Annotated in this window: 113 protein-coding genes and 1 tRNA gene (2 of these 114 only partly in view); 64 read left to right on the forward strand and 50 right to left on the reverse strand. The window is 35.3% G+C overall.

The window, feature by feature from the left end; all coding sequences use genetic code 11:
- Positions 1-900: the 3' portion of a DNA helicase RecQ gene (gene recQ / locus DPQ89_RS16245; RefSeq protein WP_127718085.1), read on the forward strand. It extends 894 nt beyond the left edge of the window; 900 of the gene's 1,794 nt are visible here — the last part of the coding sequence; the start codon falls outside the window, past its left edge; its stop codon occupies positions 898-900.
- A gap of 19 nt (positions 901-919) precedes the next feature.
- Here recQ and mltG read toward each other — a convergent pair whose 3' ends face one another.
- Both mltG and ruvX read right to left on the reverse strand, forming a co-directional pair.
- The gene (gene mltG / locus DPQ89_RS16250) at positions 920-1,954 is read right to left on the reverse strand and encodes an endolytic transglycosylase MltG (protein ID WP_127718086.1); all 1,035 of its coding nucleotides are present in this window, start codon (positions 1,952-1,954) and stop codon (positions 920-922) included.
- A 41-nt stretch (positions 1,955-1,995) separates the two neighbouring features.
- A complete protein-coding gene (gene ruvX / locus DPQ89_RS16255; RefSeq protein ID WP_127718087.1) occupies positions 1,996-2,463 on the reverse strand; it encodes a Holliday junction resolvase RuvX in 468 nt (155 codons plus the stop codon).
- Between the two features lie 191 nt (positions 2,464-2,654).
- On the opposite strand from ruvX, the gene rho reads away from it, so the two are divergent.
- The 6 genes from rho to DPQ89_RS16285 all read left to right on the forward strand — a co-directional run bounded on the left by rho (position 2,655) and on the right by DPQ89_RS16285 (position 9,236).
- The gene (rho, locus tag DPQ89_RS16260) at positions 2,655-3,902 is read left to right on the forward strand and encodes a transcription termination factor Rho (RefSeq protein WP_127718088.1); all 1,248 of its coding nucleotides are present in this window, start codon (positions 2,655-2,657) and stop codon (positions 3,900-3,902) included.
- Positions 3,903-3,975: 73 nt separating this feature from the next.
- Complete coding sequence (gene prfA / locus DPQ89_RS16265; protein WP_127718304.1) at positions 3,976-5,043, forward strand: peptide chain release factor 1; 1,068 nt, start codon at positions 3,976-3,978, stop codon at positions 5,041-5,043.
- The gene (locus tag DPQ89_RS16270; protein WP_127718089.1) at positions 5,043-5,942 is read left to right on the forward strand and encodes a HemK/PrmC family methyltransferase; all 900 of its coding nucleotides are present in this window, start codon (positions 5,043-5,045) and stop codon (positions 5,940-5,942) included. Before prfA ends, DPQ89_RS16270 begins: the two co-directional genes overlap by 1 nt.
- Positions 5,943-5,951: 9 nt before the next feature.
- The gene (gene murA, locus DPQ89_RS16275; protein WP_127718090.1) at positions 5,952-7,205 is read left to right on the forward strand and encodes a UDP-N-acetylglucosamine 1-carboxyvinyltransferase; all 1,254 of its coding nucleotides are present in this window, start codon (positions 5,952-5,954) and stop codon (positions 7,203-7,205) included.
- Between the two features lies 1 nt (position 7,206).
- The gene (locus tag DPQ89_RS16280; protein WP_127718091.1) at positions 7,207-7,551 is read left to right on the forward strand and encodes a histidine triad nucleotide-binding protein; all 345 of its coding nucleotides are present in this window, start codon (positions 7,207-7,209) and stop codon (positions 7,549-7,551) included.
- Between the two features lie 80 nt (positions 7,552-7,631).
- Positions 7,632-9,236: a hypothetical protein gene (locus DPQ89_RS16285; protein ID WP_127718092.1), complete on the forward strand. Its 1,605-nt coding sequence runs from the start codon at positions 7,632-7,634 to the stop codon at positions 9,234-9,236.
- Between the two features lie 14 nt (positions 9,237-9,250).
- Here the strand turns inward: DPQ89_RS16285 and DPQ89_RS16290 are convergent, their stop codons facing one another.
- Positions 9,251-10,012, reverse strand: a complete 762-nt coding sequence (locus DPQ89_RS16290) for a hypothetical protein (protein ID WP_127718093.1) — start codon at positions 10,010-10,012, stop codon at positions 9,251-9,253.
- Between the two features lie 139 nt (positions 10,013-10,151).
- Here DPQ89_RS16290 and DPQ89_RS16295 point away from each other — a divergent pair, with 139 nt between their 5' ends.
- Both DPQ89_RS16295 and DPQ89_RS16300 read left to right on the forward strand, forming a co-directional pair.
- The gene (locus tag DPQ89_RS16295; protein WP_127718094.1) at positions 10,152-10,784 is read left to right on the forward strand and encodes a hypothetical protein; all 633 of its coding nucleotides are present in this window, start codon (positions 10,152-10,154) and stop codon (positions 10,782-10,784) included.
- Positions 10,785-10,869: 85 nt separating this feature from the next.
- Entirely contained in the window at positions 10,870-12,765 is a 1,896-nt protein-coding gene (locus DPQ89_RS16300) for a hypothetical protein (protein ID WP_127718095.1), read from the forward strand.
- Position 12,766: 1 nt separating this feature from the next.
- Here the strand turns inward: DPQ89_RS16300 and DPQ89_RS16305 are convergent, their stop codons facing one another.
- Positions 12,767-13,153, reverse strand: a complete 387-nt coding sequence (locus DPQ89_RS16305) for a hypothetical protein (RefSeq protein ID WP_127718096.1) — start codon at positions 13,151-13,153, stop codon at positions 12,767-12,769.
- Between the two features lie 179 nt (positions 13,154-13,332).
- On the opposite strand from DPQ89_RS16305, the gene DPQ89_RS16310 reads away from it, so the two are divergent.
- The 5 genes from DPQ89_RS16310 (at position 13,333) to DPQ89_RS16330 (ending at position 20,708) form a co-directional block, all read left to right on the forward strand.
- Entirely contained in the window at positions 13,333-14,496 is a 1,164-nt protein-coding gene (locus tag DPQ89_RS16310; protein ID WP_127718097.1) for a GNAT family N-acetyltransferase, read from the forward strand.
- Positions 14,493-15,647: an acyl-protein synthase gene (locus DPQ89_RS16315; protein WP_127718098.1), complete on the forward strand. Its 1,155-nt coding sequence runs from the start codon at positions 14,493-14,495 to the stop codon at positions 15,645-15,647. Before DPQ89_RS16310 ends, DPQ89_RS16315 begins: the two co-directional genes overlap by 4 nt.
- A 1-nt stretch (position 15,648) precedes the next feature.
- A complete protein-coding gene (locus tag DPQ89_RS16320; RefSeq protein WP_127718099.1) occupies positions 15,649-18,039 on the forward strand; it encodes an acyl-CoA reductase in 2,391 nt (796 codons plus the stop codon).
- On the forward strand, positions 18,036-19,280 hold the full coding sequence (locus tag DPQ89_RS16325; protein ID WP_127718100.1) for a phenylacetate--CoA ligase family protein: 1,245 nt from the start codon (positions 18,036-18,038) through the stop codon (positions 19,278-19,280). The genes DPQ89_RS16320 and DPQ89_RS16325 overlap by 4 nt, the downstream gene beginning before the upstream one ends.
- Before the next feature lie 66 nt (positions 19,281-19,346).
- Positions 19,347-20,708, forward strand: coding sequence for an HD-GYP domain-containing protein (locus DPQ89_RS16330; RefSeq protein ID WP_127718101.1), 1,362 nt, complete (start codon positions 19,347-19,349; stop codon positions 20,706-20,708).
- On the opposite strand, the gene DPQ89_RS16335 is transcribed toward DPQ89_RS16330, so the two are convergent.
- The 6 genes from DPQ89_RS16335 to DPQ89_RS16360 form a co-directional block, all read right to left on the reverse strand.
- Positions 20,705-21,553, reverse strand: coding sequence for a class II glutamine amidotransferase (locus tag DPQ89_RS16335; RefSeq protein ID WP_127718102.1), 849 nt, complete (start codon positions 21,551-21,553; stop codon positions 20,705-20,707). The genes DPQ89_RS16330 and DPQ89_RS16335 overlap by 4 nt on opposite strands.
- A 75-nt stretch (positions 21,554-21,628) precedes the next feature.
- A complete protein-coding gene (locus DPQ89_RS16340) occupies positions 21,629-22,285 on the reverse strand; it encodes a TetR/AcrR family transcriptional regulator (RefSeq protein WP_127718103.1) in 657 nt (218 codons plus the stop codon).
- 10 nt (positions 22,286-22,295) lie between these two features.
- Positions 22,296-25,463: an efflux RND transporter permease subunit gene (locus tag DPQ89_RS16345; protein ID WP_127718104.1), complete on the reverse strand. Its 3,168-nt coding sequence runs from the start codon at positions 25,461-25,463 to the stop codon at positions 22,296-22,298.
- An 11-nt stretch (positions 25,464-25,474) separates the two neighbouring features.
- On the reverse strand, positions 25,475-26,917 hold the full coding sequence (locus DPQ89_RS16350) for a TolC family protein (RefSeq protein WP_127718105.1): 1,443 nt from the start codon (positions 26,915-26,917) through the stop codon (positions 25,475-25,477).
- Between the two features lie 121 nt (positions 26,918-27,038).
- Entirely contained in the window at positions 27,039-29,009 is a 1,971-nt protein-coding gene (locus DPQ89_RS16355; protein ID WP_127718106.1) for an ABC-F family ATP-binding cassette domain-containing protein, read from the reverse strand.
- A 30-nt stretch (positions 29,010-29,039) separates the two neighbouring features.
- Positions 29,040-30,392, reverse strand: coding sequence for a sensor histidine kinase (locus DPQ89_RS16360; protein ID WP_127718107.1), 1,353 nt, complete (start codon positions 30,390-30,392; stop codon positions 29,040-29,042).
- A 249-nt stretch (positions 30,393-30,641) separates the two neighbouring features.
- On the opposite strand from DPQ89_RS16360, the gene DPQ89_RS16365 reads away from it, so the two are divergent.
- The 5 genes from DPQ89_RS16365 (at position 30,642) to DPQ89_RS16385 (ending at position 35,525) form a co-directional block, all read left to right on the forward strand.
- The gene (locus DPQ89_RS16365) at positions 30,642-31,265 is read left to right on the forward strand and encodes a YkgJ family cysteine cluster protein (RefSeq protein ID WP_164848489.1); all 624 of its coding nucleotides are present in this window, start codon (positions 30,642-30,644) and stop codon (positions 31,263-31,265) included.
- A gap of 18 nt (positions 31,266-31,283) precedes the next feature.
- Positions 31,284-31,916, forward strand: a complete 633-nt coding sequence (locus DPQ89_RS16370; RefSeq protein WP_127718109.1) for a methyltransferase domain-containing protein — start codon at positions 31,284-31,286, stop codon at positions 31,914-31,916.
- On the forward strand, positions 31,916-32,251 hold the full coding sequence (locus tag DPQ89_RS16375; protein WP_127718110.1) for a Spx/MgsR family RNA polymerase-binding regulatory protein: 336 nt from the start codon (positions 31,916-31,918) through the stop codon (positions 32,249-32,251). The genes DPQ89_RS16370 and DPQ89_RS16375 overlap by 1 nt, the downstream gene beginning before the upstream one ends.
- 5 nt (positions 32,252-32,256) lie before the next feature.
- A complete protein-coding gene (locus DPQ89_RS16380; protein WP_127718111.1) occupies positions 32,257-33,018 on the forward strand; it encodes a tRNA-uridine aminocarboxypropyltransferase in 762 nt (253 codons plus the stop codon).
- Positions 33,019-33,188: 170 nt separating this feature from the next.
- Positions 33,189-35,525, forward strand: a complete 2,337-nt coding sequence (locus DPQ89_RS16385; RefSeq protein ID WP_127718112.1) for a hypothetical protein — start codon at positions 33,189-33,191, stop codon at positions 35,523-35,525.
- A 116-nt stretch (positions 35,526-35,641) separates the two neighbouring features.
- On the opposite strand, the gene DPQ89_RS16390 is transcribed toward DPQ89_RS16385, so the two are convergent.
- Positions 35,642-35,718 (reverse strand) — tRNA-Arg (locus DPQ89_RS16390).
- Positions 35,719-35,870: 152 nt separating this feature from the next.
- Between DPQ89_RS16390 and DPQ89_RS16395 the strand changes: the two genes are divergently transcribed.
- The 6 genes from DPQ89_RS16395 to DPQ89_RS16420 all read left to right on the forward strand — a co-directional run bounded on the left by DPQ89_RS16395 (position 35,871) and on the right by DPQ89_RS16420 (position 41,454).
- On the forward strand, positions 35,871-37,211 hold the full coding sequence (locus tag DPQ89_RS16395; RefSeq protein WP_127718113.1) for an FAD-binding oxidoreductase: 1,341 nt from the start codon (positions 35,871-35,873) through the stop codon (positions 37,209-37,211).
- The gene (gene rsgA, locus DPQ89_RS16400; RefSeq protein ID WP_127718114.1) at positions 37,208-38,164 is read left to right on the forward strand and encodes a ribosome small subunit-dependent GTPase A; all 957 of its coding nucleotides are present in this window, start codon (positions 37,208-37,210) and stop codon (positions 38,162-38,164) included. The genes DPQ89_RS16395 and rsgA overlap by 4 nt, the downstream gene beginning before the upstream one ends.
- 108 nt (positions 38,165-38,272) lie before the next feature.
- On the forward strand, positions 38,273-38,731 hold the full coding sequence (locus DPQ89_RS16405) for a PilZ domain-containing protein (RefSeq protein WP_127718115.1): 459 nt from the start codon (positions 38,273-38,275) through the stop codon (positions 38,729-38,731).
- A 72-nt stretch (positions 38,732-38,803) separates the two neighbouring features.
- Positions 38,804-40,150, forward strand: coding sequence for a hypothetical protein (locus tag DPQ89_RS16410; RefSeq protein WP_127718116.1), 1,347 nt, complete (start codon positions 38,804-38,806; stop codon positions 40,148-40,150).
- Positions 40,151-40,903 (forward strand): hypothetical protein, encoded by a 753-nt coding sequence (locus DPQ89_RS16415; protein ID WP_127718117.1) that lies wholly within the window; start codon positions 40,151-40,153, stop codon positions 40,901-40,903.
- 14 nt (positions 40,904-40,917) lie between these two features.
- Positions 40,918-41,454: a peptidylprolyl isomerase gene (locus DPQ89_RS16420; protein WP_127718118.1), complete on the forward strand. Its 537-nt coding sequence runs from the start codon at positions 40,918-40,920 to the stop codon at positions 41,452-41,454.
- A 21-nt stretch (positions 41,455-41,475) separates the two neighbouring features.
- Here the strand turns inward: DPQ89_RS16420 and recJ are convergent, their stop codons facing one another.
- The 12 genes from recJ to DPQ89_RS16480 form a co-directional block, all read right to left on the reverse strand.
- The gene (recJ, locus tag DPQ89_RS16425) at positions 41,476-43,200 is read right to left on the reverse strand and encodes a single-stranded-DNA-specific exonuclease RecJ (RefSeq protein ID WP_127718119.1); all 1,725 of its coding nucleotides are present in this window, start codon (positions 43,198-43,200) and stop codon (positions 41,476-41,478) included.
- 125 nt (positions 43,201-43,325) lie between these two features.
- On the reverse strand, positions 43,326-43,574 hold the full coding sequence (locus DPQ89_RS16430) for a hypothetical protein (protein ID WP_127718120.1): 249 nt from the start codon (positions 43,572-43,574) through the stop codon (positions 43,326-43,328).
- 201 nt (positions 43,575-43,775) lie between these two features.
- Positions 43,776-45,218: a hypothetical protein gene (locus DPQ89_RS16435; protein WP_127718121.1), complete on the reverse strand. Its 1,443-nt coding sequence runs from the start codon at positions 45,216-45,218 to the stop codon at positions 43,776-43,778.
- 197 nt (positions 45,219-45,415) lie between these two features.
- A complete protein-coding gene (locus DPQ89_RS16440) occupies positions 45,416-46,405 on the reverse strand; it encodes a hypothetical protein (RefSeq protein ID WP_127718122.1) in 990 nt (329 codons plus the stop codon).
- A gap of 174 nt (positions 46,406-46,579) precedes the next feature.
- Entirely contained in the window at positions 46,580-46,882 is a 303-nt protein-coding gene (locus tag DPQ89_RS16445; protein WP_127718123.1) for a hypothetical protein, read from the reverse strand.
- A gap of 85 nt (positions 46,883-46,967) precedes the next feature.
- Entirely contained in the window at positions 46,968-47,348 is a 381-nt protein-coding gene (locus DPQ89_RS16450) for a hypothetical protein (protein WP_127718124.1), read from the reverse strand.
- On the reverse strand, positions 47,348-47,719 hold the full coding sequence (locus tag DPQ89_RS16455; protein ID WP_127718125.1) for a PleD family two-component system response regulator: 372 nt from the start codon (positions 47,717-47,719) through the stop codon (positions 47,348-47,350). Before DPQ89_RS16455 ends, DPQ89_RS16450 begins: the two co-directional genes overlap by 1 nt.
- A gap of 124 nt (positions 47,720-47,843) precedes the next feature.
- The gene (locus tag DPQ89_RS16460) at positions 47,844-49,166 is read right to left on the reverse strand and encodes a hypothetical protein (RefSeq protein WP_127718126.1); all 1,323 of its coding nucleotides are present in this window, start codon (positions 49,164-49,166) and stop codon (positions 47,844-47,846) included.
- A complete protein-coding gene (locus DPQ89_RS16465) occupies positions 49,163-49,606 on the reverse strand; it encodes a hypothetical protein (RefSeq protein WP_127718127.1) in 444 nt (147 codons plus the stop codon). Before DPQ89_RS16465 ends, DPQ89_RS16460 begins: the two co-directional genes overlap by 4 nt.
- Positions 49,607-49,668: 62 nt before the next feature.
- A complete protein-coding gene (locus tag DPQ89_RS16470; RefSeq protein WP_127718128.1) occupies positions 49,669-50,727 on the reverse strand; it encodes a KamA family radical SAM protein in 1,059 nt (352 codons plus the stop codon).
- Entirely contained in the window at positions 50,727-50,957 is a 231-nt protein-coding gene (locus DPQ89_RS16475; protein ID WP_127718129.1) for a hypothetical protein, read from the reverse strand. Before DPQ89_RS16475 ends, DPQ89_RS16470 begins: the two co-directional genes overlap by 1 nt.
- Positions 50,958-51,851 (reverse strand): PolC-type DNA polymerase III, encoded by an 894-nt coding sequence (locus DPQ89_RS16480; RefSeq protein ID WP_127718130.1) that lies wholly within the window; start codon positions 51,849-51,851, stop codon positions 50,958-50,960. It abuts the gene before it with no gap.
- A 171-nt stretch (positions 51,852-52,022) separates the two neighbouring features.
- On the opposite strand from DPQ89_RS16480, the gene lpdA reads away from it, so the two are divergent.
- The 7 genes from lpdA (at position 52,023) to hemN (ending at position 60,643) form a co-directional block, all read left to right on the forward strand.
- Positions 52,023-53,411, forward strand: a complete 1,389-nt coding sequence (gene lpdA / locus DPQ89_RS16485) for a dihydrolipoyl dehydrogenase (protein WP_127718131.1) — start codon at positions 52,023-52,025, stop codon at positions 53,409-53,411.
- Positions 53,412-53,435: 24 nt separating this feature from the next.
- Positions 53,436-55,055 (forward strand): 2-oxo acid dehydrogenase subunit E2, encoded by a 1,620-nt coding sequence (locus DPQ89_RS16490; protein WP_127718132.1) that lies wholly within the window; start codon positions 53,436-53,438, stop codon positions 55,053-55,055.
- Between the two features lie 190 nt (positions 55,056-55,245).
- Positions 55,246-56,265 carry an LbtU family siderophore porin gene (locus DPQ89_RS16495; protein ID WP_127718133.1) on the forward strand — a complete coding sequence of 340 codons (1,020 nt, stop codon included), beginning with the start codon at positions 55,246-55,248 and terminating at the stop codon, positions 56,263-56,265.
- A gap of 64 nt (positions 56,266-56,329) precedes the next feature.
- Positions 56,330-57,151, forward strand: coding sequence for a restriction endonuclease (locus DPQ89_RS16500; RefSeq protein ID WP_127718134.1), 822 nt, complete (start codon positions 56,330-56,332; stop codon positions 57,149-57,151).
- Entirely contained in the window at positions 57,148-58,488 is a 1,341-nt protein-coding gene (locus DPQ89_RS16505; protein WP_127718135.1) for an MBL fold metallo-hydrolase, read from the forward strand. The genes DPQ89_RS16500 and DPQ89_RS16505 overlap by 4 nt, the downstream gene beginning before the upstream one ends.
- A gap of 64 nt (positions 58,489-58,552) precedes the next feature.
- A complete protein-coding gene (locus DPQ89_RS16510; RefSeq protein WP_127718136.1) occupies positions 58,553-59,293 on the forward strand; it encodes a 3D domain-containing protein in 741 nt (246 codons plus the stop codon).
- 48 nt (positions 59,294-59,341) lie between these two features.
- Positions 59,342-60,643: an oxygen-independent coproporphyrinogen III oxidase gene (gene hemN, locus DPQ89_RS16515; protein ID WP_127718137.1), complete on the forward strand. Its 1,302-nt coding sequence runs from the start codon at positions 59,342-59,344 to the stop codon at positions 60,641-60,643.
- 30 nt (positions 60,644-60,673) lie between these two features.
- Here hemN and DPQ89_RS16520 read toward each other — a convergent pair whose 3' ends face one another.
- From DPQ89_RS16520 to DPQ89_RS16530, 3 genes are all read right to left on the reverse strand, one after another.
- A complete protein-coding gene (locus DPQ89_RS16520; RefSeq protein WP_127718138.1) occupies positions 60,674-61,432 on the reverse strand; it encodes a hypothetical protein in 759 nt (252 codons plus the stop codon).
- Positions 61,433-61,512: 80 nt separating this feature from the next.
- Positions 61,513-62,337, reverse strand: a complete 825-nt coding sequence (locus DPQ89_RS16525) for an endonuclease I family protein (RefSeq protein WP_127718139.1) — start codon at positions 62,335-62,337, stop codon at positions 61,513-61,515.
- A gap of 149 nt (positions 62,338-62,486) precedes the next feature.
- Entirely contained in the window at positions 62,487-63,305 is an 819-nt protein-coding gene (locus tag DPQ89_RS16530) for an endonuclease I family protein (protein WP_127718140.1), read from the reverse strand.
- A 248-nt stretch (positions 63,306-63,553) separates the two neighbouring features.
- Between DPQ89_RS16530 and DPQ89_RS16535 the strand changes: the two genes are divergently transcribed.
- The 5 genes from DPQ89_RS16535 to DPQ89_RS16555 all read left to right on the forward strand — a co-directional run bounded on the left by DPQ89_RS16535 (position 63,554) and on the right by DPQ89_RS16555 (position 67,807).
- Positions 63,554-63,961 carry a hypothetical protein gene (locus DPQ89_RS16535; protein ID WP_127718141.1) on the forward strand — a complete coding sequence of 136 codons (408 nt, stop codon included), beginning with the start codon at positions 63,554-63,556 and terminating at the stop codon, positions 63,959-63,961.
- 129 nt (positions 63,962-64,090) lie between these two features.
- Entirely contained in the window at positions 64,091-64,936 is an 846-nt protein-coding gene (locus tag DPQ89_RS16540) for an endonuclease/exonuclease/phosphatase family protein (protein WP_127718142.1), read from the forward strand.
- Positions 64,937-65,021: 85 nt separating this feature from the next.
- Entirely contained in the window at positions 65,022-65,792 is a 771-nt protein-coding gene (locus DPQ89_RS16545; RefSeq protein ID WP_127718143.1) for an ABC transporter substrate-binding protein, read from the forward strand.
- Entirely contained in the window at positions 65,789-67,597 is a 1,809-nt protein-coding gene (locus tag DPQ89_RS16550; RefSeq protein WP_127718144.1) for a M3 family oligoendopeptidase, read from the forward strand. The genes DPQ89_RS16545 and DPQ89_RS16550 overlap by 4 nt, the downstream gene beginning before the upstream one ends.
- A 6-nt stretch (positions 67,598-67,603) precedes the next feature.
- On the forward strand, positions 67,604-67,807 hold the full coding sequence (locus tag DPQ89_RS16555) for a SlyX family protein (protein ID WP_127718145.1): 204 nt from the start codon (positions 67,604-67,606) through the stop codon (positions 67,805-67,807).
- 55 nt (positions 67,808-67,862) lie between these two features.
- Here DPQ89_RS16555 and DPQ89_RS16560 read toward each other — a convergent pair whose 3' ends face one another.
- Both DPQ89_RS16560 and DPQ89_RS16565 read right to left on the reverse strand, forming a co-directional pair.
- Positions 67,863-68,786: a hypothetical protein gene (locus DPQ89_RS16560; protein WP_127718146.1), complete on the reverse strand. Its 924-nt coding sequence runs from the start codon at positions 68,784-68,786 to the stop codon at positions 67,863-67,865.
- 104 nt (positions 68,787-68,890) lie between these two features.
- Positions 68,891-70,189 carry a replication-associated recombination protein A gene (locus DPQ89_RS16565; protein ID WP_127718147.1) on the reverse strand — a complete coding sequence of 433 codons (1,299 nt, stop codon included), beginning with the start codon at positions 70,187-70,189 and terminating at the stop codon, positions 68,891-68,893.
- Positions 70,190-70,328: 139 nt separating this feature from the next.
- Between DPQ89_RS16565 and rpsU the strand changes: the two genes are divergently transcribed.
- Positions 70,329-70,559, forward strand: a complete 231-nt coding sequence (gene rpsU / locus DPQ89_RS16570; protein WP_127718148.1) for a 30S ribosomal protein S21 — start codon at positions 70,329-70,331, stop codon at positions 70,557-70,559.
- A gap of 47 nt (positions 70,560-70,606) precedes the next feature.
- On the opposite strand, the gene DPQ89_RS16575 is transcribed toward rpsU, so the two are convergent.
- From DPQ89_RS16575 to ileS, 3 genes are all read right to left on the reverse strand, one after another.
- On the reverse strand, positions 70,607-71,422 hold the full coding sequence (locus DPQ89_RS16575) for a hypothetical protein (protein WP_127718149.1): 816 nt from the start codon (positions 71,420-71,422) through the stop codon (positions 70,607-70,609).
- A gap of 44 nt (positions 71,423-71,466) precedes the next feature.
- Complete coding sequence (locus tag DPQ89_RS16580) at positions 71,467-71,970, reverse strand: hypothetical protein (protein WP_127718150.1); 504 nt, start codon at positions 71,968-71,970, stop codon at positions 71,467-71,469.
- A gap of 142 nt (positions 71,971-72,112) precedes the next feature.
- Entirely contained in the window at positions 72,113-75,244 is a 3,132-nt protein-coding gene (gene ileS, locus DPQ89_RS16585; protein ID WP_127718151.1) for an isoleucine--tRNA ligase, read from the reverse strand.
- A gap of 176 nt (positions 75,245-75,420) precedes the next feature.
- On the opposite strand from ileS, the gene DPQ89_RS16590 reads away from it, so the two are divergent.
- The 4 genes from DPQ89_RS16590 to DPQ89_RS16605 are packed head-to-tail and all read left to right on the forward strand — an operon-like array spanning position 75,421 to position 78,289.
- Positions 75,421-76,839: a hypothetical protein gene (locus tag DPQ89_RS16590; RefSeq protein WP_127718152.1), complete on the forward strand. Its 1,419-nt coding sequence runs from the start codon at positions 75,421-75,423 to the stop codon at positions 76,837-76,839.
- Complete coding sequence (locus DPQ89_RS16595) at positions 76,826-77,476, forward strand: nucleoside triphosphate pyrophosphatase (RefSeq protein ID WP_127718153.1); 651 nt, start codon at positions 76,826-76,828, stop codon at positions 77,474-77,476. The genes DPQ89_RS16590 and DPQ89_RS16595 overlap by 14 nt, the downstream gene beginning before the upstream one ends.
- A complete protein-coding gene (locus DPQ89_RS16600) occupies positions 77,469-77,831 on the forward strand; it encodes a DUF167 domain-containing protein (protein ID WP_127718154.1) in 363 nt (120 codons plus the stop codon). Before DPQ89_RS16595 ends, DPQ89_RS16600 begins: the two co-directional genes overlap by 8 nt.
- A complete protein-coding gene (locus DPQ89_RS16605; protein WP_127718155.1) occupies positions 77,828-78,289 on the forward strand; it encodes a hypothetical protein in 462 nt (153 codons plus the stop codon). Before DPQ89_RS16600 ends, DPQ89_RS16605 begins: the two co-directional genes overlap by 4 nt.
- A 10-nt stretch (positions 78,290-78,299) precedes the next feature.
- Here DPQ89_RS16605 and DPQ89_RS16610 read toward each other — a convergent pair whose 3' ends face one another.
- A complete protein-coding gene (locus DPQ89_RS16610; protein ID WP_127718156.1) occupies positions 78,300-78,500 on the reverse strand; it encodes a hypothetical protein in 201 nt (66 codons plus the stop codon).
- A gap of 356 nt (positions 78,501-78,856) precedes the next feature.
- Here DPQ89_RS16610 and DPQ89_RS16615 point away from each other — a divergent pair, with 356 nt between their 5' ends.
- From DPQ89_RS16615 to DPQ89_RS16635, 5 genes are read left to right on the forward strand one after another with little or no spacing between them, the layout of a single operon-like run.
- Positions 78,857-79,840: a TRAP transporter TatT component family protein gene (locus tag DPQ89_RS16615; protein WP_127718157.1), complete on the forward strand. Its 984-nt coding sequence runs from the start codon at positions 78,857-78,859 to the stop codon at positions 79,838-79,840.
- A 12-nt stretch (positions 79,841-79,852) separates the two neighbouring features.
- On the forward strand, positions 79,853-80,824 hold the full coding sequence (gene dctP, locus DPQ89_RS16620) for a TRAP transporter substrate-binding protein DctP (protein ID WP_127718158.1): 972 nt from the start codon (positions 79,853-79,855) through the stop codon (positions 80,822-80,824).
- Positions 80,824-81,312, forward strand: coding sequence for a TRAP transporter small permease (locus DPQ89_RS16625; RefSeq protein WP_127718159.1), 489 nt, complete (start codon positions 80,824-80,826; stop codon positions 81,310-81,312). The genes dctP and DPQ89_RS16625 overlap by 1 nt, the downstream gene beginning before the upstream one ends.
- On the forward strand, positions 81,312-82,577 hold the full coding sequence (locus tag DPQ89_RS16630; protein ID WP_127718160.1) for a TRAP transporter large permease: 1,266 nt from the start codon (positions 81,312-81,314) through the stop codon (positions 82,575-82,577). The genes DPQ89_RS16625 and DPQ89_RS16630 overlap by 1 nt, the downstream gene beginning before the upstream one ends.
- Positions 82,578-82,619: 42 nt before the next feature.
- Positions 82,620-84,164 (forward strand): hypothetical protein, encoded by a 1,545-nt coding sequence (locus DPQ89_RS16635; protein ID WP_127718161.1) that lies wholly within the window; start codon positions 82,620-82,622, stop codon positions 84,162-84,164.
- Between the two features lie 53 nt (positions 84,165-84,217).
- On the opposite strand, the gene DPQ89_RS16640 is transcribed toward DPQ89_RS16635, so the two are convergent.
- Positions 84,218-84,871: a hypothetical protein gene (locus DPQ89_RS16640; RefSeq protein ID WP_127718162.1), complete on the reverse strand. Its 654-nt coding sequence runs from the start codon at positions 84,869-84,871 to the stop codon at positions 84,218-84,220.
- A 362-nt stretch (positions 84,872-85,233) separates the two neighbouring features.
- Here DPQ89_RS16640 and DPQ89_RS16645 point away from each other — a divergent pair, with 362 nt between their 5' ends.
- Positions 85,234-85,707 (forward strand): hypothetical protein, encoded by a 474-nt coding sequence (locus DPQ89_RS16645; RefSeq protein WP_127718163.1) that lies wholly within the window; start codon positions 85,234-85,236, stop codon positions 85,705-85,707.
- Here DPQ89_RS16645 and DPQ89_RS16650 read toward each other — a convergent pair.
- Entirely contained in the window at positions 85,704-86,687 is a 984-nt protein-coding gene (locus DPQ89_RS16650) for a bifunctional oligoribonuclease/PAP phosphatase NrnA (RefSeq protein ID WP_127718164.1), read from the reverse strand. The two genes, DPQ89_RS16645 and DPQ89_RS16650, sit on opposite strands and share 4 nt — an antisense overlap.
- A gap of 134 nt (positions 86,688-86,821) precedes the next feature.
- Between DPQ89_RS16650 and DPQ89_RS16655 the strand changes: the two genes are divergently transcribed.
- The 9 genes from DPQ89_RS16655 (at position 86,822) to DPQ89_RS16695 (ending at position 95,297) form a co-directional block, all read left to right on the forward strand.
- On the forward strand, positions 86,822-87,715 hold the full coding sequence (locus DPQ89_RS16655; protein ID WP_127718165.1) for an ABC transporter ATP-binding protein: 894 nt from the start codon (positions 86,822-86,824) through the stop codon (positions 87,713-87,715).
- Positions 87,684-88,433 carry an ABC transporter permease gene (locus DPQ89_RS16660; RefSeq protein ID WP_127718166.1) on the forward strand — a complete coding sequence of 250 codons (750 nt, stop codon included), beginning with the start codon at positions 87,684-87,686 and terminating at the stop codon, positions 88,431-88,433. Before DPQ89_RS16655 ends, DPQ89_RS16660 begins: the two co-directional genes overlap by 32 nt.
- Positions 88,433-89,941 carry a Gldg family protein gene (locus tag DPQ89_RS16665; protein ID WP_164848490.1) on the forward strand — a complete coding sequence of 503 codons (1,509 nt, stop codon included), beginning with the start codon at positions 88,433-88,435 and terminating at the stop codon, positions 89,939-89,941. Before DPQ89_RS16660 ends, DPQ89_RS16665 begins: the two co-directional genes overlap by 1 nt.
- Positions 89,941-91,224, forward strand: coding sequence for a hypothetical protein (locus tag DPQ89_RS16670; RefSeq protein WP_127718168.1), 1,284 nt, complete (start codon positions 89,941-89,943; stop codon positions 91,222-91,224). The genes DPQ89_RS16665 and DPQ89_RS16670 overlap by 1 nt, the downstream gene beginning before the upstream one ends.
- Positions 91,221-91,919, forward strand: coding sequence for a hypothetical protein (locus DPQ89_RS16675; RefSeq protein WP_127718169.1), 699 nt, complete (start codon positions 91,221-91,223; stop codon positions 91,917-91,919). The genes DPQ89_RS16670 and DPQ89_RS16675 overlap by 4 nt, the downstream gene beginning before the upstream one ends.
- Positions 91,920-92,126: 207 nt before the next feature.
- Positions 92,127-92,744: a thymidine kinase gene (locus tag DPQ89_RS16680; protein ID WP_127718305.1), complete on the forward strand. Its 618-nt coding sequence runs from the start codon at positions 92,127-92,129 to the stop codon at positions 92,742-92,744.
- Positions 92,745-92,819: 75 nt separating this feature from the next.
- Positions 92,820-93,338 (forward strand): hypoxanthine phosphoribosyltransferase, encoded by a 519-nt coding sequence (hpt, locus tag DPQ89_RS16685; RefSeq protein ID WP_127718170.1) that lies wholly within the window; start codon positions 92,820-92,822, stop codon positions 93,336-93,338.
- A complete protein-coding gene (locus tag DPQ89_RS16690) occupies positions 93,325-94,332 on the forward strand; it encodes a hypothetical protein (protein WP_127718171.1) in 1,008 nt (335 codons plus the stop codon). The genes hpt and DPQ89_RS16690 overlap by 14 nt, the downstream gene beginning before the upstream one ends.
- A gap of 11 nt (positions 94,333-94,343) precedes the next feature.
- Positions 94,344-95,297, forward strand: a complete 954-nt coding sequence (locus tag DPQ89_RS16695) for a hypothetical protein (protein WP_127718172.1) — start codon at positions 94,344-94,346, stop codon at positions 95,295-95,297.
- On the opposite strand, the gene DPQ89_RS16700 is transcribed toward DPQ89_RS16695, so the two are convergent.
- A complete protein-coding gene (locus tag DPQ89_RS16700) occupies positions 95,266-95,757 on the reverse strand; it encodes a hypothetical protein (RefSeq protein WP_127718173.1) in 492 nt (163 codons plus the stop codon). The two genes, DPQ89_RS16695 and DPQ89_RS16700, sit on opposite strands and share 32 nt — an antisense overlap.
- 22 nt (positions 95,758-95,779) lie before the next feature.
- Between DPQ89_RS16700 and DPQ89_RS16705 the strand changes: the two genes are divergently transcribed.
- Entirely contained in the window at positions 95,780-96,715 is a 936-nt protein-coding gene (locus tag DPQ89_RS16705) for a calcium/sodium antiporter (protein ID WP_127718174.1), read from the forward strand.
- A 9-nt stretch (positions 96,716-96,724) separates the two neighbouring features.
- On the opposite strand, the gene DPQ89_RS16710 is transcribed toward DPQ89_RS16705, so the two are convergent.
- From DPQ89_RS16710 to tsaD, 5 genes are read right to left on the reverse strand one after another with little or no spacing between them, the layout of a single operon-like run.
- Positions 96,725-97,204, reverse strand: a complete 480-nt coding sequence (locus tag DPQ89_RS16710) for a glutathione peroxidase (protein ID WP_127718175.1) — start codon at positions 97,202-97,204, stop codon at positions 96,725-96,727.
- A gap of 8 nt (positions 97,205-97,212) precedes the next feature.
- Complete coding sequence (smpB, locus tag DPQ89_RS16715; RefSeq protein ID WP_127718176.1) at positions 97,213-97,662, reverse strand: SsrA-binding protein SmpB; 450 nt, start codon at positions 97,660-97,662, stop codon at positions 97,213-97,215.
- A gap of 7 nt (positions 97,663-97,669) precedes the next feature.
- Positions 97,670-98,992 carry an OmpP1/FadL family transporter gene (locus tag DPQ89_RS16720; RefSeq protein ID WP_127718177.1) on the reverse strand — a complete coding sequence of 441 codons (1,323 nt, stop codon included), beginning with the start codon at positions 98,990-98,992 and terminating at the stop codon, positions 97,670-97,672.
- A 7-nt stretch (positions 98,993-98,999) separates the two neighbouring features.
- Positions 99,000-99,803: a 16S rRNA (adenine(1518)-N(6)/adenine(1519)-N(6))-dimethyltransferase RsmA gene (gene rsmA / locus DPQ89_RS16725; RefSeq protein ID WP_127718178.1), complete on the reverse strand. Its 804-nt coding sequence runs from the start codon at positions 99,801-99,803 to the stop codon at positions 99,000-99,002.
- Positions 99,803-100,888, reverse strand: coding sequence for a tRNA (adenosine(37)-N6)-threonylcarbamoyltransferase complex transferase subunit TsaD (gene tsaD / locus DPQ89_RS16730; protein ID WP_127718179.1), 1,086 nt, complete (start codon positions 100,886-100,888; stop codon positions 99,803-99,805). The genes rsmA and tsaD overlap by 1 nt, the downstream gene beginning before the upstream one ends.
- 59 nt (positions 100,889-100,947) lie before the next feature.
- Here tsaD and DPQ89_RS16735 point away from each other — a divergent pair, with 59 nt between their 5' ends.
- Positions 100,948-101,778 (forward strand): alpha/beta hydrolase, encoded by an 831-nt coding sequence (locus DPQ89_RS16735; RefSeq protein ID WP_127718180.1) that lies wholly within the window; start codon positions 100,948-100,950, stop codon positions 101,776-101,778.
- On the opposite strand, the gene DPQ89_RS16740 is transcribed toward DPQ89_RS16735, so the two are convergent.
- From DPQ89_RS16740 to pal, 4 genes are read right to left on the reverse strand one after another with little or no spacing between them, the layout of a single operon-like run.
- Complete coding sequence (locus DPQ89_RS16740; protein ID WP_127718181.1) at positions 101,775-103,367, reverse strand: multiheme c-type cytochrome; 1,593 nt, start codon at positions 103,365-103,367, stop codon at positions 101,775-101,777. The genes DPQ89_RS16735 and DPQ89_RS16740 overlap by 4 nt on opposite strands.
- Positions 103,368-103,386: 19 nt before the next feature.
- Positions 103,387-104,178 (reverse strand): tol-pal system YbgF family protein, encoded by a 792-nt coding sequence (locus DPQ89_RS16745; protein WP_127718182.1) that lies wholly within the window; start codon positions 104,176-104,178, stop codon positions 103,387-103,389.
- Positions 104,179-104,204: 26 nt separating this feature from the next.
- On the reverse strand, positions 104,205-104,507 hold the full coding sequence (locus DPQ89_RS16750; RefSeq protein ID WP_127718183.1) for a DUF4398 domain-containing protein: 303 nt from the start codon (positions 104,505-104,507) through the stop codon (positions 104,205-104,207).
- Positions 104,507-105,007: a peptidoglycan-associated lipoprotein Pal gene (gene pal / locus DPQ89_RS16755; protein ID WP_127718184.1), complete on the reverse strand. Its 501-nt coding sequence runs from the start codon at positions 105,005-105,007 to the stop codon at positions 104,507-104,509. The genes DPQ89_RS16750 and pal overlap by 1 nt, the downstream gene beginning before the upstream one ends.
- Positions 105,008-105,097: 90 nt before the next feature.
- Here pal and DPQ89_RS16760 point away from each other — a divergent pair, with 90 nt between their 5' ends.
- Positions 105,098-107,812, forward strand: a complete 2,715-nt coding sequence (locus DPQ89_RS16760; protein WP_127718185.1) for a hypothetical protein — start codon at positions 105,098-105,100, stop codon at positions 107,810-107,812.
- Positions 107,813-107,923: 111 nt separating this feature from the next.
- Entirely contained in the window at positions 107,924-108,322 is a 399-nt protein-coding gene (locus DPQ89_RS16765) for a response regulator (protein ID WP_127718186.1), read from the forward strand.
- Here DPQ89_RS16765 and DPQ89_RS16770 read toward each other — a convergent pair.
- The gene (locus DPQ89_RS16770) at positions 108,319-109,338 is read right to left on the reverse strand and encodes a low specificity L-threonine aldolase (RefSeq protein ID WP_127718187.1); all 1,020 of its coding nucleotides are present in this window, start codon (positions 109,336-109,338) and stop codon (positions 108,319-108,321) included. The two genes, DPQ89_RS16765 and DPQ89_RS16770, sit on opposite strands and share 4 nt — an antisense overlap.
- On the reverse strand, positions 109,335-110,282 hold the full coding sequence (locus tag DPQ89_RS16775; protein WP_164848492.1) for a LysR family transcriptional regulator: 948 nt from the start codon (positions 110,280-110,282) through the stop codon (positions 109,335-109,337). Before DPQ89_RS16775 ends, DPQ89_RS16770 begins: the two co-directional genes overlap by 4 nt.
- A gap of 98 nt (positions 110,283-110,380) precedes the next feature.
- Between DPQ89_RS16775 and DPQ89_RS16780 the strand changes: the two genes are divergently transcribed.
- Positions 110,381-111,214, forward strand: coding sequence for an alpha/beta fold hydrolase (locus DPQ89_RS16780; protein ID WP_127718189.1), 834 nt, complete (start codon positions 110,381-110,383; stop codon positions 111,212-111,214).
- On the opposite strand, the gene DPQ89_RS16785 is transcribed toward DPQ89_RS16780, so the two are convergent.
- The 3 genes from DPQ89_RS16785 to DPQ89_RS16795 all read right to left on the reverse strand — a co-directional run bounded on the left by DPQ89_RS16785 (position 111,215) and on the right by DPQ89_RS16795 (position 113,636).
- Positions 111,215-112,183, reverse strand: a complete 969-nt coding sequence (locus tag DPQ89_RS16785; protein ID WP_127718190.1) for a hypothetical protein — start codon at positions 112,181-112,183, stop codon at positions 111,215-111,217. It lies immediately after the preceding gene.
- A gap of 11 nt (positions 112,184-112,194) precedes the next feature.
- Positions 112,195-113,052 (reverse strand): DUF4423 domain-containing protein, encoded by an 858-nt coding sequence (locus DPQ89_RS16790; RefSeq protein ID WP_164848493.1) that lies wholly within the window; start codon positions 113,050-113,052, stop codon positions 112,195-112,197.
- A 62-nt stretch (positions 113,053-113,114) separates the two neighbouring features.
- Positions 113,115-113,636 (reverse strand): hypothetical protein, encoded by a 522-nt coding sequence (locus tag DPQ89_RS16795; RefSeq protein WP_127718192.1) that lies wholly within the window; start codon positions 113,634-113,636, stop codon positions 113,115-113,117.
- A 276-nt stretch (positions 113,637-113,912) separates the two neighbouring features.
- Here DPQ89_RS16795 and DPQ89_RS16800 point away from each other — a divergent pair, with 276 nt between their 5' ends.
- Together DPQ89_RS16800 and DPQ89_RS16805 are read left to right on the forward strand one after the other, a co-directional pair.
- Complete coding sequence (locus tag DPQ89_RS16800; protein WP_127718193.1) at positions 113,913-114,386, forward strand: hypothetical protein; 474 nt, start codon at positions 113,913-113,915, stop codon at positions 114,384-114,386.
- 74 nt (positions 114,387-114,460) lie between these two features.
- Entirely contained in the window at positions 114,461-115,054 is a 594-nt protein-coding gene (locus DPQ89_RS16805) for an Hsp20 family protein (protein ID WP_127718194.1), read from the forward strand.
- A 39-nt stretch (positions 115,055-115,093) separates the two neighbouring features.
- Here DPQ89_RS16805 and DPQ89_RS16810 read toward each other — a convergent pair whose 3' ends face one another.
- Positions 115,094-115,343 carry the final stretch of a glutathione S-transferase family protein gene (locus tag DPQ89_RS16810; protein WP_127718195.1) on the reverse strand. It continues 401 nt past the right edge of the window, so 250 of the gene's 651 nt are visible here — the last part of the coding sequence; the start codon falls outside the window, past its right edge; its stop codon occupies positions 115,094-115,096.

Below are 115,343 nucleotides of genomic sequence, written 5' to 3' on the forward strand. Positions count from 1 at the left end.
TTTGTTTGTCATATGGGGCTTCCTAAAAATATTGAAAGTTATTATCAAGAAACAGGACGGGCTGGGCGAGATGGCTCAAGTGCAAATGCTTGGATGATTTACGGGCTTGATGACTTGATTAGAAATAAACAGTTTTTAGAGAACTCTGATGCTTCTGGTGTATATAAGGAGCTAGCGAATAGTAAAATTGAGTCGATGCTGTCATTTTGTGAATTAACAACATGTAGAAGACGATTTCTTTTAAATTACTTTGATGAGAATGTTTCAGCAGATTGTGGCAACTGTGACTGTTGTCATGATGAAGTACATAAAGAGGATGCAACTCTAGAGGCGAGAAAGGCACTGTCTACAGTATTTAGAACGGGGCAGAGGTTTGGTGTAAATCACCTAATAGAAGTTCTTCAAGGTAAAGTGACTTCAAAAATTTTGAATAACTCTCATGAAGAACTAGGAGTGTTTGGACTTGGAAAAGATAGAAGCGAAAAATATTGGAGAAGGTTATATCGAAATCTTATTTTTAGAAAATATCTTACCTATGCAAGTTTAGAATATAAAACACTGAAGTTAGATCAAAAATCTTCAGAGGTCTTAAAAGGCAATGAAGAGTTCTATGTATTAAAAGTAGAGGACTCTCGTCCATTGCGAAAAAAACCTGCCGAGTCTTTAAATTTGAATGATCAAGATCAAATTCTTTTTGAGGAGCTAAGAAACTTACGAAAGGATTTGGCCCTTAAGTTGGATATTCCTGCATATCTAATCTTCCCCGATAAGACTTTGATTGAGTTAAGTAGTGTTAAGCCGATGAATGAAGTTGAAATGCTCGAGATCAATGGTGTTGGAGTTAAGAAGTTCGAACGATTTGGAGCAGATTTCTTAGAGAAAATTTCTTACTTTAAATAAGAAATAGCTCCAAGTGAGCTTACTTCTTATTTAGGTCTCTCCAAGACTTTCCTTTTCTATTTTTTGAATTCTTTTGATACTCGTTAACAGCTTTTAGGTGTTCTTTATAAGTTTTAGAGAAGATGTGAGTTCCGTCATTCTTACTTACAAAGTAAAGATATGAGTGCTTATTAGGATTAAGAACAGCATTAATAGATTCAAGACCTGGATTAGATATAGGGCCCTTAGGTAGTCCCGAAATCTTATAAGTATTGTAAGGAGTCTTTTCTAACAAGTGTTTCTTTCTAAGGTTACCGTTATAGTTTTCCCAGATACCATATATAGTTGTAGGGTCAGATTGAAGTCTCATTCTTTTTGCTAATCTATTTACAAAGACTCCTGCAATTTCTGGTCTCTCAAAGCTTGCCCCTGTTTCTTTTTCGACTACTGAAGCAAGAATGATAACAGAGTGTTTAGATAGATCAGATAGTGAGAAGTCCACTTCAGCTGTTTTCTTATTGAATGTGGAAACCATAGACTTTATAACTAAGTCTGCAGGACTATTTTGAGTGAAGTGGTATGTATCTGGATATAAATAGCCCTCTATTCTACTGGCCGGAATATCTAGCGAAGAAGCGAAATCAGGGTCTTTAGCAAGCGATATAAATTCTTTAGCAGAAGTTATTTTATTAGTTTCTAGAATTTTCGCAATCTCAAATAAGTTCTTGCCTTCAGGAATAGTCACGCTTGTTGTTACGCTCTTACCTGTAGTAAGGAGTTTGATTATATCAAGCATATTAGAACCAGGCTCAATTATATAAACGCCGGCCTTAAAGTTCTCCATATTATTATTTATCTTATTATATCTATAGAAAAGCTTTGAACTATTAATAAAGCCCTCTTTATCGAGTTTAAAATTAATCTTTCCAAAACCTTCTCCAGGCTGAATCGTGAAGCTTTTGGCCTCTCCTTCATACTTCCATAGAGCGATAGAGTGATAAACTTTAGCTCCACCTGCAATGATTCCAAGCAGCGGTGCTAATACTAAAATAATAAATAAGTTCTTTTTTGACATAGTCTACCTAGGATATAAGGCAATTGAGAAAGGGACAAGCCCTAAGAGCTAGTTTTTGTTATAAAATCTTCTAAAATGATGGTCGCTGCAACTTCGTCAATTTTCTTAAGGTCAACTTTAAAGTTATATCTTGCTGAACTAAGCATTCGTTCTTTAGCTGCAGTAGAGCTTAAAGTTTCATCCTGAAGATAGACTTCAATATCTGGAAAATGGTTCGTAAGCTTTTTATGAAACTTAAGGACAGTTTTAGTCATCTCAGACTCGTTTCCATCTAAATAGAGAGGAAGTCCTAGTACAATCACCTCAATAAAGTCCTCTTCAATGAATACTTCTAACTCTTGGAGGAGCTGCTCATCGCTTTGAAAGATAATCTTTCCTCTAGGTTGAGGCATTGGTTCTCTTGAAGGAGTGAATTGAGCTAGACCTGTTACTTTAGTACCATAGTCTATTGAAAGGATATTTATACCCTTGAATTTATTGAAGTTTGGGTAGTTCGTAAAGTCAATCATCGTTCTGTTTCTACAATGAATATTGCTATGTGACAACTATTATCATCTTGACATATTTGTCTCAAATCTAGGATAATGATCTCAACTAATCAAAACACCACAATCCATCGAAATTTATCTAGAATATTCCTCGAGGATTTTAAAACCAAAATAAAACTAATCCAAAAATTTATTATCAGGAGACAGGATTAATGCACCTTAATGACCTAAGAGAAATGGAAATTAAAGAACTCATCGAAAAAGGTGAAACTTTAAAAGTAGAAAACGCATCGGGAATGAAAACTCACGAGCTTATTTTTGCTATCTTAAAAACAACATCAAAGAATAAAGAAGATATTTTTGGCTCAGGTGTTTTAGAGATTTTACCAGATGGTTTTGGATTTCTTAGATCTCCTGGCTATAATTACCTTCCTGGTGCAGATGATATTTACGTTTCTCCAAGTCAGATTAGAAGATTTGGTTTAAGAAAAGGTGACTCAGTTGAAGGTCAAATTCGTTCTCCTAAAGATAATGAAAGATACTTCGCTCTTCTAAAGGTAGGTACAATTAATGGCCATACTCCAGAAGCACATAAGAAAACAGTTCTTTTTGATAACTTAACACCACTATACCCTCAAAAGAAAATTAACCTAGAGTCTAAGCCAACAAATTATTCAACTCGTATGATTGATTTATTTGTACCTCAAGGATTTGGTCAGAGATGTTTGATTGTTGCACCTCCTAAAGCAGGTAAGACAATGCTACTCCAGGAGATAGCAAACTCTATTACTGATAATCATCCAAACTCAAAGCTGATTGTTCTTCTAATTGATGAAAGACCAGAAGAAGTTACTGACATGAAGAGAAATGTTCAGGCTGAGGTTGTATCGTCAACTTTTGATGAGCCTGCCAATAGACACGTTCAAGTTGCAGAAATGGTTTTAGAAAAAGCGAAGAGACTTACTGAAGCAGGCGAAGATGTAATTATCTTACTTGACTCAATTACGCGTTTAGCTCGTGCATATAATACTGTTGTTCCACCTTCTGGGAAAATCCTTTCAGGTGGTGTTGATTCTAATGCTCTTCATAGACCAAAGAGATTCTTTGGTGCTGCTAGAAATATTGAAAATGGTGGGTCTCTTACAATTATCGCAACTGCGCTTGTTGATACGGGCTCTAGAATGGATGAAGTTATTTTCGAAGAGTTTAAAGGAACTGGTAACTCTGAAATTCAGCTTGATAGAAAGCTACTTGAAAAGAGAATTTTTCCTGCTCTTGATATTAATAAATCTTCGACACGTAAAGAAGACTTACTTATGGATCCATTGGATCTTCCAAGAACTTATGTTCTTAGGAAAGTTCTTCACCCAATGTCGACGATTGATGCAATGGAGTTTATGCTCCAAAGAGTTACTAAGTCTAAGACGAACTCTGAGTTCTTAGACTCAATGAACTCTTAAGTAAATTATATATACTTTATTAACGCCCTTCCATAGTGAAGGGCGTATTTGATTTAGGAATAATGCTATGTCTATGTTTGATAAACTTGATTCTGTTATAGATCGGTTTGAAATGCTAAATGAAAAACTCGCAGACCCTTCTATTTATGATAGACAGGATGAGTTTAAGAAAATTTCTAGTGAGAGATCAAATCTTGAAGAAGTTGTAAATGTCTATAAAGAGTATAAGCAAATCAAAGAAGATATTGAAGAAGCAAAAGAAATCTTAAAGAATGAAAAAGATGAAGATATGCGTGAAATGGCCAAAGAAGTTCTTAATGAATCTGAGCCACAAATTCTACCAATGGAAGAGCGCTTAACAATCTTACTTCTTCCGAAAGATCCTCTCGATGACAAGAACGTAATGGTCGAAATTCGTGCTGGAGCTGGTGGAGATGAAGCATCTATTTTTGTTGGTGATGTGTACAGAATGTATGCGAACTACTTTAGAGACCTTGGCTTTAAAACTGAACAAGTATCAATAAGTGAAGGTGACGAAGGTATTAAAGAAATTATTTTCTCCGTTTCTGGGGATAAGGTTTACTCAAAGCTTAAGTATGAGTCAGGTGTTCACAGAGTACAAAGAGTTCCAAAGACTGAGTCTCAAGGACGTGTACATACATCGACAATTACTGTTGCTGTGATGCCCGAGACAGATGATCTTGAGTTCGAACTTGATTTAAATGATGTTAGAATAGATGTTTATAGATCTGGTGGAGCTGGTGGACAGTCAGTTAACACTACAGACTCCGCTGTACGTGTTACACACATTCCAACAGGTACCGTTGTTGCTAACCAAGATCAAAAGTCACAGCTTAAAAATAAAGAGAAGGCCCTAAGAATTCTAAAAAATAGAATTTACGATAAAATGCTTCAAGACAAGAATGCTATTGAAGCGGCCGAAAGAAAAGGTCTTGTCGGAACTGGGGACAGATCAGAAAGAATTAGAACTTATAACTTTCCACAGGGGCGTTTAACTGATCATAGGATTGGTCTAACTCTCTACTCTTTAGATAAGATTATTGAAGGGGACATGGCACCTGTGACGGATGCTCTAATCGCTCATAATCAAGCAGAACTTTTAAAGGGCCAAGAAGAATAATGGCCCTTATGAGTCTAGGTAGTTTTACTGAAAGTTTTTTTAGTGAAAAGCAAGAGCAACTTTTAAAAACTTACCCAGGTTTGTCTATTCGAAGACTTAAAGACGAAATAGAATCCTTTGCATTACAAAAGCATGTAGATGCTGATGAGTTATTTGAACATCAGTATATTCCAAGTGGAGAAAATCCTCTTACTCATTTTTTTAATAGCTTAAATCGTGGATATCCACTTGAGTATATCCGGGGGAGAGCGTACTTCTATAAATCTGAATTTCACGTATCACCTAGTGTTCTTATTCCAAGAAGTGAAACAGAGATTCTTGTTGAAACAGCGACTATTCTTTTAAACGATTGGCTTAAAAAAACTGATGAGTCATTACGAGTTCTAGATATTGGTACTGGAAGTGGTGCGATTATCATTTCTTTATTACAAGAAATTGATCGCCCTCTATCGAGTTATGCTACAGATATTTCGAAAGAAGCCTTAAAAATAGCACGCAGAAATTTCTTCAATCTTAGATTCACCATACCTAGAGAGTCTAGCTTAGATTTAATTTGTACAGATAGGATGAAGGATTTAAGAGAAGAGAAGTTTCATCTCATAGTGAGTAACCCTCCATATATTAAAGAAGACGAAGATAGAAAATTTGTACACAATCAAGTGGATACTTTTGAGCCCCACTTGGCCCTGTATTTAAAAGACGGGGAGTACTATGATTGGTTTGAAGAACTTTTTCAAGATGTATCAAACTCTTTGTATGAAGAAGGAGTTTTTATCATGGAAGGCCATGAAGATCATCTTGAAGATTTAAGAATACAATGTGAAAAATTTAATTTTAAAACAGTGAGTTTAATTAAAGATTATACTCAAAGAGATCGCTTCTTAATTGCTAAGAAGTAAGGATATATTATGGATAAACTAATTATTACTGGTCCTTGTCGCTTAAGCGGTACGGTTACAATCTCTAAGGCAAAGAATGCATACCTTCCTATATTGGCCGGAGTTTTACTCAGCGATAAGAAGATTGTTTTAAACGAAGTACCAAATTTAAGAGATATTAATACAATGCTGACACTTCTAGGGAATCTAGGGGTAGGCATTACTAGAAATGGTAAAACAATTACTTTTGACCCTTCTACTCTTAGCTCACATGAAGCAACTTATGATCTAGTTAAGACGATGAGAGCTTCAATTTTTACTTTAGGGCCAATTCTAACAAGAATGAAAAAGGCTAAAGTTTCTCTACCTGGAGGTTGTGCAATTGGAACTAGACCAATTGACTTGCACCTTTCGAATTTAGAGAAAATGGGAGCTAAGATTACGCTTGAAGGTGGTTATGTTTATGCTGAAACAGATGGTCCTCTAAAAGGAGCAAATTTACTTTTGGCATTTCCTTCTGTTGGTGCAACAGAGAACTTAATGATGGCGGCTGTATTTGCTGAGGGAAAAACAGTTATTGAAAATGCAGCACTTGAGCCAGAAATAGACGATCTTGCAAATTTTTTAAATGCTATGGGAGCGAAAGTTTCAGGAATAGGTTCTACACGACTTGAAATAGAAGGAGTGAAAACTCTTAATGAAGTTGAATATACAGCAATAGGTGATCGTATAGAGGCCGCTACATATATAATGGCTGCTTTAGCAACAGGATCTAATGTTAAAGTTGAAGGATTCAATCCTGCTCATCTTGAATTTGTAATTGATCTTCTAAAAGAGATGGGGGCCAAGATTAATATTGGTGATAATTTTGTCGAAATTTCTGAGAGTTCTCTCAACTCCGCAAGAATCGATACAGCACCTTTTCCTGGTTTTCCAACTGACGTACAGGCCCAAATGATGGCCCTTGTTACTCAGGTTAAAGGAAATACGATTATCACAGAACATATTTTTGAAAATAGATTCATGCATGTTCCAGAATTAAATAGATTGGGAGCGAGTATAGAGCTTCGAGGAAATAGCGCGTTTATTGATGGAGGACATCCTTTAAAAGGTGCTCCTGTGATGTGTACTGACCTCAGAGCATCAGCGGCCTTAGTTATTGCTGCTCTTGCAAGTGAAGGAAAGACGGAGATTGATAGAGTTTATCACTTAGATAGAGGCTACGAAAACCTAGACCAAAAATTTAAAAAGTTAGGTGCTAATATTGAGAGAATAGGAAACTAATATGAGTAACTGCATTTTTTGTAAGATTGTGGCCGGTGAAATTCCCTCTACAAAGGTTTATGAAGATGAAAAGGTTTTAGGCTTTAAAGATCTTAACCCTATGGCAGAAGTGCACAACTTATTTATTCATAAAGATCATACTCAAGATTTAAATGATCTAAGTGATAATAAGCAAGATCAATTAGGTGATATATTTAGTGCGATCTCTAAGTACTCTAAAGAATCGAAACTCGCTGAGGATGGTTTTAGAGTTGTCACAAATATAGGAAATAATGGAGGACAAACTGTTTTTCATACACACTTCCATGTTCTGGGTGGACAGAGGCTTGGAGGGTTTGGTTCATAAGTGAATTATGAACAACTCAAGCTTCCATCCGTCTTCCTATAAGTCTATTAAGGCCTTATAACTCCCTTAAAGGAGTTCAAATGAAACGATTATTATTCTTATGCTTAATTACTTTAATATCATGTTCTAAAAAAAATGAGTTATCTCGCCAAGAATCTCGTGAGAATCAACCAGAATCGATTACGACAAAAAATGAAGGCCCCTCTTCTAATGTCTCCCGTTTTCCTGTGCTGTCTCTTGGCCTTGAACCTAGTATAAATCTAGAGTTGATTGGTAGTACAAATGGTAAGGTTTTAAATAAAGAGTTAAATCTAAAACCAAGAAACTTTATTAGATCTAAGATGGAGAGGATCTTATTTAATAAAAGTTCCGAAGTTATAAAGTTAGAAGACTTATTTAAGTTCGAGTACTTCTTAGAAACAAGAGATAGAGTTAAGTTATTTGAGGGATTATCATTTTCAGATGTTACTGAATATATTGTCTCAGCTTCAACTAGGTTTAAAGTTAGTAGTAATCAAAAACAAGGTGTGGTTAGAGATATTTCTTATAAGTTTTCTTATTTTGATGGTAATAGAGATGCTGAAATAAGCAGTGTCTATGAAGATTTAATCAGATATGAAAATGAAAATGAAATCATTGATTTAACGAGTGTTCAAAAAAGAGAGTATTCATTTCTATCGAGTCGATCATCATTTAGCGAACTCGTAAATATTTTCATAACAGGAAAATCTCTTCTTTACGAAATTGTAGATTATGAACATGATAAACGATCTCTTCGAGATTGGATTTTAAAAGAGTCTTCAACCTCTAGTCATCTTCTAATCTCAACTAAAAAAGAAACACTACATTTTAAAATTCTAAATGGAGAAACAATACGTGAAGCAATACAGAGACAAGCTAAGTCTTATGAAATTTCTCAAAATAATAATATAAAAGAAATTAATGGAAATAAGGGAGAGTTTTTAGTCTTAGATAAAGTTGATATCGATAGAGAGCTGGAAGCTGGTGATATCTTTTCAATCTATCTAAATGAGCAGTCTTCAGTACCATCATTTGGCTCTTTTGCAATTTATCAAGAAGGTGACTCACTAGAAGTCTCTGGATTTCAAAAGAAAACAGGTACGTTGGAATTCTATATAGAGTTATCTCGTAAGAGCTACTCTTTATCTCATGAGAATTACTCTCTACCCGTGAGAGCTAAATTTCTATCTGGTTGCAATCAGCACGGTGAAAATTGTATTAGCAGTGCTCCACTTCAATCTCAGCCAAGAACTTGTGAAATCGAAGCATCCTCTCTTATTGGCACTGAGTTTGTACAAATCTCTGAAAATCAAAAAGATTATATTAATATAAATTTGGACGGACATTCCCATTCTTTAAATGATCTCATCGAAAAAGACATGGTCACTGTTAATCAAAGTTATGGTGTATTACATATTATATTGAATAACTTCAATTCTCTAAATGATTACAGAGAAGTTACTATTTCTACTACTTCAGACCTTAAGGTGGCCCAGGAGTATAGAAGATCTAAGAATTGTTTTCTATTTGATTGGATTAGACAAATGGGTCCAGGCGAAAATAACTATGGTAGACAGTTAGACTATATCGAAGGTTTTAATGCAATGGAAAGAGATGTAATGATTGGAGAAGATTTTAGAATGAATGTATTAAGTATAAAATAGTAGGAATTAACCTACTACTTTATATTCTCAGAAAGGCCATTAAATAGAGAACCAATGATGGCCTTTTGCATTCTATTTAATTCATATACTTCGGCCATAATAACAACAGGGCTCTTTTTAATTGTCGCGGTAATTACAACCTGACCTTTTTCACTATTATATTCAATGATTTCGAAAGTACTATTAAAGTCCTTTTCATAATTCTTCATTATTTTTGCTTCAAGCTCTCCGCCCTCAGATGGATTAGGAATTCTGTCTCCTTCAACTTTTACTTGAATCAGCTTGTTTTTTTCATGCTCTTTTTTTCCCATAAGAATATCGTTGAAAATTATTCTTATAGATTTTGCTCCTAAATTAGACTTAAGTATGAACCAAAGCTCTTCAAAGAATGTCGTTCTATCATTTGGCCAAAGTCCGTTTAGATGATTAATTACTTTAAATAACTCTTCTACGAGAGTCACATTATTTTGAAGTAACCAGTTATCATGAACTCGTGAGAAAATACTCTTAGCGCTATTAAAGTCTAATTTTTCAAAATTATTAAAATCAATATTCGCTTCTTTGGAAGATCTGATTGGGAAGAATTTACTATCTTCTAGTAGAGCTGACTTTAAATCCTCACTTTCAATAAGGTCTTCTTCATAAAAAAGTGCTTGAATATCAGCGTTCTTTATTTCGGCCAAGTCTAATATTTTACCATTATCATTTTCAATATTATTAAATGACTTTAAGAGAAATTGATTCTCCGACTTTATAAAACCTACATTGAATTGCATTTGTGTGTGTCCTGTCTAAATTTTTTCAAATTCTATCTTATGCCTTTAGAAATGTGAATAAGAGAAGGAGACAAGAGCATAATTAGAGGAAAAAAGCGCCGAAAATGCTTACTTATGACACGTGTGGTAAAATTAATGCATGAAATACTGTCTTCTTTTTGCGCTTATTTTTGTTAGTTTCGCTTCGTTTGGGCAAGATGAACGGCAATTTAGGGCGCTATTTTCTGCTGAGTTAAATAAGGATATTTCGAAGGAATCCGTGCAGAGCTACAAGTATGAAGTCAATACGCCACTATATAAAATTGATTTAAACTCTGATCATAGAAAGGAGTCTGTATTCTTTGAATCTAAAGACGGTGAGTCTTGGATACATATTCTTGGTTATGACCTCAAGAGAATTAAGTCATTTAAATTTGAAACAAATGGATATGGGGCAAATCTTTATAAAATCCGAATAAAAAACCTATCTGATACAACGCTTGTACTTGTTCTTTATTTTTATGAAGGTCTTACTAAGTACACCGAGTTAAATTCTACTTCGAGGCTTTATTTTTTAACAGTTGACCAAAATAGTTTGGATACTGTCTCTTTTAAAAAAGGACCTGTTTTTTGGGAAGAGAAGAGGACTCTGCAAGGTCACTATCATCAACGACCAAATTTTCTGAGTTTTGTTGATTTAAATAAAAATGGAACTAGAGAAATAATTGTTAAACAAGGATCTAGCTCTAGTGTTTATATGTATAACGGCGAAGGTCGCTGGATAGACTTCTGACCAATCTACTCAAATAAAATTATTCAAGAAGAGCTTCAAAAAACCGATAATTATATTAGCGTATATAAGAAATATTGGACTTTTGATGAATAAGACTAGAATACTATTATCACTATCTTTCCTGCTGCTTTCAGCTTGTTCTACTACTAAGGTGAATACAAGGGAAGTCGCCTCTCTTGGAGATGTTGCTCCTGCCGAAAAGGGAGCCTGTATTCAAGTCATTAAAACTTTTATAGGGGCCAAGAAAGTAGTTAAAAAGAAAGGATTGTCAGATTTTTTTCCTTCTAAATCTCCTTATGCTCCAGAAAAGTTAAAAGCACTTTCTAAAGTAGAGTCTGTCCTTTCGGATAAAGAATTTATTGTTAATGACTTCAGTTCAATTAGAAAAAGATTTAGTACTTACTCTTATTCTAAGATTTCCTCAGATTCTTCAAAAGAAGTGGATGCTGTCGAGTTTAACACTTGGGTGCAGATGAATATGTCCAAGATTTCGTCAGAGCTATCAGATGAGTTAAGTTTTGCTCAAGCGTTTGATGAATTACTACCTTTGTTTAAGAAATGGAAAATAGAAAATGGTTTTTCCTTTAAAAATCTTGCTAAGCTCAAAAAGAAAAGTCCAGAGTTTGTTAGTGCCAAGAAAGATGTCATTTCTTTTGCTGCTGATGGATATAACTCGATAGTTAATAAGAAATTGTCGAATTACTCAAACTACAAAGAGTTTTTAGAAGATGCGGCAAATTCTATTTCCAATTTTCACATCATTGAAGAGAACTTTCAAGGTGATGATTTCTTTAGATGGTTATCGGAGAATGACTTACTTTCAGATGAATTATTTAAAAAGATGAAAAATAACGTGCAAGAAGATCAAACTATGGGAGACTTTTTGGCAGGAAATTACTCTACATTTCTTCCTTTCTCTAAGAAACCCCTAGGTCCAAAAAAGTCTGTAAGACAAAAAATGCAAGACTTTGTTGTTGGAATGTTTACTAAGCATGAATCTGCTTTAAAGAGTTGTGGTGATGACCCAGATTGTATTGCCAGAGAGTCTAGAACTTTCTTTGAAAAGTTAATGGGCGCAGATCGTTTTAAGAAAAACTTCAGTTGTTTAAGACAATTTCCACAGGCCAGAAACGCAATGTATGTAGATTTTGTAACCTCTTGGGCAATGTTAGGAATAATGTATAAGAGCAATGAGGATGAGTTCCAACGCTTTCCATGGGAGATTGCTACTAATGGTTTAATCTTTACACCTATAATGTCTGAAATCAATTGTCAGGCTTCTTTTCAGACGCGTAATGCTTTTGGTGGTGCAGTAAATCTAAGCAAGCAACCAAGTAAAACTGCCAGCTTCCTTAGAAATTGGAGAAGAATGGCCGGAGTAAGCCTTGTTTCAGGGGTCAGTCTTGTTGGACTTGGGGTTACATATAATGAGTTATATTCTTCATTGGGAGTTCCTGTTGAAAATACTGGAAACTTACAAGAGCAGATTAAGTTATTGCCTTTTATGTTTATGTGGTCTGGAGTGTTAGGAAGTCTTAAAAATATCGCGATTACTAACCCTCTTAAATATAAAGTGATTCCTAAGCTTGCAGGTATGATTCAGACAAAAACAGGAATCGCCGCCACAGGTGTTGCCGGACTAACGGCCTTAAATTTTGGCTTCGCCTCTGGAGCAGAATTTTATGAGAGTTGGAGCTTTAATGAAATATGGAGATATCATGTCCTTCCAAAGTATCTTGAGATTGCAGGTTACGATAGAGAAGGTGATGAAGAGTTAAATGGTCGAACGACAATTAATGCATTTGATGAATCAAGAGATATATATATCACTGAATATGATAATGGAGTTAAGACTAGTGTTACGGTTGAGAAGTCATATGATGATGAGGGAAAAGAGTATATCAAAGTTGAAGATATAGATTTAGAGATTCCAGACTATATTTTAGAAGAAAGTGTTGAAGGGATTCCTAAGGTCAACTAATTTAAGAGGCCTTAGGAAAGTTCATATCATCATCGTCATTACTAGGCTTTTTCGAGTTTAGATCAACTACATTATTAGGTGCTTCATGATCAAGATCTTTAACCCCTTTCATGAGTCCTAGCCAAACTGCAATAGGTAATACCATTACCATTAAAAGAACAAGAACTTGATTCGTTGTAGAAGTTGTCTTCTCTTGCATTTGATTTAGAGTCTTTTGTTTAACTTCTTTTTTAGTCTTTACAGGAGTTAGGGCCTTCGTTTTTTTCTGATTGAAGTTATAAGGCGTTGCCTTTTCAGGTGCTACATCATCGTACTGGTCAATTGATATCCCAGTAACTGGCTCGACGGCAGGCTTTCTCGCAAAAGACATATTTGTCATTAAAAACATAAAAAATACTAAAATTAGGCATTTACTGATTTGTCTCATAGTTAACCATTTGATAATACATTGTAATATTAGGTAAAATCCCTAAATATTTTTCAATAAAGTAGGGAGAGTCCTTACTTTATGATACATGGCAATAGTATTTTATATAAGTGAGAAAAATTCACCCAAAGTGAGTAGAGATGGAAACAAATATCGAAAAGGCAAATCTTAGTGATGTTAATGAATTACTTTCATTATATCTTAGTGTTTATGGCGAAGATTACCCATTAGAAGTTGGAACAAAACGCTCGGTTATGACTGATGCGCTTCAAAGACCTGAAGAGTTTTATTGGTACGTGATGAGATGCCCTGAGAAAAAAACGATAGCAGCTTCCGGAATTATTCAGGTCGATGTCCCAAATCAAATTGCAAAGCTTTCAGGTGTTGCTGTTCATAATGAATATAGAGAACATGGCCTGGCCACTAGATTAATTTCTTATGCTGTTAATGAAGTCCTAAGAGAAAAGAAAATAGTTAATTCAATTTATGCAACTGCTAGAACTATTTCTTACTCATCTCAAAATATGTTAATGAGAAATGGATTCATTCCATTAGGATTCTTTCCAAATTGTCGTAAAATAAAGTCATATGAAACACTTGCTCTCATGGCCATTTTCGGAGATGGGATTTTAGAAAAGCGAAATCCTATAAAAGCACTACCTGAGTCGATTTATTCATTTGCTTCTCTCGTCGAAAAAGAAATTTCAGGAAGAGAGAATTTTTATACTTGCCAAGAGCATACACCAAAAAAACCAAAGAGCTTTCACGATCTATCCTCAAAAGAAGGTGAATTTGAATTTATCTTTGCTCCAAAATTTGTTCAAAAAAGATTTGATGAAATATTTAAAGATGATACGGAGTCTTTGTTTTATCCATTTCATCGTCCAAATTTACTAATCTCCAATATGGAAAATGGAATTGAGTTCTTTGCAGCATTCAGTAAGAAAGATCACTACTGTGTGATTATCACTGCAAATAAAAATATATCAACTCTCGGAGAGAGTTTGAATAAAATGCTATTTGCGATGAAGGATATTGGTATTTACTATGTTGAAACTATGGTTAGAACAGACCGTTTTGATGCGATTAGATATCTTACTGGAAATGATTTTTTGGCCTCGGCATTGTATCCAGCTATGAAAATAGAAAATGGAGTTCCACAAGATTATGTCCTACTAACTAGAACGATGGTTCCTTTAGACTTTAGTGAAATTTCAATTTCAGATAACTTAAGGCCTTATTTTGATCACTATGCTAAGCAGTGGATCGGAAATCATCTGAATACACTAAAGGTCGATGTATGAATGAGTTAAAAGTTCCCAACGCTCAAAAACTTTTGAAAGTTCAACAGTTGTGTGACATCGAAACTCCATATAGTAATCATGCAAAGAGCGATGGGCTCTTTGTCGAAGCGATGAAAGAGAATATTCAATGGCATATCGAAAATAATGAATTTTACTCAAAGTTAATCAGCTCAAAGAATTTTAATATCAATGAATTTAACTCTATTGATGATCTTAAGAAAATTCCCTTCATTATCGCAAATTTTTTTAAATTTCATGAAGTTAAATCTATAGATGATTCGGATGTTTCTTTACATTTAACATCATCTGGAACTACTGGACAAAAATCGCAAATATTCTTTGATGATTGGACAATTGGTAGTGCCCAAAGAATGGTTGATTGGATCTATCAAAGCAATGGGTGGATTACTGAAGATAAAACTAATTACCTTCTATTCACTTATGAACCCGAAGAGGGGAGTAAGCTAGGTACTGCTTATACAGATAACTTTCTATGTAAGTATGCCCCTATCAATGCTGTCCATTACGGACTTCGTTATCTCGGAAAAAAAGAAGGACACAAGTTCGATGTCTTTGGTTGTATAGCGGCCCTTCAAAGGTATGAAAAGGAAGGTCTCCCTGTAAGAGTATTCGGATTTCCTTCATTCTTTTATTTTACTTTAACAAAGATGAAAGAATTTGGAATGGAGCCATTAAAACTAAATCCAGAGTCTTTAGTCTTCTTAGGAGGTGGTTGGAAAGGCCATCAGGATAAAGCAATCTCAAAGGATGAATTCTATTCTCTATGTGAAGAGATGTTAGGTATTCCAAATGCTCGACTTAGGGATGGATTTGGTTCTGTAGAGCATTGTATACCTTATATTGAATGCTCTAAGCATCGCTTTCATATCCCTACGTGGTCTAGAGTTCTTGTAAGAGACGTTTTAACTTTAGAAAGTTTAGAAGATGGTGAAATTGGATATCTTAATTTTATATCACCTTACATTACATCGGTACCTGCTAATAATGTCTTAATGGGAGATTTAGCGAGAAAGTATTCAAAGTGCGAATGTGATTTAGATACACCTTGGTTTGAAGTCCTAGGGCGCGCTGGTATCTCTAAAAATAAAAGCTGTGCAGTCGCTGCAAGTGAATTGTTGGATAAGGTATAATATGAAGATTTTAGCGAAAAACCTTGAGGTTATTAGTAAGGATCAACTTGAGGCCTTGGTGGAAGAGTCATTGGAGTTAGAGTTATCACTAAGTGATTTAATAAGTACTCTTGATGACTTTTCTAAAAAAGTACTAGAGCTGGACTATGACCGCGAACTTCTAAATGAAGTTTCTAAGTTTTGCTCGAAAGAAGAAATTGAAAATAAAGTAAATGTTGAGCTTGGCTCTCTTGATTCTTTTAGTCTTAAGAAAGAGGATTTTAGCTCTGTTGCGATGGAAAGCTTCTATCCATTAGGAGTTGTTCTCCATATCACGCCATCAAATTCTCCAGGTCTTTCCTTTCTTGCGATGGTCGAGTCCTTATTAGGTCTAAATACAAATATTGTAAAAGTCAGCCGTAGAGATTCTGATGAGATATTTGATTTTTGCAATTTATTATTCGAATGTGATCAAAGTGGGAAAATAAAAGATAAGACGATTATATTGAAATCAAGTGATCTTGAATTGTCTGAGTTAATAAATGTAAGTGATGCTGTTTCTTGTTGGGGTGGAGATTCTTCAATAGAGACTATTCGTCAAAGTGTGCCAGTAAGCAAAAGATTCATTCCGTGGGGACATAAAATTTCATTTTCCTTAATATCTAGGAGTGTTTCTTATATAGAGTCTGCTAAAAAGTTGGCAGAGGATATTGTAAAGTTCGATCAGCAAGCATGTTCTGCTCCACAGATATGCTATCTTTTAGATGCTAACTTTGAAACTCTTAAAGAATTTTCAGGTGTTTTATCTAAAGAGTTAGATAGATTAAGTGAGTCTAAGCAGCTAGCAACGCTAGATATTCAAGAGCAAGCAGAGCTTACAAATATTAAAGAGCTATTAAACTTAGAATCTCTTTTTAATGAAAAGATGGTCCTTGAGAGTAACACTAATAGTTGGCGGATTTATATTGAAATGGATTCGACCTTTAAAGCATCTCCACTTAAGAGATCTATTTGGGTTAAGCCTATTACTAAAAATTCTTTAATACCTATTCTAAGACAACACAGATCTCACTTACAAACTGCTGGGATTCTTCTAGGAGAAGAGTTTTCTGATATAACTAAACAGCTCTATAAGGCCGGAGTTGTAAGAGTTAGAGAATTAGGAACTATGCAAGACTCATACTCTGGTGAACCACATGATGGTGAGCAGGCCCTCAGAAGGTTTGTAAAGAGAATCTCTCTGGATGTTCCTCAATTGAAGACAAAGTATAGATTTAGTGAGCTTGCATTAGAACAGAGGGCTAAAAGAGTTTCAAAAGTTATGACTAAGGAAGACTTTCAGGCGTTGGTTCCAAAGCATGAACTGGCCCACCTATTCTTTAGAAGTGGAGGAAGTTCTGGAAAAACTGCAATTTCCCCGTTTTCCTATAATGCTTACCATACTCAAATGCAGGCCGCTGCAGAAGGTCTGTACGCCGCTGGACTTGATCCTATGAGTGATCGTGTTGCAAACCTCTTTTTTGGGGGAGGACTTTATGGAGGTTTTTTAAGCTTTTACACAATTTTAGAAAAGCTTAAAGTTGTTCAATATCCATTAGCGGCTTATGAAGACAAGTGTTTTGTAGCATCTATATTGGCAGAATGTGAGGTTAATACGATAGTCGGAATGCCTTCTTACATTATTGAACTATATGAATCTCAAAAAGAACTTTTAAAAAAATCAAAAATAAAGAAAATATTCTTTGGTGGTGAACACTTTGGTAAGAAGCAGCGTCAATGGCTGTGTGATGAATTTGGTGTAGAGCTTATTCGCTCTGCAAGCTATGGCTCTGTTGATGCTGGTCCGCTTGGATTTCAGTGTGAATATTCTGAAGGTGGTATTCATCACTTAAATGAATCAATACAGGACCTTGAGATTTTAAAGGTCGACTCGGACGAAGCTGTAGAAAGTGGAGAGATTGGAAGACTTGTCTTTACATCTAAGGCCAGAGATTGTGTTGATATTGAACGGTATGACTTAGGAGATCTGGGCCGATGGATTACTGATACTTGCCCTTGTGGACGTAAGAATAGGAAATTTGAATTATTAGGAAGGCATGGGGATATTTTTAGAGCAGGTGGAACATTCTTTAATTTTCTTAAATTTCAAAAATTGCTCTTAGATGAGTTTGAGTATGATGACTCGTTTCAAATAGTGATTACAAATAATAATTCTAAAGATCATCTTCTGCTGAGAGTTGTTGACAAGAAAATTACAAATTCCTTAGTTGTTGAAAAATATAGGGATCTTAAAGAAGCTATTGAAGTTGAAAAAATGCTTCTCTTCGATATTGATTATACCTCTCACGAAGGGATGGACCATTCTTCAAACAGTGGAAAGCTATTACGAGTTATAGATAAGAGGATTATATGAGTAGTTACTCTTTTTCAGAGTTATTAGAATTTGTACGAGAAAAATCGCCATACTATAAAAATCTCTATAGTGAGTTGCCAACTGATGTGAAAATTGAGCAATTACCAATAACTGATCAAGAAGTGTTTTGGAATAATAATTCGTTTCATGGTAACTCGGTCATGACTGATAGATTTTCAGATGGAGTTGTTTTTAAAAGTGGAGGAACTACCGGAAATCCAAAATTTAGTATCTTTACTAAAAGTGAGTGGGATCAATTTACGACTGACTTTGGTAAGGGGATGGATAAACTCAAAATGAAAGATGGTGATAGATGCGCTAATCTTTTTTACTCAGGTGATCTCTATGCTTCATTTTTATTTATTAATAAATGTGTCGAAAAAATGAAAACCTCTGTTACTCAATTTCCTGTAACCGGTCAAACTGATGTAGAAGAAACTCTACGCATAATAAAAGAATATGATGTAAATGTTTTATTAGGAGTTCCAACTTCCCTGATTAATTTAACTTCGCATTGTAATGTTGATATGTCTCATGTAGATCAAATATATTATGGTGGAGAGCCGTTATTTGAAGATCAAAAGGAAATTCTTCTAAGAACATTTCCTAACGCTTATATTTCGTCAATAGGATATGCAAGTGTTGATGGTGGTCAGCTTGGTTATGTGGATGATTCTTGCTCTTTAGGAGAGCATCGAGTTTTTGAAACAACTATTATGGAAATCGTTGACGAAGACACGGGCGAAATTATTAAAGAAGTAAATAGAGTTGGAAAGCTAGTCTTTACTAATCTAACGCGAAAGCTTATGCCTATCATAAAGTATCCTGTGGGCGATATGGCCAGCTGGACTGAGGTTGGAACTAAATTTAAGTTATTAGGTAGATCGGATGAAGGGGCTAGAGTGGGTCCTATTACAATAAATAGGGATGATATACTTTCTATTTTCAGATCTTTAGATATCGAAAAACAAATTCAAAACTTTCAAATGATTATCGATAGAAATAATTCAAAAGACTTCTTGAAGCTTGTTATTGGCTCTGCCGATGAGGAGTCTTTGAAAGAGTGCCTTGAAAAGTTGGACTTAATTCAGGCCTTCTATAAGCAAAGAAAAATGTATTTGACTGAGCTTGAGAAAGGGCTTGTAGAGAAGTTTTGCTATGAGGTTGTAAATATTGATAAATTAACGAAGAATCCTAGAACAGGTAAACTAAGATTAGTTATAGATAAGAGACATAATTAACTATCTTCTCTTAGATCATATGTACGTGCTATCATTTTAATATACTAATTTTAAACGGATAGACTCTTGAAAATTCTTGTTGCTCAATCAAATTTAAAACAAAAAGATAGATTCAACCTCTATCTTGATAATTTACCTACAAATGTTGAGGTATTTGAAGTAGCGAACTATGTTCAATTGCAAAGCTCTTTAGAGCAGATGGATGATATTGATCTGGTGATTGCTAGTCATGATAGCTCCACTTTAGAGGGAATGAAGATCTCTACTTTTATATCTCAATCACATGAGTGTGATCTGATTGTTAATTCAGATAGTTCCTTAGAAGAGAATTTTGAAAGAAAGTCTTTTGATGCTCTTGGAGATAGGGCACATCAAATCGAAAATAAAATAAATTGTGAATCATTTCATAATTTAATTTTAGATATTCTTAAAAGAAGAAAAGAATTAAATTTTGCTTATACGCAAGAGAAATATCGAAAAGTACGACTAATATACTTTCTACGATTTAATAGAGTTTTGTGTGATGTATTTATAAAGATTGGTGAAGATAAATTTGTTAAGGTCTTAAAGAAAGATGACATTTATACTCGTGAGGATTTACAAAAATATCGTGATAAAGAAGTAAAATACCTCTATATCGATAATGATGACTACGATGACTTTGGAGCAGGGCTTGCTCAAACACCGTTTCTAATTGAGGACAAATCTTTGTCTGCTGAATTTGTTGAAGATGCAGTTATAAACACATTGGATATAGTTCACGAAATGGTTGCAGAGTCGGGTGTTACTGAAGAAGTATTAAACCTTGTAGATTATACTGTTTTTCAAATTGAAAATAACCTAGATGATGATCGAGTCTTAGGAAAGTTATTAGATAATTTTAGAGGTCGAAAAGATTATATTCTTGATCATAGTTATATGATGGCATACTTTTCTAATTCTATTTGTTCTCATATGGATTGGGACTCTGAAGAAATTAGAAAGAAACTCTCTTATGCTGCTATTTTGCAAGACTTAACTGTTAGTGACGCTAAGATTGCATATGATGTAAATTTACAAACAGCTGAAATGATCAATTACTCAGTTGAAGAGATCGAGATCTATAAGAAGCACCCTGAAACGATAGCAAAACTTATTGCAAATAATGATAAGATTCCATTGAATGTAGATGAGATTGTATTATGTCATCATGAAAGGCCTGAAGGGACTGGCTTTCCAAGAGGGTTAAGTCATCATCGTGTATCTCAGTTAACAGCTGTTTTTATCGTAGCTCATGTATTTGTTGATGAGCTTTATAGGTGCGAGTTTGAATTAGATAAAATCACTGAGATTCTAGAAAGAATGAAAGTTTCATATGATTTCGGAAACTATAAAAAGCCATTCCAGGGGCTTGTAAATGTGTTCAAAAAAACGCTTCTAGTCGGTTAGTTAGAACTGCTAATAGATAATTTCATTTCAGAATCTACTCCAATCAGCTGACCTAGTTCTAAAGGAATCCATGTATTTTCACCATGAAGTGGCTCACTTGAAAATATTAAGTGATTAACTTTTCCTGTTACAGTTGGAGCTTCACATTCTACACTAAAGTGTGGACAAGTATCTCGTTCCACACACTTTACTTTGAAAGTAGAGTAATACAGCTTCTTTCCTCCTTGATGTGCCACCATGGTACTTCCATTTGTTAGCAGAAATGTTAAATAGGTCTCTGTGTTCTTCCCTTCATCGTGAGGACAATAGTCTCCAACAATGCTAGTGAGCTTTTTTATGGATTTCTTTATGGATGCTTGAAGAACTTCAATAGAACAATCTAACTTAGTTGTATCTGTTACATCATCAAGGTCTGATAGTAAAAAATAGAATAGCAATTCCGAATCTGTCGATCCTAAAATAAATCTCTTAAATCTAGGCTTTATCTCATCGAGTAGTTGATCTTTGAACTTGTCGAAGTTTTTAATATTTCCATTATGAGCGAAGACCCATGGCCCATACTGGAAAGGGTGAGTGTTCAGTAGACTTACTTTGCCTAGAGTAGCATTTCTTATATGTGCAATTACAGTTTCTGAGCTTACAACACCAGATACGGTTTTAAAAATTGAGTCATTTACAGCTGTTTTTTCTGACTTAATAAGGTGTGGTGAACCTGCAATATAGTAACAAACTCCCCATCCATCAGGGTGCCTATTGCTTTGCACTTCTAAGGCATTCTCAGCACTCACTAAACTATGGTGAACCTGACTTTGAATAATAGATCTAAAACCAAATAATCTACACATATTAATCCTACGCTATAATTGACTAATTATAGCATAGGCAAAAGCTAGAAAAAGAAGATTGAAAAAAATTCTAGTTTAGTAGTTTTGGAAAAGAGTTTCATCCCATTGATCCTTAGGGGAGTTTTTGATGAAAGAGAGAACTGAACGGCATAAGAAGCGCACATTTCTTTCGTTAAACTCTTCTGAGAAGTGTTTAAGATTACACACTTTTTCTCTGATTATAGAAGAGTTGAGAATAATTGCCGTGTGAGTAATATGTGAGAAAATAATTTTCATTGCCCAGTAGCGAGCATCCATTGAAACTTCCTCTCCAACCTCTTTAGTAATTATCTCAAGAAGTATTCCTCCTCCAGGAGGTCCAAAGTGTCCATTCTCATCACTGACATGTTCTTTAGGGATTTGTACATTATCATTTAAAATAACCTTAAAGGTTGTTAATAGTGAATGTCCATTCTCTAGAAAGTGCCTAAAGGCCGTTATTGTGAACTCTTCAGTAGTCATTTCTTGTCCTTCAAGAACGACTTTAAAGATCTTCTCAAATTCACAACAATTTTGATCGAATAATTCACAATATAAATTATTTTTATTCTTAAAGTGATAATTTACTGCCGCTAAGTTAACCCCTGCTTCTTTGGCAATATCTCTAATTGATGTGCCATCGAAACCATAGTTAGCAAATAGTTTGTTGGCACTTTCAAGAATTTTAGCTTTAGTCTCATTTACTTTTGTCATTAGACACCCATTATACAGGCTCGTTTGCCATATCACTAGTTTCTTCGTCTATCTTTTTTCTATTAAGAAGTTTTCCTGTGAAATTTGTGAAATCTTCAATAATTGCATACGCAGGAGGAATAAAAGATAGTGTCAAAATCGTTCCTGAAACAAGCCCCCAGGCCATGGCCATAGTCATTGGGACTAAAGTAGGGTCAGAACCACCAACACCATAGGCGGTAGGAAGAAGTCCACTTACAGTTGTTAAAGATGTTACTAGTACTGCTCTAAGTCTCATTCCTGAAGCTTTAACTAGAATTTCATCTAAAGAGAACTTACCTTCAGCTCTCATTTCATCAATAAATGAGATTAGAACGATTCCTGAGTTCACAATAATTCCTGCCAGACCAATAATACCAATTAGGGCCAAGAATGAAACAGGCCTTGGGCGATCCATATATCCACTTAGAATTGGGGTTGCAAATGCAATTGAAAACCCGAGTAATCCAAGAGGAATAGTCATCATAATGATAAGTGGTCTTAAGTATGATTTAAATAGAAATACAAGTATTGCAAAAATTCCGATTGAGGCCATGAGACCGGCTTGGGCCAAGCTTTCCATAGACTCTTTCGTCGATTCAGCAACTCCTCCAAATACTAAAGATACACTTGGGTATTGAGACTTTAGCTCGTCATATGTTTCTTTTAAGATATTATTAGCATCCATTTGAGTTATCTTTGTCTCATTTACAGAGCCTGATAAGTTCTTTGATCTTTTAAAGTCAAATCTCTTTATTTGGGGAGAACCTGGTCTAGTTTCAAAGGTTGCAAAAGTTCCAATTGGAACAAGATTTCCTCTTTGATCAAGGATATGTACATTCTTTAATTGCTCTATGTTCTGTCTATTTTTCTCTTGTAAGCTTACACGAAGATCAACATCTTTATTATTTAAAGTTACCTCTGAAATAACTCGTCCAGAGATTGCACTCCTAACAGTGTCTCCAGAAGTGAAGACTCCAAGCCCTAATTGATCGGCCTTAATATAATCAATATTAATAAAGACTTCATCATCACCAATAACATCATCTACTTTTAAGTCAATAATACCGTCAACAGATGAGAGCCTATCTTTTACTTTTCCAATAAATGCGTCTAGCTCTTCACCATTATTTGATCTAAAGGTTGCATCAATGTCGCTTCCTACTGGAGGACCATTAACTTGGGCCTCAAATGTTAGAGACGAGTATCCGTCAGAAGAGATATTCGATCTTAGTTTTTCTAAGGCATCAGTGTGAGTAAGATTAATTTTAGCTTCGTCAGTAACATAGATAAAAACGATCCCAACATTATTACCTTCAGAAGCTTTAGGATCAGTTAATTGTACTTTTGATTCTCCAGACTTCGTAACAATATGCTTTATATCGTCACCAAGAACATCTTTAATTTTTAAAGATAACTCTCTGGCCTTCAAATTGGTTTCTTCAAGTTTTGTACCATTTGGAAGTTCAAATCTAGAGATATAAATTTCGGTTTGATCAGCAGGGAAGAGAATAAACTTATTTCCAACTGTCATCATACCTATTGCAAATACTATTAAGAAGGTAAATCCAGTCGCCGCAATATATCTTCTTCTGATTAGTAGGGCCATGAACACTTCAAACTTCTGTTCAAATTTGTGAAACCAGTCTTTCTTTGCTTCGTTATTCTCGTCAAGCTTAATACTATTTCCAGCAGAGACAAGTCTCATTGGAAGAAAGAAAAAACTTTCAACAAGCGACAGAAGAAGAGAGATCGTCACAACGATTGGAATCCACTTTATGAATTGACCCATGATGCCTTTCGTAACAAGCATCGGCAAAAATGCTGCAATAGTTGTAAAGGCGGTGGCAGTTATCGGTAACCAGAGAGATCGAATCGACTCTAAAGCAGCTTCTTCGGGAGATCTCCCTTCTTGTCTTAATCGTGTAAAATTCTCACTTATAACAACAGAGTTATCTACTAGCATCCCAAGAGCGATAACTAGAGCAAGAATGGTAATAGTATTTAAATTCATTCCAAATGCTGGCATGATTCCTAAGGTACCCATAACAGCTAGTGGAAGTGATAAAGATGCCATAATTCCAATTCTTCCAGGAAGGAAGATAAATAGGAAAACGACAACAAGTAATAACCCAGAGAGTGCATTATTTGCTAAAACATCTAGTTTATCTTTTACCTTTATTGATTCGTTTAGATATACTTCAAACTTTACTTTCCCATCGTAAATTTTTTCAAACTCTTTCATTTTAAGTTCAACATTATTTACAAGTTTAATAGTATCAGCACCTGCTTTTTTAGTCACAGTAACTAGCGATGCTTCTTCGCCATTGTATCTTGTACGAACTTTAATTTCTTCTTCACCATCTACAACGGTTGCAACATCTTTTAGATATATGGATTGCCCTGTAAAGTTTGATCTAATTAGGACATTGCCTAACTCTTGGGCGTTTTTAATTTTACCTTCAAGCCTTAGTAACTGTTGAGTAGAAGCCTGCTTAAGATTTCCACCCGGAATATTAACGTTTCTGGCTTGAATTTTTGCGATGACTTCACTCATTCCAATATGATGCTTTATAAGGGCTTCATTATTAATTTCAATCTGAAATGTTCTCTTTGCAAATCCTGATAGTGTAACACCTTTAACGAGAGGGTTATCTTCTAATTCATCTTTTAATTGATCGGCAATAAGGTCTCTATTTCTGTTTGTATTATCTGCAATTACTGCAATTTGAAAAACAGGCATCTCTTCCGATTTAATCTCTGTAAACTTTGGTCTATCAATTAGATCGTTTGGAAGTTTTGTTGTTCGGTCTACTGCTTTTTGGATATCATTCATAACCGTTTCTACAACAAGTCCCGATCTATCCATATCAACTCTAATTACGATGGTACTAAGACCTGATTGGCTTATTGATTTTACATCTTTTAACCCACTCACTGAACGAATTTCATCTTCGATTGGCTTTGTTATTTTAGTTTCGATATCTTCGGCCGTCGCTCCATCATATCTAGTCGTAACTAATGCGGTTGCAAAACTCACATTAGGATATGATTCGGCATTCATTTTCTTGAGGCCCATCGCTCCATAAATAATTAGACCTATCATGAGAATGATGGAGAGCTTATTATTGTCTATAAAGAAGTGTGCAATTTTTTTCATTCTATTCTCTCTTATATATTTAATTCACATGGAATTTCTGTGTAAACTGAAAAGTAGTCTAAAAGTGTTGTCATAATTTGAAGCTGACTCTTAATTTCAAGTAGGTTACTTGAGAAGTATTGATTTTGATCTTGAATTAATTCTCTAACCGTAAGCCTGGCCTGATTATACTTCTTTTGTGATTCTCTAAAGCTAAGTTCTAACTTTGAGCTATTAATTTGTTGCTGCTTCATTACTTCTTGAAGTAATAAAATATTTTTTATAATTTGATTGTGATAAGCATTAACTCTTCCTACAAGTTCCTCTTTTTGAGAAAGATATCTCTTCTTTTCAAGTAACTTCTTTAACTCCATTGATTTCTTATTACTTTCTCCTAGTGGAATATTGAGCACGACACCGGCCGAGAAGGCGTTTTTTCCATCATCAGTAAATTCACTCCACGAATTACCATAACCTGATGTTTTACCAAGTCTCTGCAGTTGGGAGTTAAACTGAATATTCATGTCTGAATATGAATTAGTAAGCTTTCGTTGCCCATCATACTCATTTCTTAAGTTCGCTAATATCTCATCGTAGTTCGTGTATTGCATTGGTGGCTCTTGAAACTTACTAATAAGGGCAGTGCATGCAAATATTTGATTAGCAGCTTCCTTAATATTATAGGTACCAAGTTTTAATTGTTTATTGGAAAGTTCTGGAATTAACTCTTTAATTTGCTGAAGATAAACTTCTCTTTGATACTTTAAAGTAATAATATTTGCTTTACGATCCGCTAATTGAGACTCATATCTCGCAACTTCACCAGAGTCAGCGATATTATTTTTAAACCGTTTTTTAGAATCATCAAGTTGAGTTTGCGCAAACTTTTCAAGTTGGTTTGAAATATTAATTTGCTCTTGATTTGCAACTAGTGACCAGTATATTTTTCTAACATTTTGATGAAATGATTTCTTTTGAATATCTCTCTCACTCCCTGCGCGCTTTGCTGCCTCTTCAAATACGTCTCTTTGAGATTTCGTAAGTCTTCCTAAGAAGTTCTTATATAGATCAACACTAACCTCAAATCCTACTCCCGTTTTTGTTCCGTTGTAGACTTGTGAGTTCGTAATTTGTTCTGAGAAAGTATTTACGCCCAGACTTATTCCACTATCTAGAGGCTTGGTTAGACCAAGTTTATAATACTTTGTAGGAGAAGTTACTGGCATTTGAGCACTAAAAGAATTCTCATTTGTTTTTGCGTAACTAGCATTACCATCAAGCCTTAAGTCGAAGTTGTCTTCGAAGCTCTGTCTAGTAAGGTCGACAGCAAGAAATGATGCTTCGATGGCCAAAGTGTTTGGCGCGCTCGAGTCTACTTTCTCTTTTAATAACTTCTCAGTAAGAATGACTTCTGTCGAAGCGAGTAGAGGAGAAGTTGTACACATGAGCAGAATTGCTAAGTGAGCTTTTTTCATTAATTATTTCCTTGCTTAGAATATATAATTCAAATGTTTGTATGAATTTAAACGAACGTTTGATTTGTTGCAAGTTAATTTTCAATGCGTAAAGTTAGACATTATTAATTTGTTAGTAAAATTAGCTATTTAGGGTATCTAGTTCATCATAAAGAGCAAGAAGCTCTTCTTCTAAAGTATCTTTCTTGATGGCCAAGTCTGAGTAGAGTTTACTGGTATCTTCATCCATATTTTCGAAGTTGAACTTTAACATTAACTTTTCGATCCCCTGAATTGAACTTTCTGCTTTCTCAATGAGTTTAGGTAACTCCTGAAGCCTTAGTTTCTGAGTATTGTTTAATTTACTTTCAGCCGTTTCAGTAGGGACTTCCGGCTCACTAACTTCTTCTTTGGGGTGTTGTCTTTCTTGTTCTTCATCTTCGCCATCAATAATATGCTCAAGTGCTAGTGCTTCTAAATAAGGTTCGGCCTGAGCGTAACCTCCAACAAATTGCTCTATTGTTCCAGCATCAATCACCCATGTTTTATTAGTAACGTTGGAGAGAAAAGATCTGTCGTGAGAGATGAGTATTAACGAACCTTTGAAATTTATTAAAGTATCTTCAAGTATTTGAAGTGTTTCAAGGTCTAGATCGTTTGTCGGCTCATCAAAAATCCAGACATCAGCACTACGAGTAAGGTTCTTCGCAAGTTGCAGTCTGCTCTTTTCACCACCTGAAAGTGTTTTTATTGGACGGTGAAGGTCATCTTTTAAAAAAAGAAAGTCTTCAAAGTATCCTGCAATATGCTTCTTTCTTCCATCTGGTAGATCAACGTGATCTGAACCATCACCAAGAATATCGAAAGGGGTTAAGTTTGGATCAAACTCGTCTTTCTTTTGCGAAAAATATTGTATTTGAAGGTCTTCAGCGTTCTTCAGCTTACCGCTAGTGACTTTTAATTCTTCTAGAATCAGTTTTACTAAAGTTGTTTTACCAACACCATTTTTCCCAATAAGTCCTATACGGTCACCCTTATAAACATTAAGGTTCACATCCTTAAAGACATCCTTACCAGGGTAGGAGAAGGTAACGTCTGTTAATTCAACCAGACTTCGTGTTTGCCTTCCCGAAGTTGAAACATTTAATAGTAGAGCTTTCTTCGCTTCACCTTTGAGGTTAGAAACTTTGCTCTTTAAGTCATTAAAGCCTTCAACTCTTTTCTTAGACCGTGTTCCTCTGGCCTTGATTCCCTGCCTCATCCAGGCCTGCTCTCTACTAAGAGAGTTCTTAAGTTTATTGAGTAATTTCTTTCTTGCTTCTTCCTGCTCAGACAAGAAGTCTAAATAATCAGTATAAGAACCATTGAATGTTTCAATCATTCCTCTTTGTATATGAAAAATTCGAGAACTAACTTTTCCTAGTAGATATCGATCATGTGTAATAAGCATAAATGTTTTGTTGGAGTTCATTAACTCATTTTCAAAAAGCTTAATCGTTTCAATATCAAGATGGTTTGTTGGTTCATCCCATAAAATTAAATTCTCTCTAGCTGTAAAGCCTAAGCTAAGTAAAATCTTTTTTTGTTCTCCACCACTAAGCAAAGAGACATCAGCTTCAAAGTCATAAATACCGAAGTATTTCAAGTATGATTCAAAAGATCCAATTAGCTCCCAGCTTTGAAGATGATCTAGTTTTTGTAAAAGATCTTCTTGCTTTTCTATGAGCTCATCACTTAGTTCCGTTTCTAGTCTAAGATTTAATTGATCAAGTTCTGAATGAATTTTCTGATGTTCAGGATAGAAAGTGAAAAAGAATTCTTTGATTGTAATCGATTTTCCGACTTCAAGGTTCATTTCTTGAGGAACCAAAAATGAAGAAAAACCACTATTATTTTCGCCACCTGAATTCGCTTTATCAAAACTAAATGGAGGTGTCGCATGATCAGGTTTGAGCTTGTCTGCTAGTATTTTAAAGAGGGAGGACTTTCCTTGCCCATTTAGTCCAAGAAGCCCAATTCTATCTCCATAAGAAATGGTAAAACCAGTTCCTGTGAATAAGTTCTTTGTTCCGAGATTTAAATGAATATTACTTAAAGTACATAGTAGGGCCATGCGACACTATATATTCTGATACCAGATATATCAAGCGGCCATTGCCTTTTGGATAGGAAGTTTTAGGGTAAAACATGTATTTGTATGAGTTCTATCGATAAATAAGGCCCCATTATGTTTTACTGCAATATCTTTAGAAATACTTAGTCCAAGACCTGTTCCTTTTCCAACTTCTTTGGTGGTAAAGAAAGGAGTAAAAATTTTCTCTTCAACTTCCTTAGAGATCCCTTGTCCGGAATCTGTAACAGAGATAATAATATTTTCATAGGACTTAACTACTTTTAATTCTATCCATGGTGAAGGAGTGTGCTCAATTGCATGAAAGGAGTTATTTAAAAGATTTAGTAAGATTTGTGATATTTGAATGGGTTGGCAAAAAATCTGCTCATCAGGGCAAGTGTTTTTTACATTATAGGAGATTCCATTACACTTAAATCTTTCATGGATTAGTGATTCGATATCTTCTATTATATAGGCAGTACTTATGAGTTCAAAATCATCTTCACTTCCATCTCTGGACATTTTCTTTAAACCACGGATGATCTTAGTTATTCTTTGGATACTAATATGACATTTTTGAATCATATTTTTTACTTTTTCTTCTGAGTCTTCTTTTCCAAAGCTTCTATCTATACTTCTAATATTCCCACTTAAGATAGTGAGAGGGTTGTTTATTTCATGAGCGATACCCGAAGCCATTTCACCTAAGGCAGCAAGCTTAGAGGATTGAACGGCTTGCTTTTCAGACTCGACTAATTTTAAAGATGATTGTTTTAATTCATTGATGAGATTTAGGTTCTCAATATTGAGTTTGATATTTTGTATAATAAATTCATATAGTTTTTTTGAGAAGATTGCTGTTGCAGAAAAATAGATGAAAATTAATATACCTACAGTTTTTCCCATATCAATATTAGAAAGAGTGAAAAATAATGAAGCGGGTATGAGTGTGAAAAAAAGCATTGCCATTGTTGAGTTTTTTGAAGAGGCATTTCCAATTAAGCTTCCAGATGAAACACCACATATAAGTGCTAGGTAGGTTAGTTGTATTCCAAAATTATCATGAGGGATGAAAAGGAAGCACGCGCTTCCCCATTGCATTCCTACAAGGGAAGAGACTGACGAATATAGGAGTTCCCAGTTCTTAGCTGAGAGGGCCTCTTTGTTAGAGTGATACTTATTAATAATGATATATCTAACAATACATAGAACAAGATAGCTAGAAAGCCATGCGCTTATCTTCCAGGTGTTCTGGGGAGTGTAAACGATGTACGCGAGAACAGTTGCAGCACATAAGGCCATTATATATACACTGGCCTTCTTTTCGAAAAGATAGTCTATTCTCTTAAAATGTAGTTGGTTTTCACCTTGTGGGTCATCCATTAAAGTCTTTTTCGGTTCAAAACTTGCTAAATTAAAGTTAATTTAAGCTTAAGTTCATGGTGAAGTGGCTGTAATTACGAACTATAAACAATAAATGTGGGAAAAAAATTCCTGTTGAAAGATTAGCGGTTTTTGAAATGTATAATAATTAAAGCACTATGGTGAAGAGGTGAACCTGTCAAGGAGGTCGTCATCAATTTTCCAGCAATGGCCGCCAAAACTTATCAGAGATTTCGCAATGATTTACATATGCTGAAAATCACTAATGAGGTAATGAAGAGGCTCAAGAAAATTTCTTCTCCTATAAAAAGAGCTCGTTATGTTCATAAAGAGGTTAATAAGAAATTATCCGCTTTATTCCAAGACCCAGTAGTTCAAAAACATATCTCTTGTAGAAAAGGTTGTTCAGCTTGTTGTCACACACAAGTTAGTGTCTCTGATGATGAAGCCGCATTGCTTGCAAAACTTGTTCAAAATGGACTCAAAATTGATCTTAAAAAACTAAAAGATCAATCAAGAGTTAGTAAGAGTGCTTCTTTATGGTATTCACTACCTTTTGAGAGACGTGCTTGCGTTTTTCTAGATGAGAATAAAGAATGCTCTGTTTACAATGACAGACCGGCTGTTTGTAGAACTAATCATGTAATTGGAGATCCACAAAACTGCTCAACACAAGACGGTGAAGTACGTTCTGTTCAACTACTAAATACTTTTGAAGCTGATATGGCCATAATGGCAGGTTTTGGAAGCTGTAAAGAAAACGGTGCACTACCTAATATGTTACTAGATCTATTGAGTAAAAGTAGTGATGATAAACTTAACGAGACTCTTTCTCCACAAAGAAGCTTGTCTGAGGTTTTCAAAGAAATGTAATCATTATATATTCTCTGTATGAATATATGCCCCCTTTGTCATGAATCAAAAAATATACATTATTTCAAAGACCGTAGAACCTTTTTACGATGCTTAAGCTGCAATTTAGTTTTTGTAGAAAGAGAAGACCTTCTGCCAATTAATGAGGAAAAGAAGATTTACGATCTACATGAAAACGATCCAGACGATATTAGGTACCATGAGTTTCTTAATCGCTTATTAATTCCAATGAATAAATATATTAAAGGAATAGGATTAGATTTTGGTTGTGGTCCCGGTCCTGTAGTCTCTCAGATACTGAAAGATAGAAAAACTGAAGTGTTCGAGTACGACCCCATTTTTAACAATAATCTCGATATCCTAAATTTTGAGTATGATTATATTATTTGTAGTGAAGTAATAGAGCATATATATGAAACTGAAAAAAGTATTGAACTTTTACTTAAGTTGTTAAAACCACTTGGTGCACTTGGAGTAATGACATCTTTTTACCCAGATGATATGAGTAAGTTTAAAGGTTGGGGCTATAAGAATGATCCAACGCATGTACGCTTCTTTAGCGAGGATACTTTTCGATGGATTGCTATTAAGTACAATCTTGAAATTGAAATCCCACGTAAGAATGTAGTTATTTTAAAGAGGAAATTGTAATGATTAAAATGTATGGAATACCTAATTGTGACACCGTAAAAAAAGCGAAGAAGGCCCTTGAAGCAAAAGATATAGCTTTTGATTTTATTGATTTTAAAAAAAGTGCACCTACAAAGAAAAATCTTAAAGATTGGAAAGCTTTTCTAGGTGAGTGGCCTATCAATAAAAGAGGAACTACTTTTAGAAAATTAAAAGAAGAGTTTGAATCTGCTAATGATACTCAAACAGTAGAACTAATTATTGAAAACTCTTCTGTCATTAAAAGACCTATTCTTGAAAAAGATGGAAAAGTTCTATGCTTAGGTTTTGATAAAGAGATTTTTGAAAGCTTGTAATCATCATGAATAAAGAAGAGTACTTAAAAAGAAAAAAACAGGCCTCTGAAGACTTTGAAAAAGAGCCTCGAAGAGTTGTTTGTAAAAGATGCAGAAGAACAATGAACTCATGTCTTTGTTCTTCTATTGTTAGTATTCCGACAAAGACTAAGTTTGTTCTTTTGATGCATCCTATGGAAGCTAAGAAAGAGAAGGTTGGAACAGGGAGACTAACGCATGCTAGTTTACCTAACTCTGAAGTCATCATGGGGATTGATTTTACAAATGATTCCAGAGTAAATGAACTAATAGGGGATAAGACTAAGTCTTGCTATGTCATGTATCCTGGAAAGAGTGCAATCAATATTAGTAGTGAAGTTTTTGAATTTGATTATACAAAGAAAGAGCTTGTTGTTTTTGTCATCGATGCTACTTGGCCATGTGCTAAGAAAATGATGAAGCTCTCCCAAAACTTATTGGAACTTCCAAGGTTGTGCTTTGATCCTGAAGTTAAGTCCCGCTTTGAGATAAAACAACAACCGATGGAGTATTGTCTATCTACAATTGAGTCTGTTCATTACTTTTTAGGTGCTCTTGAAGATCAGGGGCATGAGCAACTTGATGGTGCTCAGGAGTCACTCTTAGGAACGCTTAAAGCATTAGTTGATTATCAAATAGCTTGTGAAGAAGATCCTAATAGGCAAACTTATAGAAGAAATGCTTTTACTCCGGTAGAGAAGAGAAAGAAGTCCGTTAAGTGGAGATCGCGAAGCCTTTTCGTGGATTAATCCTCAATTACCCTTATTGCCAACCTTTTAAGCTAGTGCTCTAGAGTCACTAGATGTGATTAACTTACCGAAATTGTTTGTTTTTGGTCTTATCTACCCAATTCATTTAGTCAATATTAGAAGGTAGAATAAAATAGTTATTATAAGTATTTAAAAGGATGGGTAGTCAAATGAAGACTATATTATCATACATTACAAAATGTATTCTCGTTTACACTATAAGCTTCACTTTAGTGCAGGTTCAGGTTCTACTTCCGATCCAATCTCTGAAGCATTCTGCGGGATATGTTCAGGCCGAGACTGGTGTCGCTGAGGATGGAGTTGCAACTGAGAGTGGTCAGACAACTTTGGATAGCAAAGGTGAATCAGCAGCTATGGACTTAGTTCTAATGATGGCCTTTGGAATCTTTACTTCTAGAGCTGTTGTAATGTGTAAGCCAGTTCCAACGGACGTTATGATTGCAGCTGCTGGTGGTATTGCTTATCTTGGAGCTGAAATTATGGCCTTTAATGGCTTCAAAGATATAAAGAAAAAAAATGTCATTAATTATAAAATTAGAGAAGATGGTCAAAATACTGAGCAAATAGATTATCTCAAGGATCAGAAGAAGGGTTATGAAGATATTGCTAAGACTGCAAAGCAGAAAAAAATGATTCAAACTGTTGCTGCAGCTGCTTACGGGATTGCTGCTGCAACTGCATGGATAAAAATGGCGCTTCTAAATACTGAGAAGAGTGGTTGTGCAGCTTGTATAGGCTCTACGTCTGTCAATATCGCATCACAAGTTGCTCTTGAGGGACCACCAGCTCCTAGTAAAGTTAAGGGAACATCGTTGCTTACTCTCTGTTCTGCAATTGCTGGAACGATAATAACAGATACTGCTGCCTGGACAACTGCTTGTTCTGCTTCTGTTGGGACTGCTGCTCCAGCTTGTGCGCAAGTTGCTGTATGCACTGCTGCTGCGGCGTCTTGTACGAGTCTCGTAGCTACTTGTGCTGCAGAGACTGCTGTTTGTATTCCTTCTACTGCTGTTGCGCTAAACCCTGGAGAGGATGCTTCATCACACTTTGTACACAATAGTTTGAAGTTTCCTGATCTGGCTTTTGGTTTAACTGAAGAAGATATTCAAGATGTGTATAGAGACATTCAAATTGAAGATTTAAAAAGAACCTATGGGGTGAATTCTTTTATAGAGTCGACAAACCCTTTATATGATTTAAATAAGTCATTAAAAATTACGGGTAGTAATGTTGAAGAGCAAATTAACTCTTATATGCAAAGTAGAGATAGTATAAGGTTTTACAAGGGTGAAAAACAAACGGCCTCAATTCAAGAGTATCAGAGTCTCAAAGAGTCGTTTTTTCAATCTTTAAATAGTGCAAATGATAACCGTTACTCAAATTCTTTACAACTTGCAATTGATTATGGAATTGATTTAATTATTCCATCTGCTCAAGCAAGCTCGTTTACAACAATATTAGGCGGTTCTGTAGCGATTGTTCTTGGCGCTGTATTTAGTCTTGGACAAACAGTAGATACATTCTTAGCCACTCCAGGAACTAGAGGCGTTGCGTGGCTTTTAGGAGCTGGTCTTGCTATGGCCGCAGCATCAAAGACAGGAAGTATTCAAGAAGAAGCAGAGGAGAATGCTGAAAAAATTCAGAAAATCATCGACCAAATGAATCGTATTAACAAACAAAGTACGGATACGTTATCTGGTACAAACCTTAGTATCCCTTCTAAGATTCCTTACCCTTTAAAAGGAAATGATGGAATAATTATTGATAATAAGAAGCTTCCATGTGCTGATACTGATAAAAATGTAGTTTGTCAGAAATTATCTCCTCAGGTTGAAAATAGCCAAGGATTTGCTCAGCTTGGAGGAACAATGGGTGGTCTTGCTCTGAGCGCGGCTCAGGCCGGTGATGACCTTTTTGGGAATAGTAGGATATCAAGTTCTGGGGTCGATAATATGGTTGGTCTTGCAAATCAAAATAATGCTATTCAAAAAAGAGTGAGAGCCATCAAGAAGAAATTGAATGACCAAATTGTTGCAAATGGTGGAAAGGCAATTAACTTTGATAAAATGAATGACAAGCTTTTAGCCAAACTTAGAAAAAGAACTCAGGATGCATTAAATAAGTCAGGAAAGTCTGCTAATGATGTTCTTGCTAGTATTGGTCAGGGAGCTTCAACAAAAGAAGACTCTAAGGAAGAAAAAGTAGCAATCAAAGGACCAGGAGAAGTAAAGCCTACAACAGGTGGAGCTGCTAATAGTAAGAAAGCCCCGGTTTTTACAATGGATCTTGATGAGGATAATCAAAACACTGGGATAAGTGCTGATGAGGTTGCTGCAAATCAACTAGCTGCCAATCAGTTAAATGCTGAAGCATCAGATGATATTGTTACAAATAAAGGCGTATCAATCTTTAAAGTAATCTCTGTTAGATATTTAAAATCTGGCTTTTCAAGACTACTCGAAGAAAAAGAAAAGACTAAGAAGTAATTAAATAGGTCAGCGTTAAGCTGGCCTTTTTTTTGGACAATTTTTTTCAGATCTTCGAGACTCGGATAAATTATTTAATCTTGAATGATAATTGAATTATTGTAGAAGAGAAAAAATGGCGGTCCCGGCAGGATTCGAACCTGCGACCATTCGCTTAGAAGGCGAATGCTCTATCCAGCTGAGCTACGGAACCGTGATTACTCTTTAAAGACATTGGAGACTTAAATTAAGCCCCTTTTCGACTTTTGTCAAGATTCTTTCAAATGATAAATTATTTAAATTACAACACTTAGGTATTTCCTTGTAAAATATTCCTAATCTTTGTGATAGAGATAGTACTAATATATGAAACTAAATAAAATTACAATTAACTCGAAAGAAGCTTTGGCAGACCACATCAAGTCTGGCAAGGCCAGCTATTACTATAGCTCGGCAACTTCCACAGTTATTCCTTACGATAAGATTGAGAGTTACTTAAGTCATCTAGACGGAGATGACCTCTTTTGGGTCAACTTATCTACAATGCCTGAAGAGATGGAATTAGATGATAGTGGAGTTCTAACCATTTCTGGACCTGTTACTTGGCAAAGTGCTAAGCAGTATTGTCGCTCAAAAGGAAGAGATATTATGACTTCTCCAACTGAAGAGCTTGCTTCAGTACTTTCTGGTCTTGCGACCTCTGCCACTGGGGAGAGGTGTTTTGGTTTTGGAACCTTGAGAGATCAAGTTGAGCAAATTGAATATTGCTCAGATAAGGGAGAATTTATTCTGTTGAATTCTAGTCGAGAGATTGAAGAGAGTGAGGCCTTAAGAAGGTATAGAGAAACTTACTCTAGGTATATTGATTTTAAAAATGCTCCATTTCCAAGAATGCTAAATGAAACAGACCAATTGATCGGAACTGAGGGGCAGCTAGGTGTAGTTACACAAGCAAAGATTAGAACAACGACTTTCGATGAAAGAACATTTATCTTCATTAAGCTACCTCGCTGGGAGCAGGAGATGATTGCTCACTTAGAAGTTTTTGAAAAAGTTCAAAGCTTTAGAGATCGAATTTTCTCTTGTGAGTTACTCGATTTTAACTCTATGAAAAACCTTCCAGAGCAAGAAAAGGTGACTAGCGAAGGAGATATTATATTTCTAGAGGTTAAGACAAAATCATTTGAGGCAATTTATGATGAGCTTTTAAGTTCATTGATTCATATAAGAGAGGAAGATATTTTTGAAGTCTCTGCAAGTAGATGTAACCAACTAAGAATGAATGTTCCGCGATATACTTTTGAAATGAATTTAAAAATGGGTGTAGTGAAAAAAGGAACTGATGTGCAAGTATCTGTTCAAGATTTTCCTACCTTATTAGAATTTTATAGGGAATGGACTAGGTTAGGAATTGATTATAATTTATTCGGTCACTTTGGTGATGGGCATTTACATTTTAACTTTCTCCCTACCGCTGTTCAGGTAGATCAGTGTCAGGAAAAGCTTGTTGAACTTTACGACTTTATTTCAGAATTAGGAGGTTCTCCTTTTGCTGAGCACGGTATAGGTCTTATTAAACAGAAGTTCATAACTAATTTTTGGGAGGAAGCTCAGTATAATTTTTTTAGTGAGTTAAAGAGAAAAATGGATCCTAAGAATATTTTCTTTCCTCTTGGATTTCTGAGTTTAAAAAGGACTAATAGTTGAGAGCAAGAATTTATAAATCAGATAAGAGATTCTTTGAATGTAAGGTTGATGAGACTGGTGATATTGTTAAGGCAATGGCAAGAGGTAATCTACTTAAAAAAGGTGAAACTCTGGTAGTAGGGGATTATGTTTTCTTAGAAGAAATTCCCGAGACAAAGGAAATAATGATCACTTCGCTTGAAAAAAGAAGTAGTGAAATTTTTCGCATCATTGTAAGAGAGTCTAGGAAAAAGGTAACTGCATCAAATTGTGACCTTCTCATTATTCTGACTTCAGTTTCTAGACCTCAATTTAAAAGAGGCCTAGTTGATAGGTTTTTAGTTCGTGCATGTCAGTGGGGAATTCGTCCTATTGTTGTGTTTAATAAAATGGATGAATTCGATGAGTCGTTTGATATCTCCTTTGAAGAGAAAAGGCTTAATCGCCTAGGTGCAAAGTGCTTTGAAATATCGGCGATTAATTCAGATTATTCTGCTCGATATTTAGAAAATGGTGTCAATGAGCTTCGAAATGAAATTCAAGACAGAACGTCTATCTTTCTTGGTCAGTCGGGAGTAGGAAAGAGTAAGACAATTAATATGCTTTCTGATGGAAAGTTCGAATTAAGAACTAACACTATTGCGAAAGTAGGAAAGGGTTCTCATACGACGACTTGGTCTGAAATTGTAGAATTAGATGGGTTTTGTACAATAGATTCGCCTGGAATACGTTCATTCTCTCTTGATGATATTGATCCTGATGATTTACTTTCATACTTCCCAGACCTTGAAGAAGTTGCTTCAGATTGTAAATTTTCTAATTGTGACCATACCGAGGGGACTAAGGGCTGTGCTTTTTGGAGTGAGTATTCTCCTGATACCACAGAAGGTGAATTTCTACATTCAAGACTCGACTCATTTCATCGTATTTACGATGAAATTTCTCAACTTCCTTTTTGGCAAAAAAAGTTCTAAGTTGCTGAAAATATAGTGATTTATTTTATTTAGAAGTGGACTTTTTTCTAAGGCCCTCGCCGTATTTAGCCGATAGGTTACTGAAGAATTAATCTTTAGGAGACCTAGATGACTGATAAAGTATTAGATTTTATAGAAAAGAGAAAAGAAAATGTTGAAGCTAAGAGAAGAAACTTTGAGAGAATTCTTTTTCAAAACTTCCTAGGAGCTTATTCTGTAATTGATCAGGCGGGAGTAATCTATCCTATCAATTTAGTTGATATTTCTCACGACGGTTGTCTAATTCAACTCCCTTGGGAGCCAAGTAGAGACCCTAAGTTTGAAGACGGTCTTGAAATTTCTATGAGAATGTACTTTACCAAGGCCAGTTACGTACCAGTTATCGTTAATGTTAAGTATGGTAGAGAGCACATTGGTAAAGATGGTAATACATATATGCAGTATGGATGTGAATTTGATAAGTCACTTCCTTCTTTTCAAGTTATGAATAATTTCATTGATTTTATGTATTCTTTTGCAGAGCATTCGGCCATTGACCGAGGCGATCAAAAAGTCTTTTTCTACTAAAATCTTAATAAATAGGCCCAACTTCTTGGGCCTTTTCTTTTAACTACGTTCAGTTCGTGATAGAAAACCTCTATGAAAATAGCAGTCCTTGGTAGTGGACCATTAGCTCTTGAAGCATCGCTTCACTTTGACCAGCTTGGAGCTTCGGTTACAATATTCGCAAATAATGACTTAGGTGGAATGGTTTCCAGAGTGGCTAAATTTGCTCCTGAAACATCTTTTGAGCTTGCTTGGAGTTCACTTACAACTAAGTGTGGAAGAGACTCAATAGGACTTCTTAATGGCCTAGAAGAGATTCCAAGCGTAGGTGAATACTTTGAAAAGTATTTAAGTTCTCTAATTAAAAAAGGTAGTCCAAATATAGTGATTAAGCCTGGATCAGTTCAAAGAGTTCACAAGAGGTTTCTGTCCATTGATGAACAAGTACCTGGTAAAAGTAGGCTCGAGGATTTGTTCAGAGTTGTTTTTACCACAGACCCTCAAACGAGTATTTTGAAACAAGTTGAAAGTAATCCCGAGTTATTCGAGAAGCTTGGTAAAGATGTGATTGACTCATTAAACGAATCAGTTGAGTCCTTCGATGATTTTGATATTGTCATAGATGCAACAGGTTCTTTTAAAGACCCTAATCCTATGGGACCTTCTAGAAGCTATGCTCTTAATGAATCTAGAATTAATAAAAGCTCTGACGTTTACTATGGAAGAGAGTGCTTAAAAAATTATATTGAAGTAACGAAGAAGTCTAAGCATATTGTTCTAGTTGGAACAGGAGCCCTTTCGGCATTAGTTCTGAGCGAACTAGACCTTTGGTTAGAAGAAGATAAGTCTAGAATGGTTAGTCTTGTAACTACAGAGCTTAAACCTTATAAGGATCTATGGGAGAGTAAGAGGTGTGAAACACTTGCTCTTGGTACTATGGAAATACTAAAAACATATTACTCTAAGCTACAAAATGATAGGACCCAATATGAAAAGGATCTATTTGCATGGAGAGACCTTGAGCCACATGTTAGGGCCAAGACAACTGAGCCTAAAGAGCCAGTTTCTCAATTAAATATAATTCCCGCAAGTAATGTAACCGCCTTAGATAAATTATTAGATAGAGAGGGGCTTTTTGCTACTGTTGAATCTCACTCTTTTAGAAACTCAGGGAAAAAAAGTGAAGAGTACATCAGTACTTTGGCCTGTGATGCAATCTTTGTATGCACCGGGCACTCTAAGAGTACAGATATATTCAATGGACTAAGAGTTGACTTTGATCATGACAAGATGGTTGCGCGTAAAGAAAATGGATCTCATGATGAACCAGGATTTTATACTCTAGGTTGTACGACATTATGTAAGTCCTCCTTAAAGCATGGCTTAGAACAGATTACAGAAATAGAGAAAGAGATTATGAATTTCTTTAGTAGGGCATAAATGAAGTACTTAATTTTTTCATTAATGCTCTTCTCTTTAGGGTGTTCTGGTCCAACGATTAAGAATTACGAAAGAAGAAATACTAATGAGTACTACAATGGAATTGGAGTTGTTCAATATTTCTTAGCAGATTTACCTTCATGGGCGAATTACTCTTCTCAGGGAAGCTGTCATAGAGAGTACCCTGTTCGCTATAGCCATCTGAAGAATATGAGAGAAAGTTTTTCTCTTAATTATGAAGAGGCCATTCAATTTCAACTAATGTTTAATGAATACTCTACCTCTAGAAAGAAAGAAGCCCAGGCTGAAGTTATACCATTTAAAGATGAAGAGAAGATTTTCTTTACTATTCTAGATCGTGTTAAAGCAGGAATTAGAAGCTTTAGTAAACCGAAGTACAATATCTCTAATATCATATGGATAGACTCAGTGTTAAATGGACCTAAGGAATTAAGCAAAGTGAGGAAGGTCCTAAATAGCGATCGATTCGCTAAGGGCCATCCTATTTTCCTATCTCTTTGCATGAATAGAGTTCAATTAAGAAGTTATTTAAAAGAGATGAAGCTCGATATTGCAGGATCTAAATTAATTTCCTATGAAATGTTTAATCCTTATGACCGAGAAGGTAATTTAGTAGCAATCCCAGTATTGTATCTAAATGATTTATTTTCTAAAAATGATAAACTATATATTTTCACCCCTAAAGACATTCCTTCAGAATTTAGAGGAAAATTTAAGGTCAGAAAATTTTAAACAAGGAGAAATAAATGTTCGGAATGGGTTCAGTTAAGAAAAGTGATTACAAAGAAGATTTAGATAGAGTTAATGTTCACTTTAAAACAAATATGGGTGAGTTTGAAGCAGAGCTTTATGCAAAAGAATGTCCAGAGACTGTTTGGAACTTTATTAATTTAGTAGAGGGAAGACAAGAAACAAAGAAAGAAGGTCCGTACTATGATGGTTTAATTTTCCATAGAGTCATTGAAGGTTTTATGATTCAAGGTGGATGCCCAGATGGAAATGGAATGGGTGGACCAGGATATAAGTTTGGAGATGAGTGCACAGCTGAATTAAAGCATGACTCTGAAGGAATCTTTTCAATGGCAAATGCTGGACCAGGAACAAATGGTTCTCAATTTTTCATTACTTTAGCGCCAACTCCTCACTTAAATGGAAGACACACAGTTTTTGGCAAAGTTATTTCAGGTATGGAAGTTGTAAGAGAAATCGGTAGTACAAAAACAGGTGCTATGGATAGACCGGCATACGATGTTGTTATGGAAAAAGTTACAGTAAAAAGATAGTTTTAAAAGAGTGGAGTGGAATTAATTTTCCACTCTCTCTATCATCAATTGGATATATTGATTTCCATTGAAGTGATTCACTCCAAGGGTAAAGTAAGCTGTTAGTTCTTCATTTCTCATGGCCTGCGCATTATATATTTCTTCTGGGTGCATGATTCCCCACTTTCCAATATAATTAAAACTTATTCCTTTAAGCTTTACTGATGGATCTGTTAGAGAGCTAAGGTTCCAGCGTACATGAACATCCTTAAGTAGGTCATAACTATCTAGCTTAAATCCTTTCATCTTAAAAATAGGCTTTTGGTTTCCCATTCCAAATGGTTCAAGAAGTTCTAGCTCTTTAAGAAGTTTAGGGTTGATTTCATCTGGACGGATTTCGACATCATAATAATTTTGAACAGTTCTTTCTATGGCCGGAATTGTTGCGAGCATTTCAGTCATATTCTTTTTAAACTCATAGAAGTTATCTTTATCCATTGAAAGACCGGCAGCAGCTTTATGCCCACCGAACTTTAAAAATAGAGATGAGTTTTCTTTTAAACAGTCAAATAAGTTTAAATCGCCTGCGCTTCTTGCTGAGGCCTTAATTACTCCAGGTTCCTCTGCATCTGTGAAAACTATTGCAGGTACTTTAAAAGCATCAACAAGCTTAGAAGCAACAATTCCTATTACTCCTTCATGCCATTCACTAGAGTATACAATTGAAACGACATGTTCTGATCCGTCAATTGATCTGAGAACTTGTTCTTTAGCATCATTAAAAACTTCGGCCTGGATAAACTTTCTCTCATTATTGCAAACTTCTAGGTGAGAGTAGTACTCAAAGGCCTTGGCATCATCGTCAGAAATAAGTAGCTGTAGGGCCTTTTCAGGATGATCGAGTCTTCCTTTTGAGTTAATGAGGGGTCCAATATTAAATGAAAGCTTCTCAGAAGGAACGAAGCCTCTCTTTCTTTCTTCAGGAGCAAAGAAGGCCTTTATTCCAGGAAAAGTTGTTTGAGGTATTTGTTTTAGACCATGCCTTACAATCTTCAAGTTTGTAGAGTTTAGCTTTGCTAAATCACAAATTGTTCCAATGGCAGCAAATTGAAGTAAGTGATATATGCTTGGTATCTCTTGTCCCTTTTGGATAAGGTCTTGCCTAATTTTTACTGCCAGAGCAAAGCCGACTGTTACTCCTGCAAGTGCTCTAAGTGGAGATTCTTTAGGCTCATCTCTTCTATTTGGGTTAACAATTGCAAATGCATCTGGCATTTCATCTCTAGCGTCCGTGTGGTGATCAGTTATGATTAAATCTAATCCGAGCTCTTTTGCTCTTGTAGCAGCTTCATTATTTGTAATTCCGCAGTCAACAGTTACAACTACTTTATAACCGTCTTCATGGGCCTTATCAATTGAAGGTGGATGAATTCCATATCCTTCTATAAAACGACTTGGTTGTATTAAACCAACTTCTACACCAAGCATTTTGAAGAACTGGTAAAAGAGTGCACAAGAGGTTGTCCCATCTACATCGTAATCACCGTAGATCGCAATCTTTTCATTTTTTTCAATGGCGCTAATCAGCCTCTTTGATGCTTTGTCCATATCATGCATATTCGTTAGATCTGGCATGGCCTTTAGGTCCCATGAAAGAAATTCACTGATCTCTTTAGGTCCCATTTCTCTTTTATCAAAGATTCTTTGTATAACAGGATGAAAGTTTGGCTTAGTTGTTCTTTGTGTTTGTGTATTTGTTATTTGCATAGAGTCAATCTATCATATAATTTCTGAAATGACTCGAACAGAGTAGTGCGTTAAGAGACTGACTATAGATGTTTTAGTAAGAAATTGTTGGCATTTGGGTCACCCAAGTGACCCTGTTCTAATATTTACCAAATGACATTAATGCCTTTGATAAGATCTTCTTCATGAACTTCATAGGACTTTAAGAATAGGTTTTGAAAGTCTGCCGAATTCTTCGCGTGAACTTTTCCAAAATAATTTGATGGTAGAAATGATTTCTTGCAGCTTGGACACTTCTGAGCTTCTTGATTTGATTCAATTATCTCACCACAACAATGACATTTTTTAATGATAACTTTTTCCGATGTCTTTCTAATATAATTTTCGGCCTTCATCCTTACCCCTCAATAAGTAATTATGTTTAAACATCGATCCTTGATTACTCTTTCACCAACATCCTTAAAGGTGATAATTACTAGTCGTTAAATATGAATAAATAATTAGGAAAAAATGGAAAAAAGTGCCGGTCTAAAAAACTCGGATTACTGATATCAACTAATTATAAAGGGGACTATTTTAGTCCCCTTTGTTTTTAATTAAAAATTAAAGTATCCGCTCGGTGCTCTTTGAGAAGGATTATACATTTCTCTGATATTAAAATCATTAAATTCGCCACCGTATGGTGTTTGCTGACCGTAGTAGTTATTGTTTATAACGGTCGGAGTTGCATATGGGTCAAACATTGGAAGTCCCGTTTGTCCAAGACCCTGAGCTCCTCCACCTTGAAGCATTTTCATTAAGTACATATCACTTGTAGAAAATTGATTAAGTGGATTATGAAATGTTGGTACCTGTACAGCTTGTTGCTGTCTCATTAATTGAGGCATCATCATAAACTGAGACATCATCATTTGTATTATTGAATCAAATTCTTTTTTCTCTTCTTTGAATGCTTTATTTTCTTTTTCAATCTTTGCAAATTTCTCTCTTTCTTCTTCTCTTTCTTTTTTAAGATCTTTTATCGCCTTACTTGATTCTTTTATTGCATCAGTACTCTTTTTTACCTGTGCCTCTAGATCTGTAATGGTTTTTGTATTCACTTTAATTTCTTCTTGCTGACAAGCTATAGTATTATTTTGAGCAAGAATTTCTTCTTCTTTAACTTTTATGAGATCATTCTTTTCGTTTACTTGTTGCTCAAGTGCGATTTTATTCTCTTGTAATTTATCTTTCTCAATAATCAGAGCTTCCTTTTCTCCAGTTAAACTAAGTACATTCTGATTTAATGACTCAATTTGATTAGACTGATCTTCGATATTTAAATTTAATTTTGAAATAACTTCGTTCAAGGCAATTACCTCATCAGAGATTTCTTTATTATGAGAAACGGCCTGTGCGATAGCGATATTTTTGCTTTCAACTTCTGATTGCAGATCAATTAATTCTGCATTTAAGCCTGCTGCTCTTAATTCTTCTTCTTTTAGCTTATCTTTTAATACACTTAACTCTTGAGTGTTTGCAATTCCACTTCTTTCAAGTTCATCTATTTTTGATTTTAGTGTTGAAGTCGATTTCTTTGCAGAGTTAACTTCACTTAATAGCTTCTTATTAGTAAGAGAAAGCCCCGCAATTGCTTTCTTGTGTTTTTCTTTGAGTGAAGTAATAGAGCTCTCAAGGTTACTCTTCTGCTCTTTTAGCTCTTTTAGGTCTGCTCTAAGTTTATTTAATTCATGAACAGTAAACATCGCTGTACTTCTGCGTACTTTTTGAGAAAGTCTTTGTTCTATCTCAACAATCTTATTTTTTACAGTGATCATGTCACCATTTGCTTTTTGTATCTGGACTGTGACCTCTTGAATTCTAACTTTTTGCTGTTTAATAAACTCTGCTGAAATTGAATCAACGACAATGTCTGGTCTTTCAATTGAAGCAATTGATCTAAGGTTCATTGGTGTCGTTGAAGTGTATACACTATAGGCTCCAAATGTTGCTGATAGTACAGTTAGGGCCATAACTGAGTTTGTTATTGTCTTTTTCATATTTCTCTCCCGAAATAGATTTGTTAATTTTTTATTCACTATTGTTTATACAAGTTTGGTGCCAAAGGAATTGATGGGCATGTCCTTGAAATAAGGAGATAAGATATGTCTAATAATTAGACAGTGTTAGAAAAATTTACAAAAGAGGGCCAGCTTTATGCTGGGCCCTCTTATAGAAAATAGGGGAGAGATTTTCTTTATTTAAATGTTATAGCTTCTTCTCGAACAGTGGATCTATTAAAAGTTGGGATAAATGTCCGTGAGCTTCTTTGAAAAAGCTCACTTGTTATCGGTGCTCTATCTATTGAGCTTGAAAACATGTTAGAAGCAATTTCTCTATTGCCACCAAAGTAGCTCTTCATAAAGTTGAACCAAGGAGAAATCGTTGGTTGCATTTGAGCGAAGCTACTCTGAACAAAGAAAGGAGAACTTGGAAATTGCAGTGCTGTATTTGGCATTGCAAAGCTTGCTCTTAAACCTTGACCAAATATCATTCCCATCGCATATATCTTCTGGGCCTTCTTCATCTTTTCTTCACGCTCTTGTTTTTTCTTCTTTTTTTCCTCAATTTTAGCAAGAGCTTCCTCTTTATCTTTTAAAAGCTCTTTTACTTGAGCTTGTAATTCAGCAATAACGTCTTTTTGTTCACATGTACTGATTTGATTTTCCTTATTCTCAGTACTTTGAGTATCTTCTTTTGCTGAAAGCGATACTTTTTCATCTTCAATTGGATTTGTAATTATGGCATTATTCAGATCCCTTTCGAGGGAGTTAAAGTTTCTTGAAAAGCTTGCAACGACTTCAGTCGCAGTTGAAGAAGAGAGTTTTTTAAGAGATTCTTCAATACTTTTAGAAATCAAAGCTGATTCTTTTTGTAGTTTCTTTTCTTCACTCTTTAACTTAACTCTTTCTTCCTTTGATAAGGAGGCAAACTCTTTGTTTTCTTTAGACTTTTTGTGCTCATGGACTGAGTCTCTAAAGTCATTTATTCTTTGCTCCATTTTGTCTTTGTATATAACAATTGTGGATTCGTCACTTGCATCTAATTGTTCTACAAACTCTGGAAGTTGGATGGACGCAATAGTTCTGTAGGCCTTTGTGTAGTTTGGTGAATTCCATTCTTTAATTAAAGTGGGGGTGCTAAGTACGCTAAGGACTGCCAGTCCATAAATAATTGGTTTATTCATAATAATTCTCCTCTATTTTATTTTCTGAGAATATGTATTACAAAATGGATGCCATAAAAAATATGACTTAAGTCTTTGAGAATTTATTATGAAAGTAAAAAAAGATGATTAAAATAAAGTAGTGTTGTAAAAAAAGTATACGAAAGGCCGTTAATTAAAAACGGCCTTGATGAATTATTGAATATTATCTAAATTCTGCATTGTCTTATTGAAAGCCGCTTGAATTTTCTTCATCATTTCGACTTCTTGTTGGTAACGTAGAGTCTCAATTTTTCTACGAACCATAAGCTCGTTTCTTTTTTCAAGCTTCTTTCTTAAAAGCTTCATTCTTTGCGCCGGAGTTAATTGTTTTTGACCAGGTTGCTGAGTATATGTTCCATCTATATCAATCGGCATGTCAAAATCAATATTTGTTGCAGGATCAAACTGCGCATAGGCAGAGCTAACCAGTAAAAAAGCAGTAAGTAATAGCTTCATATTTTCTCCAATTCAGATAATTTATTTATTATTTATACTTATTGCCGCGATATGTAAAATTAGATATCAAAGAGTGTAAAAAGTTTTAACGCCTTGCGTTTGTCTGTTGAATACAGTCGCTCCCGAGAATGGTTTCGCTAGTTATATCTGATCCAATTTCTAAATATTTAACATACTTAAGCTCATTTTCAACATGAGATATGGTTTCAAAGAATTTACACGTGGCCTCAGTTTCACATTCCCAAGATTGCTCTTTTTTTGCATAAAAGCCTGTTTGATCAAACTCGAGTTCTCCAAAGTAAGTTATATCATCTCTTTCAGAAGTATCTCTTCTCTTTGCTGTGACTAGAAAGAAGCTAGTCTTGTCAATCACTGATATTTCTGAATAAGTAGGATGGTCTATTATAGAGCAATTTATAAATGCGAAAGTGTTGAGAGTGAGGAACCAAAAAGCTAGATATTTCATTACTTCTTTTTAAACTTTTTGAGCTTTTCTATGATCGAATTAAAACACTGAGGAGAATAGACGATGAAATCATTCGCTCCAAACTCAAAGCAGGCCAGAACATCTTCTTGGTTTGTTGTCTTATTAACAAATATAATAGGAAGTTGATCTTTTGTTTTTACATTCCTTATTAAACTAAGAATTTCTAGTCCCGGCATATCATGAGTGTTACCCATAATTATAACCGAAAAATATTCTTGTTTTTCAACTAGATGAACAGAGTGGAATCCGCCGTTTGCAAGCTCTACGTCATAGCCTTGCACTCTAAGTCTTGAAGCAAAGTTATTCTTTCTATTTGTATCGCCATCGATTAAGAGAATTAAGTTATTCATTAAAGTAGTTACTCGGTGTAATAAGTATTTTTAGATTGTACATTCTTATCGGCAATTGGTCATCAGTGAAAAAGTAAAGTTTTCTAAAGATAGTAGGGTCAATTAGTTGATCTTTTTAGTCTAGTCAGTTCTTATAAAGTCCCTTAAACAAAGTGGCATCACTAGGGAAGTGGCCGATAGCTGTGTCTATTAATTCATTTATAAAGTCTTTTTTTCTATTAGTTTGAATAGAGGTTTTGATAACAGCTTGATAGAGGGTTTTATTAACAATCCCTTTTTGAATAAGTGGAAGTCCTTTTTTAGAAACAGTCGTATTATCATTATTGTAAGAGGCCAGCTCAACTTCTAATATTTGATAGTTTTCATCATTTGCATGGAGAGGCTCAAATTTGTATAGGATATCTCTTGCAACCTTTACTTCTTTATTTAGAATTAAAGTTTGAACGATATTTTGTATGATTTGCAATTTTCCCATGGAAGATTTAGTTGCCTCTAAAAGAACTTGAATGGCCTTAGTATTATTTCCAGATTCAAAATAGTACTTTCCACAAATGACTAAGCTTGCTGCTATATTAGTTCTTAATGAAGGACTTTTTTCATCGAGGGATTGAAAGAACTTTGAAAAGTTTAGTAGATCATCATATTGCTTATTTAATAATGAAAGTCGTATTAGATCAGGCAATAAACTCGGATTTATGGGATAGTTTGCAAGTAACTTCTTGGTTGTCTCATAGGCTTCTACATTCTTTCCCAAAACTTGATAGCCTTTAATTAATTCTTTTAATGAGCTGTAGTGCTTGAAATTAATCTCAAGGGCTTTTTCAAAAAAAAGTAGTGAGGTCTGTTCATCACCATGTTGCAGATATAATTTCCCCTCAAGATAGTAGGCTTCATCAGCATAATCAAAGTCTTCTTTAAGAATCTCAATACACTGTTCAGCTTTATCTAGGTCGTTCTCACTCAGGGCTGCCTTAGCTTGGTGATACTGAGTATAGCCGACGCTCGTATTCATTTTTCTCTTCGTCAACTTTAAGAAACTTTCAGCAATTGAAGTTGCACTAAAAGGTTCTGCTATATAATCATCAATTTCACTGTCTAGAATTTTGCAAGCAGATGCCACCGAGTTAGGAGACCCTATCAGGGCGTATAAAAGATTAGACCTATTTGGGTACAGTTTAGAGTGAAGATCGATTAAGTCTATCGCACTGACTTCACTGATTTTTTCATTACAAAAGACAATGTCGTGCTTCATTGCTTTGATTAGACTTTTAGCATGCTTTATAGATTCAGCTGTTTCTATCTTGGATATATGAACACCAAAAGAAATAAGCATTTTCTTTATAGTTCCTTTTGCTGTTTTCTTCTCTTCAACGATTAAAGCAGTTTTATTTCTAAAGAAGTCTGTTATGGCCTTTTGCTCATTTGGAGGAAGTTGATCTAGCATCATTTCTTCACCTCAGAAATGAGTGTACTTATTCTTATTTGCTGTTGTTCATAATCACCCTTAATCTCATTCCATGAATGTTCTTTAAATTGGGTGAATTTTAACTCGATATGAACTAGCTCATCATCAACTTCAAATTCAACGACTTTTCCAATAATTGGGAGGCCATTGGTAGTATCAATATTTGGAAATTTCTTAAAAACTTTTTTTAATGGAGAGTCGTAAATAATAAAAGTTATGTTATGGCCTAGCTGACATATATTTCTAGGTAAAGATAGGCAGATGGAATCTATTTTTAATTCTGTAATTTGAATATCTTCAAATTGTAGATAGGAAACACCTGAAGTATCATTTCTAAGTATTATTGAATGTCCCAACTCCTTATAGTCATTTTCATTTAGATAATCACTAAGTAGAGTTTTCTTTGTAGCGTCGTTACTCATTATTTTATTTTAGAGGGGATTGATATTGTTCTCAACAAGCTTTTTTCTGCCTATCAATAAACTTATTCGCAATGGAATGTTAATTGGCCATCTTTGTTAATTAATTTTCCACTAAAATTAAATGTTTCAGGATTAAAGGCACTTACTTTACCTGCGCCATCTTTTATATCAATGATATAAGTTGGTATTGACCACCCAGGTAGAATATTTCTTAATTCTGAGTAAATCCTACGACCTTTAGAAATAGGTAAGTAAAAGTTCATAGCACCTTTTACTTGATCAGGATGATGTAGATAATAGGGGCGAACTCCAAGCTCAATTAATTTCTCAATTAAATTCTTCAACTCTAGTGAACTGTCATTTACACCTTTTAATAAGACAGACTGAGAAAGTAGTTCACAGTCTATTTGTTTTAAAAGTTTAATGGAGTTTTCTACTGAGCTTGAAAACTCATCTACATGATTTGTATGAATTGTAATAATAAGTTTGTTAAATAATTTTGCAGTCTTGTTTAAAAGAGAAATTAACTCAGGAGTAATTCTTGAAGGAAGTGTTGTTGGGACCCGCGTATGAAATCTTATATATTTAATATGTTCTATTTTAGAAAACTGATCGATATAAAAAGATAACTTTTCATCACTAAGTATGAATGGGTCACCACCACTGAAAATTATTTCATTAATCTCAGTATGTGATTTTAGATATGATATTGTCTTAGTAAAATCAGGAGAGAAAAGTTCATCTTGTAGTGTTAGTTCATTTTTTCTAAAACAGTAGCGACAAATGATAGGGCAAACTTGCGTAGGAAAGAAGAGGACTCTATTTTTGTAGCGATGAACGAGTTGAGAAGTCGGAGAGTTTAAGTGATCTCCAATAGGGTCTTCAAGTCCAGTGCTTAAATCATTTTCTTCTTCAGAGGGAAGAAATTGTTTTCCAAGAGCAGAGTGAATGCCTTTTTCTTTTATTAGTTTTGCAATTTCAAGAGGGATGAAAATCTTGTAAATAGATTTAGGAAATGAAGTCTTAAAGAATTCTTCTAGTTGCTCGTGGCTTCTAATAGCAGACTTAAATTCACTTTGCCAAGATGGTTGAATATTTAGGTCTTTACTCTTATCTAGCATTAATCATCAAGGCCTAGTAGGTAACGGCGTCTGGCCCACTTAGCACATCCAAAGATAAGAACAGCGCCGAATAGACCAATTCCACTAAAGTGCAACAGGGTTTCTGTTGTCGTCATTGCACCTGCATTATTAAGCGTATACCAAATCCATCTAAGAAGAATGAGGTGAAGTATGAGAATAACTAGTTGTTGTAACCTGAGAGGTAAGTTCTTCTTTGTTAGATAGGCCATTTATTTTCCATTTTTCTTAATTTTATTTAATAATTCAACTTTTTCTTCTTCACTAACTTCTCTTAGTTGGGAGATTTTTTTTAGTGAAAAGGACTTATACATATCACTGTGCAAGCAATGTGCGTATAGCATATTACCTTGCGGCATTGGCAAAAAGCTAATCGGTCTAATTGGTCTAAATTGATTTTTTAGACTGCCACCACGATACTTAATCTCTATAATTTCTTGCTTTTTAACTTTGTCTAAAATGGGTTGTAGTCCGTTAGGAATTTCAAAGTCAGATTGCTTCTCAAAATCCTTCATCTTGAATAGGTAACCCTCATTCAAAATCTTACGATCAGGTTTCTTAAATACAGAAAGTCCTTTTGCATAGACTTTCAAACATGCGATTGCATCATCAAGTGCGCGATGATGATTTTCAAGAGGGATTTCCAACTCTTTTGTAAGCGTAGCTAGTTTAAAATTAGGCATACCTTTGAGCGAGTATCTTGAAAACTTACATGAACAATAAACATGTATTTCATTTAAATCCATTTTGCACTGGTGCATGCCAAAAACAATAAACCCTAGATCAAACTTTGCATTGTGTGCAACAAGAGGAAGGCTCCCCATAAAATTTACGAATGATGGAAGGACATCCTTAAGTAATGGCTTACCTTGCACCATGTCGTTCGTGATCCCATGAATATCAATTGTAAATTGAGGAATTTCGATTTGGGGATCTATGAGTTCATCAAATACCTCTTCGCCGTAAGGCGTTATCTTTATGGCCGATAACTCAATCACTTTATCTATGAGGGGAGAGAGTCCTGTCGTTTCTAGATCAAGCGCTATGATCCCATTTGGAAAGGATCTTAGTATCGCTTCTTTTTCTTGTTCACTCAAAAAACTCATTTATTCCCTATTGTGTGTCGTGTCGCAAATATACTTGCTATCTCGAACAATTGACGGTTTTCATGGCCAAAACTACAAAGTATTGATATTAAACATGAACTTTATAATTGTGACTTTTAAACTCTTTTTTAGAGTAGTCATATATCTTAAAACACCGAAGGATACAAATCGATGAAGAGTTTTGATGTTGTTGTTATTGGTGCAGGACCTGGTGGTTATGTGGCCGCTATCCGTGCAGCACAGTTAGGAAAAAATGTTGCCATCGTAGAGATGGATAAATTTGGTGGGGTTTGTCTCAATAGAGGATGCATTCCAACTAAAGCGGTTTTAAAATCTGCTCACTCTGTACATGAAATTGCAGAAATGAAAGATCTTGGAATTAATGTTGAGTTGAAGTCTTTAGATGGAGCTCAAGCAGTTAAAAGGGCCAAAGGAATTAGTGATCGAATCTCTAAGGGTGTTGAGTTCTTAATGAAGAAAAATAAAATTACCACTTTTATTGGTAGAGCTGTTTTAAAAGACAAGAACTCTATAGAAGTAAAATCTCCTAAGGGACATACTGAAACAATTAAGGCCGCCAATATCATACTTGCTACAGGAGCTCACTATAGAAGCTTTCCAGGTTTAGAGCATGATGGAAAAAGACTTATTGGTGCATGGGAAGCAATTAAAATGGAAAAGCTCCCAAAGTCTATTGGGATTATTGGAGCAGGTGCTATCGGCGTTGAGTTTGCTTATTTCTGGAATGCTTTTGGAGTAGACGTTCATATATTTGAATTGCAAAAACACTTACTTCCTATAGAAGATGAAGACTCTTCAAAAGAAGTTGAGAAGGCCTATAAGAAGTATGGTGTGAAGTTATCTCTTGGTGTTGAAAAAGTTAGTGCAAAGAATAATGGAAATGACGTTACGATTACAGCTGTTGAAAACGGTAAGACTGTCGATTATAAATTTGAGATGGGATTAATTGCTGTTGGAATGACTGGAAATATCGCCGGAATCGGACTTGAGTCTGTTGGCATCAAAACTGATAGAGGTTTTGTAGAAGTAAATGATATGTACCAAACAAATGTTCCAAATATTTATGCTATTGGTGACCTTTCTGGACCACCTTTACTAGCACATGCAGCTTCTCACGAAGGTGTTGTTGCTGCTGAACATATTTCAGGAATGCATCCTCATGCAATTGATAAAATGAATATTGCTGGTTGTACTTACTGTCAGCCTCAAGTTGCATCTGTTGGTTACACTGAAAGAGCGCTTAAGGAAAAGGGTATAAAGTACAATGTTGGTAAACTTCCATTTCAAGCGAATGGAAAGGCCGTTGCATCTAATGAAACTGTTGGGTTTGTTAAAACTCTAATGGGTGAAGATGGAGAAATGCTAGGAGCACATATTGTTGGTGCACAAGCAACTGAGTTGATTCACGAATACGTTCTTTTTAGACAAATGGAAGGTATTGATGAGGAGATTTTTGCAACTGTTCATCCGCATCCAACGCTTGGTGAATTTTTAGCAGAATCAGTTATGAACGCAAAAGGAAGAGCGCTAAACTTTTAGTTTAGTGCCATACAGGAGATAATTATGAGACATGATATTGTAATGCCTCAAATGGGTGAATCAATTACAAATGGAACGATCACTAAATGGCATAAAGCCGCTGGTGATATGGTTGAGATTGATGAAACTCTACTTGAAATCTCAACTGACAAAGTTGAATCAGAAATCCCTTCACCAATTGCTGGTAAAATTGTTGAAATCAAATATGCTGAAGGTGAAACTGTTGATGTAGGCATTTTAATCGCAGTTATCGATGATGATGCAAATGCATCTGTTGGTGGACCGGCTTCGGCTCCAAGTGCTCCAGCGCCATCGGCCCCGGCCGCAACAACATCAAGCGCTCCTGCTGCAGGAAGTGAGAGAATGGATGTTGTAATGCCTCAAATGGGGGAGTCAATTACAAATGGAACAATTACTAAGTGGCACAAAGCACCAGGTGATATGGTTGAAATTGATGAAACATTACTTGAAATATCTACTGATAAAGTAGAATCAGAAATACCTTCACCTGTAGCAGGAAGAATTGAAGAGATTCTTTTTTCTGAAGGTGAAACAGTAGATGTTGGAATTAAGATTGCGTCAATTGAACAGAATCTTGATATTCCTTTTGGAGCAGCAGGTGGAGCCGTAGCAGCAGCTGCCTCTCCTGCACAAACTGCAACTGTAACGACGACTGCTCCAGCAGCCGCAGCAGTATCAGGTGAAAGAAGGTTTTATACTCCACTTGTAAAAGCCCTTGCAGCTAAACACGGAGTTGCTCTTAGTGAACTTGCAAATATCTCAGGTAGTGGAGCAGCTGGAAGAGTTAATAAAGCTGACTTTATGAACTACCTCGGAAATCGTGGCTCAGCTCCTACAACAACTTCTGCTCCAGCTCAACCTGCTAGAGCGGCTGCACCATCGGCTCCTGCCGCTGCTAAAGCTCCAGTATTCTCTTCTAGTGATAGAGTTGAGATTGTTCCGATGGATAATATGAGAAAAGCAATTGCTAAGAATATGATTGCTTCTAAAATGACTTCTCCACACGTTAACTCAATTGATCAGGTTGATATGTCTAACCTTGTTAAGTTTAGAGAAGGATTTAAACATGAGTTTAAAAAGCAAGAGGGATACTCTCTTACTTATACTCACTTCATTCTATATGCACTTGTTCAAGCTCTTAAAGAGTTCCCAATTGTTAATGCTTCAATTGATGGAGATAATATTGTTTATAAGAAAGACATTAACCTTGGTTGTGCTGTAGCAGTTCCAGGTAATGGTCTTGTTGTCCCTGTAATTAAAGGAGCAGACAACTTAAATATTAGAGGAATTGCAAGAGCGCTTAATACTCTAGTAGAGAAAGCTAGAGCTAAGAAGCTTACTATGGATGATATGTCTGGTGGAACTTATACTTTCACTAACAATGGTTCATTTGGAATTCTTGCTGCAACTCCAGTTATTCTTCAACCACAGCTTGGTATCTTCTGTGTTGGAACAATCAAGAAGACTCCAGTTTGTACAGATGAGCTAGCAATTGCTATTAGAGATATAATGTATGCAACTCATACTTATGATCACAGAGTAATTGATGGTGAAATTGGTTCTAAATTCTTAAAGCATGTTATAAATACGCTTGAGACAATGGATCCTGCCGCTTTATTCTAATAATTTATTGGCCCTCTATTGAGGGCCTTTTTTTTTGAGAAAAAATTTCCTTGATAATATTAAGTTTCTATTACTCTATAACTTTCAACTCATAGTAATACTTCTAGAAATACGTTCTTATTCTTTCCATGAGACAAAACTTATCACTTCATCTTTTTCCTAATTATAATTTTATATATAGGAGAACCTCATGAAAATAATATCAATAATACTATTGGCCTTTGCTCTTTCTAATACTACTTTTGCACAAGAGCAGACCAGTAAAAATAGTGATCTAATGTATAAACCAAATGTGGTCTTTTCCGGCTATATCGAAGTGATCAGTGAATATGTTGATAACTTTAATACCTCTGCTACAAGTGATGTTTACTTATCAGAAGCAAGCTTTACGGGAAAGTCTAATCTAAGCAATAAGATCTCAGCAGAAATTGAGTTCTTCCATGCTGATGGTTATGCCGATTTAAGAATGGACCAAGGATTTCTTAACTATAAGGCCTCAGGCGATACCACTATTAAGGTAGGAAGGTACCAGTTACCATTTGGAAAGTACGAAGCAAGTTTAGTTTATTCTAGTTATGCTAAAGTTATCGGTAAAACTAAGCAGGCCGCTGTCGGAGCTTCTGTAAGGGAAGGTATCTTTACATTTAGCGGTTATTTCTTCAACGGAGATGCTGATGTATCTATAAAAGGTGATAGAATTGATAGTTATGGTGGGGAAATTAATATTGAAAAAGATAATTGGTTAGTTGCTCTTGGATATATTAATAATTTGAATGATTCTGAAAGACTTGCTTCAAAGTTGACCACTAATAGAAAGTACGTTGATGGTTCTGTGGTTTCTTTACGATATCAATTTGAAAATGGTTTTAAGCTCTTTGGTGAATATATTACTTCTTTTAGTAGATTTAATAGTAATGACTTGGCCTTTAAAAATAGTGGTGCAAAAATTTCTGCCTACCATACCGAACTTTCCTACACGAGAAATTTGTGGGGAAAGAAAATGGTCTTTGCTACTTCATTGCAAAGGTCTAAGGAATCTGTAAATCTCTCCGTTGCGCAAAAGAGATACTCCATAGGAGCCTCTAGAGAGCTTGTCGAAAATATGAGTCTATATATTGAGTACTACCGTGATATCGATTATTCAGTCGCTGATGGTGGAACTGGACTTAAGGCGAACTCTATTGCTGCTCTATTCGCTTATACATTCTAAAATATTTTCTTTTTTCTCCTCTGTGACTAAGGTAGTATAACTTAAGTTTTAGAGGAGAGATTCCATGAATAGTTTTCATATAAAGAAATTTTCTGGCTTTATTGAAGAATTTGATGAAAAAAAATTGAGAGAGAGTCTTATCTTAACTGGGGTTGGGCAAAAGATGGCATCTGAGGTTATTCAGGAGCTAATGCCAAAAATTAAACCCGGAATGAGTTCTACAAGAGTTCATAATCTCGCTTTTTCTAGTTTACAAAAAAAATCTAAAATACATGCAGCTAACTATCGTATAAAAAGATCTATATTGGACTTAGGTCCATCAGGCTATCCTTTTGAAATCCTTTGTAGCGAACTTTTTAAAGCAAAAGGGTTTGCAACAGAAGTAGGGGTTGTTGTTAAAGGAAAACACGTTAGTCATGAAGTCGATGTTATAGCGACTAGACCAGATATGACTATCATGGCGGAGTGCAAGTTTCATAATTCAAAATCTCATAAGAATGATATCAAGACGGCCCTCTATATTCACGCGAGATCTCTTGATATTAAAAATAATCCAGATTCAAGAGATTTTGATAAGTTTGCTATTTGTACTAATACACACTTTTCCGGAGATGCTGTAACTTATGCTAATGGTGTTGGTATGATGTTGCTCTCTCTCAATAAAGACCCTGAGTATTCAATGATTGGAAATATTATTAGATATAAAGTCTATCCGATTACTTGTCTTAGAACGATTAAGAAGAAGGTGGCTTCGATTCTGCTGGAAAGAAAAATTGTAGTGATCAAGCAATTAGAGGAAAATATAGATATGCTTGAAGAACTAGACTATGACGAACATGATCGATTCTTAGTTTTAAAAGAAATCCAAAAATTGAGGCAACAATGAAAATATCATTCTTAGGGGCAACTAAAACGGTTACTGGTTCTAAGTATCTTATTGAAGCTAAATCTAAGAAGTTTCTTGTAGATTGTGGCCTTTATCAAGGCCAAAAAGAAGAGCAGCTGTTAAACCGAGAGTCTCTTGGATTTATGGCCAAGGATCTAGATGCAATATTTTTAACACATGGGCATCTCGACCACTGTGGAATGATTCCAAAGTTAGTAAAAGAAGGTTTTCAAGGGAAGATTTTTGCAACTGCAGCTACGATTGAAATTGCAAAAATTATTTTAATTGATAGCGCTAAAATACAAGAGTCTGATGCATCTAAATATACGTCAGAAAAGAATCCCCTTTCTACACCTCTCTATGATGCACAAGATGTTCAAAAGTCTTTTGAACTCTTTAGTCCCGTAGAATTTGACCATATCTTTTCTTGTCACGGTCTTGAAGTTACTTTTAGAAGAGCTGGTCATATTCTTGGAGCCTCTTGTGTCTATATTAAAGAAGATAAGACTGTTTTATTCTCAGGAGACCTTGGCAGGTTAAATGATCCGTTAATGCCAGCACCTAGTGAGATTCACCACTGTGATTTAATTGTGATGGAGTCAACCTATGGAAATAGAATTCATTCTAAAAAGGATCCTGTCATTGAGCTTGAGAAGATCTTAGAAAGAGTTGTAAAAGATAGTAAAGTCTTACTAGTTCCTAGTTTTGCAGTAGCAAGAGCACAACTCTTTATTCATTACTTGAGTGAAATTTTCTCTAGAAGGGAAGATTTAAAAATACCTGCATTTGTGAATAGTCCAATGACGAATCTTGTTACTGAAGTTTACAGAAATTACTCTGAACAAACTAATTTAACTAAAGAGAGTTTCAGTGATTCTATGAGTGGAGTTAGATTTTTAGAGTTCTCCAAAGAGTATTCTAAATTAAACAAGAGAAAGGGTCCCTTGATCATTATTGCTGCGAGTGGAATGGTTAGTGGAGGTAGAGTCCTTGAACATCTAGATCATTTTGGAAAGTACGATAATAATATTGTGCTATTAATAGGTTATCAAGGTGAGGGGACTATTGGCCATGACCTTCAACATGACAAAAATGAGATTTCTTTGTTGGGTCATAAAATGACAGTTAAGGCCCAAGTCAATTTCTTGGAAAACCTTTCGGCCCATGCTGATCAGTCAGAGTTGTTGGAATGGCTTTCGACAAATAAAAATCCAGAGGCAAAAGTTGTTCTTGTTCATGGTGATGAGCAGGCACAACTTGAATTAAAATCTGTAATTGAACAGAAGCTTAAGTTGGAAGTCGATCTTTCTAAGGTTATTAAAGAGATTGATTGTTAGATATCTTTAATTGGCACATTGGAAATAAGTCACTAGACTATTGGTATATTTTCTAAGGTTAATTATGAAGTTTTTATTAATTATTTCTCTTCTTTTTGTAGTCTCTTGTGCGAGTAAAGTTCGCACTGTGGTGGACTTTGATTTCTCTTCAAAAGATATTGAGGGTAAAGAGCTAAGTCTTTGGGGAACAAATTATTATACCCCTGTATACCATGTAAAAATGAACGGTATTCCCCTTAAGGATCTGGGAGATAATTCACTCGTTAGTGGTGTATATCCTGTTTTGCTTTCAAGAAAAGAGTGGTGCTATAGCGCAATGGAAGGTTCTGTAAGTGTTATTTTTCCTGGAGGAACGATGAATACTTATAATTATGCCGGAACAACAACTAAGCAGGTCGATTGTAGTCCATACTTTGGAGATGATTTTCCTGCCACTAATAAAGTGAGATTTCGCTCAGCTAGATCTAGATGGGGAGATGGAATTGAGAATTATTCTCTCATACCTTATCGTACAATTGCAGTAGACCCATCGGTTATTCCTTTTGGGAGTGCAGTTTTTATTCCTAAGGCCAAGGGAATAAAATTTATGTGGCTAGGTGAGAGTTTTGTCCATGATGGCTTCTTCTTTGCTGGAGATAAGGGAGGGGCAATAAAAGGTAATCACATTGATTTATTTACAGGTACAAATAAAGATCATGTATTTAACTTCATAACCAATAAGAAAAGTGGTCTCTTTAAGGCAATTATTCTAAATAACTCAAGTGTAACTGTTGAACTTAAGAAATTACACGAAATTTCATACTAAACTGAGCTAGATCAGAGTTTTTTTTCTATTTCATGTCATAAAGACATTATGGAAAATCTAATCAAAAAATACTCTACCAATGCCCCAAGATACACCAGTTATCCTCCTCTTCCTTTTTGGAATGGGGCTCCTGAACTTCAGACATGGTTCTCTCATCTGCGGGAAACTTTAACAGATGATAATTCAATAGACCTTTATATTCACATTCCTTTTTGTGAAAAGCTTTGCCGCTACTGTGGTTGCCAAAGAGTCATCACGAGAAATAGAGATAAGGGAACTGATCTTGTCGAAATAATATTAAAAGAGTGGGATATTTATAAATCACAATTAGGTGATATTAGAATTAATTCCATTCATTTTGGTGGAGGGACTCCAACATTTCTAAGGCCACAAGACCTAGATTTACTACTTAGTAAGCTATCTCCTATGTTTAATGAAGGTTTTATAGGTGCCATGGAGATTGATCCTAGAACCTGCTTAGATGAACATATTGAACTATTAGTTAAGTACGGCTTTAATAAAGTATCGCTTGGTATCCAGGACTTTGATCTAGAAGTTCAAGAGGCCATTACAAGAATTCAACCATTTGAAATGGTTAAGACTCTTGTAGATAAGCTTAATGATAAGGGAATAGAAGATATTAACTTTGATTTAATTTATGGTCTTCCAAAGCAAACTCTAGACTCTGTTTCGAGCACAATTGAAAAAGTTGTACAGCTTGCACCTAGTTCAATTTCTTTTTATAGTTATGCTCACGTGCCGTGGAAAATTTCCAACCAGAAACTCATTAATGAGAAAGATCTAGCAACAGGTATCGATAAATTTAATCTCTTTGTTAAGGCGAGAGAAGAGTTTTCTAAATTTGAATATATAGAAATAGGTTTTGACCACTTTGCTAAGAAAGGAAGTTTACTTGCTAATGCTAAAGAGCAAGGCTATTTGACACGTAATTTTATGGGATATACCCATAAAAAGGCTTCTGCATTAATTGGACTAGGTCCAAGCTCAATATCTTATTCGTTAAAGAGCTTTCTTCAAAATGAAAAAGATGTGGGCAAATACACTGAAGGAGTAAAAAGTGGTGAGATTGCTGTTATAAATGGTCATATTCAATCTGAATTAGATTTAGAGAACGAAAAGAAGATCATTGAATTTCTTTGCCATGAATCAATTGAGCTTACTGATCAAATTGATGGACTCTCTAAAGAATTTATTGCAGATGAGCTCGGAGAAATTAAAGGAAATAAATACGTTGTGACTGATAAAGGTAGACCTTTTATGAGAAACTTTGCAATGTTATTAGATCCATATATGAGTGGAACAGTTAAGAATTTTTCAAAAACTATATAAAAAAAGGAGCCAAAGGCTCCTTTTTAGTAATTATCTATAAGCTTTACATTCTGATAAATCGCCATCATTGATTGAAGAAACTTTATTTCCATAGCTATCTTCAATCCAACCAATAGTGTTTCCACCATCCCACTCGTCTTCAAAAGTGTAGAATGCTGTAAACGTTCTTCGAGTTGCAGTGTGAGTGAATTCCATTTTTCTAACTTCTGGCTTGAAGTCAATATCTGATTCAGCATATAAAGTGTCTTCATAAATTCTAGAAGCAACGAAGAAGTCTCCAAGAACTTTAGAAGTAAATTCTTTTGAGTTTTTTAGCTCTCTTAAAGTTTCACCAAATACACAAGATCTTTCAGAAACAATTGTACAGTTTGACTTATAAACTTTGCCATCAGTTGTTCTGATTTGACTGCTATTTTTAGTTGGGTGATCTAAAAGAAGGTTTATAAAATAACCTTCTGAGTCTTTGGCCGTAGATTGGATTAATATCACTTCATTGTTAGATAAAGTTCCTGGACCAAAATATTTAACCTTTCCTCTTGAGTTTACTTCAATCGTTTCAGAAGTTGTTCCGTCAACACCACTATTGGTTAAGCTCATTGTTAATGACTGGTTGTAAAATCTAGCGACACCTAAACTTCTTAATGTAGTCGATACTTCAAGCTCAGCACTTAAGCTAAATCTATTAACAAATGGATAATCCATTTCTTGGCACTGAATTTTTATCGTAGTTTTAGCGAATGAATTTAAAGATGCAACAACAGCAAGTAATACAACAATGGACTTCATCATAAAGTTCTCCCCTCAAAGTTTAAATAGTGTGGCTATTTTTTAACACTTTGAGGGGAGAAAAGATATGTAGTGTATGAATTTTACAGGTTTTTTAACTTATAAATAAGGTTTGGATAATCAATAAATGGATTTCTATTATTTTGAACTTTGTAAACTGCGTTATTTCTATCTATTTCTGCCTGATCTACAGGATCTTCTTCGTGCCACTTTCTAAGAGCACTTTCCATTTTATCGTTTATTTTACCATCGTATCTAACAGCGAAGTAGAACATTGCTCTTGCAACATTTCCTCTATGCTCAAATGGTGGCTGATATGCTCTTGATGTTGCTTGTGAAGCACTACAGTTACTTGTTGGAGCACGTCCAGAATTTACAATTCCAAAGTCATGATTTCCTCTTACGCTATTAGCTTTAGAGTCAGTAGGAAAGAGGTGGTGTAGATCACTTTTTTGGAAACGGCTATCTGAACCTGTAAACTTACTTTGTGGCCATGTATGTTCACAATTAAGCATATTACTATTTGGAATACTTCTAGGTCCGATTGTTCCAGCGCTTCCTGAAGTGAACTTCTTTTGGCAGTAAACATCAACTAACTGATATTTTCCGTCTACTTGTTCAAGGTGTCCAAGTTCTACATTTCCAAAGAGATGAGTTCTTGCTCCTTTATAACCCAAGTTAATATTTGAGTAACACTGACCTTCGCCTCTGTTGCAACCTAGGGTGTCTGGACCGTTTGAGTGCTTAGAGTGAGAGCTTTTTAAAACCTTCTTAATGGCCTGTCTTAGAGCTTCATCTTTTAAATTACCATTATCCAAAGAGTCTTGGAATGATTGCGGGTAATAAGTATGTCCAGCAAGGGTTAGTGTCGAAAAGAGAATTGAGGCCAGTAAAATAAGGTTTTTCAAGTTATTTCCTTTGGTTGATTCGTGAAAATTTTACATGATTTAATTAAGGTCTGGCCAATCTTTTTTATTAGTTTGGTCTTATAAATTTGTTAGGATTGAATTAGAAAAAAAAAAGCCCGGACAATGATGCCGGGCAATAATTAAAGAGATTAGAAATTCTGTATTGAGTCTACGAGGTGAGGAAAATCAATGAATGGGTTTCTGTTTTGTTGAACAGTGTAAATTCCCTCATTTCTTTCCATTTCTTCAGCATCTACAGGGTCTTGATTGTGCCACTGTCTTAAAACTTTTTCTTGCTGTGCGTTTATTTCGATTTGATATCTAACTGAGAAGTAAAAAAGTGCTCTTGCAACATTACCTTTGTGTTCAGTTGGTGGCTCAAATTTTCCTCCATGCCCTTCAGATCTTGAGGCTTCACAGTTATTGAGCTCTCCAGAACCAACATTTGAAAAGTCGTAATTACCTCTAATGCTATTTGCTCTTGAGTCAGTAGGGTATAGGTGGTGAAGATCACTTTTTTGAGTTTCGTTATCAAACTTATTAGTGAACTTACTCTGTGGCCAAGTGTGCTCACAGTTCATAATATTACTGTTTGGGATTAAGTTCGGTCCAATTTTTGTATCTCTATTTGTTATTTCTTTACGACAGTAAACGTCTTTTACGTAGTAACCGTTGCTAGATTCTTCAAGATGTAGTTTTCCAAAAAGAACTTTTCTAGCTCCTTTATAACCGAGAACTTTATATTGATAACATCTACCATTTGATGAAGAGCTACACCCTAGCTTGTCTCTGCCATTATTAGATTTTTGGTGAGAGCTTGTTAAAATTTTGAAAAGTGATTCTTTAAGCTCAGCACCTCTTAAGGTACCTTCTTCAAGACCAGTTACATACTTTTGAGGGTAGTAATTGCTAGAAGCAAATGTGTTAATTGATACAAGTAAAACTAAAAGGGAAGCAGCAAATTTCATGTTATCTACCTTGTAAGATTTATAGTGTGGAGCTTTTATATTGCTAAACAACAGCTTTGGCTAATAGTTTTTTTAAGTTTTTCTAATAATAAATATATGCTGAATAATATCGAAGGCCTTGCGGAGCGTTACTTTGTCAGATAAGTATCATAGTAAAAAAGTTTAGTAATTTCTTTGATTCTTTGTTTTGTGCTTGCTATATCTGTAGCGGTAAAACACACACTAGATCAATGTCTAAGGAGCAAAATATGAAAATTGCAAGACTAGTTTTAATTACAAGCTTTCTCTTAGTAGCGGTATCTCAATTTACTTCAGCAAGCGAGTCAACCTGTATAGATAACTTAACAGATGGGTACACAGCAGACTCTGCAACTCATACTCTTAATATAAATGACCTTGAAATTCGTGATTATGGAAATGATCATGTTGCATTCTCTATAAAGATCGTAAGAGAGCTTCTTGAAGAAGTTGGTTGTAGAAGAAATGATGTTAACTTCGGAAGAGGTTCAAGAGGTAGATCACATAGCCGTTGTGAGCAAGTTCTTAGAGGAACACCTTCTTCGAGAGTTTGTTATGTTGAATCAAACTTAGGTTACTTCTTTGTAACAAGAGACCTTTTAACAAATGTTCATATTACTTTTAATCGTTGGGATTAATCACCACTTTAAAAGTCAGATAATTAAAGAAAAGGCCTCAATCGAAGGCCTTTTTTATTTTTTCTAATAAGATTTCACAACTGTTACTTTTTTTAGACACAATTTAGAAAAACTCTGTAATATATTAGTATGATTACAAATACACGGATGTTATTAGTCGCTCTAGCATGTACGCTGAGCATACAGTCAACTCACTCTTTCTTCTCCTTTGGTAGGTTTAAAACACCGCCTTTAGATGAAATGCATCTAGTTAGGGGAAAGGCAAAGAGAACTTCTCTAAATCCCGATAATATTTCTATTCTTGTTTGGAATATTTATAAAGGTAAGAACGATTCTTGGAGAGAGGATTTTCCAGAGCTTTCTAAAGATAGAGACCTCTTACTTATTCAAGAAACTGATTCTGATTTAAGAGTTCAGAATACTTTGGAAAAGATGAAAGATTTTAGATGGGATACGGGGATAAGTTTTACTTATTCAAAGAAAGTTGGATCTTTTACAGGAACACTAATTGGATCAAAAGTTGAACCTAAGAAAGTAGATGTTCTACGTTCAAAATATAAAGAACCACTTGTTAGAACTCATAAAGTTATTACGAGTGCTCTGTACCCGATAGAAGGTAAGAGTGAAAGTTTACTAGCGATTACAATTCACGCAATAAACTTTGCTAGAAAGTCTGCGTTTTATCATCAGCTGAGACAAACGGAGTCGATGATTAGAAATCATAAGGGACCTGTTGTTTTTGGCGGAGACTTTAACTGTCGATCAAAAAAGAAAACATTATATATGAGAAACTTCTTTAAGGAACTTGGTTTCAATGAAGTTACTTTTAGAAATGACAATAGATATCGCTCTGGTATGACTGGAAGAATTATTGATTATATCTTTGTAAGAGACTTAAAAGTCTTAGACTCTGAAGTCTATGGGCATTTAAAGTCGTCTGATCACATGGCAATGAGTGTCGATCTCGCTTACTAGCAGCTGGTTAGCGATCTTAACTTAATTTAATTTTAAGATCGCTGAACATTTCCAAATTAATTCATTTCTAACTTAAAATAGTGGAATGAAACTATTCTCTATCTTACTCCTTATTGTCGCTTGCCCTCTAACTTTGGGGGCCGAGTTAACTGCCACAGGCCATCCCGATTATCCTCCTATTGCGTGGGAGAGTGGAGGATCTTTAAAAGGAGCTTCTGTTGAGCTCGTTAAGGCAGCGTTGAAAAACCTTGGACATACTGTGAGGTTTGTTCCTGTAGGAACCTGGGGAAGGGCACAGGAGGAAGTCAAAAGTGGAAGAATAGATATTCTTCTCCCTCCCTATAAAACTCCGAAGAGGGAGCTTGTTTATACATTCCCTGAAAGACCTTTTTTGATGGATAAGACTGCCATTTTTACTAAAAAGGGGAAGGTCATAAAGTTTAATGAATTTAAAGACCTAAAGCAATTTGATGGTGTTGCTATTGTGAATGATAGCTTTGGTGATAAGTTTGATAAAGCAGATAATGACCACAAGATCTTAAAGCGTTTATCTAAAACTGAACAGTGCTTACAATTTTTACTTAGAGGTAGAGCAGATTACTTAATTGCGGGACAAAACGCAGCTTTAGCGGTAATAAGTAAACTAGGACTCAAAGATAAATTCGATATTCAAGAGCAACTGATTATTGAAACTGGAATGTATACGGCAATCTCTAAGAAGTCCGTATACAATACTAAGAAATTTACTGAGAGCTTCTTTAAAGAAATGGATAGATTAGTCAGTGAAAAACTTCACGAAAAAGCAATAGCAGATGCTTTAGATGACTACTCTAATGAAACTCAAGAGGATATATGACTTTAGAACCAACAGTATGGGACAATTCAAAAATTTATTCATCAATTAACGATCCAAAAATTCCACAAGACATCGCACAAATAACTACAATTTCAAATTCTCAAAGTTCAAATTGTTCGAAATTAGCGAATGCATTAAATGAGTGGGACTCAGTCACATTAGACGAACAAAAATCACTCATAACTATTGCACAAGAAGTTATGAGAACATCAAGAAAAGTGTCAGTGCTTACAAGAACACTTTCTACTTACGTGAACTCTATTTTATCAGTTGATACAAATAACTCAGTTGCTAGTACTTTAAACTCGAAAATCTCGAAAGCTTCTGCAGATGTTTCAAAATTGTTCTCTCCTTTAGAAGTCTTTCTTATTAGATTGGATGATTCCTTAGTCGAAAATATTTTTGAAGGGGAATTAAGTGCGAAGAGATTTCAGGTCGAGCTTTTAAGAGATTTTAAAAAGTATACTCTTGACGTTAAAAGAGAGTCTTTAATCTCTGGTTTATCAACAGATGGTCTTCATGCTTGGGGACAATTATATAATGACATAAGTGGTAAGCTTATGTGCGATGTTGATGGAGAAAAAATAAACTATGCCTCAGCAGCTTCTTTAACTAGAGGTAGTGATGGGGCCAAGCGTGAATCTGCATGGAGAGCTATTCAAAAAGCATGGACCGAGCAAGAGGTTTCAGCTGCAGCAATTTTAAATGCAATTAATGGTTGGAGACTTGAAGAAAACACTGTTCGTTCGCAAGAGTCTCAGCTGCACTACTTAGACGTATCTTGCCAGCAGTCACGAATAACTAGAGAGACTTTAGACTCACTTATTAATTCTACCTTTGAGAAACGAGAAGTTGGTCAACGAGCAATTGCATGTATGGCAAAGGTTTTTGGAAAAGATAAGCTTGGCCCGTGGGATCTACTTGCTCCGGCACCGAAAAAAGAAAGCAAGTCTATTCCTTTTAACGAGGCCATTGATATTATTGAAAAAGCATTTTCATCTTTATCGGTAGAGATGGGAGATTTTGCTCGTATGATGTATGAGAAAAATTGGATAGATGCAAAACCATCTGAATTTAGAAGACCTGGGGCATACTGTACTGGCTTTGCTAATGTTAGAGAGCCAAGAGTTTTTATGACTTACAACGGATCGATGGGGGACTTAATCACTCTCGCCCATGAACTTGGTCATGCTTATCATAATTGGGTTTTAAGAGATCTTCCTATCGAGGCAAGCTACTATTCAATGACACTTGCGGAGACTGCTTCAATTTTTGCAGAAACTTTAGTTCGAGATTATCTCTTTGAAACGCTTGAATCAAAAGAAGATAAAATGGAGATTGCTTGGCAAAATGGTGAAAGTGCAGCAGGTATGCTGTGTAATATTCCAGCACGTTTTGAGTTTGAAAAAAATATGGTGGAAAAGAGAAAAGATCAAACACTTTCAGCTAACGAGTTAAAAGAGCTCATGAATGGAGCTTGGAGTAAGTGGTACGATAATTCTTTAACAGAGTATGATGAAATGTTTTGGGCCAGTAAGCTTCACTTCTCTATTTCTGGACTAGGTTTTTACAACTATCCTTATCTTTTTGGATATCTCTTCAGCTTAGGAATTATGGCCCAGAGGGAAACTCTTGGTGATAAGTTTAATGAAGCCTATATAAATCTATTGAGAGATACTGGAACGATGAAGGTTGAAGACCTTGTTCAAAAGCATCTTGGTAAAGATGTAACAAAGTCAGAATTTTGGCTAGATAGTTTAAAAGTTGTTGAGAAGCAAGTAGAGATTTTTGAAGGGTTGGTATAGGAATTTATGAAAGAACTAGAAGAAAGACTAATTGCTTTAGAAGAGAAATTCTCTTATCAAGACCAGCTTGTTACTGAATTGAATAAGATTGTTTCTGATCAACAGTTAACGATTTCACAACTCATTAGGGAAGTTAAAGGTTTGAGTGAAATGAATGAAGGGGGAGCTTCTGCTAGAAGTTTGAAGGATGATGTTCCTCCGCACTATTAAATAGATTGAAAGAAAATACTGATTATAGAAAAACTATAATCAGTATTTGATTGTTCTATTTATGGTTTAAGTCTGATTTCCATTTAGGATGATTGAAGTGTAAATTGTGATCGCAAGCAACTGAAGTCGAAGATTCAGTAAACTCAATATGACCTAATTTCTTCCATACTTTCTTTTTATTTTTAACTGTACTTGTTGCGTAAATATCGAATAGAAGTGATGTTCCTCTATTATCAATATTTAACTCATCTCTAAAGTCAGACTCATTAATATTTTGTCCACTTCTTGCTTTAATCATCATCCACTTTGGAGTGATGGCCTTACCTGTAGCACCTAATTCTGAGATTTGATAAAGCTGTCTTATACCTGGATTGGAATCAGCTTTTCCGAATGTTACGGCCAATTTCAGTGAGTATGCTAAATTCTTTATAACTGCCATTGTTTTAGATACAGCTGGCTCATTAGTCATTTCAACACTTGTGTAGTGCTTGGCCTTAGTTCCTCCAAGATCATCAACAAGAAAGAAGTTTGCTGTTTTAGAGACAGTAGACTCATCAGAAGTTGCAAATATTTTTCCTGCAAGACCAAAGCCTCTGAGTTTCCCAGCGGTAGTATCACTAAGAGCTACGGATGCTCTTGATATAATTATAGCATTTGTACCTGTTGCATATTGTCCTGTGTATGGACTTTCTTCAGTAATATTCCAGCTACCTTTCAAGCATGTTCCATTAGGGTGGGCCAGCTTATTAAAGTATGGAAGAATATCTGATTTATCATTCAATGTTCTATTGGCAGAGTTCTTAATAAGGCTTGTAAGACCACTGAATAAGCTTCTGTAGCTAATTTTATTTCTAGGAAGATCACTATATTGCCCCTCCTCAACTTTAGACCAAACGGCCTGTGCCGATGAGCCATTGTAAGTTGCTGCATTTACATTAAAAGTCATGGCCGCTAGACCAATTAGTGCAACTGATTTCATTCTAACCTCTTAGTACGTATTTAATTTCACTTATCTTATACCTAAAGAAAAAACGATTATAGCTAATATGTACTATTTTCAGGGGTGTTAGTATATCTAACAGATTAGCTCCAGAGGTTATCGAGTCTGTCCTTTATATTCTTCTCTCTTCCCATTTCTGTTGGGCGATAGAAGTTTGGAGTTCCATTTGGAGAGTATTGCTGTTTTACAAAGTGATGTGGGAAATTGTGAGGATATTGGTATTTACCTTTAAACTCTTGTGGAGGAAAGTTTTTAAGATGCTTAGGCACTTCAATTGTTTGATTACTTCTCACATATTCTAAGGCTTCATTAATACCTAAATAAGCTGCATTACTTTTAACTGTTGCCGCTAAATAAGTAGTGGCCTGCGCTAAGTTTATTCTAGCTTCTGGCATTCCTATTTGAGAGACAGCGCTTAAGCATGCTGTGGCCATCATTAATGCTTGTGGATCTGCATTACCAACATCTTCTGAAGCAAAAATAACCAGTCTTCTTGCTATAAAGACAGGGTCTTCGCCACCATCGAGCATAACAGCTAACCACAAAAGTGCAGAGTTTGGATCACTTCCTCGCATACTTTTAATAAAGGCAGAAATAACGTCGTAGTGACGGTCTTTGTTTCGATCATATTCTCGAGCATTCTCAAGTACTAGTGGTTTTATTTCATTTAGGCTTAGTATTTTTTTAGTTTGCTTATATTGCTTTTCAACAAGTTCTAAAATATTTAGTGCATTTCTTGCATCACCATTTGAGTAATCACTTATAAAGTTAATAGAGTCTTCATCAATAGAGATATCGAATTGCGAGGATACATTTTTAACAATAGAGACGAGATCTTTTTCTGATAATTTTTTAAGCTCAATGATTTGCACACGAGAAAGTAGTGCCTTATTAACAGAACTTCTTGGATTTTCAGTTGTAGCTCCAATAAAAATAAAGCTTCCTTGCTCAACATATGGCAGTAGAGCATCTTGTTGAGCTTTGTTAAACCTATGGATTTCGTCTACAAAGATGATCGCCTCTTGAGCAGTTCTCTGTCTCATCTCAGTAGCACTTGCAATCAACTTCTTAAGTTCATTTACTCCACCAAGAACAGCATTAAAAGTATAGAGTTCAAGCCCACTGCTCTTTGCCAGAATGTGGGCCAAGGTTGTTTTTCCTGTACCTGGAGGACCCCAGATTACGAGAGATGGTATATTTGAGGTTCTCAGAAATGGATAGCGTTTAAAAACGTGTTCTTGACCAAAGTAGCCTTCAAAGTTTACTGGCCTAGCTCTAAAGGGGAGTGGTTCATTGCTTCGTAGCGTTGGCCTAGTCGTATCTGGTCCAGAAGTATTTGAAAATAGGTCTTCTTGAATATTATTATTTATTTTATTACCCATATTTCTCTCAAGTATGGAAAACTATTGACTTTATATTGGAGGCATCCTATCTTATGCAACTTATAAAAGCTAGACCTGAAATATAGGTCCAAGGCCTTCAGAAGAAGGTACGATCAACCCGAAGAGGAGGTGATTACCAATGGGAAAAGACAAGAGTTATTCAATTTACATTTCAATTGATGATAAACTTGGAGCAGAACGTTCTTTAAGAAAGTTTAAAAGACTATGCGAATCTTTTGGTGTTGTACGTGAGTATCGTAAGAGAAAAGAATTCAAAAAGCCTTCTATTCGCAAGATCGAAAAGCTTGAAGCAGCAGAGAAACGTAGAAACAAAACTGTTAGCAAAACAAGAAGATCATCAAAAATCTAATTTGAAATTAAGGCCCGATTTATCGGGTCTTTTTTTTATCCAAAATTCTACTTTCGTAAAATTATTTTAAGAATCTGATTCCATCTATTATGAATTATGTCTGAATATAGAGTCTTGCTCTTTGGAAGGTCAAAATTTCCTTTAGTTATATTTTTATGAAAACTATTCCAGTCGATATTAAATCTCTCTAAGTGGGAAAGAAGAAATTCTTTATCATTCTTTCTTAAGACATTTTGTTCAATTGGAAGTACGAATCCTTTCCATACTTTTTCGAATTCAGGTCTTAGATGTGAAGGCATAAGGGTATTAATTTTCAAGTTGAGTAAGAAGAGTGCTTCATTGGTGCCATCACTAATATCATACATATTCTTAGAGTATCTCTCTAGTTCAGAATCTTTCAATAGACTGTACTCTTCTATCGAATGAGATAAAGAAGAAATTTTTACTGCAAGGTCTTTAAGTAAGCGAAGATACTCGATTTGATCATCGATCTGTACACTTGTTATTTTGACATCTTCAATTTCTTTGAAAATACTCTTTTCAAAGTTTACAATTTCTTTTTTTATACTTTTGAGTTGGTTGCTGCACTTTGAATTAAAGTCTCTACACTCTAGGGTTATACTTTCTGATTTAGAATTAATGCTTAAAGCATACTTTCTCAAACTTAGAATTTTAGCCGATTCTGGAGAAACTTTCTTCATAACTAAGAAATATTCATTCACCATGCTTCTTAATTGAGGAGTGGCGTACCGTCTGAAGCTCTCAGAGCTTAGTGAAAGTCCTTCAATTGGAATTCTGAAATAGGAGTAACTATAGCTAGAGCTAGATAGAAAGAGAAAAAACAAAAGGATGAAAATCTTCATCCTTCTATTGTTTAATCTCTGGTAGTAATTGTCAAAGAATTGAATTATGCGCAGGCCTTATAAAGTGTTTTAAATGGTGCTACCCATGAATCTTCATTGTACGTGAATTTCACATCCGTATCCGAAGTTAACGCTTTCTTTACAAATTTCTTTGGAAATAACTCAACAGGACTGTCTTCAAGTTCAAAGCTTAGCTTTAGATCTTGTGGAATTTTTCCAGAATGTAGTGCTGCTAAGCAGATATAGCTTCCAAAATCACTTGTTTCGATTTTGATTTTCTTCTTAGAAATAGGAAGAGCGTTTATAAATTTATCAACATACTTCAATATAACTTCATCATCTAAAGACTGATATTGATGAATGATCTTTCTATGTTCAATACTAAGTTCTTTCTTCTCTTCTTTAGTGAGCTTTAAGTTTGAATAACAACTCATTAAGGAGTCACACAGGGGGAGCTCTTCTTCGGGCAGGTTGAAATTGAGCTGAGTTTCTTTAGACGTATCACAATAGATTTTTATCTTTCCCTTAAAAGGATGTGTCGTTGCCATGGCCATCTCCCGAAGATTACATTATGGACATTATTATTATAGGCCTGATCGGAGTGTAGGGGAGTAAAGATTAGTTAAATTTCAAAGGAAAATAGTTAAGTATCTAAAAAAAGGGGAGTTAAATACTCCCCTTTATATAAAATTAGGCCTTGTTAATTGCCAATTTAATGTTGTGATCATCAATATTGAACTCAATCCCAGTATTATTGTCACTTTTAGAGATTGAATTCGCAAGAGTCTCTCTAGCGATGTGTTCTGAATGCTTTAGAACTGATGCGCAAATCTGCTCATCTCCGCTGAATTCAATTGTTATTCTGTCGTCAATATTAAATCCAAGATCCTTACGACTTCTTTGAATTCTATTTACAACTTCACGTGCAAGTCCTTCTTCAACGAGTTCATCAGTAAGAACTACATCCATATCAATTGAAATATATCTATTTGATACGGCTTCAGTCCCTTCTTTGGCCTCTCTAAAAATATCAATATCTTCAGTAATCAGCTTTTCTCCGCCTAGCTCTATGAACCCGTTATCTTCCAAAGAAGCTAGGTCTTGAGCATTCATTGCCTGGATAAGTTTTCCAAATTGCCCCATTCTCTTACCAAGCTTCTTTCCAAGTACTTTGAAGTTAGGTTTTGCAAAGAGCTTAATGAACTTATCTTCCTCAGTTGAGTACTCAATAGACTTGATATTTAGTTCAGATTGAATATAAGTTTCAAGTTTAGAGATTTCATCTAATAAGTCTTGGTCTTTATGAATAATAGTTAGTCTCGCTAGTGGAGTCTTAACTTTTATTTGTACTTGGTTTCTTTTTTGTCTTCCAAGTAAAATTAGCTGTTGCATTCTATCAACAGCATCTTCTAATTTAGGCTTTATCTTGTTTTCATTGGCAACAGGGTAGTCACAAAGATGAACTGAAACTTCCACCTCATCAGAGTTAAACTTCTTGAGTTCAGCATATGTGTATTCTGCAAGAAATGGTGCAAATGGCGCCATACACTTTGAAATTTCCGTTAGAACGTAGTGAAGCGTAGTGTATGCTGCACACTTATCATCATTTAAGCCTTCTCCCCAAAAACGAGAACGGTTAAGTCGAATGTACCAATTTGTAAGGTCTTCGATGAAGTTAAATAGTGCTGGAACAACATTATAGAGTTTATATTCTTCCATTTCTTTGGCGATATTCTTCTTTAATGTCTGTAGTTTTGAAACTACCCACTGATCAACAATATTTTCACCTTCGAGAGAATTTGTCGTAGCTTGCCAACCGTCAACTTGAGCGTAAGTTTGGAAGAATTTAAAAGCATTAAACCACGGAAGTAACGCTCTTCTAACCATATCTTTTACACCAGCGTCAGTGAATCTTTGTTCTTCACCTCTTACCAGTCCTGAGTTTATTAAATAAAGCCTTAGGGCATCTGCTCCATACTCTTCCATTAATGTATCTGGAGGTGTGTAATTCTTAAGACGCTTTGACATTTTCTTGCCATCTTCGGCCATTACTAAACCGTTAACAATAACATTCTTAAATGCTGGCTTTTCAAATAAAGCTGTAGATAAAACAGTTAAAGTGTAGAACCATCCTCTTGTCTGATCGAGACCTTCTGCGATGAATTCAGCTGGGTATCCCTTTTCAAAAACTTCTTTGTTCTCAAATGGGTAGTGAAGTTGAGCGTATGGCATTGAACCTGATTCAAACCAGCAGTCAAATACTTCAGTGATTCTTTTATAAGTACCCTCTTCACCATCAATAGTGAATGTGACAGCGTCAGCATTTTCTCTGTGCAGATCTGTGAGTTCAACTCCTGAGAGTTCATTTAATTCTTGAATACTACCAATACAGATACATTTCCCAGATTCAGTATTTCTCCAAATAGGTAGAGGAGTTCCCCACACTCTATTTCTAGATACGGCCCAATCACGAGCACCTTCAAGCCACTTACCAAATCTTCCGCCCTTTATATGTCCAGGAACCCAGTTGATTTGTTCGTTAGATGCCAGAAGCTTATCAACATTTTCTTCAACCTTTACATACCAAGAAGGAATCGCTTTATAGATTAAAGGCGTATCAGATCTTGGACAGAATGGGTAACTGTGAACAAGTACTGATTGCTCATAGAGTGATCCATTTTCTTTAAGGTCTTTAATTATTTGTTTATCGGCTTCTTTTACATGAACACCTTGGTAGGCAGGAACATGTTTTGTAAACTTTCCAGCATCATCAACAGGGCAAACCGAAGCATTGATTCCTGCTTCTTTCATAATTCTATTATCATCTTCACCAAATGCTGGAGCAGTATGTACGATACCAGTACCATCATCTGTAGTAACGTAGTCATCATTTAAAACTTGAAATGCACCGTCAGCTTTTAGCTCTTTGAAGAAATCGAAAATAGGAGTGTAGGTCTTTCCTTTAAGTTCACTTCCTTTAAGTTCTTCTACTGTTGTGAGATTTCTTTTCTTCGAATAGTGCTCTAGTCTCGATTTTGCCAAGTAGAAGAAGAGGTCTTTGTCTTCATCTTTTACTTTTACATAATCAATATCAGCACCAACACAGAGGCATAAATTTGAAGGAAGGGTCCAAGGAGTAGTGGTCCAAGCAGCAAGATAAGTATTCTCTTCACCATCCATTTTAAATAAAACTGTAACGGCCGGGTCTTGAACATCCTGGTAATTTGAAGTTGCTTCAAAATTAGATAGAACTGTTCCTAGTTCTGTCGAGAAAGGTACAACCTTAGTTCCTTGATAAACAAGATCCTTTTCCCAGAGTTGTTTAAATACCCACCAGACAGATTCCATAAATGGAGTGTCCATCGTTTTATAGTCATTTTCAAAATCAACCCATCTACCAATTCTTGTAACTGTCTTTTCCCATTCAGATACAAATCTTTGAACAATTCCACGGCATTCGTCGTTATATTTCTTTACGCCAAACTTCGCTACTGCATCTTGAGCCGACATTCCAAGTTTCTTATCAATTTCGTGTTCAACAGGAAGTCCATGACAATCCCAACCAAAACGTCTTTCAACGTAACGACCTTTCATTGTCCAGTATCTTGGAACAATATCTTTTAGGGTAGAGGCCAGTAGGTGACCATGGTGAGGTAGTCCAGTTGCAAATGGAGGTCCATCATAGAAAATATATGGATTCTTATCTTTGGTCTTGTCTAAAGACTTTTTAAAAATATTCTGCTCTTTCCAAAATGATAAGACTTGATGTTCATTTTCTACAAAAGAAAAACTTTCATTATTTGTGCTTTCTGTTTCGGCCACGAATTAGCTCCCATAAACTTAGTAAAATAGGTCATTTTAAGGGACAGATAATAGCAAAAAGCACGTGAAATTAACAGTTTAATCTTGCTGTGCGTCCTCTTGTGTCAAATTTTGCCGAAGCTTCAACTTTATTGGAGTTATCTCTTAGAAAAATCTTAAATTCCGATAGGTTAGCTATGAAGACTTTAATTTTACTAGTCACGCTTATGACAATTGCTCCGATATCTCTTTCTCAGGAAAGGAAGTTTGGCACAACGACACGTTATCGAAAATCTACTAATAGTCTTATTCAGTGGGATAAATTGGATCCTGTGGACTATTTGGACTACGACCTTTGGCTAAATGATACTAAGCTCAAGGATAGATGGCCTAATTGGGAGAAGACCGTTAGGGAGAAAAGACAGAAGGAGTCGCTTGGAAAAGTTCTCGATTGTGTCGGTGAGTGTAGGATGTTTCGAGGAGTAGGAAACTATAGGACTCAGTTTAGATCTGCTGTAATGGAAGGTGATGAGCTTATTACGAGTAGCGATAGTTACGCTTGGGTTTTCTTGTTAGATGGAACAATGGTTAGGCTCTCTCCAAGTAGTTCAATAACTTTCAGAGAAATAAATATTGGTGTAGATGAAACTTTTATTCATGTAAGAATCAATTCAGGAAATATTCTTTGGCTATCTAGAATGAATGAAAAGTTCAAAGAAGTTAATGAAAGGGAAACAGATTCTATCTTTTTACCTATGTCGTATTATGAGGCCATGCCTATTACTGATAAGGTTAAAGTCGTTGAAGGGGATCTCTTTTCTCTTCTAGAAAAAAAGAAAACTGTTCTCAAACAGTATCAACGACTTAATAAATTAATTGAAGAAAATAATAAGAAATTTAAAAAGCGTGATACCTATGCTTTTCTCGTTAGTCCAAATGGAACGGTTGCCGGGCGTAACTTAAATATTGAATTTATTTCTCTTATTGGAAATTTGTCTTATGTTAAATCTAGAACTTATTCACAACTTGGCCTTGATCTTGGAGTAGAAGATAGCGATAAATCAAGTGAAGCTTCTTTTTATCTGAGAGGGTTTGAAAATAAAGAGAGCATCACATTAACTCCAGGGCAATGGTATCGAATAGGGAAAAAAGGGCGAGAGATAAATCTTTATCAGGATACTCAGCTCCAGCAGATAGGCGAGTTACTAACAAAGAGAATTCCTTCAATATTAGTAGGAAGAGAATTATTGTTTGAAAAATATTCTACTTTTATGAATGAAGCCCAAGATGCCGATGTCTTGGCCTATGATCATAGTTATAGACAGTGGGGGAAGATGTCAGATCCTAAAAGTGATATGAGTCTTAGGTTGAGTTACTTATTGGAGTACACAAGAAGAATTGAGACCACAAACTTATTAAGCTCTGGTCGATTACGTGATAAGTTAATCGCAAGAGGTGAGCCTACTGATGATATGGAGTATAGTTTGAAGTTCTTTAATAAGGCGCTGGTTAATTATATGAGAGCAAATGACGACCCAACACTTGAAGAAAGTGATAGGGAAGTTTTAAATAGTGTAACGAAGAAATATTGGAAGATAATAAATGACATCAAATAAAGTACATCAATTAATACTTGCGAGTGGTTCCCCAAGAAGAAAGGAACTGTTGTCGTGGCTAGACGTTAAATTTACAATTATTAGCTCTGACGTAGAAGAGGTTACTGAAAAAATTGAGCCAGTGGAAGTTGCACAAGATTTGGCGGCCCTAAAAGGAAGAGATGTTTTTAGTAAAATAGATCGTTTGCAATTTCCCAATCCTATTATTATTTCATCAGATACTATTGTAACTTATAATGGTCTTATTTATGGAAAACCTAAGAATAAGGCATCAGCTAGAGAAATGCTACTTGAGCTAGAGGGGAAGACTCACGAAGTTATTACAAGTGTCTTTTTTTTAAAGAGTGATCTGCATAGTGGAGAAGTTATAGAAAAAGTCTTCTCTGTATCGAGTAAAGTTACGTTTGAGAAAATTGATCGAGACTTGCTTGATAGATATATAGAAAGTGGTGAGTCTTTAGATAAAGCGGGTTCCTATGGAATTCAAGGTCGAGGTCTCTCTTTTATTTCGAACTTAGACGGATCTTACTCGAATGTTGTTGGACTTCCTTTGTCTGACTTTTTTAGGGAATTCAAAGCTTTCCTTGGTTTTGAGAACTCTATTAATGGAGAGTGGAGAAAGGTTTTAGGTGAATGAATTCCAAGCACTCTTACAAGAATTAGGACTTAATTATTTTGATCTAACACATAATGAAGATGGAATACATTTTTCTATCGAAGTGTGGGCCAAGCCTGGATCTAAGCTTGAAAAAGTACAAATTGGACAAAGAGGTGAGTTGGTTTCTTTTATTAAAGAAAGGGCCGTTGAAGGTGCTGCTAATAAGGGGTTACTAAAGAGTATTGCTAAGGTCTTTGGAACAAATTCTTCTAATATCGTGCTTTTAAGCGGTGGAAAATCAAAGTTTAAAAGATTTTCTGTAGCTTTAACTTTTACAGACCGTAAAAGAATATCTTATTATTTAGAGAAACTAAATGGTGCACTTAAAAAATGAAAATCTTACTAATTCTATTACTCACAGTTAACGTTTCTTGGTCACAAGAAAAGTCGGCCTTTGAGTACACTAAAGAGATTCACAATAAAATTAACGAGCTTTCTAAAGTTCAGCCAACAAGTTATCAATCTAGAGTATTTGAACTTAAAGCTGATTTAGAAAAATTCTTTTCATTCAAAAAGAAGGTTTGTAATGGAGAGTTTTCAGCTGTGATACTTAGTGAGGAGCCATCAGTTTCAAGTAGCAGTAAGCTGTCTAAAGAAGAAAAGGAATTGTGCTTTAGAGAGTTAAAAGCTCTGCAAACTTCATTTATAAATAATCTCTTTCTTGCTAGAAAGAATTATCTTCAATGGGGTCATGATAAGAATTTAAAAGAATTAAATGAAGAAAGAGAAAAGGCTATCCTAAGCTTAAATGAAAGCTTCGGAAAAAAGAGTTCTAAGATTCGTGGAAGATAAGATATAAATCCTAATCTTGTGAATCCTTGATTTCTTCTTTTTTAGTACTTAGTACTGCTTTTGGTCTTAAACTCTTTGCTCTACCAAATGATCTTGTAGGTTTTAAGCTTAAAGTCTTTGTAGATGATCTAAAAGAACTTCTCATTAAACCTTTGTGGTCAAATTTGATTTCAGTTTCAGAGTTTGTAGTAGTTTCATTTGAAGTGCTCATGCAACTTCCTCCATATTGAGTGTGACTGATTTATATACACCATCAGATCACACAAGAGAGGAACTTACCTAGCTGGTGATCTTTTGATTCTTATTTTTGCTAAAATAGCTTACTTTCAACAACGGCAAATCCTTAGCCAAAGTTTCTTTTAACTTGATCCTTAACGGTCAAAATATGTAAAAACTTAATTCAGTTTGCACTAAACTAAGTTATCGTTATTTTAACACATTCTGCCATAAAATGCACACTTTCCAAGAGGCAATCCTGTCCTGTTGCGCCATGAGTTGTAAATAGCTGAAATCTAGGGCAATCTATATCTTAAAATATGAATAAATTGTCAAAAAGGAAGACGTTCCATGTCGAGAAACTCTATTTACACTAAGGTGTTGTCAATTTTTACACTTATTTTAGTTACTGCATGTGGTGGCATACAAAAAGCAGCAGTTGGAACAACTGGTTCACTGATGTATGAGGCAACTAAAGGTCTTGAAACTGAAGGTAATTGGCACAATTTTAAAGTAGGTACTTTACCTAACTTATTGCTGGTTGATGGCCTTTTAAGTCTTAAGCCAGATGATCGCGAATTACTTGTAACAGCAATTAAGGGTTACACAGGGTACGCTTTTGCTATTAATGAGACAGAGTATTTGAAAGACTATTTTGAAGAAAAGGAAAAGAGTGTTCATAAAGATCAGGCCATTATTAATTATGCAAAGGCATTTTCTTATGGACAAAGATTACTTCTAAAATATGGAGTGAGCTGGGATGATCTATTAAAATCTCAAAATCAAGAAGGTGGAGTTGAAAAACTCTTAGAAGATAACCTAAGAGAAGATCAACCTATATTAGAAGGTGTTCTTTTCTCGGCCCAAGCTTTAGGAGGAATGATTAATCTCCAAAAAACAGATATGTCTATGGTTGCCTTACTTCCTATCGTAAAAGGGATGTTTGATTGGGTTTGCCATAAGGAGCCAGATATAAACTTTGGTGCTTGTCAGATCTTTGATGGAACATATGCTGCTTCAAGACCTAAAATGCTAGGCGGGGACCCTGAAAAAGGAAAAGAAATTTTCTTAAAGCTTATAGCAAAAAATCCAGAGAATTGGTTAGCCCGACTTGCTTTTGTTCAGTACTATGTAATTCCTATGTCTGAAGAAGATGATTATAAAACTCAAAAGTTCTTTTTAGAGACGGCCAGTAGAAACTTAGCAAAAGAATTGCGAGGTAATCCTAAGAGAAAGATAGACAAAGCTTTTACGCAGCCAAGATTAAGACTTTATCAGTCGCTTGCTGTAAAAAGATATGAAATTATTAAACAATATGAAGATGATTTATTTTAATAGGTGATAACAATGAAAAAAACTATTTCGACACTAGCACTAAGTGTGCTCCTTACTTTTAATGCTCATGCCCTTACGGTTAAGGTTGGAGTTCTCGCTCCTGAAGGAACTAATTGGTCAAATAACTTAAAGAAAATGGCCAAGGAAATTAGAGAAAAAACAAATAAGAAAGTTAAGATTAAGTTCTACTTTGGTGGTTCTCAGGGTGATGAATCTGATGTGCTTAGAAAAATAAGAGTAGGTCAGTTACATGGAGGGATCTTTACGGGGAAAACTCTTGGAGATATTAATGGTGATGTCAGAGTAATGGAACTTCCTTTTACCTTTTTTGAAAAAAGAGAAAAGGCGTTAAAGATTTTAGAGAATATGGCACCATTCTTTAATGAGAAATTCGAAAAGAATGAATTTAAGAATTTAGGCTTCTTTGAAATTGGAAATGTTTACTTTGTTTCTCAGCAAAAAACTGACTCACTTAAGTCAATGATGGGAGTGAAGATTTGGTCATGGGAAGGAGACAAGCTTGTTTCTACAATGATTGAGAGCATGAAATTTGTTTCTGTACCACTTCCTCTTCCAGATGTACTTTCTTCTTTATCTACAGGAATTATTGAAGCTGCCTATGCACCACCTCTTGGGATCATTTCCTTACAGTGGAATACTAAAGTTAAATATGTAATTGATCTTCCAATATCATTTTCAGTAGGAGCTTTCCTTGTTAACTCTAAACAATGGAATAAGATCTCAGCTGAGCACCAAAAAATTATTAATGAAATCTCTAGCAAGTATGTAGGAGAGGTTAATAAAGGTAATGATAAAGATAATCAAGAAGCTATTGCTTCAATGAAGGCGCAGGGAATTCAATTTCTAAAATTTGCTCCAGAAGATATGAAGAAGACAAAAGCATTAAGAGATGACGTAATTAAGAAACTAAAGGGTGATCTCTTTTCAGCAGAAGCACTTAAAAGGTTAGAGAGTCAGTTATAATGAAAGTTTTAGGAACGCTAGATCAATTTTTAGAAAAATTTGCGCGCTATGGACTCGTTTTTAGCGTTTTAACAATGCTTATTTTAAGTGTGTTAACGATCGTTTTGAGATGGTTCGATACAACGATCCATTGGGTTGAACCATTCGTTAGACACTTGGTTTTCTTAAGTACATTTCTGGGTGGTGTTCTCGCTACAGGTAGGGGAGAGCATATCGGAATTGATATTGTTAGTAAGTGGCTTGAGGCCAGACACTTAGATAAGGCACAAGCAATAATCAAGAGGATCATTTCTCTTGCATCATGCTTAACTTTGTTATGGATGATTAAAGCCTCTTATGACTTTTTTCTAGTGGAACTTAAATATGGAAAAGAAGTCTTTTGGGGAATCAAAAGTGGGTATTTAGTCGCCATCATTCCTTTTGGATTTTCTCTAATTGCTTATAGATTCTTCTATAGTTTCATAAGCTCTTTTGGGGGGGATGAGTAATGATTGAGATCTTATCTTTTGTTGGTATTCTCGTACTTGCTTCAATAGGTGTTCCACTATTTGTTATTATGGCCTTAGCGGCCCTTGTTGCATTTAGCTTCACTGACGTTGCGACTTCTGCAGTTGCTGTTGAAATTTACAGAATATCAAGTGCTCCTACTCTTTTAACAATACCACTATTTACCTTTGCTGGTTATATAATGGCAGAATCAAAGTCTCCACAAAGACTTCTAAGGTTTGCTGAGGCGGCCCTCGGATGGATGCCTGGTGGAATTGCAATTGTTAGTTTAGTTATTTGTGCTTTTTTTACTGCCTTTACAGGTGCTAGTGGTGTTACCATCATTGCACTTGGTGGTCTATTATATCCAATATTAAAAAATGAAGGATATACAGAGAAGTTTAGCTTAGGACTTATTACAACTTCAGGTTCACTTGGATTACTCTTTCCGCCATCTCTTCCAATTATTCTTTATGGACTTGTTGCGAAAGTAGATATTGATAAATTATTCTTAGCTGGAATTATTCCAGGAATCTTACTTATTGTAATTCTCTCTTTTTGGTCAATTAAAAATGGAACTTTTGCTGCAAGTAAAAAGACATTTGATGCAAAAGAAGTGATGGAAGCATTTAAAGGTTGTTTCTTTGAAGCCATTTTACCAGTAGGTGTTCTGGTTGGAATTTATGGTGGATTTACGACGGCAACAGAAGCAGCTGCAATGACAGCCTTTTATATACTTATCGTTGAGTGTTTTATCTATAAAGATTTAGATATTTTTAAAGATATACCAAGAGTTGTCGCCGATAGTATGAGTCTAGTTGGTGGTATTTTACTTATTCTTTGTTGTGCTCTTGGATTAACTAACTACTTAGTTGATGAAGAAGTTCCGATGAAGATTCTAGATTTTATGAGAACCTTCTTAACGAATAAGTATTCATTCCTATTATTTTTAAATATTTTCTTACTGATTGTAGGAAGTTTAATGGATATCTTTAGTGCAATTATTGTTGTTGTTCCTTTGATTGTGCCAATCGCTGAAGAGTTTGGGGTACATCCAGTTCATCTTGCGATCATCTTCTTAACGAATCTAGAGATTGGATATATTACTCCTCCAGTAGGGATAAATTTATTTATATCTAGTTTTAGGTTTAATAAACCCGTCACAGAGCTTTATAAGGCATCTTTTCCTTTCTTGCTCTTATTATTAGTGGCGCTAATTATCATTACATACGTACCTGATTTGAGTTTAATGTTAATAGGTGAATAAAGTTTGAAAAGTGTGCTGCAACTTTTATTAATTAGTTTTTTCTTGTGCAATTTTACGATTGCACAAGAGAGTTCAAATAATTTTTACGATAGTGTTCATCTTGGTGAGAGAAAAATCCCAATGTTCTATGGGACTACAGATCCTCTATATAAATTCTCAAACATTTTAGGCAATATTTCCTTTGAGGAAACTCATTATTATGAGCAGTACCTACCTTCTTTTATTTCGAAAGATATATTTAGCCTCTATAAGCTTTGGGAAGAAGAAATTCCTGTTAAGTCTAATTGTCCTGATTATTATCTTAATGAGAATATAGAGTATATTCGTTACCTTTATAGACTTTTAACGATTAGTTATATCTTTGAAGGGCTAAAAGAGTATCATATTCAGCTTTACGAAATAGGTGAAAATGAAAAAGCAGCTTCTCTAGACTGGAACAAGGTCATTGGAAAGTGTACGCCTAAGACAATCGAAATGAGGAAGTTCGTAAAAAGAGTTAAGTCTAGATATATGGAAAATTGGAATCCAGGTTCTTTTTCTAAGCTTAATAAGTCGGAACTTTCAAAGTGGTTAGAACGTTTTAAAACCCTACGACCTCGAGGGATTGCAAAAATTAGAGCGTATAAGTGGTTGCTCGAAAATGGCTACGATATCTCCGATGTTTCGATTGAAGATATAGGTAAGGCATTGATTAGTTCTTATAATAGTGATCTTAACTCTTTAAATACTTTTTGCTCTGAAAAAGATGACTTGTATGGAATGAGCTATATTAATAATGCTGCTGATCTTATTATTCAATCTAATGCGTCTAATGTTATCAATGACGGAGGTCATGGGCTTAGTTGTTTGAATCGATATTCCAAGTTATTTAAGTCTAAGGAAATGATCTATGCCGATCTAGATGTTATTTTCTCTCTCGTTTCAAAACAATTAATTGCAAAAGATTCTAGATATGTTCAGGGGGAATTATTTCTTCCTGGGGCATTAAAAGAGTTTGATGATAAAGGACTTGGAGACTTTCTCTTTGTCGAAAAAAAGGTTGAGCCAAAACCAGTTCCAAAGCCTGTTATCATTGCTAAAATTGAGCCTAAACCAGTACCAAAACCTAAGGTTATTCCTAAAGTTGTGGAAAAGAAAAAAGTGGTGGTAGTGCCAAAAGTTGAGCCAAAACCAGTTGTAAAAGTCTCAGCTTTTGAAACAGCTAGAAATATTTTAGAAAATACTGATGTTAATAAAGTATCAATTAATATGAATAAAATGAAAGAGGATCTAGTTTTTTCACAGGCCATGATCAAGGCCCTTGAAGCACCGATTAAGGATTATCAAACTAGAGAGGCCTTGGATGATATGAAGAAGTATGATGGACTAGGTACTAAAACTGAACCTATGCGCCTGATCTTTTTAAAATTTTTAATTGAAAATAATATGCATCAAGGTCTCTACAATATTACTTCTATAATCGGTGAGAAGTTCTGGGTTTTAAATGACCTCGAAGGAAAGACGACGCCTGTCTATGCTGAAATCCTTAATGATGAAAGCACTAAGTATAAGTGGCAGTTAAACCTCTTGGATCACAATAAGAAATAAAAAAAGGAGCGACGATGCGCTCCTTTCTTTATCTGAATCGATAAGTGTATGAATTAATACTTCTTAGCAACTTTCTTTAATTTTCTTTTTACTGATCCCTTCATATCTAACATAAGTAAGAAACCACCATTTTCACTATTGATATCTTCCCCTACTAGAGAAAGGTTACCAACTCTTGAACCACCAGCATAGAATCTTGCCGTGATGATTGAGTTTTGCATGTTAAGACCTTTTACTGGAATAAAGATACCAAAAATACTTGGTCCAATATAAACACCCATGTTATGAAACTTTTCAATACTAAACGCTACCGCAGGTAATCTACCACTTGAAACTCCTGGTAACGCTCTACCACCTGGAAGTGATTGTGGGTCTAGTCTAGATAAGTCTCCATTAAACACATCATCAAGTGAAATTGAAACTGACATTAGAGTACCACTAGATTGAAGATCTGGTGAAACTTCAATATAAGAGTTAGGGTATTTAGGAATGGCATATCTTAGGCCACCTTGTAGTTCTATACCATCAAATACCATGGAGATTAAAACATCGTCTTGTTGTAATGTAACCACAGGACCAACTACTCCTGGAATAGATAAATTTGATCCACTCTTACCGCTACCACATGATGTTGTGAATAGGGATACAGATAATAGGACTGATAAAAAAACTAACTTTGATTTACTCGCCAATTCCATTACTTTCATAATTCTCTCTCAATAGAAACATTATGTTTCTGGTATCTATATTGTCTTTACAAGATACGGACGATTGGAACTGACGTACAACAACAGACTTATATAGAAATCTCTCTTACGAGGAACAAGGTTATCAGCTTGAGCAATTTGATCAATTACTTTTTTCGAATTTAATTTTCATTTTTGTATTTTAAGCAATTCAATACTTTATTATTCAATGATTTTATGACTTTAGCTCGACTCGCTATTTTTGAGATAAGAAAGTGAGTTGCCCATTTATTTAGGCAGCTATTTTTTTAGCACTGCCAATCACACTTGCTAAGAAAGTCTTTCCGCTCGTAAACTCGATAAATACTGGCTATAATTAAGGTATGAAAGTATTTAGCACCTTTGATAACAGACCTTCTACTACCGACCAAGTTACTTCAAAAAGAAAGAAAAGCTCTGGTCCAAAGAAAAATACGAAAAGCTATAGACCTCCAAGAGAGCAATTGTCTGCCGAAGAAATAAAGGCAAGAGTCGCTCAGAAAACTAAAAAGAGTGTGGCAAAAGTTAATATAGAAAAAGGGAAGCAAGTTAGTACCTTTATGTCTGATGAAGCTAAACCTAAAGTGGATATTTCAAAGAGAGCACAGCAGGCAGCGAAGCCTGAAGAAGCTAAAGCTGAGGCTAAAGTTGAAGGCAAGGTTGAAGAGAAGAAACTCTTATTACAACCAGATGTTGATAAGAATGATCCTCAAGATCCAAATGTGCGTAAAAAGCTTAAAGGTCTTCTAAGTGTAGGAGGCTTTGGCTGGAACGAAAAAGAAAGAGCTGCTCTTGCTGAAATTCTAGAAAAAGACTAGTCCTTACTTCCATCTATCATTAGTTGAATCTTTTCAATTGAATTTTTGACGATATCTTCTAGAGTTCCCTCTAGAACAGTCGCTGCTGAATGATTGTGGCCGCCACCACCAAGTGCTTGGGCCATAACTCCAACATCAATATTAGCATCTGCACTTCTCATACTTAGCTTTACCGATTTTCCATTTTGTCTAAACATACAAGCGACTTTTATATTATCTAAGATGAGTAAGTGATTAATAAACCCGTGAGTATCTTCAGCATCAGATTTATGTTTATCAATCATCTCTTCGTTGAGACATATCCAGGCCACTTCTTCTGATTCATTTGTTTGAGCAGAAGAGAGAACTTCTCCAATCAATCTCATATATCCAATTTTCTTTGTTCCATTGATTTGATTAAATGCTCTAGGTGGTCTAACCCCTGTGTCCATAAGTTTAGCAATTAGGCGATGAGTATTTGCTGAAACCGTAGGGTATCTAAAGCTTGAAGTATCAATTAAAATTGCAGTATATAGGGCGAGAGCGATAGGGTGGGTAAACTCCACTCCTATATCACTAATAAGATTTCCTACTAGTTCTCCAGTCGCGGCCATTGATGTATCAATACAATGAATACTCTTTAATTCTCTAGGGCATGGATGATGGTCTATGAAGAGTAGTTCTTTAGAATTGAGAACTAACTCTTGCGTATTCTTTCCAATGCGCGGAAGACTATTTGTATCTGCAACGATGAGAAGGTCTATCTCTGTAAAAGGCTTATCCATATATTCTTGATAGGATATGACCACATCTTGTGGGTCGAGATACTTATACCTGTCAAACAGAGGCATCTCATTTACACAAATTGCGTTTTTGCCAATGGACTTTAGGGCCATGCAAAGAGCTATTTGACTTCCAATACCATCGGCATCTGGGTAGATGTGGGTCGTAATGATAATATTTTGTGCCTTCTTAACGTGTTCTTTAAATAAATTGTTCATAACTTATACTATCGGTAAGTATTCGAATTTTCTTGAAAAAATAGGGTTGTTTTCATCATTTTTGGCCATTAACGCTTTAACTTTCCGTAATAAATTTGCTACGATTAGGTCTATCTACATCTATAGGTGATTTTATGGAAGAAAGCGCCCTTGAAATTTCGCATATTCAAAAGAATTTTCCAGGTACAATGGCCTTGGACGATATAAGCTTTACTGTGTCTAAAGGTAGTATTCATGGTTTCCTTGGTCCAAACGGAGCAGGAAAATCTACTACAATGAAGATCATTACAGGTATTTTGCAACCCTGTTCTGGGGAGCTGACTATTAACTCCGAAAGATCAATTGGCTTCTTACCTGAAAATCCACCTCTTTATAAGAATATGGATGTAAGGAGCTATTTAGATTTTGTTAAATCTATTTATAAATCAGCAATTAGTGTTGATTCAGTTTTAGAGAAATGTGGACTGCTTCAAGTGAGTTCACGTTTAATTAGAAATCTATCGAAGGGATATCAGCAAAGAGTCGGTATTGCTCAGGCCTTAGTTGTTGATCCTGAAATCATTATTTTAGATGAGCCTACTGTTGGGCTTGATCCCCATGCGATTAAGGAAATTCGAGAATTGATCCTCTCTCTTAAGAATGATCATACAATTCTCTTTTCTACTCATCAACTTTATGAAGCGAGTAATCTCTGTGATGAGGTGACAATTATTCATAAGGGAAGAATCCTTAAAACTGGAAAAATTGAAGATGTGAAAAAAGACCTTGTAACAGGACAGGTTATTAAAGTCGAACTAGATTCGGTCTTAACAGATGAAGACCATAAAGAGCTTATGTCTTCATTTGAAATTTCCTCCATCGAGTATAGCGGTGCTTTTGTAATTATTTACACAAAGAATGATGAAGATATTAGAGGAAAGCTTAATAAATTTTTAATGGACAAGAATTATAATGTGAATTCTTTATCAAATGTCGAAATAGATTTAGAACAAATTTTTGAAAGAGTTACAGGATCAACAGATGCTTAGTATTTTTAAAAGAGAGTTCAAAGAGTCTCTATCATCTCCATTGTTTTATATTTTATGCGCAATCTTTAGCGCAATCGTAGGATGGATTTTTTATAATTATATACTTGCTTCTAAAGAACATACGGGAGCTTCTCTAACTCAAAATGTATTAATTCCTTTATTTAATATTATTAGTTTCTTGTTTATGATTTTAACTCCAATGTTAACCATGAATACTTTTTGTGAGGAAAATAAGTCTGGAACTCTTGATTTGCTGTTAAGGTCTAAAGTCTCTATATGGAAAATAATTATAGGAAAATTTCTTTCTAATCTAACGATGATTTCAATTATGTTGGGACTTTCTTTTATTTGCCCAATAGTATTGATGTTCTCCGGCTATAGTGACTGGGGAGTCGTTTTTAGTGCCTACTTAGGACTATTGTTAAATATTAGCTGCTTTGTTGTTGTAGGAATGTTTGCTTCTTCTTTGAGTGAAAATCAAATAGTATCGGCGTTCATTAGTTTTGCTATACTCATATCGATCCTTCTATTAAATCTCTCTGCTAATTCAACGAATAACTTTATTGTGGGGCAAATCTTTAGCTATATGAATAATTCTTTTCATTTCTCTTTTATGGTTAAGGGAGATTTAAGAAGCTATAGTTTTGTTTATTTCTTTTCTTTCATTGGCCTCTTTATGCTCTTTATTAATAAGTCTCTTGACTCAAGGAGATGGTAATGAAGGGAAAGTTATTTAATGTACTTGTTGGCTGTAATATTGTTTTGTATCTAACTTCATTGGCCTTGTGGATATCAATTGACGACGAAGTCTTTCTTAATAGTGTTGTCTCGCTTATAACGTGTTCGCTCACATTAATTCTCGTGATCATCAAGAGAAATCGATTCTCGGCCTATTACAAGAGTGCACAGTTTCAAAAACTGAGTTCATCTTTATTAACTTGCTTCTTAGTTTTCTATATTCTTGGGCTAATAAACTATTTATTTTTTAAGAATCCTCTGCAAGTTGATCTTTCTCAGAAGAAGTTTAACTCTCTTAGGCAGCAGACTGTAAAAGTTTTAGATTCACTTGAAGGGAAAATAGAAGTTGATGTATTTGCAAAGAAAAGTGATCACGCTAATATCAGCGCTCTATTTAAACTCTATTCTGTTCACAAGAGTGACATCTCAGTTAGGTACATAGATATAGATACTAGACCAGACCTTGTTGCTGAGTCGAAAATTACTCAAGTTCCAACTATTATTGTAACAAAAGGTGATCGCACTGCTAGATTCACGAGAGTCAGAGAATTAGAGCTAACGAATGCTCTTTATCGTGTAGGATCGGCCAAAGAAAGTATTCTTTGTGTTGATAGTTCTCACTCAAAATTCAGTTGGTACTCTGACGATAATATTCATCATAGTGCCCTAAAAAGACTTTTAGATAAAGAAGGTTATAGGATTGAAGATTATAAATTAGTTTCTTCAGATCCTTTGGGGATTTGTGATGCACTTGTTCTTTGGGGCGTTGAGGTTGATTTAGAACAAAGAGAGATTGAAGCGATTAAGAAATATCGTAAATCTGGTGGAGCCTTACTAGTTGCAATTAATCCTCAGTTTAATGGGGATAGCATTCCAAACTTTAGAAAGTATTTGAAAGAAGTTGGAATAAAGGTTCATAATTTATTGGCCATCTCTCCGAAGTCTAATGTTCAAGGGTCAAAAGGAACTGTTCCGATAGCGGAGGACTTTGACCTAAGACATCCTATTTTTGAAGGTTTCACTGGTTATGCTTTCTTTCCTCTGGCAACAGTTTTAGAGTTTGATAAAACGAAAATTGATAAAGGTAGAACTTTAATTAGATCGACTCCTTTAAGTTGGGGAGAGTCTAATTTTCTAGAATTAGATAAGAAGAAATTTGATAAATCTAAAGATATTCCAGGCCCATTAAACTTTGCTCTAGCACATGAGTTTGATGATAGTTCTAGAATTGTTGTTTTCTCAAATAGCTCATTTGTATCGAATAACTTTACTAAATACGGAGTGCATTTCTCTATTGTTGTAAATTCAATTTCTTGGCTAACAAGGAATAATCAATTAATAAGCTTTGATAGAACAACAATTAAAGATGAGCCTATATTTATTAGTGCACCTCAATTAGGAATTATATTCTTTTTTAGTGTTATTATTATTCCTGTTATTCTAATTATACTATCCATCATTATTTATAGAAGAAGAGGTCGGCTGTAATGAAGAATCTCTACCTTTTTATCGGACTAATAGCTCTGCTTTCTGTTGTTTATTTTACTCAGGAGAAGAAGCATGTAGAAAAGAAGGAAAAAGATGACATTGTCTCTAGGTTAGTTGTAAGAAAAGAGTTTGGCCGTCTAGAAGAGATTCAAACGCCTTATAATCATCTTGTAAGAAGAGGTGAAGATATTGTTTATTTTTCAAGTGATTTTAAAGTTAGCCAAGAAAAAATAAATGAATTTCTTAAACGTATTGCTAATATACGATCTAAGAAAAAACTTAGTGCAGAGGATATAAAGAATCCAAAGGACTTCTTTCCTGAACAATTTCCAAAGATAAGTTTCCAAATGGAGAAGTGTCGAATCGAGTTTAGGCTAGGTAAGAAGTTAGATTTTTCACAAGACTTCTATGTTGAAGTTAAAACAGATGGTGTCTCTGAATACTCAATAGCTCATGATATAACTCCGTATGAAGGAGTTATCTATAATCAAGAAGAGTCACATCGATCAGATCATAAATACCAAAGAGTAAAGTCTCTGTTCTTCTTGCCAACAGGATTCTTTATGGACTTAAAAGTCTTTAGCGAAGATTTTGATAATAGTTCAGTTAAAATAACAAATATAAGAAATAAGAGCTTTTCAATTGATTTTAAAACTAAGATGACAGAGCCAGCACCTATTGCTGGTATTAAAGTATCTTCTAATATTCTCGATTATTTAAAGCGTAAGTATGAAAGTTTTGAAGCAGAGATGTATATTAAAGATTATGATAAATCAAAGCTTGGAAGAAAAGTTGGATCTCTCGAGACAAGTTCTGCAGTATTTAATATTTTCGAGTCCTATAATAATGATCATAGGTACTACTTGAAAGCACCAAATTATCCAGGGATTTTTCTCATAAAAAGTGGAGAGCAGAGGCTTTTCTTATATAATGTTCAAAATCTTTGGGATCTTAAACCATTTGAAGTTATAAATGGTGAACTTGAAATAAAGTTTGATAATAATGAATCGATGAAGATTGGTTCTCACCAGTTTGGTTTAAAGGCCATGAATACTTTGAAGATGATGCAAAGTCCGGCCAAATATATTTTAGATGAATTTAAAGACTCTGATTTTCCTCATCCAAAATTACAAATTGCCTTTCAAGCAAGAAATATTGAATTTCATTTTACTGAAAGAGAAATTATTTTAGTCGATAGACGCTCTCGAATTTCATATCATTATGAACGAGTTGATAAAGACTTAATCAGTATTGATCCGGATGATTATAGGGTAGAGCAATGATAACAATTATTAATGATTACATAGTCGCTTTTTTACACCCATTTAAAACTCATGAAGCTTTGAGGCATAATCGCCATAAGGCCTTAGTAAACTTGAGATCTTCTGGACTTACCATTGCTGATCAGTCGCATGTGGAGCATCAAGAGCATTTAAAAAATGAAGGATTAAGCTTTGTTGAAGTCTTAAGCGTATCTTGGATCATGGCGATCATTAATGGAATTTACTCTGTAGGTCTTATTTATCTAGGATTTTTAACGACAGAGAGCATGAGTGATAGTGACGCTTTTTCTTTTTTAATCAATGATGAAATATCAGTTGAAGGTCAGAAGGTACTTATTTCGTGGTCAATTATTCAAGCAATTTTCTTTCCGGTGACTCTTTGGTTCTATTCAAAAGTTTGGATGGTTGTTGTAAAGTTCTTTGGATCATTATTTAATTTTGAAGGTGACCTAGAGAGTGTTTCAGCGCAAGTTGTAAATCACTCTATTGTGACCAATGTTTTCTTGATCGTTCCAATTTTTGGAGAAATGATTCGTCACTTCAGTTCAATTATTTATCTCTTTGCAGGACTCAAGAATAATATGGGCCTTACTACTCTACAAAGTTTGATCGTAGTTTGTTCACCACTATTTATTTTTGTTCTCTTAATTGTTCTAGTAGTGGTCTATTTTTCAACTCTTTTTGCAATGCTTTAAAATAGATCCTATTTTGACAAGTTGCCAAAGTCAGACGGTGTTAGAAAATACTTTTCCACTATCTATTGGAATTCATTAAAATAGAAAAAGAACACATATTTGAGTTCATTTACAGAGCGAAAATTCTCTGTAAGAATTCATTTACACACACAGATATGCATTACATTTAAAAAGGAGAGAGACGTGTCGCCTTACGCAGCAAGCTTCATGACAGGAAGTGTTGAAGTCGTTTGTGGCCCTATGTTTTCTGGTAAGACTGAAGAGTTAATCAGAAGAGTTAGAAGAGCGCAAATTGCAAAAATCAAGATTCAAATCTTTAAACCAGCTATAGATGATAGATATCACGAAAGTGATGTTGTGAGTCATTCTTCGCAATCAGTAAAGGCACAGCCGGTTTCTTGCGCTATTGATATTTTAAAAAATCTCTATGACTCTACGAGAATTGTAGCTATTGATGAAGTTCAATTCTTTGATGAAACCATCATTAAAGTTGTTAATAAGCTCTCAAGAAGAGGTATTAGAGTTATTCTTGCTGGATTAGACCAGGACTACAAGGGTGAGCCCTTTGGACCTATGCCACATCTTATGGCAGTAGCTGATGAAGTAACTAAGGTTAAGGCCGTGTGTACTTCTTGCGGTGCTCCGGCTTCTAAAACGCATAGAAAGTCTGCTTCTAACTCAGATCAAGTTCTTGTTGGAGAGGCCGATCTTTATGAAGCTAGATGTACAACACATTGGGATTATCAGCCAGAAGATGAAGATCTACTCGCTTTTTCAATCAATGTTCAATCTTCAAGCGATACTGCTCTAGAAAATCAAATATAATTTTATGAAGGAGACTCTGGTCTCCTTTTCTTTTTTTGTTATAATCATTGGGTATTAACTAAACCCGAGGTTTATATGTCTTATCCTGTTCTATTTTCTAAAGAAGTTATTCAAAAGAGAGTTAAAGAGTTAGGTGAACAAATTTCAAAAGATTTTCATGGAGAAGAGCTTGTTGTTATTGGAGTTCTAAAGGGCTCATTTATTTATTGTGCCGATCTCATTCGAGAATTAAACCTTCCGGTTCATTTGGAATTTATGTCAGTTTCATCCTATGAAGGAACTGAATCAACTGGAAACCTTAGAGTTAATCTCGACATTAATGTTGATGTTGCAGGAAAGAACGTCCTTCTGGTTGAAGATATTGTTGATACTGGACTAACGATCTCATCATTAGTTGAGAGTTTTAAAAAGAAAAATCCGAAAACTTTAAAAGTAAGTTCTCTACTATATAAGCCTGCAAGACTTGAGCATAAAGTAGAAATTGACTACCTTGCCTTTGAAATAGAAGATCACTTTGTTATTGGATACGGACTAGATTTCAATGGCCGCTTTAGAGAGTTACCATATGTAGGAATATATAATGGCGAAGTATAGTGGATCAGTAAGAGTAGACTTGTTAGGTGGAACTATTGATTTAGAGCCAATTAACTTAATTATTCCAAATACTGTAACTCTAAATCTTGCGACAAGTTTAAAGGCCGAAGTTACAATTGAAGAATTTGAAAAAGGAAAAGTTCAGATTCATTCTCTAGATTATGACACTTCAGTGGTTTTCGATAGCAGTGACTTTACTGTTGAAAATTTATTAGGAGATCACTTCTCTCATTTTTCTTTTGTGTGTCAGATTTTAAATCACTTTGAACTAACCAGTGGAATTACACTTCACTTAAAGTCTGGCTCTCCAGCAGGAGCTGGTCTTGGTGGTTCCTCTTCTATGGGAGTGACACTTTACTGCGCTATTTGTAATTTTCTAAAAATACCAATTGATAGAAATGAAGCTATTAAAGTTGTTAGATCAATTGAGGGTAGAATCTTAGATTCAGGGCCAGCAGGTTATCAAGATTATTATCCTGCTGTTTATGGAGGAGTTTTAGCCCTCATTCCAAAGTTAGATAAGATTGAAGTAGAGCAACTCTATAGTGATGAGCTTAAAGAATACTTAGAAAATCACATCTCACTTGTTTATTCCAAGCAGTCTAGACTTTCAGGAATAAATAACTGGGAAGTTTACAAAGGCTTCTTTGATAAAGATATCAATATTAGAAAGGGCTTAATGCAAATAGCAGACCTAAGTGAAAAGGCCTATGAAGCTATAAAAAATAAAGACTTTAGCTCGCTAGGCGAGTTTATTTCTAAAGAAGGATCCACTCGTAAAGAACTTTTTCCTGGAATAGTTTCTGAAAAAATGGATATGGTGTATAATAAAGTTGTACAAGCGGTTCCTAGTGCAGGTTTAAAAGTCTGCGGTGCCGGTGGTGGAGGTTGTTTTTTAATTGTACATCCATCAGAGCAAAGAGAGCTTGTAGAGAGTATAGTCACCAGTAATGACATGGATATTCTCCCATTTTCGATAGATAAACCTCTTTAAAGAGAGCAGTGGTGGTTCAGTCTAAAAATATTGCGGGTATGAGTATGAAAGGTGGAAGAAAGGATAATTTCTTCTTCTGCCTCATCGAATACTACGAATCTTCTCAAAGATGGTTTCTGAGATCACTTTTACAAGTTAAAGATGAAGAAGGTCTAGAGGGCGATGATGCTATTAGGTCTTGGATAGAGGACTATAGCGTCAAGCAACTTGTTGTAGACTTCCCTCTGACTTGGCCGGCCTGTCATAGTTGCCAATTAGATTGCCCTGGATCGGATAAATGTCCGGTTGAATCGGTTACTAGTGTGAAGCAAAGAATTGAAGCAATTCTAGAAGAAGATAAAGAAATTCATGCGAATCACCCTAAGGCCTATGAAAGAAATAGAAATAATGATGATGAAGTAGATAAGGGAAGAGATTTTTGGGATAAAGAGTCTCACGAGCATCTACTTTCCAGATCATTTAAAAGAAGGTTGAAGAAAGGCTTTCTTCCTTATTGGAATAGATCTGCAGATTATTGGATTTGGAAATATTACTATGACCAATATTTAGAGCTATTTAACTCTTCCTATGACTCGTTTGGAAATACCTCTTTGATGATTCTTTCTAGATTCTCTTACTTAAGAAGACACTTTCCAAAGAATATTGATCTCTATGAAGGAAATGTAAACCTAACACTCATCGAACTTATGAGGTCTAAGAATTTACTTAAGAGAGATATTTTAAATATGAGTGATATCGAACTTGGAATTGATGCAAGGTTAGATATTATTAAGAAGATAGAGGCCAGGCTAAATATCTTTATTTATGACCACGATCTAGAGCTCATTATCAAGAATCCACGGGCCTTTGACTCATTCATACTAGCAGTTACAGGTCAGAGAAACCTTTTGGAGAAAGTAAGAGATCTTCCTCCATGGACAAATCCTGAAAAAACTAGGATTTTAGTGCCGGACTTTTCACTTTAAAAATCTTTAGTCCATTTGCTACAAATAGAAGAGCGATTCCTGCCGCAGCAAGTGCTAAGTAGATGGTGTCATTGAGTATATTAGGAATTCCCGCTAGTAGTAGACCAACTCCTCCAATCCATGCCTGTATTCGAAGGTATTTAAAAGCAAATAATCTATTTTGATAATAGAATAGATAATTTAGTAAATGCACTAGAATGACAGCAATAAGCATTAAGACTAGTGAGCTTGTCCATATTTGAAAGAATTCGTTAAAGAAGTCTTTAGGGATTAATTGTTCGTCGAAGTTAGGACTATGTTTCATCTGATCTATAGCTTGAACAAAGTATTTTTCAAATACTGTTTTATCAGCGAAAATAAACCAAATATATTTTGCGATAACGAGATCAGAAAATAACGCACAGGTAATAGCTACGACTTTAAATTTCTTTTCGGTAAAGTTACTATATATTGTCTTCATAAGTTAATTATAGGGAAGGATTATGACACTACAAGTAGTTTTATTAGTTTTAGCAATCGTAATGCTATATTTTGGAGCAGAGTTTGCTCTTGAATCAGCAGAGAAAATTGGTCTTTTCCTCGGAATGTCACCTCTTGTTATAGGATTACTCATTGTAGGGTTTGGTACGTCATTACCAGAGTTCTTTGTCTCCCAATTGGCGTGCTTTAGGGGTGAGACACCAATAGCACTGGGAAATATTGTAGGTTCTAATATAGCCAATCTCTTTTTAATAATGGGATTGACGGGGATGGCCGTACCTCTCTATATGGCCGGAAAAGAAATTAAGGTTCAGCTCTTTTTTCATATTGTTCTAACAGCAATTCTCTCTTTTATCTTATTGCAAACAAAACTATTTTGGTGGGGAAGTGCTCTTCTTGTAGGCTTCTTTATTGTGTATCTAACACATACCTTTAGGGGGATGGCCAAAGAGAGACATTTAAGAAATGCAAGTGAGGAAGAAACAATTCATGAAATCACTCCTATAATGTTTGTGAAGTTATTAATTGGCTTTGTTTTACTCTATCTAGGTGGAGAGCTCTTAGTTAGTTCTGGCTCTAAGATAGGTGCAGCATTAGGTATTTCTACATATGTTATATCTGCAGTTTTCGTGGCCTTTGGAACTTCATTTCCAGAGCTCGTAACAGCACTTCTAGCTTGTGTGAAAAAGAAGAATACAGACTTGATTACGGGAAATATCATTGGTTCAAATATTTTCAATGTTGCTTTTGTATTAGGTTCACTAGGCTTCTATGATGTGGCAATTAATAAAGACTACACGCTTGAGATTTCAGTACTTGTCTTTGCAAGTGTCTTTCTAATAGGTCTAAGTCTCATTAAGAGAAACTTCTATAGGTTCTCTGGGATTGCATTCTTTGGAACTTACTTATTCGTTGTTTATAACTGGGTAGCAAAATAAGAAAAAGACCTACTTTAGTAGGTCTTCAATATTTGAACTTAGTTCACTTGGCTTTGTTTGAGGTGCAAACCTTGTGATTGACTGGCCATTCTTTCCGATAAGAAACTTCGTGAAATTCCACTTTATTTTCTTTGATCCAAGTAGTCCTGGAGCACTATTTTTGAGCTCTTCGTAGAATGGGTGAGTACCATCTCCGTTAACATCTATCTTCTCCATTAATGGAAAAGAGATATTAAATTGTAGGTCGCAAAATGATGCGATTTCTTCACTTTCGCCAGGCTCTTGTCCCCCAAATTGGTTACAAGGGAAAGCAAGAATCTCAAGCCCCTCTTCTTTGTACTTTGTATATAACTCTTGAAGACCTGCATACTGAGGTGTAAAGCCACATTTAGAAGCAGTATTTACAACAAGAACGACCTTATCTTTATAGTCCGATAATGAAACTTCTTTACCTTTATTATCTATAACTTTGTGATCATAAATGGACATATCTTCTCCTATTCGTAGATACCTTTTTGTAGCTTTCGTTGAACATCTTTTTTCTGATCATCCGCTCTTTTATCATGGAGTTTCTTCCCTCTTCCTAGAGCGATCTCTAATTTAACGATTGATCCTTTAAAGTATATCATTGTTGGTACAAGAGTAAGCTTTTGTGCACGCATTTTATGAAAGAGCTTAGACGTCTCTTTTGCATTTAGAAGGAGTTTTCTCTTTCTTGTTTCATCGTGATTATTAATATTTCCAAACTCGTATTGAGGAATATTAATATTATGGGCCCAAACTTCAAAGTTACCATCAATAGTAATATGAGATTCAGCTATGGAAACTTTTCCATTTCTAAGACTCTTTACTTCAGTTCCAACTAAAACCATTCCAGTTTCAATTTTATCTTCAAGAGCGTAGTCAAAATGAGCTCTCTTATTCTTTGCAATTATTTTAATACCCATAAAAATCCTAAAAACTAATATTCATACCTAATGATCCAACCATTACGCTTCCGCCAACCTTATATCCTGGTGAGCCGATTTTATTTCCAGCTCCACCACTTTCTAAGTTTGCAGACTTTACAACATTAAGCTCTTCTAGCATATGATATTGGAAAGAAGCGCCTAGTTTGATCGGAAAATCAAATAGGTTCATATTGTAGAGACCAGCAGTTGTCAGTATTGTTGAATTTGTATCCAAAGTATTTCCGGCCCCCGAAAAGTCACCTTGAATAGGTGTTGGTCTGTAGATGACACCGAAGTCTAATTCTAACTCTTCAGTTAGATTTAGAGCTAGGCCAAGTTTTGGAACAAAGATGTCTTCAGTTTTTAAACTTTCGTAGTCGTTACTAGGTTGAATTCCACCACCTCTTTGAATGACTTGAACTATTGGAGACTTATATGATCCCCACATCTGATATTCTAACAGTCCGTAAAATTTAAACATACTAAACTGGTGCCCAAATCCAAGACGTAGAATATGTGGATCGTAGTAAATCATACTCTTAACATTTAAATCGAGAATATAGTCTGTTGTTGTTGAGATACTGACTTTACCAAAGGCCGCTGCTTCGAGGTTATTCTTCATTTCTTGCTGATAAGCAAAGTAGGTCTGTGTATTGGCAGAAGGTCTATAGAGAGCTGACAAGATTACACCAAGGCTTGGTTTAATATCAGACTTTGCAGAACCATATGAACCGAATCCTGATTGAATAGAGACTTGAGTCTTTACATCTGCTGCGGCCTGAAATCCAAGCTGAGTTCCAATTGAAAAGGCCAGTGTATTGTTTAAAAATGCTTTAGCGTAATTAAAGTAGAATATACTTCTGCTATAGCGAGAGCGGTACATTACATATTCAGGAAGAGTAGGGTCTCCTGAGTTTACTTTCATAAGACTACCAACAGGAGTATTTACACTTAGGGCAATTGTTCCTAAATTTTTTGCCAGTGGAAGTGCTATGTGAAGAGTTCCATTATATTGAGGGTCGTAGTCCGTTCCTACGCTTCCTGTCTGCTCAGGAAGAGCTGGGTCTTGGTAAGCATCGTTCATGATAACAACGCCATTGATGGACTCAAAGTTAGTACTACTCATTGAGGCACTAGCGGCAAAGTTAAACTTTTCAGTTAGGGCCATAAGAGCAGGAATATAATAATTATTGGCCGGATCATCAGCATCTAGATTGGCCTGATTTCCAATTCCTGATGTTGTTACGTGAGAGCCGAAGAACTCAAAATAATTTGCCTGAGTATTTAAACAGAGGCTTAAGAGAATAAACAGTGAGGTTAATTTCATAGTAGACCTATTTTTTTAGTACTTTATAAAGATTCTGTATTACTTCTAAATCAAAAGCTTCAGCTCTGTCGGTTCTTTGGACGCCGACTTCTTCACATGCTTTTTCTAAGACTTCTTTTTCATAATAATTCTTTAAGATACTTCCAAGCTGCTTTCTTTTGAATTTAAATATCTTGCGAAGAAATTCTTCAAACTCTCTAAACTCTTCAATTGGTATTAGAGGAGACTCTTTTCTTTTGAAACTAATCACTGTGGAGTCTACTTTTGGTGGAGGTTGAAAGGCTCCAGGAGGCGCTTGGCACAGTACATTTACTTCAAAGTAGTTTTGGGTCAGACAAAGTAGTGAGCCCATTGAATTCTTTTTCTTCCCAACAAAATTAACAACCTTATCGGCAACTTCTTTTTGAAACATCAGGGTCATATACTTTATCTGAGGGGCCTGAATGAAATTAATAAGAAGTGGAACGCTGACGTTGTAAGGAAGGTTTGATACTAGCCAAATATCTTTATCAGCAATATTTTTTTGTGCAAAGAAAGTTGGAAGATCCACCTTTAGTGCATCACTAAGGGTTATCTGATCTTTAGAAATAAATTGTTCTAAGTATTCTGGAAATCTCTTATCCATTTCTATGACATGAAATGGAAGATCATGTTTAGCTAAGAACTCCGTTAGGATACCAGGACCTGGTCCAACTTCTATCATTGCTTGGGCCTCGTCTTTGAAGTCTTCAGTGATAGAGTTAATTATACTTTCACTTCTTAGAAAGTGTTGTCCAAGGTTTTTGTCTGCCCAGGGAAGTTTCTTGGTCACTAAAGATTCCTTTTTTCTTGAAGATCTTTTTTAGAGATATATCTTCCTTTAGCATCGAGAGTTAGACACTCTGGAAAGTCAATTGCATCATTGTAGATTCTAGAGGCATAGTTCGCTACCATGGCCCCATTATCTGTACAGTACTTAGGTGTAACGAAGAAAACGTCACGATATGTTTCAATTAGAACTTTTCTTAAGTAACTATTGCAAGCAACACCACCACCGACAACGACTTCTAGTTTTTGCGGATGGTCTTCATTAACTTTCTTCATTGCATATTTTAGTTTTAGTTTCAAAGCTCCAACAATTGCATGCTGATAAGATGCACAGACATCTTTTATATCTTGTGAGTAAATATCTCCACCTGGGTGAACGACGTGTGGATTTTGCTCCACAAAAAGTCTTAGGGCAGTCTTTACACCAGAATAACTTAGGCGGCAGTCAGCAGAAGACTTTAGGCCAATTGGGAATTGATACTTTAGCGGATCACCTTCTTTAGCAAGGTCATCAATAATTCGACCGGCAGGGTAACCGAGTCCTAGTATCTTTCCACCTTTATCAAATGCTTCACCCGCGGCATCATCAATTGTTGAGCCAAGTATTTCAAAATCTCTTTGAGACTTCACAAGTAGAAAGAGAGAATGTCCACCTGAAACAAGTAGTCCAATATATGGATAGCGAGTTGTTCTCGTTAGGTGGATGGCCTCTAGGTGTGCAAATAAGTGGTTTACGGGAATTATAGGTTTCTCAAATATAAGTGAGAGTGTCTTCGCTGTGTTCAGACCTGTTAGCAGTGGTCCTAGTAGTCCTGGCGAAGTCGTAACTCCAATAGCATCTATGTCTTTCATGTCCAGATGAATAGAGTCGAGGGTACTTTCTAGCAGAGGCACTAGCTTAGCTAAATGATTTCTCGCAGCAATTTCTGGAACAACGCCGCCCCATTTACTGAGTAGCTGTTCCTGAGAAAACGATTTCTGCGTTAAAACGGAAGGTGGAGTGTTTAAGTCATGAAAATCACACTCTAGCACTGCTATAGATGTATCATCACAACTGGTTTCAATTCCTAAAATAAACTTTGTAGTCATAAGCTCAAAATCCTAGCATAATAGATAGCGTTTATTAAATCTTTTAAGGTTCTTAGTACATGAAAAAGCTGATTATTTATACTTTAGCACTGCTATTTTCAAGTTGTTCTAACCTTTTTTACTTTCCCACTGATTACTTTTACGCAGATCCTAAAACTCAAGATATTGAGTATAGTGATATAGACTTTAAATCCACCGATGATACACAGCTTCATGGGTGGTTAATGACTAGCAATAAAGTTAAGAAAAAGAAGGGTTTGATTCTTTATTTTCACGGAAATGCCCAAAATTTAACCTCTCATTGGTTGAACTTAGGCTGGCTGACTAAGAAGGGATACGATATTTTCATCTTTGATTACAGAGGTTATGGACTATCTAAGGGGCAGGCCAATCAGCAGGGGTTGAATAAGGACTCTATCGCTGCTCTCAATTGGGCCTATGAAAAGCAAAGAGATTATCCAAAATTTATTGTTTACGGCCAAAGCCTTGGTGGCGCTGTAAGTATGAGGGCGCTGAAAGATTTTAAACATAGAGATGAGATTGATCTCTATATTTTGGACTCAACTTTTATTTCATACCAGTCTATTGCTTTTGATAAGCTAAAAAATGCAGGTGTCTTTGTTGTTCTAAGTCCACTGTCTTATATTCTTGTTTCTGACGAGTATGCAGCGAGAGACTTTGTCTCGAAAATCGAGATTCCAACGCTAGTGATACATGGTCAGAAGGACCCAATTGTTCCCTATAAATTTGGACAAGAGATTTACCAAAAGTTATCGACTAAAAAGAAGTGGTGGTGGTCAGTAGAGGATGGGGGCCATACTGATATTTTCTGGCCCAAGAATTTGAAGTATCGATCAAAGTTTGTGACTTTCTTAGATGAACTTGATTAGTGATTACACTGAACTTTCTTCATCATTTGAATAATTTTAATTTCACTGGCCTTTCCATCTTCATACCACTCTGGAGACTGATCTTGGTTGTGGCAGTTAAGGCATTTGGCCTTCATTTTTTCAAACTTTTGTGAGTCAGGAACTTTCACTTCGCTTGTTGAGAAAGGGTGATCTAGATGTTTGTCATGACAATTTAAACATTGAACGTTAGAAAAGTTATGCGACACTCCACTTTGTTCATCAAATTTAACCCACTTATTTGATATCTTCTCTATAGTATGAGGAGGTAAGTTTCTAATAGATGTAAAATTTGTAAATTCACTCTTTACATGTTTCCAGTAATTATCTTTTAACCTTTTTAGCTTTTTTTCATCTGTTTGTTCGAACTGAATAATATCCTGCGCTCGTTGGAATCCATGTGTAGACCCAAGTCCTAGAGAATGACATTTTACACATGATAAATTATTTTCTTCTTGCGCCTTGATAAGAGTGAGGTAGGCCAGTGCATGTGGGGTTTGTTGCCACTTCTTGGCCTGATCAGTATGACATTCAATACATGATGATGAAGTATTATACTTTTGTACTCCTATGCTTTTTACACTCATTGCGTTTTGCTCTTCAAGCTGTATTTTTGCAAGCCTTTGTTTATGATCTGTGAGAAAGGCGTGGAATGGATTAGGTTGTAAAACCTTTGCTTTCTCATCTCTTGATTCATGAATAGCATAAGAGTCGGACTTCTTATCAGCAGTTAGAGAGATCTTAATCTCTCCTAGGTAGTGGTTTCTAGAAAGAACTTGCACCATCTTTGTATTTCCCTCTTCAACAGGAAACTTCGTGAAGCTTTGTGAATGGGACCCGATGATCCAATCGATTTCTGGAAAATTCTTTGCGTAAATTTTATCAACATCAATTCCAGAGTTTGTTAAGGCGATTAGTCTATGAAAAGGATTCTTTTGTTCGAATCCTGCCTTTTTAAGTTCTTCTTTTATAAAAGGTATCTGAGCAATTGGGCTGATAAATGCACTAGAGAATTGAGGCTTAAAAATATTTGGATCTGATAATGCAATTAGAAAGACCTTATGGGGTCCTCTTTGATAGATAACAATCTTTTTATGATTAAGTGGAAAAGTTGCAGATGGGTTTGAGACTAAGTAAGTAAAAGGATTTTCTTCTTCAACGTTTTTTAAAAAGTCCCAACCCATGGCAAGGTCTTGTTCTCCGGGTAGCATATAGGAAAGTTTAAGCTTTCCTAGACCCCTGGCAAGGTTCTTACCTGTGAAGCTCAAAGAGCTATTAAGGCTGTCTGGAATCGTAGAAGAAGCAAAGAAAGTATCTCCACTGTCTACATAGAGAGTGTCGCTCTTTTTTTCTATTTCGTGCATTATTCCTGCAATTTGAGGAAGTCCGCCTAGAGGGTGATGTCTGCAACCACAAGGGTGGGTTTCACCATTGATATTATGACTAAATAATATGGAAAAGCTATCCTTTGAAATATTCTGTACTGTGTACTCATTATTATCAATTGTCTCAATAAAGTAAGTACAAGAAGAAATGATAAGTAGAGCGATTATCCATATTTGCTTTTTCATATTCGAGCTTCCTTTTACATTACAATTTCTTTAGCATTGCTTTGGCGTCTTTAACTTTCTTCGATTTTGGAAATCTTTTAATAAGTTCTTCAAGTGTTTGCTTGGCCTGATCATTTTGCTTCATTCTAACCAAACTTTTTGAAAGAAATAGCATTCCGTTAGCGTTGTAATTTGATTTAGGAAATTCAGTAAAGAGCTTGCTGAAGTATACAACGGCTGCCTTGTCATCTTTTCCGATATAGCTAACCATTCCAAGGTTGTGTAAAACTCTTGTTCTTTTACTTCCTTTTATTTTAGAACTAGATTCTAGTGCTTCTAGTTTTGGTCTAGCACTACTGTAGTGACCTTTCTTATAATCAAGCATTGCTGAATCGTAGTCAGATAACTTTTTAGAGCTTTTTTTTGCCGCTGTTGCTCCCGACAGAGTGGCGAGCAATTTCTTTAAATAAGCATCTTGCTTTACAAGCTGATCTTCAATTTCAGTTAATCTCTTTTGATTCATATCCTGTGTTGTTTGATTAGCTTTTTCTTTTTCTTCTAGGAAAGTTACTTTTTCACGAAGTGTTTGAACTTCTTTTGATAATTGCTCTTTAGTACTATGGTTTGTTTCTTCAACTTGTCCCGTTAGCATACCGAGTCTCTCTTCAATATTCTGAAGTCTAACTTTCGAGTCAGCTGTTAGGCTTTGGTTTTCGACCATTTGAATTGAAAGATTGTCGACCATTTGTTCTCTTTGAATTTCTTCTTGAGTTTTACATGAACCAAAAATAATTAAAGAACTAAGCGCAAGAAATTTGATTTCTCTTCTCATTAAAATATCCTCTTTATAGATAAGAATTATAAATTTTCTAAAGTTTGTTTTCTAATCGCAATAAACTCTGCTTTTTCAGAAAACTTCTTAGATAGAATAGCGTATTGCTTTGCTTTATTGAAATACTTTCTTCGATAAGATGACTTTGCTTTTAGATAGTAGAACTCTGCTTTTCTAAAAACGCCAGGGGAGAGTGTTTGTGCTTTTGCTTCTTTTGCTGCTAGAAATGCAACTTGTGCCAGGCTCATTTCAAGTTTGGGGCGGGTGGTCGCTAAACCACATCCCCAAAGTTGAAAAAATAGTGTGAAAAGTACTAACTTCTTTATCATTATTTCGCAGTAATAACGAAGTTTCCTCTTCTATTTTGTCCCCATGCTCCTTCATCGTGTCCAAAAGCAACTGGTCTTTCTTTACCGAATGAAATTGTTGAGATTCTAGAAGAAGCAACACCCATTGCTACTAAGTATTCTTTAACTGAAGCAGCTCTTCTTTCACCTAGTGCAAGGTTGAACTGAACTCCACCTCTTTCATCACAGTGTCCTTCAACCTGAACTTCAACAGAAGGGTTGGCCTTTAGGAATTCTGCGTTAGCATTAAGTGTTTCACGAGTAGCTGTTGTAAGTACCGATGAATTGAATCCAAAAAATACTGAAGAGATTGCTCCGGCCTTTCCTGAATCAGAATCAGCGTTTAGCTCAAGTGCTGAGCTATCTGAACCTACAGATGATACTTCTTGGTTACCATCTTGAACTTCTTTTTTCTTTGTAGAACCACAACCTACTAAAGAGATCGAAAGTGCAATAACGGCGATTAGTGTAGAAATTTTCATTTATTAACTCCTTATAGATAAAATATCTTTTTATATTAATGACTTATTAAGATAGTATAACTAAAAAAAATACTATTAGGTACTGTTAAAATGAAAAAACAATTTTTCCGAGTGTTCTTGTCGGGTATTCTTCTAAATATTTGTTCACCTTTGCTATTTGCAAGAACAGATTCTCCTATTGATACAACTAAATTTTCTGTTGAGACAAATTATGGACACTATCATTATGAGCTTCATTTACCGCTTAAAGACGAGAGTTTCGTCAATCGTGTCGTTAAAATACTGAGACAAGATACGGCTAAGATTGCAAATTACTTTAAGTATGCCCCGAAGACTACAATTCACTTTAATCTAAGTGAGTACGACCATGAGGCCAATGGCAGTGCGACAGTTTTTCCTATTGATCAAATAATTTTACGTCAGTTTCCGCCAATTGGCGTTGAGCATCTAACAACTGGCGATGATTATCTGCAAGGCCTAGTGGTACATGAGTTGATTCATATCGTTCATATGGACCAGACAAGTGGTTTTCCTGAATTGGTTAGAACCATTTTTGGTTCCATCGGTAAGTTTGGAGGAGTCGCTCCTAGATGGTTCATCGAAGGAGTTGCGACTTGGGGAGAGAGCGAGTTTACAAACGGTGGTCGTTTAAGAAATAAACTAATGAGAGCTCAGTGGGAGCAGGCCATTGTTAGTAGAGGCTTTTGTCATACTATTGACTGTATAGATAGTCCTGGCGTCTACCCATATAGACAGTTTCCATATTGGACAGGGGCCTTCTTTTTAGAGTACTTGGAAAAGCAAAAAAGTGGCTCAGTTCAATGTCTTGTAAGTGCAAATAATAATAATATTCCTTTCTTTTTAAATTCAGCTTTTAAAGAATGTTTTGGAAAGAGTGCAAATGGTCTTTATACCAATTTCTTTAATGAAATGAAGTCTAAGGTCCAACAAAGAGAAAAAGAAGCTGATGAGGGCCTAAGCATTATTAGTAATATTGTTGGTCAAAAAGATCTATCGGCCGGAATTGTATTACTAGAGAATCATTTGATCACTGCTGAAGGTGATAATAAAGTTAGAAAGGTCTTTTCTCAAAATCTAGATACTATGGAGTCTCAAGAGATAGATTTTAATGGAAGATTATCCACTCTTTCTCGCTATTCAGATACTTCGTTGTCCATAAAGTCCTTTATTAATACTAGGGATAAAACCCAGAGATCAACCAGTATTTGGGCCACCGATTCATTTAAGCTTACTTCACAAAATGGTGACTATTCATTCTTATTCAATGAGGAAGTTGTAGAGTTCAAATTTAAAGACGGAAGATGGCAGATTAATGGAGATGAAATTATTTTTCCAAGAGGTGTGAATGTATTTTATCCAAAGAAAGCTGAGTCTGGAGTCTTTTTTAAGCTAGTAGATATTAATCATGAACGGCCAATGCTTGCTTTTTATTCTATCGAACACAAGAAGGTATCTATTGTTCAGAAATATGCAGAGAATTTCACGCTCCTTGAGAGTTGTGGGGATAATGTTATTGTTCGAAGCGATGATAAAACGTATATGAACTCGCTCAAGAATCAAGTACTAATTAAAGATCCGACTCTTGATAGGGCCATACTTTTGAGTTCAACGAATAAGCAATCTGCAGTAGTTATGGAGAATTCAAAATCATCTCTCTATAAGTGGAATAAAGGCTGCGAAGATTTTAAGAAAAAAAGAAAAACTTTTAAAAGAGTTGAACTTAAAGATTATAATTTTGAAACGTCTGTAGAAAATAATATTGAAGTCTCTAAAGAATCTTATCCCTCCGTTAAACACTTACTTCCTCGATATTGGTTTTTCGATTATACAGCTGAGTCAGATAGCTTAAGTGCTTGGGGAATTAGCACTTCTTTATCTGACCCTGATCAAAGACATCTTCTAAGTTTAAGGGCAGTTCTATACTCTGAATTAGATGAAGTTGCTCCTGATATTTCCTACACATATGAATTTCCTTTTTTTCATTATCTAAGTATTTCACATCGAAAAACTTTTTCTCAAAGTACTCTAAGAAAAGGAAATGACTCTCAGGAACTTACTCTGGCATCATATTCAAAGAAATTTGAATTAAAAAATGCTGATCTAATAACCTCTTTTTATGGAGGTCTTCAAAAGGTAGATGACTTTATCTCTATTAGAGATGAAAAAGAATATGGTCTTTTACTCAAAGGATATAAATTACGCGCTCAGTTTGATGACTTCTGGCAAGAGGTTTCCTTTAAAGGAAGATTTTTTAAAAAGGATGTTGAGGGTTATGATCCATATAATGGTCTTCAATCTATTTTAAAGTTTAATATTAATCCATTTAAAAATTTCTATTTCTATGGAAATGGAAGCTATAGTGTTTTAGATAAGACCACATATCACTCTGGTGTTCTATACGGTGGAGGAAGTTACACTGACTTTCATCAATTCTATGGTCTTCCTTATAGTGAGATTTTTGGAAATGAGATAAAGTCCACTCGAGCGGCCATAAAAATTTCAGCATTGGAAATTTATCGAGGTTCTGGATTTATTCCAATCTTCTTAGAAGAAGTTCATCTTAAGGGGGGGACTGATATCATTGCAGCTGATAGAATTCTTATTGGAACGCAGGCCCTTTATAATAAGTCGACTCAGTCTTGGTGGGGAGCTGTTCAGGCAGACTTTACTTTAGCCTATGCAATTCCATTTTCATTTGAAGTGATTAAGAGTTATGTCAATAATAGATATGGTGAAAATGTTAATAGTACGAGTACTATAATAACGAGCAGCTTAAGCTTTTAAACTAAAGAGAGCTTCAAGAGAGTGCTTAATTGAAGCTTAATTTCACAGTATTTGACTTTACTATTTTTCGTTAATGCCGAAAATACTAAATAGGAATTAACGGGAGATATTATGCAAATCAATATTGTGGCCATTGATGATGAAGAGGATGTTGCCGCTCTCTATAAAGTCTATTTCAAAAAAGAAGTTAAAAAAGAACTAATTACTCTGAACTGTTTTAACTCGGGAGAGAGTTGCTTAGAGTATCTGAAAAGCAGAGATGGTGAAGATACTCAGCTCATTCTATGCGATATTAATATGCCGGAAATGGACGGCTTTCAAGTTTTAGAATCCGTAAAGAAAGATTATCCAAATATTCATGTATACATGGTTTCTGCCTATGATAACGATGAATACTTAGGAAAAGCAAAGAGTTTAGGTGCAAGTGAATATTTCACTAAACCAGTAGACTTTACAGAACTTAAAAAGAAAATATTCGACTACTTTAATGATGAGAAGAACTCCGCCTAATAGGTGTAGTTGTTCAAAATATTTTCAATATCTTTTAAGATATCTTTATCAACATCTAGATGTGTAACAAATCTTATCGCTTGCCCACCAAAAGAAACTGCTAGTAAATTATTTTCTTTAAGGTAGCTTAGAAAGTGATTAGGGTCTATCTCATTATCTAAGTCAAAAATAACGATATTAGATACTACCTCTCTAGATTTCTCTATATAAGTTATATTCTTGATAATCTTTTCAATACTCTTTGCAAGCAAGTGATCTTCTTTTAGTCTTTCAATATTTCTTTCTAAGGCATAGCTTCCTGCTGCTGCTAAGAAACCTGCTTGGCGCATTCCCCCTCCAAACACTTTTCTAACTCTAAGGGCCTTTTTCAAGAATTCATTTGATCCTAATAGAAGAGAGCCTACTGGACAGCCAAGACCCTTTGATAGACAAATGGAGATAGAATCAAAGATTTGTCCTATCTCGTTTAGGTCATAGTTTTCAATTATGTGAGCATTGAAAAAGCGTGCCCCATCTAAGTGGAGTAGAAGATTATTTTCCTTACATACTTTTGAAATCTCTCGAAGTTCTTCGATGGAGTAGGTTGCTCCACCACCTCTATTGGTTGTATTTTCAAGAGACACTAACTTTGTTGTAGGTCGATGGATGTCAACAGGATTAATGGCCGTTTTAATTTGGTGAGCCGTTATCTTTCCAGCATTACCATCTAATAGTTTTACACTTGCTCTTGAGTGATGAAAAATTCCGCCACCCTCATATTGGTAAATATGTGAATCTCTCTCGAGAATAATTTCTTCAAATGCTTGTACATGGCAGCTGATAGCAATTTGATTTGTCATTGTACCAGATGGACAAAATAGGGAACCATCCATCCCAAAAAGTTTAGCACAATCTTCTTGGAGTTTATTTATTGAGGGATCTTCTCCAAAAACATCGTCTCCAACTGGAGCATTCATCATAGCTTCTAACATATCTTTAGATGGCCTTGTTAGTGTATCACTTCTTAGATCTATCATGAGAGCTCCTTTGCATCTTTATTAATGAGTCCTTTCTTTCTGAGTGTCGTGACCGATTGAATAATTTTCTTTCTTAGCCACTTGTGAGCAGGATCGTTATCATTTCTTTTGTGCCACATCATATGCCCCTCTAAGCTTTGAATTTCAACAGGTGGTTCGAAGGACTTTACCGGAAGAATTTTTTGAAACTCTAGCCCTAGTGTTTTGGGAATTGTGACAATCAAATTATTATTAAGAAATATCCAAGGCGATAATGAAAATTGAGGAATACTAACTCGTATATTTCTTTGTACACCTATTTTTGCAAGGGCATTATCTACAATGCCTCGTCTGCCGCCTAAAGGATCAATATTAATATGTTCGAGTTTTAAGTACTCGCCTAAGCTGATTTTGTCCTGCACGAGTGGGTTATCTTTTCTAGTAAGACATATATAGTCTTCATCAAATATTTTTTGAATCACTAAATTATTTCTAGGCCTAAGGCCAACCCCTAGGGCCAGATCGACTTTTGAAGAGTCTAAATCAGAATAGAATGTTTCTAGAGTAGGGTGACGAAAATCAAGAGACATTCCTGGAGAATTTTTTAATATACTACTTATTAAATAAGGTATGAAGGTCATACATTCACAATCACTACTAGTTATAGTGAATCTTTTCTTATGTGTGTGCGGATCAAATTGTTCGGCACTAAAAAGACCTGATTCGAGCTGACCTAGCGAAGAGGCAATAATGTCTTTTATACCCTCTGCTTTTGGGGTCGGAACCATCCCTTTTGGGGTTCTTAAAAAGAGATCATCATCTAAAATTAGGCGTAATCTATTTAGAGCATGACTCATGGCCGGCTGAGATAAACCTATAAGTTTCGCACCCTTAGAGACTGATTTTGTCTCTATTAAGGCATTGAAGACGAGTAATAGGTTAAGGTCCATTCCATTAATATTCATATTATGCATATTGTATATGATTAATATTCATTTCACAAATTTTCTGGTTCGGTTGATAATTATCAAAGTGATAGAGCGAGGGTCGGAGGAATTACCGTATGGAAACAAGAACGATCAAGCTAGTTGATAGAACAAAACTCAAACTCAATTTTTTCAGATCCATGAGGGGAAACTCCATGGCTCCTGTATTTGTGATTCTGCCGGCCCTAGGAATTAGGGCCGGCTATTACAAAAGCCTAGCAACTTCATTAACTTTAGATGGAAACCATGTCGTGAGCTTTGATTGGGAAAATCAAGAGGGGAGATCGATGAAGTTCTCCGATCATGGTTATAAAGAAGTTATCGAATTTGATCTACCTACTGTCTTAACTCAAGTAAAAGAGTTTTTTGGAGATACAAAGGTTTATCTTTTAGGACACAGTATTGGTGTTCAATTCGGTCTACTCTACAGTGCCCGCAATCCTGACTCGATTGCTGGAATGATTGCCATTGCTGGGGGCAGCTTCTATTACAAGAAGTTAAAGGGATTGAAGAGAACGAAGAGAAAGATTGATTATCATATCCTAAAAAATATTACGAAGGTGTTAGGTCATTTTCCTGGAGACTATATAGGTCTTTCTAAAGAGCCAGCCAAACTTATGCGAGATGTAGCAAAGGAAGGTCTACGTGGAAGTTACTCGCATATTGATGAGTCTCTCGACTTAGAGCTTGAGAAGCTAAATATTCCGATACTCTTTATAACTCTCAATAACGATAGACATATTCCAATTGAGGGAAGTGAGTTTCTGGCCTCAAAGTTAAAAAGTGCTGATTTAACAAGAATTCATTTAAGAGATGAATATGGACTTAGAGATTTTCACCATATCAAATGGGTTAAAACTCCAGAGCCAGTAGTTGAAAGAATTCAAAACTGGCTTTTGAGATCTGCTTGATTATTCTTTAATTTGAACCTTAACATTTGCTAGGTCTGTAACGAATTCCATAGTTCTATGAAAATCAAAAGTGACCGTTAAGTCCTTCTGTGCTGCCCAGATCGAACCATATGTATCTTTGCAGTAGACATCCAACCAGTAAGAGATTTCAACAGAATGAAAGTGTCTTGTCGCTGTTGGTCTGCTCCAGTGTCCATTTGAAAGGTAGAAGCCGTATAAAGATTCACCGTCGTTACACTTTAGTTGCTTAAAGATTTCAGAGTTAAGACTTTTAACTTTTCCATCCAGTTCATAACTTAGTTTTGCACTAATGAAATTATTTGGAGTAGAAAAGAGTCTGATATCTAAATTTCTCTGTCCTACTTCTTGGGTTGATACTGTCCAGTTTGCATCCCAGTCTCTTCTTACTTTTGCCGAAATTCTATCAAGGTAGCCGTGGCTTGCAATTCCAACTTGATGTCCAAGCTCGTGAATAAGAATACTAATCATAGCAGGCACATTGTTGGTAATAGACTCAGCTCTTTCTAAGTTGATAAAGATTGGGTGCTCATAAGAAAAACCTGTCTTAGCAAGTCTTTGAGTATTGTCATACTCATCTTCAAAGAAATCATTAGTTTGGCTATTCTTTAAAAATATAAGAATATTCTTCTGTCCTATTTTCTTTATAAATAAATTGTTGATGTCCTTGAGGACTTTCTTTTGGTCAGAATTCGTATAGCATTGAATATTAGATAAACAGTTTTCTATAGCTGTCTGAACACTATAGTAAGCGTGATAGAAGTTTTGCTCTAAAAGTCCGCCTCCGTTACCAACTATATCTCCTGAACCAAAAGCATCTATGAGTGGAGCCGTTTGAATTGAAAACTCTCGGTTAAGTTCAATTCTTCTTTGTGGAGAAAGCATTATTTCTTCAATAGCAAAAATATTTGAAGTGAAAACTAAAAGAGATAAAATAATAACATTTTTCATGGCGTCTCTCATTATTGGTTAACTATATTCTTAGTATGCTTAAAAAATTGCATATTCAACTGAAAAAGTTCATTGGCCTCAGTGGTCGAGAACTTTTCGTTAAAATCTTTAATAAATTCAAAAATATACTGCTTGGCTTCGGCCAAGTCTTCATCTTTAATTTTCATTGTTAATGAAGTTACTTGTCTTTCACTAACATCCTGTTCATTAATGGCCTCAAGAGCTCTGTTGATCATTCCGAAGTGATGTCTTTTAATTGCTGAGCTAGGAACATCATTTGTAGTTAAAAGACCTTCTTTTAAGACAATTAATTCTCCAGATTCATTACGACCAATAGTTTTCATCTCAAGCATAATGTTAATAGCGTTCTTTATCTGAGATGGAGTGGCCTTCTTTCTTAGTTTCTTATAGATCCAGTCTTCATCTTCAATGAATCCTGGTGTGCTTATGAGCTGCTTGATCGCCAAGAAGTACCATTCACTAATTGCAGAGAACTCTTTAAGACCTAGTGAAATGGCCTTTTTCTCTGAGTTAAGTGAAGAGAGCTTTAATAGGAGCTCTTTTGGGTCTTTATTTTTCTTGTGAGCTTTTTCTAATTGTATAAGAAGTTGAAAATATTCTTTTTCTTTAATAGTCATCTTCAAGTCTTCACTAAGTGTTCTAACCATATCCGAACTTGGAGTTCGTTGTCCTTTTAGAACCATTGTAAGTGAGCTTGGAGATTTATAGCCTAGACGAGATGCCCATGCTTGGAGATTGTTTGAAGTATGCGAGTAGAGACCGTCAGGCATTCCTACCTTAATAAGATAATCTCGATAATCATCGAAATCAAATATTGAAATCTTTGGTTGTGCTACTTCTATTTGCATATTATCCATTTTTTTAACAGGGAAGGCCCTTTCTTAAGAAAGGGCCCAACCATCACACTATATTATTCGCAATCTTCGATTGAGAGAGTTTTTGTGAAAAGCTTTCTTCCTCTTCTGTCGTCATTGTCACGTCCGCCTCTTTCAACAGCGTAAACATTAACTTCGTGAGAAAGTGGTAGAGAGTAGTTGTAGTCTTCGTAAGCAACACAAACTCTTTCATTGTCATCACCACGTCTAACTGTTTTCCACTTAGTACATCTTTCTCTTGTTCCTTCGATAGCTGCATATCCAAAGTACTTAACTTCTTGTAGACATCTTCTGTTGTCTCTGTCTCTGTTTCCAGTGTTTCTTGACCACTGAACACACTTAGTAAGTGGCTTTAAAGTTTTAAGAGACTCACCTTCTTTACATACGAAAAAAGCAGAAGTCATTGGACCGTTATCAAGTTTTACAGAAGGCTCTGCAACGATAACTCTTGAAAAGTGCTTTCTGATTGTTTGCCAAGAATCATTTTCAGTTGGCATGTGTGCCAAAGTTGAAACTGACATTAATAATGTAGCTGCTACGATAAATAGGTTTTTCATTATGTTCTCCTAATGAGTTAGTTAAGGCCCTTGAGCCGTGTTTTGTTTTGTCTGAACACAAACTAACTTCACTAAAATAAGTCGTAAATTAAAATTCACAGATTGTTTATCAAAGATTTCACAACTTGTGAAAGACTAAATTAAGCTTCTTGTGAACCTTGCAATTTCGTATACTTAAGCCGTGTAATTAATTTATAGATGGGCTATATCTAATTATTCACGTGGACTATTAAGGACAAATTTCATATTTTTCACAAAACTAATTAGGAATATTTTATGAAATTGAAATCTTTTTTACTTCTACTTACTACCATCCTTAGCTTTTCTAGTATGGGATACTTCGATAAGGCCGATTTCTTAGACGAGGTTAGAGGAAAGTATATTCTGCAGACAGAGTATATTGGAGAGATTGTTTTCTTAGTAAGATCAAGTGGTCAAGTACAGGTGATAGACTCAGACGCTGATGAATTTCTTCCTGTTCAAACTCAAATTTCAATTGGTGATAACGGGATGCTAAGAGGACTACCTGTTTTACAAATCTCTTTTAACTCTGGTTCAGATGAACAGGCCGTAGACTCATATGTTTTACTGACTGCTGAACATAATTGGGACGCGACAAAGAAGACAACTTTATTAGCAAGCTTTACTGTTGAAAATGATGGTCCTAATAACGTGGCCTCAGTTCTTTCTAAAAAATTAAAACTTCTGAAGTATAATTCTAGTCTAAAAAAATATGTAGTACTCAGGTAATAGATTTATATTTTGAGTTTTTTTGAATAATCCTTTAAAGTTATCTCATGTATTAACTAAAGGGGGATATTTCGATGAATCATAAAGTAGGTTATGCCGCTGCATTCGCACTAGGTGCTATCTTTGCCTTCTCTACAACATACACAATAATGGATAATGCTAATAAACTTGAAAGAGAAGAATTAGTTAGACTTAAGAAGGCCATGTTAGAACAACAGGGTGGGATACATATTCCTAATCCTTTTGCTGGTATGGGCGCTGGTCTCGATAAATTAAAAAAACAAATGCAAGACATGATGGAAGAAGAACAAAAGAGACAAGAAGAACAAGATACTCTCTTTGGCTCTATTGCAGACTCGATCGGAAATATTGGTTCGGCCTTTGATGTAGGTAAGGTCGAACGCAGAGAAGATGAAAACTTCTATTACTATGACCTAGAAGTAGGAAGCTCTGAAAATAATAAGATAAATGTAAATATTGAAGATTCTCAATTAATTTTGTCTGGCACTATCGAAAAAATAAATGATGAGGGGAGTTTTAAGAGTTCTTTTTCATCTAGCTTTAACAAGTCTTTTCCCGTTCCAGCTGATGGAGATGCACAAAAAATGTCAGTTGATCAAAATGCAAAAGAAGGCTTTCTTGTAATCAAAATTCCTAAGAAAAAATAAAGGGGAAGAGGGAGAGAGACCTCTTCCCCCCTATAGGCATTATCGAGACAAATAAACTTCTGCATCAAAGAGGAAGGCAACCATTCTTTGAGAGAAGTCACTTGGGACAGATTCTAGTACGTAAGGTTTTTCCAGATGTTCGAGGCCTATATTTTTCAACTTTGGCTTATCTGATAAAAAGCTTGTTTTATAGTGATCATCTAAGAGTTTAGTTCTCTGTATGATCGGGAGTATACAGGTATCGGCGAGAGTGAAACCTGAATCATCGAATGTTGTATCTCCTGTAATA

The sequence above is a fragment of the Halobacteriovorax sp. HLS genome (genome assembly GCF_004006665.1).
Classification (GTDB): Bacteria; Bdellovibrionota; Bacteriovoracia; order Bacteriovoracales; family Bacteriovoracaceae; genus Halobacteriovorax.

What these genes read in the sequence shown, in the direction of transcription:
- DPQ89_RS16575 (WP_127718149.1), bottom strand. Translation starts at nt 71,422, where the DNA reads ATGAAGATTTTCATCCTTTTGTTTTTTCTCTTTCTATCTAGCTCTAGC.
- DPQ89_RS16795 (WP_127718192.1), bottom strand. Translation starts at nt 113,636, where the DNA reads ATGAAAAACCTATTTATCGTAGCAGCTACATTATTAATGTCAGTTTCA.
- DPQ89_RS16535 (WP_127718141.1), top strand. Translation starts at nt 63,554, where the DNA reads ATGAAAATTGCAAGACTAGTTTTAATTACAAGCTTTCTCTTAGTAGCG.
- hpt (WP_127718170.1), top strand. Translation starts at nt 92,820, where the DNA reads ATGTCTTATCCTGTTCTATTTTCTAAAGAAGTTATTCAAAAGAGAGTT.
- DPQ89_RS16595 (WP_127718153.1), top strand. Translation starts at nt 76,826, where the DNA reads ATGACATCAAATAAAGTACATCAATTAATACTTGCGAGTGGTTCCCCA.
- DPQ89_RS16385 (WP_127718112.1), top strand. Translation starts at nt 33,189, where the DNA reads ATGAAGACTATATTATCATACATTACAAAATGTATTCTCGTTTACACT.
- DPQ89_RS16310 (WP_127718097.1), top strand. Translation starts at nt 13,333, where the DNA reads ATGGAAACAAATATCGAAAAGGCAAATCTTAGTGATGTTAATGAATTA.
- rpsU (WP_127718148.1), top strand. Translation starts at nt 70,329, where the DNA reads ATGGGAAAAGACAAGAGTTATTCAATTTACATTTCAATTGATGATAAA.
- DPQ89_RS16545 (WP_127718143.1), top strand. Translation starts at nt 65,022, where the DNA reads ATGAAACTATTCTCTATCTTACTCCTTATTGTCGCTTGCCCTCTAACT.
- DPQ89_RS16710 (WP_127718175.1), bottom strand. Translation starts at nt 97,204, where the DNA reads ATGTCCATTTATGATCACAAAGTTATAGATAATAAAGGTAAAGAAGTT.
- DPQ89_RS16740 (WP_127718181.1), bottom strand. Translation starts at nt 103,367, where the DNA reads ATGAAAAAGCAAATATGGATAATCGCTCTACTTATCATTTCTTCTTGT.
- rho (WP_127718088.1), top strand. Translation starts at nt 2,655, where the DNA reads ATGCACCTTAATGACCTAAGAGAAATGGAAATTAAAGAACTCATCGAA.
- DPQ89_RS16270 (WP_127718089.1), top strand. Translation starts at nt 5,043, where the DNA reads ATGGCCCTTATGAGTCTAGGTAGTTTTACTGAAAGTTTTTTTAGTGAA.
- mltG (WP_127718086.1), bottom strand. Translation starts at nt 1,954, where the DNA reads ATGTCAAAAAAGAACTTATTTATTATTTTAGTATTAGCACCGCTGCTT.
- DPQ89_RS16445 (WP_127718123.1), bottom strand. Translation starts at nt 46,882, where the DNA reads ATGAAGCTATTACTTACTGCTTTTTTACTGGTTAGCTCTGCCTATGCG.
- dctP (WP_127718158.1), top strand. Translation starts at nt 79,853, where the DNA reads ATGAAAAAAACTATTTCGACACTAGCACTAAGTGTGCTCCTTACTTTT.
- tsaD (WP_127718179.1), bottom strand. Translation starts at nt 100,888, where the DNA reads ATGACTACAAAGTTTATTTTAGGAATTGAAACCAGTTGTGATGATACA.
- DPQ89_RS16335 (WP_127718102.1), bottom strand. Translation starts at nt 21,553, where the DNA reads ATGTGTAGATTATTTGGTTTTAGATCTATTATTCAAAGTCAGGTTCAC.
- prfA (WP_127718304.1), top strand. Translation starts at nt 3,976, where the DNA reads ATGTTTGATAAACTTGATTCTGTTATAGATCGGTTTGAAATGCTAAAT.
- DPQ89_RS16475 (WP_127718129.1), bottom strand. Translation starts at nt 50,957, where the DNA reads ATGGCCTATCTAACAAAGAAGAACTTACCTCTCAGGTTACAACAACTA.
- DPQ89_RS16325 (WP_127718100.1), top strand. Translation starts at nt 18,036, where the DNA reads ATGAGTAGTTACTCTTTTTCAGAGTTATTAGAATTTGTACGAGAAAAA.
- DPQ89_RS16670 (WP_127718168.1), top strand. Translation starts at nt 89,941, where the DNA reads ATGAAGAATCTCTACCTTTTTATCGGACTAATAGCTCTGCTTTCTGTT.
- DPQ89_RS16760 (WP_127718185.1), top strand. Translation starts at nt 105,098, where the DNA reads ATGAAAAAACAATTTTTCCGAGTGTTCTTGTCGGGTATTCTTCTAAAT.
- DPQ89_RS16460 (WP_127718126.1), bottom strand. Translation starts at nt 49,166, where the DNA reads ATGATGCTAGATCAACTTCCTCCAAATGAGCAAAAGGCCATAACAGAC.
- DPQ89_RS16285 (WP_127718092.1), top strand. Translation starts at nt 7,632, where the DNA reads ATGAAACGATTATTATTCTTATGCTTAATTACTTTAATATCATGTTCT.
- smpB (WP_127718176.1), bottom strand. Translation starts at nt 97,662, where the DNA reads ATGGGTATTAAAATAATTGCAAAGAATAAGAGAGCTCATTTTGACTAC.
- DPQ89_RS16520 (WP_127718138.1), bottom strand. Translation starts at nt 61,432, where the DNA reads ATGATGAAGTCCATTGTTGTATTACTTGCTGTTGTTGCATCTTTAAAT.
- DPQ89_RS16355 (WP_127718106.1), bottom strand. Translation starts at nt 29,009, where the DNA reads ATGGCCCTACTATGTACTTTAAGTAATATTCATTTAAATCTCGGAACA.
- lpdA (WP_127718131.1), top strand. Translation starts at nt 52,023, where the DNA reads ATGAAGAGTTTTGATGTTGTTGTTATTGGTGCAGGACCTGGTGGTTAT.
- DPQ89_RS16305 (WP_127718096.1), bottom strand. Translation starts at nt 13,153, where the DNA reads ATGTTTTTAATGACAAATATGTCTTTTGCGAGAAAGCCTGCCGTCGAG.
- DPQ89_RS16415 (WP_127718117.1), top strand. Translation starts at nt 40,151, where the DNA reads ATGAAGTACTTAATTTTTTCATTAATGCTCTTCTCTTTAGGGTGTTCT.
- ruvX (WP_127718087.1), bottom strand. Translation starts at nt 2,463, where the DNA reads ATGATTGACTTTACGAACTACCCAAACTTCAATAAATTCAAGGGTATA.
- DPQ89_RS16530 (WP_127718140.1), bottom strand. Translation starts at nt 63,305, where the DNA reads ATGAAATTTGCTGCTTCCCTTTTAGTTTTACTTGTATCAATTAACACA.
- DPQ89_RS16720 (WP_127718177.1), bottom strand. Translation starts at nt 98,992, where the DNA reads ATGAAATTAACCTCACTGTTTATTCTCTTAAGCCTCTGTTTAAATACT.
- DPQ89_RS16580 (WP_127718150.1), bottom strand. Translation starts at nt 71,970, where the DNA reads ATGGCAACGACACATCCTTTTAAGGGAAAGATAAAAATCTATTGTGAT.
- DPQ89_RS16290 (WP_127718093.1), bottom strand. Translation starts at nt 10,012, where the DNA reads ATGCAATTCAATGTAGGTTTTATAAAGTCGGAGAATCAATTTCTCTTA.
- DPQ89_RS16370 (WP_127718109.1), top strand. Translation starts at nt 31,284, where the DNA reads ATGAATATATGCCCCCTTTGTCATGAATCAAAAAATATACATTATTTC.
- DPQ89_RS16780 (WP_127718189.1), top strand. Translation starts at nt 110,381, where the DNA reads ATGGAAACAAGAACGATCAAGCTAGTTGATAGAACAAAACTCAAACTC.
- DPQ89_RS16510 (WP_127718136.1), top strand. Translation starts at nt 58,553, where the DNA reads ATGAAGTTTTTATTAATTATTTCTCTTCTTTTTGTAGTCTCTTGTGCG.
- DPQ89_RS16465 (WP_127718127.1), bottom strand. Translation starts at nt 49,606, where the DNA reads ATGAGTAACGACGCTACAAAGAAAACTCTACTTAGTGATTATCTAAAT.
- hemN (WP_127718137.1), top strand. Translation starts at nt 59,342, where the DNA reads ATGGAAAATCTAATCAAAAAATACTCTACCAATGCCCCAAGATACACC.
- DPQ89_RS16640 (WP_127718162.1), bottom strand. Translation starts at nt 84,871, where the DNA reads ATGAAAGTAATGGAATTGGCGAGTAAATCAAAGTTAGTTTTTTTATCA.
- DPQ89_RS16655 (WP_127718165.1), top strand. Translation starts at nt 86,822, where the DNA reads ATGGAAGAAAGCGCCCTTGAAATTTCGCATATTCAAAAGAATTTTCCA.
- DPQ89_RS16745 (WP_127718182.1), bottom strand. Translation starts at nt 104,178, where the DNA reads ATGAGAAGAGAAATCAAATTTCTTGCGCTTAGTTCTTTAATTATTTTT.
- DPQ89_RS16665 (WP_164848490.1), top strand. Translation starts at nt 88,433, where the DNA reads ATGAAGGGAAAGTTATTTAATGTACTTGTTGGCTGTAATATTGTTTTG.
- DPQ89_RS16785 (WP_127718190.1), bottom strand. Translation starts at nt 112,183, where the DNA reads ATGAAAAATGTTATTATTTTATCTCTTTTAGTTTTCACTTCAAATATT.
- DPQ89_RS16565 (WP_127718147.1), bottom strand. Translation starts at nt 70,189, where the DNA reads ATGGGTAATAAAATAAATAATAATATTCAAGAAGACCTATTTTCAAAT.
- DPQ89_RS16410 (WP_127718116.1), top strand. Translation starts at nt 38,804, where the DNA reads ATGAAAATAGCAGTCCTTGGTAGTGGACCATTAGCTCTTGAAGCATCG.
- DPQ89_RS16455 (WP_127718125.1), bottom strand. Translation starts at nt 47,719, where the DNA reads ATGAATAACTTAATTCTCTTAATCGATGGCGATACAAATAGAAAGAAT.
- DPQ89_RS16675 (WP_127718169.1), top strand. Translation starts at nt 91,221, where the DNA reads ATGATAACAATTATTAATGATTACATAGTCGCTTTTTTACACCCATTT.
- DPQ89_RS16615 (WP_127718157.1), top strand. Translation starts at nt 78,857, where the DNA reads ATGTCGAGAAACTCTATTTACACTAAGGTGTTGTCAATTTTTACACTT.
- DPQ89_RS16775 (WP_164848492.1), bottom strand. Translation starts at nt 110,282, where the DNA reads ATGAATATTAATGGAATGGACCTTAACCTATTACTCGTCTTCAATGCC.
- DPQ89_RS16300 (WP_127718095.1), top strand. Translation starts at nt 10,870, where the DNA reads ATGAATAAGACTAGAATACTATTATCACTATCTTTCCTGCTGCTTTCA.
- DPQ89_RS16590 (WP_127718152.1), top strand. Translation starts at nt 75,421, where the DNA reads ATGAAGACTTTAATTTTACTAGTCACGCTTATGACAATTGCTCCGATA.
- DPQ89_RS16605 (WP_127718155.1), top strand. Translation starts at nt 77,828, where the DNA reads ATGAAAATCTTACTAATTCTATTACTCACAGTTAACGTTTCTTGGTCA.
- DPQ89_RS16345 (WP_127718104.1), bottom strand. Translation starts at nt 25,463, where the DNA reads ATGAAAAAAATTGCACACTTCTTTATAGACAATAATAAGCTCTCCATC.
- DPQ89_RS16680 (WP_127718305.1), top strand. Translation starts at nt 92,127, where the DNA reads ATGACAGGAAGTGTTGAAGTCGTTTGTGGCCCTATGTTTTCTGGTAAG.
- DPQ89_RS16280 (WP_127718091.1), top strand. Translation starts at nt 7,207, where the DNA reads ATGAGTAACTGCATTTTTTGTAAGATTGTGGCCGGTGAAATTCCCTCT.
- DPQ89_RS16365 (WP_164848489.1), top strand. Translation starts at nt 30,642, where the DNA reads ATGCTGAAAATCACTAATGAGGTAATGAAGAGGCTCAAGAAAATTTCT.
- DPQ89_RS16450 (WP_127718124.1), bottom strand. Translation starts at nt 47,348, where the DNA reads ATGAAATATCTAGCTTTTTGGTTCCTCACTCTCAACACTTTCGCATTT.
- DPQ89_RS16735 (WP_127718180.1), top strand. Translation starts at nt 100,948, where the DNA reads ATGAAAAAGCTGATTATTTATACTTTAGCACTGCTATTTTCAAGTTGT.
- DPQ89_RS16645 (WP_127718163.1), top strand. Translation starts at nt 85,234, where the DNA reads ATGAAAGTATTTAGCACCTTTGATAACAGACCTTCTACTACCGACCAA.
- DPQ89_RS16550 (WP_127718144.1), top strand. Translation starts at nt 65,789, where the DNA reads ATGACTTTAGAACCAACAGTATGGGACAATTCAAAAATTTATTCATCA.
- DPQ89_RS16480 (WP_127718130.1), bottom strand. Translation starts at nt 51,851, where the DNA reads ATGAGTTTTTTGAGTGAACAAGAAAAAGAAGCGATACTAAGATCCTTT.
- DPQ89_RS16555 (WP_127718145.1), top strand. Translation starts at nt 67,604, where the DNA reads ATGAAAGAACTAGAAGAAAGACTAATTGCTTTAGAAGAGAAATTCTCT.
- DPQ89_RS16405 (WP_127718115.1), top strand. Translation starts at nt 38,273, where the DNA reads ATGACTGATAAAGTATTAGATTTTATAGAAAAGAGAAAAGAAAATGTT.
- DPQ89_RS16380 (WP_127718111.1), top strand. Translation starts at nt 32,257, where the DNA reads ATGAATAAAGAAGAGTACTTAAAAAGAAAAAAACAGGCCTCTGAAGAC.
- DPQ89_RS16295 (WP_127718094.1), top strand. Translation starts at nt 10,152, where the DNA reads ATGAAATACTGTCTTCTTTTTGCGCTTATTTTTGTTAGTTTCGCTTCG.
- DPQ89_RS16420 (WP_127718118.1), top strand. Translation starts at nt 40,918, where the DNA reads ATGTTCGGAATGGGTTCAGTTAAGAAAAGTGATTACAAAGAAGATTTA.
- DPQ89_RS16610 (WP_127718156.1), bottom strand. Translation starts at nt 78,500, where the DNA reads ATGAGCACTTCAAATGAAACTACTACAAACTCTGAAACTGAAATCAAA.
- DPQ89_RS16490 (WP_127718132.1), top strand. Translation starts at nt 53,436, where the DNA reads ATGAGACATGATATTGTAATGCCTCAAATGGGTGAATCAATTACAAAT.
- DPQ89_RS16625 (WP_127718159.1), top strand. Translation starts at nt 80,824, where the DNA reads ATGAAAGTTTTAGGAACGCTAGATCAATTTTTAGAAAAATTTGCGCGC.
- DPQ89_RS16395 (WP_127718113.1), top strand. Translation starts at nt 35,871, where the DNA reads ATGAAACTAAATAAAATTACAATTAACTCGAAAGAAGCTTTGGCAGAC.
- DPQ89_RS16500 (WP_127718134.1), top strand. Translation starts at nt 56,330, where the DNA reads ATGAATAGTTTTCATATAAAGAAATTTTCTGGCTTTATTGAAGAATTT.
- DPQ89_RS16340 (WP_127718103.1), bottom strand. Translation starts at nt 22,285, where the DNA reads ATGACAAAAGTAAATGAGACTAAAGCTAAAATTCTTGAAAGTGCCAAC.
- DPQ89_RS16650 (WP_127718164.1), bottom strand. Translation starts at nt 86,687, where the DNA reads ATGAACAATTTATTTAAAGAACACGTTAAGAAGGCACAAAATATTATC.
- DPQ89_RS16360 (WP_127718107.1), bottom strand. Translation starts at nt 30,392, where the DNA reads ATGGATGACCCACAAGGTGAAAACCAACTACATTTTAAGAGAATAGAC.
- DPQ89_RS16800 (WP_127718193.1), top strand. Translation starts at nt 113,913, where the DNA reads ATGAAATTGAAATCTTTTTTACTTCTACTTACTACCATCCTTAGCTTT.
- DPQ89_RS16790 (WP_164848493.1), bottom strand. Translation starts at nt 113,052, where the DNA reads ATGCAAATAGAAGTAGCACAACCAAAGATTTCAATATTTGATTTCGAT.
- DPQ89_RS16750 (WP_127718183.1), bottom strand. Translation starts at nt 104,507, where the DNA reads ATGATAAAGAAGTTAGTACTTTTCACACTATTTTTTCAACTTTGGGGA.
- DPQ89_RS16320 (WP_127718099.1), top strand. Translation starts at nt 15,649, where the DNA reads ATGAAGATTTTAGCGAAAAACCTTGAGGTTATTAGTAAGGATCAACTT.
- DPQ89_RS16630 (WP_127718160.1), top strand. Translation starts at nt 81,312, where the DNA reads ATGATTGAGATCTTATCTTTTGTTGGTATTCTCGTACTTGCTTCAATA.
- DPQ89_RS16505 (WP_127718135.1), top strand. Translation starts at nt 57,148, where the DNA reads ATGAAAATATCATTCTTAGGGGCAACTAAAACGGTTACTGGTTCTAAG.
- DPQ89_RS16470 (WP_127718128.1), bottom strand. Translation starts at nt 50,727, where the DNA reads ATGCTAGATAAGAGTAAAGACCTAAATATTCAACCATCTTGGCAAAGT.
- DPQ89_RS16375 (WP_127718110.1), top strand. Translation starts at nt 31,916, where the DNA reads ATGATTAAAATGTATGGAATACCTAATTGTGACACCGTAAAAAAAGCG.
- DPQ89_RS16435 (WP_127718121.1), bottom strand. Translation starts at nt 45,218, where the DNA reads ATGAAAAAGACAATAACAAACTCAGTTATGGCCCTAACTGTACTATCA.
- DPQ89_RS16805 (WP_127718194.1), top strand. Translation starts at nt 114,461, where the DNA reads ATGAATCATAAAGTAGGTTATGCCGCTGCATTCGCACTAGGTGCTATC.
- DPQ89_RS16560 (WP_127718146.1), bottom strand. Translation starts at nt 68,786, where the DNA reads ATGAAATCAGTTGCACTAATTGGTCTAGCGGCCATGACTTTTAATGTA.
- recJ (WP_127718119.1), bottom strand. Translation starts at nt 43,200, where the DNA reads ATGCAAATAACAAATACACAAACACAAAGAACAACTAAGCCAAACTTT.
- DPQ89_RS16430 (WP_127718120.1), bottom strand. Translation starts at nt 43,574, where the DNA reads ATGAAGGCCGAAAATTATATTAGAAAGACATCGGAAAAAGTTATCATT.
- DPQ89_RS16700 (WP_127718173.1), bottom strand. Translation starts at nt 95,757, where the DNA reads ATGAAGACAATATATAGTAACTTTACCGAAAAGAAATTTAAAGTCGTA.
- DPQ89_RS16690 (WP_127718171.1), top strand. Translation starts at nt 93,325, where the DNA reads ATGGCGAAGTATAGTGGATCAGTAAGAGTAGACTTGTTAGGTGGAACT.
- pal (WP_127718184.1), bottom strand. Translation starts at nt 105,007, where the DNA reads ATGAAAATTTCTACACTAATCGCCGTTATTGCACTTTCGATCTCTTTA.
- murA (WP_127718090.1), top strand. Translation starts at nt 5,952, where the DNA reads ATGGATAAACTAATTATTACTGGTCCTTGTCGCTTAAGCGGTACGGTT.
- DPQ89_RS16540 (WP_127718142.1), top strand. Translation starts at nt 64,091, where the DNA reads ATGATTACAAATACACGGATGTTATTAGTCGCTCTAGCATGTACGCTG.
- DPQ89_RS16315 (WP_127718098.1), top strand. Translation starts at nt 14,493, where the DNA reads ATGAATGAGTTAAAAGTTCCCAACGCTCAAAAACTTTTGAAAGTTCAA.
- DPQ89_RS16495 (WP_127718133.1), top strand. Translation starts at nt 55,246, where the DNA reads ATGAAAATAATATCAATAATACTATTGGCCTTTGCTCTTTCTAATACT.
- DPQ89_RS16770 (WP_127718187.1), bottom strand. Translation starts at nt 109,338, where the DNA reads ATGATAGATCTAAGAAGTGATACACTAACAAGGCCATCTAAAGATATG.
- DPQ89_RS16765 (WP_127718186.1), top strand. Translation starts at nt 107,924, where the DNA reads ATGCAAATCAATATTGTGGCCATTGATGATGAAGAGGATGTTGCCGCT.
- DPQ89_RS16350 (WP_127718105.1), bottom strand. Translation starts at nt 26,917, where the DNA reads ATGAAAAAAGCTCACTTAGCAATTCTGCTCATGTGTACAACTTCTCCT.
- DPQ89_RS16705 (WP_127718174.1), top strand. Translation starts at nt 95,780, where the DNA reads ATGACACTACAAGTAGTTTTATTAGTTTTAGCAATCGTAATGCTATAT.
- DPQ89_RS16440 (WP_127718122.1), bottom strand. Translation starts at nt 46,405, where the DNA reads ATGAATAAACCAATTATTTATGGACTGGCAGTCCTTAGCGTACTTAGC.